This is a genomic window from Rhizobium sp. Nf11,1 (assembly GCF_050587665.1).
GTDB lineage: Bacteria > Pseudomonadota > Alphaproteobacteria > Rhizobiales > Rhizobiaceae > Rhizobium.
Window position 1 is genome coordinate 1 of sequence record NZ_JBOBHU010000012.1, and the last position, 113414, is coordinate 113414.

Below are 113414 nucleotides of genomic sequence, written 5' to 3' on the forward strand. Positions count from 1 at the left end.
GCTCAGCTATGGTCAGAGGTCTCGAAGACGGAGTGGGATTCTTCAGGAATGGCGAAGCCTTCGTCTTTCAGGGGATAAGAAACACACTCAACATAGAGGGGCTGGTAACCAGTATCTGCCATGCGACCAAGATCCAGCGCGAACTCTGGAAATCGCCCTCGATTCTTAACGCAGGCATACGGGTCCGAAGGGGCGAAACGTTGCAATTCAAGATGGGTGACACGGAGATCGCCAGGATCCGCCCTGACCAAGACCTCGTCAGTGGTTTCTACGAAACTCATGACTGGGTTCCTCTGCAGCTTTTTGGTGACCTACTTGAGTCCGGAGGACTCTTCGCCGAGGACAGTCCATGGGCGCTTGCACGCATGCTGGAAAGAGGGATCAGAAATCGCGAGGAAGAGGAAGACCGGCGGAAGCCGAAGCTCGAGGCTTCATCGTTCGACGGCATCGATTTCTGATCGGTGACCGTCTACGCACCCCGGTCCTCAAAGCCGATCGCCGCGAATGCGCGGCAATCTCCCTGTGCGGACGTGTCAGTCTTGATTCCATATATACGAGGCCGTTCCAGAACGCGACGTTCACCTCCGATGGGGCCACCCCAGGTACCGGCCCAAGCCTCCAGCCCATGTTCGATCTTACCATGGTGGGCAAGCGGCGGGCAGCGAGAATTCGACGGAATCCTCGGCATGTCACATTGAAAGGCTTCCTCACTGAGCAGACGCCATCGCATTCCCCGAGACGAGCATGCCATCTCGAACCAACAACTCGCCATCGGACTTAAGCGCTTCGATGCGAGCAACGATCACGTCTCGCAACTGGCTGCTGCCTGAGATGCGGTTGGCTACCGGACTGGACCATCATTTTTGGGAACGGTCGGACCTTGGGCGTCGTCGGCGAAGATGTAGCTCCGGGAGGCATCGTCGGAAAGCTCGGCCACGTACTGAATGTAAGGAACAGCCTTGCCCTCCCCAGCCTCCCCACGCCGGAGCACCTCGAACACAAAGTCAGCCTTCTTTCCACGAAGCCGCAGTGCAATCTCGTAGAGTGCAGGAACCTCGATGATGCTGATAGCAAAGTCATCATCAGCGGTGGTCGCAAATTCGGCCACGGCCTTGAAAACCTGGTCAAACAGTTCTGCACCCTCGCCTTCCAGCAAGGAGTTGAAGGACAGCGTCCCGTCCGGCTCCAAATCCAGATCCGCCAGCATCGCCTTTCCTGCCACGCGGAAGAAGAATCGATATAGTCCCGGCGGATCTTCGAGATCACCGACCGCAGCTTGGTCCGCACCGAAAACATGGACTGGCAGAGGATCATCGGCCACCGGGGTTGGAAAGGTGATCTTATCGCTTGGCAGAATGCGAACATTTGCCAGCCCCTCGGCAAAGATCGAAAGGCATCCCTCGGGACATGAGGATTTCAAGATCGACATTCTATGCTCCAACCGCTGCCGGATCCCGGACGAAGTACGAATGTGACCAGCTACCGTGTCCCAGCCGCCCGAAAGCCTTCTCAAATTTAGCGGCGGGCATCGTCCTTGTGCCTCCACCATTCTTGACAGGGTCTTCAACTATGTACCACAAAGCATCGTCCTCTCCGATGAATCAGCCTCTGATGACCACGAAATGGCCGCCACCGCCCTTCCAATGGATCCTGGCGCCCAATGGACGTCTTTCGGCGATCTCGTGAAAGACAACCTCCTCGGGCACGTTCTTATCTGTCATCACCTTCAAGCAACCGACAATATTTAAAGCTTTGTCCAGTTCCCACTGCCTATTGATATGAGGCGCTGACGCATCACCAAAGCATGCGTCCTCCTTCAATGCCTCTGCCACGATGTCACACTGCTTCCAGTACGTTTCATTGTGGTAGTACTGCACAACGGTGGCGCTTACTGCCGCCCAGCACCAATTGGTTTGCTCCTGCCTCTGTATGGTGAAGTTGAAGCTTCTACCTTTGGAAGCATTTTTCCGAAGGCGCTTTCGAAGGAAGTACGCCTCGAGTTCTGATCTGTCCATGCGATGCTCTTGCTATCTTGATTGGCCGGGGTCGTTGTCTCCTGTCCCGGTCTCGTCTAGCGGTGTCAGGTAAAAAATTCGACTACCCAGAACACTGCGGAGCTGCGCAAGCTCGAATTGCAACGACAATCTCTCACGATTAACGCAATGAGAAGCGGTCCTCCGCTTTCCGCTTGAGTCCATCGAGACCACTGTCCGCAATCGCATACACTGTGCGCTCACGATAAGCCGCAAGGGCTCCAACTTCATTCAGGCCGTGCGAAAAATAATTGCCACGGCTGCGCTATAGGCAGGCATTCCCTCGGACCGAATTCGCATTCCTACGCCCTGAAGCCACCGGCGCAGAACCAGTCTGAGGCCGAGAGGGCTTGGTACGTTGCCGTTTGCCATGAGTTGAGTTGAGAGTGTCGCGCACTCTCCGCCCGCTCATGCAGATCCAGCCGGACGTCATGCGGCGTACCCCTCCCGGCGATGCGTTCAAGGGAGTAGCGGATGTTGCTGATCTCGACGCCTGCATGGCTGGCGTATAGCGATGCAAGGCGAAAAGCCTCGAAGTGCCGTACCGCCCGGGAGACCTTCGTGGCACTCCACCCCGCGGGGGCAGCAACCCAGAAGCGGACAGCGGCTGGCGACGTTTCGATAACCCGGGCCACCAACCACTGTGCGTCATCGAAGTCGTCGAAGTAGGGATGGAAGCTCTGCTCGGCCTCCGATGACGGCTGGTAGTCGAGCTTCAGCTTGTTGCATTCTGCACAAGCTGGGACGAGGTTCAGTGGCACGACCGTCAAGGCCGGATGAAGTGCTTGCGCGAGTTAGTGGTCTAGGGTTGATACGGTGCGCTGAGAACAAAGGGGGCACATGTCATTGCGCGGCGCCGCCTTCAGAAGGTCGTACATGCCACGTGTCACCTTGCTCTTCACGAACGTGCCCGCATAGACGCGCTTCATGTCGGCTGTCGTCATTGCAGGAGGCACGCTGTCTGATCCGGGTATGGAGAAGAGGGTCATGTCAGGTCCTCGGGCGAAATACTCCGCCTCTGCGAGAACAATGGATGCAGAGGCGAGCAGGAGGTTCTTATTGAGCCTCTCGTCGCGGATGCTGTTGACGCAGGCGTCCAGCACGTTCTTTGCCGCGCTTGGCGGCCTTGGAAGCGATCTCACTGCGTGCGGTCCCTTTCGAGAACCAACGCTCTGATGATCGCCCTCGCCTCCGTTCCCAATTGATTGCCGAACCGGGCCACGGCCTGCTCGTAACTAAGGTTGCGGTCGAACACCGCCTCGACGAGCAAACGGTGAAATCCTGTTCGCGTCACCTCAAGGCTGAAGACTTCGCGCGTCAGAATACCCACGTTCTCACCAAACGTTTCGATCGTCGGGCGCTCCACTTCGGATTTCCTGCCCGATCGCCGAATTTTCCAGGCGCTTGATCTCGGCACCTCCTGAAGGACGACAGGAGAATGCGTGGCGACAATGGCGACCCCATTGCGCGAAACGAGCAGCCTGGAAAGGCTCCTTATGAATGCCGAAAGAAGCGGAGGATGAAGATGGCCTTCAGGTTCGTCGATCATCACAAGCGTCCGCTCATCGACGAGTTCTACGAGCCGGGTGATTGTAAGTAGGACGATTGCGTGGCCGGAACTCAGGCGACCGAAACGCTCCTCGGTAGTGGCGGCCCATTCGTCGCCCTCGCCTCCAAGGAGCTCGCGGATGTCGGCTTCCGCGAAAAGGTCGTCGGCCTCGAGCGTTGACACTGCTTCTCGCCATCGTGACGCTCGTGGCCCAGTCCTGCAGCGGTCGAGGCTCTTTCTGAAGTCTTCAGCCAGGGCGTTCCCGATGGTCCGAACCCGGACCATGAGGGAGAGATATCGCCGTCGAATATCGCTTTGCGTTCTCAACGGAGCAGGCTGGCAGCCGGAACCGCCTTGATTGGCGGGACATGCTTTTGATCAGGGGGTGAGAAAGATTTAGCATGGCGCCTCTTCCATGCGTTTTCTCGATCTCCACCCAATCGAGTTCCGTCTTCTGAACCACGGCCCATTCAATGACCATTGATTGGTCGAGATCGTTTTTCATCCCAATAGCCTTCGTCAGTCCTGGAAGGCTTCCAGTTCGGATTGCTCCCATGGCTATTTTCGGAGCAATCTGATTCTGGCTCCTAGGGTCCATCTCATCAAACTTCATTTGGTCCAAACTCCGCGTCCATTGATGATTGGACGGTGAATTGGCCGGCGCAAGCCTCTCGCAATCGCCGTTAATCAAGCGCCCGGTAAGGAGCTGGCGGCCGCCGAAGTGAGCATTGTCTCTACGGCTCGCCTGAGCGGTGGGTCGAGAGCGGATAAGGCGGCGTTCCAACAAGTTCTAGGTCAAATACCTTCTGCTGTCAGGACAAGACTTGCCTCAAGAGCATCATCTGCCGCGCCATGTCGACGAATAGCTGCAGGAACACGTAGACCTGCTGCCTAGTGACCACCGTGGCGACTGGGTGTCCGGCCTCATTTCGTGCTGTTCGGATGACCGCTTGGATCGTCATCAGAACTTCTAGGTTCTCTACGATCGCTTTAGGCAGGTCGGGTCGCATAGCATCCAACGCTTGACGAAATTTTGTGACCTTCGAACCGATGAACTCCGCCTTCTGGGCTGCGTTGAACCGGCTGCCATGAGTGGGATGAGCCGCGGCGGCATCGACCAGACGAACGAACTCTGCCTCGGCCGCAACGCCAATCATCACGCACGAAGACAGCAACAAATCGGCATAGAAAGCGCCCGCTGCTTCATACAGATAACCGAGCGCCTCGCTGCTGATGTCCTGCACCTGTCCCTTCACCAATGCAATGAACGTCGACGCGTCATGAAATCGCAGCGGATTCTGCGCCAGCAACTCCGTTTTACCGAGATGAGATAACCTGAACCACGGCCACGCCGCATTCATATCGTTGATGCCAAGTGTGATCATTCCCTGTCGGAAAAGATCCCAAAAAGCGTCACGTGCCAGTTCCCTGTCATAGGGATGCATGGTCTGTGACCCATATATGGACGAGAGATCCAACGAAGCGACTCCATCGCGCTTCGCGAGTTCGATCTCCAGTTCCCGGATCAGGGACGCCCATTGCTCTGGTACATTACTGGCGCGCGTGATGATATCAATGATCGCTTCACGGATCTCTTCGTAACTGTGCTGTTTGGCATTGTAATTCATCAGCGGCCTTCGTGCGCAGGACGGTTCCTGGAGATATGCGTACTGATACCTCGACACTTGCTTCGCGGCCAGCACGAATGGTCCACATCATGCGTAACGAGGCCGATTCCGCGCAGAAAAGACCGACGCGCCGCGGTCGAAAGGTGAAGGACCGCTAGGGACTGACGCGCCTTAATAAATATTGAATAAATGCATCTCTTAGTTGATAGTGCCTTCACTTCTGTCAGGTGAGTCAATCGGTCGTGCAGCGCCCTTTTATTTCGAAGTCATTCGTTGAATTGGAGGAGGTCTTTAAAAAAGCGGCGCGCGACAGAGATTCCGAGTATCTCAAGCTTCTCGACCACGAACTCTCCTTCCGAAACAAGAACCAGAAGACACCAGACCTTAGGAAGAAGGTCGAGTCGGCCTTGGCGAAGGCACCCTTGAAGCAACAAGATCTCTTCGGAGATGCAAAGCAGCCCACGGGCACCCGGAGACCAGGCAGCAAGTCCGCGACCGTCCACACCAGACCCGGCAGCCGCAAGAAGCCAAAATACAAACCGACCGAAGAGCAGGCCGCCGCGCTCGACGCGTTCCTGCAAGGCAAATCCCTTAAGATCAATGCGTTTGCAGGATCCGGCAAGACATCCACGCTCCAGCTCCTCGCCAATGCCACCGGACTTCGCGGACAGTATCTCGCGTTCAACAAGAGCATCGTCGCAGACGCTGGCGAGAAGTTCCCGGATACGGTCGACTGCTCGACCTCACACAGCCTGGCATTTCGCGCGGCACCTGCGGGATACAAGCAGGATATCGGGAAGCTGACGAACAAGTGCACGGCAAAGCAGCTTGTGGAAGTCCTGGACATCAAGCGCCGCCGCTTCGGCGACAAATATCCCGTAACGCCGGACTCCCAAGGATATCTCTACCTTGAGACCATCAGACGATATGCCCAGAGCGCGGATGACGAGATTGGCCAGCAGCATGTCCCGACCCTCGGCGCCCTCAGGGCCGCCCCAGAGGATGTTCTGCAAGAGGTCTCAAGTTTCGCGCTCGATGGTGCGCGACAAGTCTGGAGCCGGATGCTCTCAGAGCGGGATCCCCTGCCCCTGGGTCACGACGGCTACCTGAAGCTCTGGGGTCTTTCGCGCCCGATCATCGCTGCGGACTACATCATGTTGGACGAGGCCCAGGACACCAATCCTGTCGTCCTCGACATCCTGCAGAAACAGCGCGGGCAGTTGATCTACGTTGGGGACCGATACCAGCAGATCTACGAATGGCGCGGCGCCGTGAATGCCATGGAGTCGATCGAGACGGACGCCAGCACCTACCTGACGACCTCATTCCGTTTTGGGAACGCCATCGCCGATCTCGCGACCAAGATGTTGGTGAAACTCTGCGAGAGCCAGCCCGTGCGGGGGAATCCCAACATCGTCAGCAAAATCGGCGCTGTAAACAACCCTGTCGCAGTTCTCGCCCGAACGAACGCGACCACAATCAGTGCGGTGATCGAAGCGCTGGACACCGCGCGCAAGCCTCATCTGGTCGGCGACAAGTCCGAACTGATGGACATGCTTCGCGGTGTCCAGGCGCTTAAGGAGAACGAGCCGTCGACTTGCCCCGCATTCTTCGGCTTCAAGTCCTGGAACGAGGTGGTCGAGTTCGCTCGCACGGACGAAGGCGCGCATCTGGTGATGTTCGTCAATCTCGTCGAGAAGCGCGGCGAGAAGCAACTGATGTGGGCGCTGAACAGAACCGTAGATGAGGAAAAGGCCGACCTAATCATATCCACCGCGCACAAATCCAAGGGACGGGAATGGAAGTCTGTTCGCCTCATGGACGACTTCCTACGAAGCAGTCCAACGGACAAAAAGAACAGCGGACCCGATCTTGCGGAAATGCGCCTCCTGTACGTCGCCCTGACCCGAGCGAAGGAATCCTTGGAGGTTCCGTCAACGATCATGGATTTCGTTGAGCGCGGCATCACACCGCAGCGCGCGCGTGTCGAGGTTGCCCCTTCGAGACCCCAGGACGTGGGTCGAAGGCCGCCAACCCCGGCGCCACACCAAGCCGCGCGTACGAGACCAGCGTCGCCTCCACCGAGCGTCGCAGTTCCCCCAGTCGTGCCGGATGTCCGCCGGCAGCCTGCTCGCAGAGGCCTGCTGGGCTGGCTGTTTGGCAAGTGATACGCATGGCTCAGACCACCAAACGCTGCCATTGGGTTCCGCAAAGTTATCTGAAGGCATTCGCCGAGAAGAGCACAGGCAACCTCTATTCTCCAATGGGAACCGACGGCCGACGGGTCGACGCGCTCGAAAAGAAGTTCGCTGAAATCCTATTTCGGCCGTCCGGTCTGGCAGGCGTTGTTGGACGGATATCCGAGCACGTTCCTGCCTGAGTTCATGATACCGAGCATCATCCGAGTCTTCGCGTGGCGGTAACAGTCGGTGAGAACACAACATCCATGCCGGGTCCTGCTCCTGGCAAGGAACCAAGAGCCATCTGGCAACAGCATTGAGGATGCCGCGATGTCCAAACAATCAAAAACGATGATGCTGTACTACTTTACGAAGGAGCAGTATGCGCTTGAAAGTCTACGGGATCGGCGGATCAAGGTGGCGCGGTTCCGGGAACTGAATGATCCGTTTGATTTCATTGGTATCGCGACCGTCAATGCAGATGATCTGAAGACTGTCAAGCAAGTTCGTGAAAAGCTTGATGAGAGTACTGGTCTGCTATGCATGAGCAAGAGCTGGCAGCAGCCTCTATTGTGGGGGCACTATGCAGACAGTCACAAGGGTATCTGTCTCGGCTTTGAGGTCAAAAAATCAAATTGGAAGAAAGTAAACTATCGTACATCACGGCCACGACTTTCGAGCTACGACAAGAAGCGTGTTGCAGAACTCACTGAGCAGGAATTGGAAGAAATCGGCCACATTAAGTTCAAGGCGTGGGAGTATGAAAAGGAATATCGTCGCCTGATCCCGTTGGGCGAGCCTGATATGGTGAACGACCTTTATTTCGAAGACTTCGGACCCGACATGATTCTCAAGATGATTTACGTAGGGCCGCGTTGCAAAGTTGATATGGATCGCTTGAAGAAGTTGCGCGACAGCGTTGGCGGAACCGTTGTCATTCACCGTACGCGCCCGTCAAACCTGTACTTCAAGGTCATCCGGAGTATCATTTTGAAGCCGCTTAAGAAGGCCCCATAAGACGGGGAATACTTGCCATCTCGCGCTAACCTGGAAACAAGATCCGATCACGCCGTGGTTTCCCATGGCGCTCCTTCCAGTCGATCATTTGCCGCGGATCGAGACATTTCATGCCGTATAGCTATCGAATCTGACGACGCGAGGAATCCGGCATATCGCTCCACGACGATCGCTGCCCAACCTATCGTCGTGTTTTCACGATGTCGATCAGATCGCGCCGGAACTTTTCGGGGTCGGACGCGAGATCGATCGTGACGAAGCGAAGCCGATGCCCCTGAATCGTAACAGCTTCGTCGACATGCCTTTCCAGGGAAGGATGCAGGAGAATTCCTTCCGCGCAATCGGCAGCAACGTCGCCCCGGCCGGCCTGAGAGCGGACATAGGAGTATAATTGATAAAGGTGCGCGCTTTTGAGTCCTTCGGAACCATGAGCGCGATCGGTCAGGATTCCCGTGAACTTGGTGTCCAGGATAAGACGTCGGGCAATGCCCTGCTGCAGAACTACGTCGGCATGCATTTTCGGCAGAATGGCGCCGAGGCCATCTGTCGCGTCCCTTGCTTCCCATGCGAACTGCGTCTGGCTGCTTACTTTCCATCCATCGCGCCCATGGAATTCATGGCGGTAGAACTCGGCAATAGCTTTCTCGAAGATTTGCCGTAGAAGACGCTCATCGTGATCGAGTCTCGTCATCTTGACATCACCAGCTTGCTCCGACGGCAACGCCAGATCCAACACGAGTTCCGACACACGCACGACAAGTTCGTCGTCGGCATCATTGCCGCCGAACCTCTCACGTGAGAATTCCGAGCGCGATGGTGGCCTGGGTGAGACTCCGGCATCAAGCAGTGTGGTCGCGAGGCTCCCGCACCTGAACGCAAGTTCGGTGTCTTCCACAGCCGTTCGCGCCCGGACGAGAGCTGCTAGGATTAATCTGTTTCTCGGCGTGTCAGTCGTTAGTTCCTCGAAGCGGCATGCTATCCTCCCCCGGCTTAGAAGAAGGCCGGCTTCTGTCTTCATCCAGTCGATGCGACCTCTGACACGACTTAACTCCTCTGAGCGCCGCTGGTAGCCAAGTGAAAGACTTCGCCTGAGCCGACGCTCCACTGCGAATGTCAGTAGCCGCCCGAGCACATCCGGCAATACTGCGTCGCTTTCGACCCGCGCCGCGAAGGGATCGAGGAAACGTGCCAGTCGGGACGCGTAGACCAACAAGGTCCACAGATTGCGAACCGGAATGCCGACGTGGCTGTGCCAGGTAGCCGTTCTTTGGTCCGTAGTGTCCACCGGACGTTTCCCGATCATCAAATGGCTAAGAGCTGACTGATTTGGGTTCTCGCCGCTTCATCGTTATCGAACCAATACTCCTCAAGGAGCGGCGCAAGTTCGGCGCGCACGGTATCGAGGTACCAGGATCGCCAAGATTCTTCGTCTGCTGGTGCTGCATGAGGGGTCATGAAGCTGTGCCCCACCCGAAACTGCCTACCGAGGGCACGATCGCCTTCAATCGCCGCATTGAGTGACCGCATCCTTTCTCCGATGAGAGACACGAGCCTCGCCGGTGCCCCGCGGTCGAGGAGCCATTTGCTCCAAGCGTCATTGAATTGTGGTGCGAGCGATACGAATGAAAAGCGGCGCCGTAGCGCGAGGTCGACAAGGGCGAGCGATCGGTCGGCGACGTTCATCGTCCCTATGATATAGAGGTTGTCCGGAACGTATCTCCGCTCCTCTATAGTTCTGGGATAAGCTAGACGAAGGGCTTCATCTTCATTTCGCTTGCTGTCCTCGATGAGGGTGAGCATCTCGCCAAATATCTGTGCGGGATTGCCGCGATTGATCTCCTCGATAACAAGCACGTACGGCGTCTGAGGTTCCTGGGTAGCGGCGGCGACGGCATCGAGGAAAACGCCGTCGACCAATTGCAATCCTTTGGTTCCATCTGGACGCCACCCTCGGACGAAATCCTCATATGAAAGGGTGGGTTGAAACTGCACTGCTGTCAGTCTCTGATGATCGCGCGCTCCAATCAGGGAATAGCCGAGTCTTTTGGCAAGCCAAGTCTTTCCGGTGCCAGGCGGCCCCTGGAGTATGATATTCTTCTTCCTCCGAAGAAGTTCGAGCGCGGCTCGGATTTCGTCAGGCGGCAGAAAGCATCCCTCTTCAACGATCGTGTCGATGTCATAGCGCCTGATGGCGACTGAAGATACAGTGGGCCTGTCTTCTGCAAACTCCATAGCGCCGGAAAGGGCTTCATCGCCGGAATGGAAAGACCACTGAGCTTCGAAGTCTTCTGGCAACGCGGCAGCGTAATCCTCTCCGTCGTCAGTAAGGACCAGGACCCCTCCGGGATTTTGAACGTCGATCAAGCCCACGAGCCGCGCCCATGTGCAGATGTGAGAGCCCGGCTGGGTCGACTTCCAAGTGGGCACGTGCGACTGCAGACGTTTCGCAGCATCCGTCGGCTTCAGCACGCCTGGCTCTCTCCTAACCATCAGAAGCAGGTGCCCCATGCCAAAGACCCGTCCTATCAACGGGCCACGAAGAACTGCAGACGGATCATCGACAGTCAAAAGCTCCAAGCCCCGGTCGGTGGGCCTGTAGATATCACTGCCATCTACGCGCAGGAGTCCAAGGCCGCCCATCGCTTGAGATAGGATGTTCCCTGCAGAAGCTGCATTGAGCTGCGTGGCTTCTGTCAAAATGACGGTGACGAGATCCTGACGGCTGATACCATGCTCGGCCTCGCGGACCATGGCCATGAGAAGTTCGATGTTGCCCTTGACGCAGGTCAGGCTTCTCCGCTGCGCGTTGGCGGGGAGGATGGAGAACGGGGGCACGGCGGACGCTTCGCGCTGGGCAGCCTGCGTTACGACCGCTCCCTCATCCGGCTTGCCGAAATACTTCTGCCAAAGGAACCAGGCGAAGATGGCTTGATCGACCTTCTGCTCCAGTGTCTCAGCCTTGCCGACTGCATCCTGGAGCGCCGAGCGTACCGTAGGATGCTGCGCAATGAAATCGCCGCTTACCCGGGGCGCCGACAGACGCCTTTGGACTCGCCAGATACGATTTGCATCTGCGATACTTGTCATATCCTCTGGAAACATGGCAGCCAGAAGCCGCGTCAGCCTCGCTCTGGGACGACGTTTCGAATGCGTCGGAAAGACGCGCGTCATTACTTCATCATATAGCTTTTGAAGGCGCCCACCACGCTGTTCCAGCGCAAGATCAGTTAAGGAGCCTCTAGCGTCGAATAAAAGTCTTGCGAGCCCCTCATCTTCGTATGCTCCGCGGACCGTAACGGACTGGCCCGGTCCGATGCTCGCCACCGCGGGGCTGTCCCATATCATCTCCTGGAAAGCCGGTGTGCGCCACTCTTCCCAATCGGCGTCTTGTACCCGGCGAACCTGCTCGGAATACTTCCGCCGCCATTCCCTTGCCCAGTCCTCCTCTCGATATGAGGTAAACTCGCCTTCATAGAGACTTTTCAGCTCTGTCCGATCTAGGTCTGTCACATCGAATCCTTCGGATCATTCCTCAATTTGTCGGATAAGTGGAGTCGGCTCGGCAGGCAAGAAGTTGAAATCGGATTGCGAGTTCTCCGCCGACACGGGAAAACCGTCGGCCACAAGAAAATTCCCGAACCTTGGCGCTGCTGATCGATGGCGACAACGCTTTGCCAAAAATCGTTATCGGTCTAAGCACCGTACAATCTCCTGGTAAGTTCCCTGTGCGCGGCCTGATGAAGCCGCTTGAGGTTTTCGCCCGCCGCGATAGAAACGACAAAGAAAATGCAACTCACACGAAAAGACGATATAGGCATGGATGAAGGCGAAGTGGATGCGCTTTACGATGAGCTGGTGACGATCCTGACCACGCGAAGAGATCAGGACGAGCTTCAGGGCGATGACGACTATCTGACCCCCATACTGGCTGAAATTGAAGCCGGAAAGGCGGTCCAAATCAAGCTCAAGGTACCCGGCGAGCGGGAAATCTTCGATCCTGTCGCGGGTCGCCGATCTGCCAGCACATCAAGCGCGGACTTCATTCAAAGGCAGGAATTCTCCGGTCGCGAGAAACTTGAGATTCTGCTCCGTGGCGTCGAGACGTCTGTCGTCGCCCCTGCCCGGATGGCGGCCGAGATCAACAGGTCGCTGGAGGAGTTGGACGTAGACGAATTCGATGGCGTCATCCGGTTTGGCAATGATGTCGTAAACGCTCCGACACGAACGGTGACGCCTGGCGAGTTGATTACGACTTCGATGGACGCAACGACATTGGAGACCCTCATCAACGAGATCCGAACGGAGCTGGCCAAATCAAGTGAGGCCGCTGTCTGATGCCGATACGTCCCAACCTCTTGACCGAAATCGACGCCGCACTGGCGGGCCTTCCCAAAGCCAATCTGAACAGTGCGTCAGCCGGGTATGACCTCTACGAAGCTTATATCTGGGCTCTCGTGCTTAAAGCTGCCCGCAATGAGGGCGCGACAATCAGGTTCCGAGACAGGCATGGCAAACGTCCGGCCAGCTTCTGGTTCCGAACGTCACCGTCCAACATCTTCTCGCGCGCTCACGACTATTGCCACGCCGAAATCGAGTTCACCGGGCGACCGATACTGGAAGCGCATGTGGGCATCTTTGTCGCGGGTCGCTCGCATATCGCGCACGAATGCGATGTCGCGGTGCTCTACAAGAGCGAGGCCGACATTTGCCGCACCTCGAGCGTCGAGCCTAGGAGCAGCAAGCTCGTGCTTGCGGTCGAGTGCAAGTTCTATCTGAACTCCGGGATCGGGATTGGCCTGGGGCGCTCATTCCTTGGATTGCTGAATGACGTCTACAAGGGTGATCGATACTTCGTCGGAACTGCCGAAGCCCCCAATGTGAAGACCTTGTTCGCTGCGCACCGGAAGGATCACGAACTGGGCCTCACGCCACTTAATACAAGACTCGAGGCACGGCTGATCGGCAAGTTCGAAACGACCTTCGATCACTTCAAGTCTTCGCGGCCATAGTTGTCACGTTCCCCCACCTTGAAGCCTAATAGTTGATGTGGATAGCTAAGGATATCGGAGGGTTCGTCATTGTTGCTATCGACGAATCTTCTAGCATCTTCTCGTTGTCCATCACTTTGGTATCTTTCGTGCGCGAGAAAATTATTGCCGGGGGGAAAGGCGCCCTCCAGAAGACTATTCAAGTCTGTAACGTCCTTGCTAGTCTGAGCATCATTTCCGGAGCGGTGCTATTTGTGTTCGGTCAACGCGATCGAGAGATCCAAGCCGCGACCTCCGCATGGTCCGCCATCTCCAATCCGCGGCCTGGGATTTCACTCTCCAACGAACTTGCCTCCCTGAACGAAGGCGGATGGTTTGTCAAAAAGAGCAAGCTCGACAACCTGTACCTTGTGCCGGAAATCGGGACGAAGGGCGTATCGTTGAACGGCCTCGAACTGAAAGGCGCTAGCCTGACAAGCGTGATTGCCGACCGTTCAAATATAAACGGCGCAAAGATTTCCGACAGTGATCTTACAGAGACATCTTTCGTCGGTTCGGTTATCGACGGTTCGTCGTTCAAATCCACAGAGATGATCAAGGCAAACCTCGAAGGCGCCTTCATTGTTAATTCAGAATTCGAAGGCGTGCTCACGGGGGCCAATTTTCAGAAATCGTTCGTTGCGGACACCCACATAAACACATCGATACCCGAGGCCAGCGGGTTCGACAGAGCCTCCTCGCGTTACGCCCAGGAATACCGGTTCCATGCGAGCAATGCGTTCTTCCGTGACTCCTCCATAAGCGTCTCCATCCTGGACGGCTATAAGCAATGCGGTCTTTTGGAGTTCAATGAGGCGGAACTTTACTACACTAAAATCGAGACGCCGGCAAAGTCCGGATCGAACGTCTCACCATGCTTCATCTTCCTGTCAAAGGCATGGGTTCTTGGAACCTCTTTGTCGGGACAATTGGGACTCGACTGCGATCACTGCGTGGTCGGATATTCGGACATCAATGTCGGCGCAGATATTGTGATCAACCAGCTTGCCGTCGACAATTCGATCGGCTTCAATTACTACCTGCCGAGGATCGTCCACGCCACCGTTTTCAAGTCGAAGATTTCCGGTACGGCAAAGAATGTTGATCTTTCGGGGACCAAGTTCGTGAAGGCCGATCTGACACGCTTCAACTTCGACGGTGCGAATCTGAGCGACGCCGAGTTCGACAACTACGACTCGGAAAAGGCCCGACAAAAGGACAATCCGGACGAGCTCCTGCAAATCTTCTACCGTGGATACTCTCGCGCTGAACGAAGCCTGAAGATGAGCGATTGGGACTTTGACGCGGATGTGGACTCCAAAGAAACAGAAGATCAAGTACGAGCTCGCTATCCGAGCACGGGGCTTGCTGGAGCCTGGGCTTGGCGCGACCGCCCCCCAAAGGGAATTCCCGGCGGCCTTCAGGGTCCGGTCTTATGCGATCCGTCTCTGCGAACCGGAGGCGACGAACAGGCCGCGAAGCCAGATGGCTGCTAAAGGAAGGCCCCGCTCCTGCGGATGAGCGGGGTCCTGGGTTGGTCGGACAGATGTCCGAGCCGCTTGTCTCCGTCCGGATCGAAGCACCAATGCACGGCGCCTTGGACTCCGCCATCAATCCAGATTTTGCCGCCCAGTCGCACTATTTCCGCATGTAGCTCTTCTTTCCACTATCGGAAATGCAGTAGCGGCCACCGCGTGGACCCGTGCAGTATGCTCCCGAGCGGCAGGAACATTCGCCGCTGACGGCAGGTGACATCTCTGCTTCCGCTCCGCCGAGGAGCCCGACGGCTCCTCCCATGTAGGCCTAACACGATTTCTTGCTGGTTGACACGGACCCATCGTTGCAGATGAAGGTCTCGCCCGGCAGCCTGCGATACCACCCTTCGCACCACTGCATGGCCGATTGGCAGCTTCCAGCGCGGCCGCTGAGACAAGCACGATCGCCAACGCCGCAGGAAATAAGTCCCTTAGACGCCGAGGTGCCCGCATTCGGACGGGAATCAGTCGAACGGATGACCTCATCACTGAGCGGGCGCGGCATTTCCGGCGACCAGCATGCCATCTCGGACCGCGAGCTCTCCATCGGACTTCAATGCCTTAATCCGAGCAACGATAAGGTCACGCAACTGGCTACTGGTCGCCTTGAACCCAAGGCCGCGCGCGACGGCGTTGACGGCCTCGTTCTCGGTGGCACCCAAGCTCGTTGCAATGAGGGACGTCAGGCCCTGATCGATTTCCATCGGCGGGATCATCTCAATCCGGCGCAGGCTCGGCGACGCGACAGCGGTTCGGTCCCGAACGCGGATTTCGGCGCCAGGCCACAGCAGGAAGTCACCGGTTCTATAGACGTGCGCCGCGTTGACCGCCGTATGGATGGCGTTGCCGACATGTGAATCGATCCGGTTGCCTGCGCGCTGCAGTCCCCACGCTGTACGGATGCGCGTGATCACCTCGTCCCGATGGATCGGGCCTTCTGCCTCGACCGTCTGCTTGATCAAACCAACGAGTACTCCAAGAGGCGCTTCGTGAAGCTCGGTCGTGGTGTTAGGTGTGAGCGATACTTCCTCGTAGAGAGGCGTCGTGGTCTCAAAGGAGACCTGCTGCAGACCGATCTCACTGACATCCGCCCGCTCGATCGTGACGACTTCGACCGGAACCGCTCTTGTTGCAACCTGTGTGGCATGATCCCCAGATAGCGCATTGGCCTTTGCCTGTTCGATTGCTGCTATGAGACGATCGAGTTCAGCCTTCGGGCGTTGGAACCAGTCCGTGCTCCATACGCGATGGATGTTCCAGCCATGATCCTCGAGGACAGCCTGGCGCAACCGATCGCGGTCGCGCGCGGAGCGGGACGAATGGTATTCGGCACCATCGCACTCGATACCAAGCAGATAACGGCCGGGGACCGCCTCGTCGGCAACGGCGAGATCGATGAAGAACCCTGCGATCCCGACCTGCGGATGAACCTGATATCCCCTCTCCTGAAGAGCTGCCATGATCTGTTCTTCGAAGACGCTGTCCATCTGGCGGTCGGTGCGCTGATTCATCGACAGACGCCCTGTCCGCGCGTAGTGCAGGAACAGCTTGAAAGCGATGACGCCCTTCCCCTTGCCGCGCTCAAGATCGATGTCATCGTCTGTGATTGAGGCGTAGACTTCGCAGCGGCGTTTTGCGCGGCTGATGAGGACGTTCAGGCGGCGTTCCCCGCCTTCGGCGCCCAGCGGTCCGAAGCGCATGCTCATTGGCGCGCCACCTGGCCCCTTGGCGTATGCTACCGAGATCAGAATGACATCGCGCTCGTCGCCCTGCACGTTTTCCAGGTTCTTGATGAAGAACGGTTCGTGAGGATGCGAATGGAAGAACTCTTCCGTCTGCGGGTTCAGCCGCCGTAGAAGTTCGAGCTGGTCCTGGATCTCCCGCCGTTGCTTGATCGAGAAAGCCGCGACGCCCAGGGAAAGGCCGGGTGAGTTAAGCGCATGCCGGATGATGGCTTCGGCAACCGCCTTCGCCTCCACCTTATTCACTCCGTCTTCGAACGTCCCGTCTGGAATGTGGTTGAACCGCAGTCCCATCCCGGCTTCCTTGGTGTAAGGACTGGGAACGATGAACAACTTGCTGTCGTAAAACTGGGTATTGGAGACCGCAATGAGTGACTGGTGGCGGCTGCGGTAATGCCAGCGAAGCATCTTCTCAGGTAGACCGCGGGCAGAGAAGAGACCAAGAATGCTCTCAATATCGGAGACCTGCGCGCCGCCGTCGTCATCGTCGTCCGACGTTCCGGACGTCATCTTCGAGAAAAATTTCGTCGGTGGTAGCTGTCTCTCGTCGCCGACGACCACGACCTGCTTTGCGCGAGCGACCGCACCCAGCGCATCCACGGGCTGGATCTGACTGGCTTCGTCCATCACGAGCAAGTCGAATTCCAAGACACCAGGCGGCAGGAACTGGGCGATCGACAGCGGGCTCATCATGAAGACTGGCTTCAATGCCTGAATGGCGAGCGAAGCCTTCTGCATGAGTTGCCGGATTGGCATGTGGTTACGGCGCCGGGCCATTTCTCCTCGAAGGATCCCGACAGGACCGAGGCCGCTGACCGCCGGGATGTTCCTGTGATGTGCCTTCACGACTTCAAGTCGAGAAATCCGCATGCGGTTCCGGTCGAGCGATGCGAATTCGCCAACCAGCCTGCTGTGGACTTCGCCGTCGAATCTCGCGAGATCCGGATCCTGCGAATGCTGATGGCGCAATATCGCCTCGTAAAAAGCCATCTCAAAGTACGGGATGACATCGGCTGTAGCGACCCGGCCGTCCTGAAGGCGTTCGACGACCAGACCGACGCCGAGATTTCGGGCGTCGTTGGCGCGTCCGTTGTAGGCAGCATACTTCGAAAGCTGCTCGTCGCTCTCGATCCACCGGGAGAGCCTTTCGCCGATCGACGTGAGTGAGGCCTGGGCGACATTGCTCGCCCCGAAGAGCGCGGCAATATCCGCTTGCAGGAATTTCAGGATGACTTCGAACTCGGCGGCAAACCGTTCGCCGTGCGATGCCGCAGCCTGTGCTTTGGTCGCGATATCGGATCTGTCGGTTACCCGGGAGGCCAGTAGTCGAACATCACCATTGCGTGACAGCCAGTCGAAGACGGCAGCAAGCTTCATCCAGTCGGAGGCCGCGCCCTTCCAAAGGTTGGCGAATGCCGCAACCCCTAGCTCACCGGAGTTCTCGACTGCGCTCTTGCGGGCCTGCGCGGCTGCCAGAAGCTCGAGTGCCGCTATCCGGGCGGCGTTGTTCTCGGGAACAGCGTTCGTCAACGCCGCGATCGCACGGTCGGCCGTCGCAATTTCCTTGAGCACGGCTGAAGCCTGCGTCAGCACAGCCTCGTCCGGTCCAGCGGCAGCTTGGAAGAGCTGGGGCGTGCCGTCGCCGAGGTCACTCCAAAGCGAGAACATCAGCTTCCGGGTATCCTCGAGCAGCGCTCTCACTTGCTCGCACCGTGTCGCCACCGATCCCTTGTCTGTCAATCTGCTGGCGATTTGCCTTGCTTCGGCCCCTACCCCGCGAAGGCTGCGCATCCACAGTACGAGGTTCTCGAGCGGCTGAGGATCGGACTTTTCGCCCCGCCAGTCGGCGCCGAACGCACCGCGGCCCAGGCTATCGCCGTCCTTGATCGCCGCGCGCGCCGCTTTGCCCTTGTGCAAGAGATCGAGTAGCCGGACCATTTCGCTTGGGTTGGTTTCCGACATGACAGTGCGCAGAAGAGCCTTGGACCTCCGCCAATCGCCACTCAGGAACTTGAGGACACGCTGGCCATGGACGGCCACAGCCGTTCGCGCAGCCGTCAGATCCATGTCCCAGGCTTGGTCGCTTACCTTGCCAGTCAGTTCCGCTTTCATCTGGCGATACGTCGACACGGCCTCAGCGAGATCACTGGCTTGATCCAGGCCACGTTCCCAGATTGCCGCGACGAATGCGTCAGGGCTCGCATCGGGTGCGTCAGCCACTCTCTCGCCGATGGTCAACAGCCTGCCGATGGAGCCAAGAGTCGCGGACGCGTTCACACCGAGCATCTGCTTGAGCGATCCGGCGGCGTTCAGGAACCTCGGCAACAAGGTGTCGAGCTGCTCGATGGTCTGATGGCCTGATTGAGAAAACGTGGCAGGCAGCCGCCGGAGCGTGGTCACGAGAGGCAATGTCTCCGCTCCCCACGCAGCGTCGTTAAACCGAGCGCGCACTTGCTCGGACAGGCGAAGGAACTCCGCTCCGTCACGGATGACGCTCGCGATCTGCTGCGGAGAGGTCTCCCATGCCGAATTAGCCAAAGCTTCAGACGATATGTCGGGAGGGCATGTCGCGAGACGCTCTGCCAGCACCCGAACTTCCTCGAAGGACGTGATGGAATCCGCAGGCTCGCGCTGGAGGGCGTCTGTCACATCCCTCATCGAGTTCCCGAGGTCAGCCAACGACCCGGAAGCATCGGTCAAGCGTGTCGTAAGTCTCTCGAGGTCGAGGGGGGTAATGCCTGTAAGGCCGACACCATGCCAGGCATGTTTCGAAGGCAGACCGATATCGTCAATTCGCTGCGCCAGTTCAGAAAGGATGGTGACTATTTGATCCTTTGCCTCCGGGCTCCAACCGACAGCCGCTGGAAGTTCGATATCCGATGGCTGCAGGCCCATCCTACGCAGGCGCGTCAGGTGACCGATCACCTGGTAGGGCGTGAGGTCGTAGGGATGGTAAATCTGGTGCATCCGATCCGGATGCGCATTCAGGCTATCTCTTGTTTCCAGCAGACGGCGGTCGTGGGCCTCGGCGGCCTCGCCTTTGGGGGCACCCAGCTCCCATACGTGCTGCAGTTCGGCGAGAAGCGCACGTTTGTTCGCTTTGCTGGAGTGAAGTTCAAGGCACGCGTCGCCAACGCTTGCCTGATCGAGCCGTCGCTTTACGACCTCGAGAGCGGCCATTTTCTCGGCCATGAACAGGACTGTTTTCCCGTCCGCGACCGCTGCGGCAATGATGTTCGCGATCGTCTGCGACTTTCCCGTGCCGGGTGGCCCTTGGATGACAAGGTCGCGCCCGCGGCGGACCTCGTGGATAGCCACCGCTTGCGAACTGTCTGCATCGACGATGTGCGTCATCTCCCTGGGGGAGATATGTAGGTCAATCTTCGTATCATCGTCGAGAATAGCGTCGCCGCGTTCGAAACCATTCGACACAAGCCCGGTGATCAGAGGACGCTCGGTGAATTTCCCGTCCGCCGGCCAAAGTGCCGGGTCGAGATCGCGGTACATAAGGAATTTCGCGAAGCTGAAAAAGCCGAGAACGATGTCATCCGGCTGGACGGACCAGTCCGGCTTCACGGACACAGCCGCTGCCACCTGACTCGCGTAGGACTCGAAGGAGAATTCGTCGGTTGCCTCGAAGTCAGGCATCCGAATCTTGTGAACCCGGTCGAGAAACGCCTCCAACGACAGGTTGGATGCAAAGTCCTCAGGACGTGCCTTCAGTTTAAAGCGTTCAGCCGCGCTGCCGCGCATAAGCGAGACTGGTACGAGAACGAGGGGCGCATAACGGATGTTTTCCGCGTTCTGGGGGTCGATCCACTTTAGCGTGCCGAGCCCGAGGAATAGGATGTTGACGCCTTGCTCTTCTTCCAGAGTGCGGGCATCGAAGTAGAGATCCAGCAACCGCTTCTGAAGCGCATTCGGGGTCATCTTGGTTTGAAGCTTAGTATCCGAATGCCGTGTCAGACGGCCGCTCTCATCGCGGTCGTCGTCATCGGGCAGCGCAAGCTCAATCAGGTCTTCGGCGTCCTCGCCGTCCTTCGGATCCCTTCCCTTGGCTCCAGCCAAAAAAGTCATGGACTTGCCTTCAGTGACAAGCACCCGAAAGATCTCGGCTGATTTCTCGTCCACGATGTCGATCGTCTTGGCGCTTTTGGAGAATCGGGGAACGTTCAGGAGTCTGTTTCTTGCTGATAGGTCGAGCAGCTCTGTTCGTGCTCGTTCAATCTTTGCCTCTACTGAGAGATTGCTGTCGAAGATCGATTGCTCGGAACTTTCCGCTGCATGTGTATTGCCAGCTTGCATGAATTCACCTCATTCCCCATGGGTGCAACTGATGCATAAAGTTGGGTCGATGGTCCAGTAGCGAGAAAGCAACTTGGGCGATTATTTAGTGACTGCCGAATGGTCGCGTAGATTGGATCGGTGCCCCAATGCGGACATAGGCCCGTTGATTTCGTGCCAATGGCCCGAGCAGCAAGGCAAGTGCATGAATCCGAGGTCATGATTTCATTCAGACCGCCTCAATCTCTTCCGGGGCGAGACCCTGGATCTTGAGTTCGGCACTAATCCATTTCCGCGCGGCCATCATACTCTGCCGATAGTCGTCGGCAGCGAGAGAAAGCGATTCCGGCGAGGTAGCCCGATCAAGGTCCTCGAGCGACCATCCTTCGACAAGCCGTTTGCTGATCGCGAAACAGGTCGCTTTGCCTACGCGGAAAGCCATCGAACGCTGCGCCGCCCTTAGAATGATCCTCCTCAATTCCTCGGCTTCCAACTGACCAGCGAAAAAGACTTCGAGCTCCGCCGTCATGCGCTCGACTGCGGAATAGAGGCCGTTAATGAACAAGGTCTGGGCATCCTTGTAGTAGCGTCCGGCTCGCCCCTTCATTTGCTTTTCGTCGATCTCTGTCGGGTCATCCAGGATTTCGATGGTCGGCGCTCTCTCCAGGGCCTGCGCCTCCCTCGAGAGCTTGGCTCCCTCGGGCGCCTTGCGAACTTTCTTCTCTGTCGCGCGCTGCCCGCCGTTCCTTTCGCCGCGCAGGAATCGATCCTCTTCGTCATCGATGGATTCAACGGCTGCCGACCGTGCTTCATCGAGGCCGAGATCACTATCGTCCGTGCGATCCGGAGCTTTCAGCGACTTGACGTACGTGGTCGTCGGAAGACGGAATTCGTCCAGAAGTTTCTGAAGATCCTTCTGAAGATCATCGAGGTTTTCGTCGCGCGGCGGGTGAGCTTCGCGGATCACATCCTTCACCCATTCAGGCATGAGCTCACGCACCCTGCCCGCGTAGTCGTCCGTGGAAATGGGATTCCGCTCATCGACCGTCATGAGCGCATCGCGGTATTGGTTGGGGAGCGCGTCGTCGTCGGGAAGATAGATCTCAACGGTAAGAACGGTCGAGCCGAAGGGAATTCCGTAGTTTGGCGCTACCGCAGACCATTTCTTGCCAGTGCGGAAGTCGTAGCGCTCTCCCCTATGCACGAGAGCGCAGAACGTCGTCGAAGACGTCGTAGGGTTATTCAAGGCGCTGATTGAATGGCTGTAACTCTGGTGCTTTGGATCATGGATGTATTGGATACTGATCCCGGTTTCGGGGCACGGCACGAATTCCGCTTTCGGAAGTGCTGGAACAACCTCTTGTAACGTTTTGAGAGTCCTTGTCCTTCCCGTCTCGTCCTTGCCGCCGCCTTTCGTCATCGACACGTCGATTACAACCTTCACGCCGGGGCGGAACTCTGCGAAACGCCGGAAGATTTGCGTGGCGACGTAGCTCCGATCGACCCTGATCCCCTTCCCGACGGGTTCAGATACCGTGTCATGATCGTCGTCTTCACCGATGAGGACGACCTCAGTCCAGTCGGAGGACAGGTCCATAGTGTGGCGCAGCGTATAGCCGACATCGAAGACGGCTTCCTGTCTTCCTTCGATGTCATAGGTGAACCGGACGAACGTCTCTGCTTCGTCGTCGTATCCGATCGTAACCTGGTGGACGAGACCGTTCTTGCACGAGCGGTAGCGTATGCCAGCAGGAGAAACTGTGAGGCCGGATACCTTAGCCCCGATCCCGAAATTGCCCTTCAGCGACATCTGCTTGTTAATGGAAGCCGATATATTCGTCGCCGTCCTTAGTTCGGTCGCACTCATGCCGGGTCCGGTATTCCAGAATGTGAGTTTTCGGACGCCGTCAATGAGCGTGGGATAAATGCGGACGATGCGCCGCCCGTCCGGAGCAAGCGAAGCGCTCTCCTGGGCGTTCATGAAGAATTCCCGGACAACCGTGTGACGCGGAGCCTGCCCGATCATCCGATTGATCAGGAACCTATCGTCTTCGATCGTCAGGCGCTCATAGCTCATTCTGAATCCTACAGTTTGAAAACGTCCTTCTCGGACGCGCCGGAGGTTCCGAACTTGCGTTCGAGTTCAGACGCGGCGTCCCGGAGTGCCTTGACGATCTTTTTCACATCACCGTCATCGAACTCGTAGGCCCGACGGTTTGAAAGGTTGCCGATCTTGCGGATGGCATCGAGAGCAGCTTGTGTCCTGCCCTCTGCCAACTTAACGAATTTCTCGCGCTTACTATCCATTTTTCTCACGATTTTTCATGTCGCGTAAAAACTGAAATGGCCGAACGAGATTGTCAACAATTCGGATTGCAGATTTTGTGAATTTCGGCTCAATATTCATGGAGCGAAGGATAGTCGCTGGTCTCAATCAGGCAGGGGCACCCAGATCGCCGACGCCCCGTCCCCATATGCCCTCGCCCGTCCATCCATGACACAGGCTCCAACCCAGGCGCAGACGACGGCATCGAGCGCATCCTCGAATGCCTTCATTTCGAAACCACGTGCATCCGAAGCCGGTAGCGACAAGGCATCCCCCACGCCTTGGATTCTAGCATCCAGCAGCGTGAGGATTCGCCTCCAGGTCTCGAGTAGGTTTTCCCTCCGGGCAGCAGGGCCTTCGCCCGGCCAGTACTTGCGGCTTTTGGAATGCTTGTACGGCAGCCGGCGATCGGCCGAAGCCAATTCGATCAGGGCGGGATGCGGATAGACCTCGAGCAGCGCCTGGCCGCTCGGGTCGGATACCGCGAGCGGATATCCGGCAGCTTCGAACCTGACCCTGAGCTCATCACTAAGCTTTCCCGGGCGCGTAACGCTGGGCGTGTGCGTGCTCGCATGCCTGGCGCCGTATTCAGAGGAGATCAAGTTGTCCGACGCGCGGCGGCCGATTATTGGGGTCAATGACAGAGGCATGTCGATCGCAACCAAGTCGACAGTCCCGCCGAGTTTTCCGTGCGCTGCCGCGAGCAATGACTGCGCGTCCGGAAGCGAGCCTCGATGGCGAACAATAGGATCAGCATCTTTGTGAGAGACGAAGGCAGTGTAGGAGCTGGCCGCTTCGACGAGCCGCCAGCCGGAGCCAAGATCGACAATCAAGGCCACCCCGCTCGGTTCGTGCTCCGTCCAAGCGGCGTCGATTCCCAGAACCGCTCTCAACCTCAGCTCCTCCTCACTTCGGCCAAAACGCACAATCACTTTCGCAGGTAGCTCTTCTGCCCTCCGTCGGTCATGCAATACCGACCTCCCCTCGAACCTGTGCAATATGCTCCGGATCGACAGGAACAATCCGCGCCGACGACGGGAGACATGTGTGATGTGCTGCCACCCAGAACGCCAACGGCGCCTCGCATGTACGCTGAGCATGATCGCTTGCTCGCGGAGACCGACCCATCATTGCAAATGAAGGTGTCACCCTGACATCCTGCGATACCGCCCTTCCTGCCACTGCAGGGAGTGTTCGCAGCTTGTGCCGCCATTGCTATCGATAGAAAGATGGCTGCGGCGCCCAAAAACAAGCTCGTGCCGCAAGCTCCCTTCAACGCGCCCTCCACTTCAACACCTCTCGGAGGCGAAGGAGTGATCGGGGACGCTCGCGACCTTGTCCAGCTCAGTGTCCGGCGGACCTCATCGATGTCGCGAACCATGTGGCACACCCACTCGCACCTCGTCAGTCCTCTCATTGATGTCAATCGCAGCAGACCTTCCTGACGTAGGTATTTCCGAAAGTCACCATGGCATCCTTCGCGATGAGCCCGTGGGTTTTGAGGGCATTTGACAGGTCCTTCGCTTCCTGCTCGCCATAGACGTCATGCAGTGTCACGGCGATCCAGCCGTTCGCTGCCAGATGTGCCGCGAGCGGAACCGACGAGGCCTTCATGAACGAGCGGGCGTCTTCGAGTGTCCGGAAAGATTTGACCTGCACGAAGCGTCCGTCGCCAGCAGGTTCCTCGAATTCGTTCACGCGCACCCACGAGTAGTGCATATACCCACTGAATCCTCCGACGGTGACGCGATACCAGTCGCCTAATAGTTCAGTGACCTCCACGGGACTTCCGTTTCGCGCCTCTCCGATCGTCTTCGCATCCCCGTCGGCCGCAGATTTGATCGGCGCTATTCCCTTGGGGTGACGCACGAAGCCGCTCCGAGCCCGAGGAACTTCGAGCGACGCGCGAGCGGCAGCCGCATCGGCCGAGGGCAGGTTGACAGAGTTTGCCGGAGGCTGGGTCTGGAGAGAATTGGGCGTCTGAGGTGTGAAGGCTACGCGCGCGTCGGCCTTGGGATAGCATAAGATCTGGAAGACCGACGGCGTGACGCGATCAGCAATATCGGCTGTCGACAAGGCTGTCGCATTCTCAGTTGTATCAGCGGCTTGATCAACGACACTCTGAGACTGCAGGAACAACTCGGCAACCGACGCGCGGATCGCGAAATTCACGTTCTGAGCAGTGATACCGATATCGTCTGCGATCTTCTTGGACAATGTCGCGCTCGTGATCCCAAGAAGGAATCCGTTGCGGTCCACCACAGGGCCACCTGAGTTGCCTGGCTGGATTGGTGTCGAGATCTGGATGTATCTGGTGTCGTTGCGGATCCCCGCGAGTGCGTTCACGTTGCCCGTGGTGATCTTCACAGAATCCGCGAGCAACGTTGCCAGGGGGTATCCCACGGCAACGATGTCCTCGCCGAGCCTTGTTGCAGACTTTCGGAATGCCAGCGGCTTTAGTGGCTCGCCGGCCGTGATCTTCACGATCGCCAGATCATTGGTCTCATCGATGCGCGGATCCGCGCCATCGCCCTTTCCCTTCACCTCGATACGTCCGCAATCCTGCACCACATGGGCGTTGGTCAGAATCCATCCGTCCGCTGTGACCGCGAAACCCGTTCCCGAGGACGTGGGTTCGTCGGCAAAGGATTGCGAAGCGACGGCCATCGATAGGCCAGCGGCGATGATTACGCGGCAGATGACAGACATGCGAGCTCCCCAGACCCGTCGGAAAGTAGAGCCTTCGAGGTCTCGATTTCAACCTGATCTTGCAACTTTGCTTAATGGTCGGCGGGGTCTCTTGTGGACTGGATCCGATTGCCCGCCTTGCCGAACGAATAGGCGCCTAATTCCTGAAGATCGTGGTGATCTCGACGCCGCTGTCGAGGACAACCCATAGGGTTCGAACGAGATCGGCAGCCTCGAGGAGCGCTGCGGACATCTGCTCATTCGATTGTCGCTCTATGTGATCTGCAACCGCGTTGAGGCCGACGATTGCGTCGTGTCCGGTCCCGCTCGCGGGGATTCCGACCGCTCCCGGAGATCGCCCACTGTCGTTATCGCGCGGAACAGCAGTTTCCGAACTTCTGAAGGCGTCAGCCGTTCGATTTCGTTCGCGGCCCTTACAAGTTCGGCGACGAATGATGGGACACTGCTTTCTGGGGTGTGAACCATCAGTGCTCGAAATCGGCGCCGGGCATCCATCCGCGGGTATAGCCTTTTCCCATGCAGGCCTTCGCGGTGGCAAGTTGCTCCTGGAGCCGGATACGATCTTGAAGAAGGGCTTCGATGGTGGCTCGTGGGTCGCCGCCGTGCCATGCCATCGCTGCGTCCACGGGATTTGTTTCGGCTATGTTGTCTCGTTCAGCGAGCATCGTCAGTTCCTCGTATATTCCGGAGAAATATGCTCCACGGAGGGTCGCTGAGCGTGAAGGCAGCTCATTGCAACGGCGCGCTATGGCGGGAGCACCTTCAAGGTAGCGATGGGACCGAGTCGCCGCAAGCGTTGGTGGCGTCGTCGGTTCAATGCCGAAGATCCTGCCCCGCCTGCCGAAAGGCGGCAATCTCCGATCCGGCAGCTCGCAGGAGGAGCTGACCGCCGGTTATTACTCGATGACCTCATCCGCGATTGCGAGCAGCTCCGGCGGAATGGGAATGCCAATCTTTCGGGCAGCGCTGAGGTTGACGATCAGCTCGGGTTGTTTGACCCATTCGATGGGCATGTCGCCCGGCCTTGCTCCTTTGAGTACGCGATCCACCATCCGGGCCATCTGCCGCGCTGCGGCTGCGAGGCTCGTGCCGTAGGCGAGCACCGGCTCGTAGCGGGCGAGGTCTCTGCCGAACATCGTCGGCAGCCGTGCGGATACCGCCCCTTCGATGATCCTCGCGCCATAAGTGCTGGTGCGCGGCACTTCGAGCGACAGCAGGGCGTCTGCCTGCTGGCCGGTGAAAGTCGCGAAGGCTTCCTCGATGTCTTCGGATCCCTTCAGCAGTACCATCTGGGGAGACAATCCCGCAGCCCTGGCTTCCGCCATATAGAGGTTCGGCAGCGTGTCCGGCACGCCTGCATCCCCGAGGATCGCCAGCCGGGAGAGGCCAGGCACGGTTTGCTTGAGGATTCTGATTTGTTTTTTCGCCTGTTCCGGGTCGTAGTTGGTTGCGCCTGTGGCGTTTCCGCCCGGCCGATCCGCATCGGTCACCAGACCGGCGGCGACGGGATCGAGCACGACCGCGAAGACAATAGGGATATCCGAAGTTGCGCGACGGACGGCCTGGAACGTCACTGCGCCGATCACGGCGATGACGTCTACCCCGAGAGCAATCAACTCCTCGGCGAAGCCTGGGAGGCGATCAAATAGGCCTTCCGCAAAACGTGCTTCCATTTCGATCATTTGACCGTCGATATACCCTAGCGCGCTCAGGCCATCGCGGAAGGCGGCGAAGCTCGGATATGATCGGTCACCTGCGAGCAGTATGCCGATACGCGGGATTCCCGAACCGATTGGCCGTGCCGCAGTCATGGCGTTCCCTCTTACGCTGCATGAATGATGGCTGAGGTGGCACACGATAGCATCCTTGGATTACCGGAGGAAGCAAGGTGGCCGCCCTCGTCCATCAAGGCCGCCGCGGGGCGGCTCAACAAGGATATGGGACAAAGCTGTGTATGGGGGCTGGCGCAGTCGGCGGCACGCTAAAGAGCCGGACAGCCTGGGTGAAGGTATTGCAACCTGCCCGTCTAGTTCCCGAAGATCGTGCTGATCCGGACGCCGCTGTAGAGGGCAACCCACAGAGTCCGGACGAGATCGGCTGCCTCCAGGAGCGCTGCCGACATCCGGTCGTTCGATTGTCGTTCGACGCAAGGCTCGGGGGGCACGCGGCAGCTAGCGGTTGCTTTCGCCCGAAAAAAGTCTGCGGGCGAGATACACAACTTAGAGTGAACATGGTAGTAGTTCTTCATCTCATTGAGCTGGGGGGATGCAGATGAGATCAGTCCTTTTTGCAGTGATAATCACGTCAAGCGGCGCGGCGTCTGCTGCTGGACTAGACGACCATTTTGATGGCTCGAAACTGGATGTCTCAAAATGGACGACGCAGCAGGTTCTCTCGCACCAGATCGAGTTCACCAAACCCGGTCGCTGCGGGAGCGCTGCCATCGACATAGTCACGAAAGAAGGCGACGACGGCCTCGAATGCGAGGACGATTGCCAGAGGGCGGAACTGCGAACGGTCAAGAAGTCGTGGCCGACCTTCGGTGACGAGGTGTGGTACTCGTTCAGTTTCAGGATCACAGGGGACGTGCCATCCAAGGGCAGCGCAAGATCCGTCATCGGACAATGGAAGGGTCCAGGAGACGGTAGCCCAATGATCGCCCAGCGATTCGACAACGGCGTCTTCCATATCACCGTTCAGGACAACGATGTCCGACGTGTGGTCGCCAAGGCGGAGGGAGATCCGGACGCGCTTCTCACCGCGCAGAACCTTCTGGGAAATCTCGAGTTCAACGAGCAAAACGTGAACGCGATCAAGTCCCTGCAGTCGCTCGACCTGATCAGCAGGAACGCTCCGGAAGTCTCGAAGCAATTCTTCAGCCCGAATTTAATGCAGAGCATGGGGCCGGAGGCGAAGGATACAGACGCCAAGACTCTGTCGCAGGCCCTCGGGCTCTCCGGCGATGGAGACCTGGTCTCCCAGTTTCGGTCGCTCGCGTTCGTCGCCGAACCCGAAAAGTACATCGGCAAGGCGGACATCGAGATCGTTCCAGAAGCGAACCGCCCGCTGCCCGATCCGCGCATGGGCTGGGTCGACATGATCTATCGCGTGAAGCCAGGCCGCACCGACAACGAATATGGACCACGTCGGGCCGCCGAAATCGATGTCTGGGCGAACGGCCAGAAGATCGTATCCGTGAAAGGCAACATCGGTGCAACCCTAAAGAAAAATACTCCTCTGCCTCTTTCAGGTCCGTACTTTAAATTTGGGACCTACCGCCTCCGTATCCCGGGTGAATTTCACTTTCAGTTTGATGAGTTCTCTCAGGCTGCAACCAAGGCCGGCCTCGCTCAAATATGCCAGGCGCCCTGAGATGATCTACTCGCTCGGTCGCCATTTCCATGGGCGGAAGCGTCGCCGCTTGGCGAGCGCTCTCATTTTGATCGCGGCCGCCGCAAGCTGCACCAGTATCGATTTCGAAAAACTACAACCTGGGTCGTTCTCCGGCACCTTGATCGTTATGTGGGTCGGTCGTGGTGGCTCATCTGGCGATGGAAAGTTTGTTTTCGTCCCTGATCCTCACGACCGCCTTACGTTTGTCAGGCCGGGCGGCAAAGGGAATCCTATCGTTCCCGGTGTCATGTATACGGATGGAGGATCCGTGCCCCGGGCAGTCCAGGTCTTCGGGGGGCTCAACCCATGGGGATACGCGCCAGCCTACATGGTCCACGATTGGATATTTACCGCACATCATTGTCTGGTGGATGGGCGAAAGGACCAAATATATGTTGCGGTCAGCGACATTGACTTCGATGAGTCAGGCGTCATCCTCGGCGAAGCCATATGGACTCTGATGAAGGAAAAGCTGGTAACCAGAGATGACGTTGTTGCCGGAGCGATCACCACGGCTGTCAGAAGTCCGTTAGCAAAGAAAATCTGGAACGGCTCGCCGGGTGCCTGCGAGAACGGAGCAGTCTCGGAAGACAACCTTCGCGAGATAGAGAGAGCCGTCCCCGGCTCCACGGCCGACGAGGCTCGGAGAAGAAATCTCGACATCGCAGGGGCAATCCGCAGCTTCAGACGCGCCTCCAACGCAGTCGAAGTCGGACGAGTGACATTTCAGCAGGGCCACTGAGCTGCACTGCCGAAGCTGAAACTGCGTCTCGCCGTTTGCGCGAATTGTGCTTGAATATCGCATCTCGTGGGGGAATGGGAATGAGATCAAATCTTTTATATGCGATCGCGGCAATCGCCGCTTTGGCGGCCTTCGATGCAAGGGCCGAGGAGCTGAAGCTTGCAAGCTGGAACATCGGCAACCTCGCGAGCAAACCCGGAGTTCCACTTCGCGGTCATGCAAGAGATGAGGCGGAATATCAACATATCCGCGACATCTTCGCGAAGCTAGAACCGGACATCATAACGCTGCAGGAAATGGGCAGCATGGGCAGTGCGCGAGCAGTGGTGGGGGACAGCTATAACATCGTCTTCGAAGAGCGCTGCATGACCAACAGCGCGCATTGCAACGAGGATGTCGACGACATCTTCACAGCGATCGCATACAAGAAATCGCTTGGCCAACTCGCAGAGGTCCAGGTGCCTCAGCTTTCGGTGATGCATACGAGCGAATGCGCCAACGAAACACCACGACCCGTCCGCGGAGGGGTCGGAGTAGAGCTTCAACGCGGCAACACGAAAGTCGTCGTCGTTTCCGTACACCTCAAGGCCTCCTGTAAGCGCAACGACAACGAAAACGAACGTGATCAGGCCGATGACTGCGCGACGCTCATGAAACAAGCAGACATCCTATCTGAATGGATACGAACAGAGCGTGCAGCCGGCAAGCAGGTGATCGTCGCCGGTGATTTCAACAGACAGCTTCTGGATTCAGGCGACCATGTGGCGGCAAAGTTCCGAGCCGTCGATCCGGGAGTTCAGTTTTTTCCCACAGCTAGGCAATGCTGGGCGTCATTTCCCAACCGCGGAAGCGCGATCATTGCTGCCGCAAACCAGAAGTTTCCTGAAATAGCGGCCGCAGGCGGAAGGCCACTCCCCTACAGTCCGAAGTCCAACAGCAAGATCGACTATTTCCTTGTGAGCGGCCCCGCGCAGCAGACGCCGATCTCGAGCGAACAGTATGCGATGGGAAGCGAGGCCAAGACGACGGAGCTTGCGACCGACTACCTGAAAACGTGCGAAGGGAAACCAAACAAGTTCGAGGACGGGTCGGTCCTCACATTTTCCGAGGTAGAGCCGAGTGACCATTGCCCGATCTTCATGACGTTGCCCTGAATTGACCATGCGCATCCTGCGCGACGAAGCTGAAGTCGCACGAGATCCAACGTGCACCACCTCCCATGGGCGGATCCGACGAGCTTTCGACCTGGTGACTTTTGTGACGGCTTCCGCGCCGCCCATCATCCCAATCTCGTTGGAGGACTGGCGAGGCGCGCGATCGAACGCTGGGTGATGCGGCTTCCCGCTGGCTGGAGGGCAACTCCCGATCGTCCTGGCAGCACTCGCCGGGAAGTCTGTCCTCGTGGTCAGCCCGACTGGATCCGGAAAGTCCCTGTGCTTTCAGATCCCTGCCCTTTCGGAAAGGCTGCACGCTAGTGATTGGTCCACTGAAGACACTCATAGCAGACAGTATCCGGACTTCTCCGAAAGAAAATTCCCGCGACCGTCGTCAACAGCGCTCTCCGAGGCGCAGGAATTCCCACGGGTGTCGTGCAACCTTCGATGTCCGAGCTCTCGACCTTTGTCCGCTATCGGAAGACGCTGAAGGGGATCCGAGGATCTTCTGGCGAAACGGCGCGTCTCGTTCCCTGTTCTGCAGGCGCTCGTCTCCGCCGAGCCGGATTGTCCGCGAGGAGATCCTAAAGTGCATGGACATCGGTGCGCGGTGATGTCCTCTACCATGTTCGGCCTCAATGCTTCGGGCGGTGATCACCCTTGTCGCCCTCGCCGGGCTTCGCATCATGCTTCGCCTTGTGACGCTTGTCGGCAGAGAGCGAGCGGCCGACACCGACGCTCTCGTTGAATTGCCCCTTCTCGTCGCGACGAACGTAGCGCTTGTCGCTTCCGGTGTCGATCATTTCACGCTTGGTCATGAGATCCTCCATTGATTGGAAGAGGAAGAACGCGTGGGATTCCAAAAAGATGCCTGGGCACACTGGCGCTGGATCGGATTCTCCATGACGGGCGGGAGACTTCCCGCAGAACAGGACCAAAAGTCAGCCGCCGCAACCCTGAAAAGAATCTGAATCTAATTCTGAGGACGATTCCCTAAGGCATTGAAAAATGATTCGTTTCGAGTCGGAACGAATCACCTTCGCACGTCTTTGAGTCGCGACTTAGTGATTCGGAGGATGCGTCCATGGCATCGGGACATCGCGCGCAGTGGAAGGGCTTCTTACGGTTTGGGGAGGTAAGCTGTGGCGTGGCGCTCTACACAGCCGCCAGCACGTCCGAGCGCATCACATTCAACACCATCAACGCGAAGACAGGCAACCGGGTCAATCGCGTCTTCATCGATAGCGAGACCGAAGAGCGCGTGGAGCGGGATGCCCAGACGAAAGGCTTCGAGATAGATGACGGCCAATACATCATCATCGACCCCGAGGAAGTGGCCGCGACGATTCCGGAAAGCAACAAAACGCTTGAAGTGCAGGCGTTCATCCCCTGCAGCGAGATCGACGACATCTATTTCGACAAGCCATACTACCTAACACCGGACAAGATGAACGCTGACGCCTTCGTTGCCCTCCGCGAGGCCATGAAAAGGTCCAAGGTCGCCGCAATTGCGCGTGCCGTTCTCTTCCGGCGAGTCCGGACGGTGCTCATACGCCCGCACGGCAGGGGCTTGATCGCCACTACGCTCAACTACGACTACGAAGTCCGCTCCTCGAAAAAGGCTTTCGAGGAGATGCCGAAGCTGAATATCGAAGGCGAGATGCTCGACCTTGCGAAGCACATCATTTCGACGAAGAGAGGAGAGTTCGATCCGGCGACATTCGACGACCGGTACGAAGCCGCCCTGGCGGAGCTCGTGAAGGCGAAGCTGGAAGGCAAAGCGCTTCCGAGGCCGAGGAAGGTCGAGGTCTCGAAACCGAACGATCTGCTGGCCGCCCTTCGCGAGAGTGCCGGGCTTCTCAAGGCTGGCGCGGCCGGAGGCAACAAACCGAAACGCACTGCCGCCAATGCCAACAAAGGCAATGGTCGGGAGCGCGCTGCGCGCGGAGTGGCCTCGAAAGCCGCCTCTTCCGGAGCTGCTCCGCGTCGCAAAGCAAGCTAACAGGAGATCGCGGCTATGGCTCCCTATTATTGGAAAGGGTATCTGAAGCTATCGCTCGTCACATGCCCCGTTGCGATGACACCGGCGACGTCGGAATCCGAGAAGGTTCGCTTCCATACGCTGAATAAGGCGACCGGGAACCGCGTGGTTTCGCGGTATGTCGACTCCGTGACTGGGAAGCCGGTCAAGGACGAAAACGAGGCCAAGGGTTACGCGCGTGGCGAGAATGACTATGTCATCCTGACCGAAGATGATCTCGACCGGGTCGCGCTGGACACCGTGAAGACGATCGACATCGAGAAGTTCGTGCCGGCGGACTCCATCGAGTGGACCTATCTCGAGAAGCCCCATTACCTTATGCCTGACGACCCGGTTGGCAACGAGGCATTCGCCGTCATCCGTGATGCCATGAAGGCGGACCAGGTGTTCGGCGTCTCGAAACTGGTGATGGGCCGCCGCGAACGCGCCGTCATCCTGGAACCCCGCGACGAAGGAATTGTTCTTTGGAGCCTGCGGTTCGGCGACGAGGTGCGGCCAGAGGATTCGTACTTCGAGGATATAGACGAAGATGCGGATCCCGACCTCGTTCCTCTCGTCGAGAAGCTCATCAAGCGGAAGTCGGCTCACTGGTCGCCGGAGATGGCCAGCGATCCGATCCAGACCAGCCTGCTCAAGCTCATCGACGAAAAGAGGAAGGCGCTGAAGCCGAAGAAGGCGGTCAAGGGCAAGGCGCCTGGGATCGCCCCCTCGTCAAACGTCGTCAACATCATGGACGCTCTCCGGAAGAGCCTCGAAGCCGATCTCAAAGGTCGGAAGGCAGGATGATCTCATGCATCTGACGAACACCAAAGTTGCCCACGAGAACGGAGGCTGGCGCGTCGACTTCCTTGGAGACGATGGCGATGCGGTTACCGTTCATGTAGCCGATGCCGCCTACATCGACGAGGAGGCTGCGGTCGAACGCGCACGCGCCATCATGGTGCAGTTAACGGCGTTCGGCACCCGGGGCGGTGGTCGAAGCGTGAACACCTACGATGCCGCGAGCAACGGGAATTTCGACGACGAGCTGCCCCTTCTCGATACTCGGCACTGATCACCCCGCCCGCGCCCCTCTTCCAATCGCATTGCGCGGGCAATCCGAAGAACCGCTGTGGTCACACTCAGCTCGATGCGTTGGCCTTAGCGGCTTCGATCTCGCTCAACTGCCATTTCCAAAGGCAAAAAAGCTTGTCCTCCGATGGCGAGACACCGGCGGCGTCCAGAGTCCACTTCCGCTCCATCGCCTTGAAGAAAATTTCATTCTCGCGTCGTTGCAACTCTTTGGAGTCCAGACCTTCGAACATGTGAATCCTTTCATGGTTGCATTTGTGTGCTCTGGCAATGAACTGGCAATTGATGGTGGTTCGCAATCGTGGGGGACGTCAACAAAGAAATGTCCGATCAGAGGTGCCGGAGTTCCTCTCCAGATTACTTGGAGTTCGCCAACCGGCAGCCCATTGACGCGCGCTCCTTCCAATCCCATCTGCTCGCCTATGCCCCGGACGAAGACGAAAACGAAGGAAGGCGATGATCCCGAGCTGATCAGGGAGTGGTCACTTCCCGTGGAGGCGACGCTCGGATCGGCTGTAAGGGTGAAGGGAATCCTGCAGGAAATCCGTTCTCGCCTGCCTCCCGCAGTCAGGAAGTCGCTGGATATGCAGTCGAGCGGGCTTACCCTCGTCATGCCAGAGATTTCCAAGACTGCGTTCCGCGCGACCTCGTCGATGGTGTCCGACGCGCTCCGGGAGATCTCAGGCCTTCCCATCATCCCTCGCGAGATTGAGGACATTCTGGGGATTACGGCTTCTGAGAGGAAGCGGTGGTTGGAGGACGGCCGGCTCCCAAGCGCTGGAACTCGAACCGTCAGGCTTCAGGGCCGAGCGCGGCGGATCACCTTCCACGTATTCGATCCGCGGGTTGTCGAAGACCTGCTCGATCGCGGTGCCGTGGAGGAATGGCGCGAGGAAGACGCGGCGGCGAAGGCAGAAAACCGGAGGCGTGCTGCGCACCAGGCGAAGCTGACGCGTTCGCTGAAGAGAAAGGAGAAAGTCAAAGCGCCTGATCCGAACGCTGACGATGCTGCGACTGGGTTGAGCGGTTGGGACGAGTTTGGAAGCGAAGGCCTGCTGCGGTAGGATTGATGGTCGCCGCCTCGGCGAATGACCGCTGGGTACCGTACTTGGTAAGGAACGTTGATTGCCACCCACGTTGCGATATGGTGTGCTCGGAAAGCAGAACGATGCTGTTAGGAGCTGGTGTGACGGCGATACGCGCGACCTGAATGGCCGTGAGACGGTCCATTCTTGGCGGAGGGAGGATGGCGAGCCATGGAAACAGCAGAACTACGATATAATTGGGCTGATCCCGACGTCTACGAGACATTCATAGGGCGCTGGAGCGAACATCTGGCAAGCCCATTTCTCAGCCGCGCCAATGTTGCTCGGGGCGATCGCGTGCTCGATGTAGCATGTGGGACGGGAGTGTTGTCGAAAGCACTGGCCGAGGCGGGAGCGCATGTGATCGGTGTTGACGCATCGGAGGGATACCTGGAAGGAGCTCGTCGTCGACGATCCCACCCCAATATCGCATATGAACATGGCGATGTCCGGCAACTGCGGTTCGACGCCAATTCTTTCGATGCGGCAGTTTCCACCTTGGCCTTGGACGTTATCCCGGAAATTGAACAGGTAGTTGCCGAGATGAAGCGCGTGACCCGTCCAGGCGGCGTGGTCGCGTCCGCTGTTACTCAGTTCTTTGGTGGCATGCCCGCCTTCGACCTCGTCATTAACACCGGCGCCGTGCTTGAGACCGACTTCGCAAGGCTGAGATCCATGCGGGCGGGGCGCCAGCTCTTCTGGCCGGATGGTCAGGCGACGTTGTGGCGGAAGATCGGCCTCGTTGACGTGACCGAGATTCCTATTGTCGTGGATTGCGAGTATGCGTCCTTCGCGGACTATTGGGCCACCTTCACCGCCGGCCCAGGCAGCACCACAAGCACATTGATGGCACTTTCTGACGACGCCCGCGGTTCGATCGAACAGCATGTTCGTGCTGGGTATCTGGTTGGATTGCCCGATGGACCCCGGTCATTTCCTATGATGTTCCGTATCGTGCGTGGCTTGGTCCCAGCTTGACACTGGAGAGCACGCATTGGGGCCTGCGCCGGCCCGGTGTAAGCGGCACGATCGTTCCTCGGCGGCCGAAAGCTGCCAGGCCGCAGACGGCCCGAGTTCGGGCAGTGCGCCAAGTACGGCCAACGTCCCCTCGTTGGCGCCAAGCTGCCTAATGGAAATCCCTGCCCTTCACCTTCAGCGTGTCGATATGCAGATCTCTGACAAAGATATCTCGCGGCTGCTGCGGCACTGGCTTCGGCCTGTCCCGTGAATCTGGACTGCCCGGCGAGCCATGCGCGAACTCGTCTCCCCTGCCCGTCGGCAACTTGAATTCGCTGTCGCGGTCGGCCAGACTCGACAGATCGCCAGAGAGGTCGAAGAGCTGGTGCGCGACGAGGTGCACGACATCCCCTTCTCGCTGAATCCGGCCATTGATGGCCATCATGGATGATCCCAGCACGATGCGGCGGCGCCTTTCGAACAGGGAAGGCCACACCACCAAGTTTGCAGGCCCCGTCTCGTCCTCGATGGTGATGAACATGACCCCCTTTGCCGATCCTGGCATCTGTCTCACCAGGACGAGTCCCGCCGTCATCAACCAGCGACCATCCGGCGCGTTCATGGCCTCTGAGCAGGTGACGATGTTTCGTTGCTGCAGGTCGCGGCGAAGGAACGTGATCGGATGCTCGCGTAGGGTTAGGCCGACGTGGCTGTAGTCTTGGACAACGTTGTGCCCTTCGGTCATCTGCCGTAGATTGACTTCCGGCTCCTGTTGTTCGGGGATCACCCTTGCCTCGCGCTCGGCAGCGGCAGCAAACAGCGGCAGGGGCTCGTCACGGAGCGCTTTGATGGCCCAGATTGCCTCGCGCCGCTGAAGCTTCATTGATGGCAGGAACGCGTCCGCCTCCGCGAGCTGGTTCAAAGATTCAATGGGCACGCTCGACCGCCGCCAGACATCATCGACACTTTCGAACGCTCGGTTCATGCGGGCCGCCACGATCCGCGCCGCATCGGCGACCGCCAGTCCCTTGACCATCCGCATGCCCAGCCGGACGGCATGATGGTCGCCATCGCCGATGCGCTCGAGCGTGCAGTCCCAGCGCGAATGATTGATGCACACGGGGCGAATTTCGACACCGTGGTTCCTCGCGTCGCCTACGATTTGCGCCGGCGCATAGAAACCCATCGGCTGCGAGTTCAGGAGCGCGGCGCAGAACGCATCCGGGTAGTGGCGTTTGATATAGTTTGACGCGTAGGCGATGAGCGCGAAGGAAGCTGCGTGGCTTTCCGGAAAACCGTAGGAACCGAATCCTTCGAGCTGGCTGAATGTACGCTCGGCGAACTCGGCCGAGTAGCCGTTTTTGATCATCCCGGAAACGAGCTTGTCCTTGAAGCGGCTCACCCCGCCTGTGAACTTGAAGGTGGCCATCGACTTACGGAGCTGGTCGGCCTCGCCACCCGTGAAGCCGGCGCAGACCATTGCGACCTTCATCGCGGATTCCTGAAAAAGCGGGACCCCTAGCGTTCGCCCGAGAACCTCTTCCAGTTCCGGTGTCGGATATTCAGGCTTCTCCTTGCCCTCGCGCCGACGAAGATAGGGATGCACCATATTTCCTTGTATCGGGCCAGGCCGGACAATCGCGACCTGGATGACGAGGTCATAGAAGGTCTGAGGCTTCAGGCGCGGCAGCATGGACATCTGCGCCCGGCTCTCGATCTGGAAGGTTCCCAGCGTATCGGCCTTGCGGATCATCGCATATGTCGCCGGATCCTCCTGAGGGATCTTCGCAAGGTCGAGATCCTCATCCTTGTGTTCGCGGATCAGGTCGAATGCCTTGTTCATGCACGTCAGCATCCCGAGCGCGAGCACGTCCACCTTCATGAACTTGAGCGCCTCCACGTCGTCCTTGTCCCACTCGATGATCTGTCGATCCTTCATCGTGGCGGGTTCGATGGGAACGAGGTTGTCTAGTCGGTCATGGGTGAGGACGAAGCCGCCAGGGTGCTGTCCAAGATGGCGGGGGGCACCCATGAGCTGCCGGGCGAGCTTCAGCGTGAGCGCCAGACGGCGGTCGTTGGGATTGAGATTGAGTTCCCTGATGTTCCGGTCAGGCAGTTCTTCCGACCACGACCACATCCCGGATGACAGAGCCTTGATCACGTCCTCGGGCAGACCCAGGGCTTTGCCAACGTCCCTGATCGCACCTTTTGCCCGGTAGCGGGTTACCGTCGAGCAGAGGGCGGCCTTGTCCTTGCCGTAGGTCTTGTAGATCCACTGTATGACCTGCTCGCGGCGTTCGTGCTCGAAGTCCACGTCGATGTCAGGCGGCTCGTCTCGCTCTCTCGAGACGAAGCGCTCGAACAGCAGGTCATTCGTCTCCGGGTCGATGCTGGTGATGCCGAGGATGTAGCAGATGGCAGAGTTCGCGGCCGATCCCCGCCCCTGGCACAGAATACCCTCCGAGCGGGCGAACTTCACGATCGAGAAGACCGTCAGGAAGTATGGCGCGTATTTCATCTCCTTGATCAGATCGAGTTCATGCTTGACCGCCCGGAGCACCTTCCGTGGCAGGCCTTCCGGATATCGATCCGGAATGCATGCGCGGACATAGTGCTCGAGCGACTGCTGGGCAGTCATGCCGGGGACAATCGCTTCCTCCGGGTACTGATAGGTCAGTTCCTCAAGCGAGAACTTGCAGCGTTCGACGATCTCCATGGTGCGGGCAAGCGCTTCCGGGTAGCGCGGGAACAGGCGCTCCATCTCCTCCGGTGGCTTGAGGTATCGGTCTGCATGGCGCTCACGCTCGAAACCTACCTCGTCAATTGTCGTGTTGTTGCGGATGCAGGTGACGACATCCTGAAGCTGACGGCGCCTGGGTTCGTGAAACAACACGTCATTGGTGACGACGGTGCGAACCTTGAACTTCGAGGCGAGGTTCGAAATCTCATGCAGACGCAATTGATCGTTTGGCCGGCGGCGGAGCGCGAGCGAGACGTAGGCCCGATTGCCGAAGATCTCCGACATCTTCCTGAGCTGGACTGCACAGATCTCGTCCGGGAGATCCGGCACCAGGATCCCGATGAGGCCGTGCGCGTACAGGCCAACGTCATCGAGGTGAAGGATGCAGTTATTCTTCCCGCCTCTGCCCTTGCCGAGCGTGATGAGGCGCGTCAGTCGCGAGTACGCCGCCCTGTTCGTCGGGAAGACGAGGATCGACATCCCGTCCTGCAAATCCAACCGACACCCGACTACAAGTCGGACGCCCGTTGCGCGCGACGCTTCCAGGGCGCGCACGATCCCTGCGAGGCTGTTGCGGTCGACGACCCCTAGGGCATCAATCCCAAGCTCCTTGGCGGTCGCGAACAACTCATCGGCGCTGCTTGCGCCCCGAAGGAAGCTGAAATGGGTCGTGACCTGGAGCTCGGCGTACTTCATGCGAAGATCCCGTGAATGAACCACTTGTGGGAACCAGTCTCTGGATCGATGCCGTCGCCGGAGCGGAACACCCAATAGCGCTCGCCAAGCTCGTTCTCGATAACAAAATAATCGCGGACGGCGTCGAGCTCGCTGTCGCGCCTCCACCATTCTCCGAACACGCGCTCCGGGCCATCTGCGCGCTTCACCTTGTGCGTCTTGCCCCGCCACGTGATGCTTCGGGGCGGATGGTCGGGCAGAAGGGCAATGGCGGTGATTTGGTCCGGGCGGTCGAGCAGCCGGACGGGTCTCCGCCAATGATGACTCCAGCTCTCCTCGATGTCGGCAGCCGCTGGAGCTACCCGGGCGACGCTGCGTTCCGGGACATCCGATGCCAAGGGTGTGACCCGGTAGACCCGCTGGCCGCGGTTGCCCAGTATGTCGATCAGCGGGGTGATGTCGGTCATATCCTCGTCGACCAGCGAAGACGATTTCTGCTCCTCCTCAAGCGGCTCCGAAAGAATGGCAATGAGCGTCAGCCTCTCAATACCGAAGCCCGGCTCGATCTTCTCGGTGCGATCCCTGAACAGCTTCGTCAGCCATGCGACATCGCGCGCGGGCTTGGCGGTGCCGGCACGGATCGCCTGTCGGGTGCCGTCGACCTTCTCGACAACGAGATCGGTGCGGCGGACACCGAGATCCTTCTTCTGCAGTTCTGCGACGAGCTGGACGACAAGATGTCCGACATACTTGTTGATGGTCTCAGCCGCTCCGATCGGCTCTGCAAAAGCTCGGGAGACCTCCACCTGTTCAGGATCGCGAATGGGATCGATGGGTTCGGAAAGGCGGCCAAACATCTGGTCGAGCCGCCGCCCGATCTCCGGGCCAAATCGAAGCGCGAGTGGAGCGCGGGCCGTGTTCGCAAGCTCGCCGATCGCTCGGAAGCCAAGCGTCCGCAGATCGCTGACGATCTTCTCCGGGAGTCGGAGCAATGCGATCGGAAGCCGCTCGACCGCCCTGGCAGTCTCGCCACGGGGTACGTTGACAGTCTCGCGGTTGATCGCACGGGCGCAGGCGTGAGCCGCTCCCCAGGTATCCGCCACGGCGACACGAGCAGTCAGCCCCTTCGCGCGGAACTGGTTGGCGACGCGGCTGAGCATCGGCTTCTCCCCACCCTTCAGGTGGTCGGCGCCTTCCGTGTCCATGACGATGCCATCGATCCCGTCGACGGCGACAATTGGCGAATAGACTGTCAGCGCCCACAGCGCAATTCGTTCAAGCGCAGCAGCATCGGCGGCAGGATCCGCATCGACCAGCATCAGGTTGCGGAACATCGCCTGAGCCTTCGCCGCAGCCATCCCTGTCCGCACTCCGACCTTCCTCGCGGCATCATCCGCCGCGGCAACCCAGCGCTTGGAGCCGGACTTCGCGATGACCGCGATTGCCTGCTCAGGCGGAATAGAGGGATCGGCGCGACGTATTCGATCGGTCGCCAGATCCGGGAGATAGATGGATACGACCCTTGTCATCGCAGGCTCCAATTTCAAACTCAGCACACTCGCCCGCACGCGATCTCATCAATTCAAGCAGCCACCTTGCCCTTCCCACGCCGGGAACCGGGAGATCCTCTGACGGCAGCACACTGACCCGCCATCTCGTGGTCGACGCGGTCGGTTGGCCGAAATCATTCGCCTCCGTTTGTCGCCGCCAGCGTCTTACCGCGATCGCCATCGTGCCAGTCTTCTCCGCCGCGAGCTGCAGACGACGCGAAGCCGTCATCGGGAGGCGAACGAGTTCCCCAACGACCGCACCCAGACCGCCGTAGGAAAGACATTCCTCCATGCTCGCGAGTACGTCCTCCTCCTTGTCGCCTTCGACGAATACGACCCGCTTCGGATGAAGACCCGCCTGCGCCAGCGCTGGCATAAAAAGGTCGGGTCTCGTGAGGCACCAGACGATCTGTCCCTTCGTGCGAGCCGCTACTCCTGCAGCGAAGAGGGCTGCGGCGGAACCGTCCACGGTTCCCGAGCCGCCTCCCGCGAATTCATGCAGTGCGCCGTGAGCGAGGCCACCTCCCGGGAGCACGGCGTCGATCTCGGGCACACCGAAGGACAGGCAACCCACTCGCTTCGCTGTGCCGCCGCTAAGAGCAGCGATGCGTTCGCGCAGGTCAGCGAGGACTTGCTCGCGGGCAGCCGACATCGTTTGCGAATCCTTCCGAAATCGCGATGAAAAGGGACGGCTTTACGCCGTGTTAATGCAGATGTTCTCCGTATGTTCCTTTGCGAGGGCGACGTCAAGATGGGCCGAAATAGGAATATCGTCTCACAATTTCAGTGAAGCCTAAGATTCTCCCGATGAATCAGAGACGTAGGCAAAGCGTGTAAGTCAGCGACTTTTCTTTAAAAAATATGGGGAAACGGAGTTGATGGGTCCCCCGCAAGTCTCCCAACCCGCAGCCAACGGAGCTGCTCGCTAGCTTTCCTGAAACCGAGCTACGAGATCAATCAGGACAGCGTCGGATCCAAGACATTCGGCGCAGCTGCCTAATGCATCTTCATCGAATTCGTCCTTGCTCCTCGATTGGCGACAGCAATCACACACGACTGCTCCCCGGCAGGAAAACCGCGGCGGAGCTATGATCTCAGTAGTCGGAATTGCCACCACGTGTTCTGGACGTTTTGGCATCGTAACCTCCAATAGAAGACGAGATGGAGGTCGGGGCATCTAGTTTCAAGATTTCGCTGGAGGCGCAGTTGGCAGTCATCGACGGGGCGGCTACGTTGCCATCCGGAACGACCGCGGAGTGGCTGACGTGTGCAATCTCTATCGCATGGAAGACAAGGACTGGGTCAGGAAAGGGCGATCGATGCAGAGAGCATGATCAACCTGATGCCTGCCTACCAGATGAACCCGGATCAGATGGGTCCAATCGTTCGAAACACGCCCGATGGCCGCAAGCTGCTCGTCCACGGTCGATGGGGCCTGCCCTCCCCCCTGTTCGTTCAGAAAAAGGCAGCCGAGGACCGCGCGGCCAAGCGGAGGGCAAAGGGCGAAGCGGTCGACCTCGACGAACTCATCCGGATGGAGCCAGACCGAGGCGTCACCAACGTACGGAAGCTCGATCTGCCGCACTGGAAGCGGTGGTTCGATGTGGGGCACAGGTGCATCGTCCCGGTGACGTCGTTTGCGGAGCCCGATCCCGCCAGCCAAGAACCCGGCGGCAAAATTCCGAACGCATGGTTCGGCCGAGACGAAAGCAAACCGCTCATGTTTTTTGCCGGAATCCACGTACCGCAGTGGAAGAGCGTCCGCAAAGTCAAAGACGGGCTGACAACTGACGACCTCTATGGATTCCTGACTACCGACCCGAATGATGTCGTCAGGCCGATCCATGAAAAGGCGATGCCCGTGCTGCTGCTGACCAAGGAGGAGACAGATATCTGGCTGTCCGCACCATGGGAAGACGCACGGCACCTTGCGCGCCCGGCGGCGAACGACGCGATAATGATTACGTCTCGTGAAGCGTACGGCTCCAGCGTCGTCTCCACGGAAGGGGAGACATTGCAGGCGAACTTTCTTTAGCCAGCCTAGCGAACGCGTTTCGTGAGGCTGCGGCGCTTCGGAAGCGGAGTCAGTGCCTCAGCAGGCTGCCTTTCGCTTTGATCGCGACGCCCTTGCTTCGCACGGAAGTTCGAACGTCCCGCGCCAGATGCCGGCATGTGCGGATTCGGCAGCAATCTGATCTGCTCTGAAAGCGCCTTTCGAATATCGCACCCAGTCGACCGCCCAACCCTGTCGGACCATCCACGAATTCACGCTGGTCCCGTCCGCTCTGACGCAGTCGGCAACGACGCGGCGGTATCTGTCCGTGTTCCGCGCCTGACAACGGGTCGGGCGCGATTTCGCCAGGAAGTCATCTAAGGCGAAAGCCGCTTCCTTGCCACAACGGTAGGGCTTCCTGGCGGAGTCCTGGCATACCTGCCAACTCTCCGGCGCATCTACGCCATTCAGCCTGATCCGCCGGGCGGCGATCTCGATGGTGTCGCCGTCGATAACCGACGCGCGGCCAAGCAGTTGCTCGGCTTCCGCCGGAATTGACATCGATCCCCATGCGATCAGAAGGAGAAGCAGTAGACCAAGACGTTCGGGCATGCGTCACTCCAATATAGCTTCGTCGCCCCTCGCGGCGACCATCCTGTTCGTGGCCAATCCCACTCCCATTTACATGTAGATCGTCAGTGCGACGGTCTATCGTCCGCAAGGATTCGGACGAAGCGCTCCACCTCCCGACGGCGATTGGTGTCGCAGGTTAAGCCTAGTAGGTTAAGGATCGGATTGATCACGCGAGAGTAATCCTGTATGGGTATTGCGGGCATCAACCTTGCTTCCGGACCGAGATTGGAGGGAAGCGGCATTGCCCCGGATGCCTGGCCAATCGATATCCGCGAGTGGGCTGAAGGTTGCCGAAATCCTGGAGCGCACGTTATGTCATCAAGAAAAACAAGGGAATTTCTCATTGGCGGAGACATGCCCGTCAACCGGGTTGCGTTCGGCGCTATGCGTCTTTCTGCCAACGGATTTCGCGGCCCTGCGAGAGATCCCGAGACGGGTCGCGCAGTCCTGCGGCGGGCGGTCGAGCTGGGAATTAACCTTGTCGATACGGCAGCCTTCTATCATAGCGGCGACAAAACTGTTCGCGCGAACCGGTTGATACACGAGGCGCTGTATCCCTACCCCGCAGACCTCGTGATCGCGACCAAAGTAGGGCATGTTTTTGATTCGGAAGGCAACCATCGGACAGCGACAGGCGCCGATATGCGCCGCCTGATTGAGGAAAACCTCGAGGACCTCGGCCTGGATCGGCTCGATCTGGTCTATCTCCGAATCGGTGAAATGGCTCCGCCCCATGGCCAGTCCCTTGCCGAACGTTTCGAGGCGCTCGCGGCGCTGCGCGAGGAGGGCCTGATCCGTCACCTGGGCCTCAGCAATATCGACAGTGACCACCTTGCCGAAGCGCGCGCAATCGCACCGGTCGTGGCAGTGCAGAACAACTTTCACATTGCCAAGCGCGGAGACACCGCACTGTTGGCCATTTGCCAGGACGAGAATATCGCATTCAGCCCCTTCTTCCCTCTCGGTGGAGGAATTGCGAACATCGACAATGGACGCCTAGCCAGGATTGCGAGTCGACACGGAGCAACCAGCAACCAGATCGCCTTGGCCTGGCTTCTGGCGCTTTCCCCGGTGGCGATCGCAATTCCCGGAACGGGATCGATTGCCCACCTAGAAGAAAACACGGCCGCCGGCGACATCGTCTTAACACAGGAAGACCTAGCCGAGCTCGCCTGACCCATGAGGTGTTATATCTCTAACTAGCGGGTGGTGTGGCCGGTGGCCACACTGCTTGCTTCGCAGAAAATGCTGCGTATGGGGGTATTTCCAATTGACCATCGAGATCGCTGTTAGAAGATCGTGGCGAGCGGCTCTCCTCTAGGGCTTTTCCTTTCGCGGCCGAGGATTCCTCTCGTCGGCAATGAGGTTTGGGAGCGCCGTGATGAGATCGGTAAGATATTGGACCTCCGCTTCCATCCGGTGCGCTGTATGACGAACCGCCCACTCCTCGGCCACTCCGATAAACGGTAGCGCTTGCTCGATCATACGCCGCCTCTCTTCGAGCTGCGCCTTCATCCTTGCAAGCCGGTCCGCCAATAGCGCAGGAAGCTCATCGAGCTTCGCTGGATCCACACGAGTAAGCGCAAGGTCGAACGGATCATACTTAAACCAGATTTCAGTCAGGCCGTCGTGCCGAAGACGCGCCAATGCGTGTCTTCCGTCCTCGGTGATTTCGTAGAGTTGCCTGGTGGGGCGATTACCCTCCTGCTCGCGTCCTGCTTCGCGCAACAAACCCTCAGCGGCGAGACGGTTCATCGCACCGTAAACCGCGCCCACCGGTATGTCTGTCCAAAACGGCACGCGCTTGCGTTCGGCCTCCTGCCTCAGGCGATGACCATGCATCGGGCCAAGCTCGGCGAAGGACGACAGAATGAAAAGCCTGATCGATGACATAACACCTCCTATTGCTCTCGTGAGAGTATTCGGCTATGAGTATGCATGCGTTTGCACTACATTCAAGCTCGATGAAACTCCATGTGCGGGTAAATCAGCTACGGCGAGTTTAGGCAATGCAGCGCTCTCTCATCCCTTGAGGGAACGGCTGCCGGATGGGAGCAACGCTACGAACGGCAAGAACTTCGGATCGAGAACGAGACCAAATATGAAAAGAGTGCAATATGACCGCTACGGCGGACCCACGGGGATGTATATCGGCGAATCCAAGCTGCCTCAGCTCGGCCCGAAGCAAGTGCGTGTCGTCGTAAGCGCCGCAGCGATAAACCCCTTTGACTGGAAGCTTCGCCAAGGCGCGATGAAACTGTTCATCAGCCGCACGTTTCCTAAAGGTATGGGAACAGATTTCGCTGGCGTTGTTGCCGCTGTCGGCAGTGATGTGAGGGACATCAATGTAGGTGATGAAGTTTTCGGAACGATGGACTTCAAGGAATCTGGTGCGTTCGCTGAAGAAGTTGTCCTGGATTCTCATTTGGTGGCGAAAAAACCCGCGTCCCTTTCGTTCCAGGAGGCTGCGTGCCTGCCCATCCCAGTGATGACAGCATGGGCTGCAATATTCGACAAAGCCAAAACCTCGCGAGGATCGCATCTCTTCATCAACGGTTGCACCGGTGCAGTAGGGGCGTCTGCCGTGCAGTTGGCCCTCGCTCGTGGCGTGAAAGTCAGCGGCGCATGCGGGACTGCTTCTTTGGAAACCGCGAAAGCAGCCGGCCTGGATTCCGTCTTCTCCTACGCCGATAGTCGACTGCAGGCTCAGAAGGGCAAGTTCGACGCCGTATTCGACACACTTGGGACATTGGATGTCGGTCACGGCCTCTCGATGCTGAAGAAGGGCGGCGTTTTCGTCGACATCAATCCGACCCTCCGAAGAGTAACGCGTGGTATGCTCTCCAGACGTTACAAGCTCGCGTTCGCGACTATGGGGATCAAGCGTCTGTCAGCAATCGCAGACCTCGCGAGTGAAGGTGTGTTGCGGCCAACTGTTGGCCTCGTAGTCCCGTTTGCCGATGCAGTATCCGCGATCACAGCGATTGAATGCGGAACGCGAATTCCGGGCAAGGTCGTTTTGAGTTTGTGAGGCAATAGAGTCAGGCAAGCATCATGCGGCATGACGGGATGCTGAACTTCCGTTCCTTCGTCGGCTCCCCGTCATGCCATTCGGGGAATCGACGAAAGGAACACCTTCTCTCGATACGGTCTAAGAGATTTTCGGCAACGCCGATTACCCGGACCGTTCGGCGGCCTCGATCAGGAACCTGCGCTCCGCGCTCGCGATAGGCACCGATTTTTCCGCACGCAAGCGATCCGAGGTCGTGATCTCAGAGGCGCCCCTCAAGCCAGTCGAACAAGGTTGCAGAAGCCGTGGAATAGGCTCCGATCTGGCAATGAGCTTGTGCTGTCGAATCCGCGTCAAATAGGATGTAGTGCTTCGGACATTTGAGAGCATCGAAGAGCCTTTTCGCCTGGCCCCTTGCCATTTCCTCCGTGCCATCCATGACGAGCGTTTCGCATTCGATTTGATCAATTACGGGTGTGTTGTCATAGGCCAGGAGAGCTTTGAACACGTCCTGCTCCCGTACCCCGTGCTTCCAGGCATAATCTCTGACGAGCCACTTCAGCGACGTGTGCTGAGCGGTCCAGGTAAATGCCTCCCGAAGAACGTCAGGACCGTCTCCGACGAGCACCTGACGGATGGGGGCTGGGAAGTGGTTTAGAATACCCTCTGCCCAACTCAGGGATCCGGGGTCGGCGATGCATACCTTGAGGCGCTTTTCGAAGGCAGCGGCTCGCACGGAAAGGAACGCGCCGAAACTCAAGCCCATAAGACCAATCCTCGACGGATCGACTCCGGGAATTTCAAGTGCGAAATCGACGACAGGTTTTATGACGTTCTCCCAGTCGGGTCGGAAATAAAGATTGTTGAGCCTCAATGCCAGACCCTGGCCTGGGCCGTCATAGATCAGGCAGTGTATTCCACGCCGCAGAGCAGCATCGTAAACCCAAACCGTATCGTCAGCCCAGGTGTCGCGACCCGGCGTGATAATGAGTAGCGGAGCGCTTTCTCCAGCAACAGGAGATCTGAAGAAATGTCCCGAGAGGAATGTGTCCTCATACGGGATCCCCACATACCTTCCCGGATAGCCAGAAAGGTCAAGATATCGCTGGTAGCACCTCGAACTGGCGCGTGCGTACTCGCCAATGCGCGAATCTTCGGGATGACTGAAGTACATCAGCGAGGCGCGCCAGTAGGTCGCCGCGCGGAGATATGTGGAAGAGGCGGTCAGCCGTTTATCCGCGCGATCGGCCATTTCGGCCAGGTTTTGGAGACGGAGTGCTACTGCGCTCCATGCATTGATCCAGCGCTCTTCGTCGTTTGGCTTCAACTGCCCGATGACTTCGAAAACTTCGCCGAGGTCAGACATGCCGTATTGCATGAGCCCAAGGATGTGTTTCAGCAGAGCATCCATCATCAGTGTCTCGCTGAACTTCGTGGATGTCCAATGAACGGTGTTTTGCGCGTCTGACATATTTGATTTCCTTCTCCACAGAGGAACGCGGGCCAAGGGACAAGGCGCACTTGGCTTGCAGCAGCATGATCGGCACCGGGTGCCCACGAAGAGCGCCCATTAATCCATGACGATCGGTCAGTCGGGAGATCCGGCATCCGAATCCTGTCGCGGATCGACATCCACAACTTGTCCAGGTCGGAAAGCCTCGAAGCAGGTTCGGTTCATGCCATGCGACGCAAGAGCTTCGGCAAGCAACCGGGGCGGCTCATCCCAGGGCTCGTCGGTCAGCCGAAACGTGCCCCAGTGGATACCGAGAGCCTTGCGCGCGTCCAGCGAGCGCATGATCAACACCGCTTCCTTCGGGTCGACATGCTGAGCCGCCATGAACCAGCGAGGCGCATAGGCTCCGATCGGGATCAGGGCGAGATCAGGTCGGCCATGGGTCGCGCGCATGGCCTTGAAGATTGCACCAGTGCCATATCCGGTATCGCCGGCGAAGTAGACGAGTCCTGCATTGGTCCTCAGCATGAAGCCGCCCCACAAGGCCATGCGGCGGTCGCCGATCCCGCGAGCCGACCAGTGATTGGCGGGCACGATGTCCACGACGGCGCCGTTGGGCAGGTGGAAGCGGGTGCCCCAATTGCCCGTGGCAATCCTGGCACGGGGGACAGCCCGGCGGATAATGGTCTCGTTGCCCAACGGTGTGATGATCATAGGAGCATCGCGCTCGTGCAGCCGTTTCAAAGTCGGCAGGTCAAGATGGTCATAGTGATTGTGGGAGAGCAGGACCACATCGATTGGCGGCAGGTCCGCGAACGCGATGCCGGGCGCAGTGGTCCGACTTCGGCCGATATACCCATACGGCCCTGCCCGCTCAGACCAGACGGGATCGGTCAAAACATTGAGCCCCGCCGCCTGAATCAATACGGTTGCGTGCCCGACCATGGTGGCGCGCAGACCGGAAACCCGGCGTTCTGGTACAGCCCTTACAACGTCGATGCGTTTGGGCCACGGCACTCGGTGCTCCCTCTGCCAGCGAAAAAGTTCCCGCACAGAGCGATCCGTTCCCGGATGCCCCGGATTGGCGAAACGCACCCCGTCGAAGTTTTCGGTCGGCGGAAAGGTGACATAGCGGTTCCGTTTGGTCATGATTGGATCTCAGAAGTGGATTTTCGATGTCGCCCCCACGCGGGCGGCGACATCTTCTTCGGGGTGTCAGCCGGAGTCCTTGTTGGATGCATTCAGTCCCTTACCCACGAGTATCGGGCGGAACGTGTACCAGCCTGATGCCATCCTTCGGGTCTAATTTACCGGGCGGCTGAGCTTCAAGTCGGGTTGATCGTCATTCCAGCCTTGAAGTCCGCCGGGAACCTCGCGAAATCGCAGGCACTTCGACATCATCGTAGTGTTGAGGCACATGGTGTCGCCTTTGAACTTCCAGTTGACGGATAGTGCAAACATTAGAGGTCCTTTAATGCTACCAGTGCCGTCTTTGTTGAGGGTGAGTTTGAAGGACCTGCCGTTCGGCGCGTCGGCCGACCAAGGAGCACCATCGGCGAGAATCGCGGCCGCCTTCTGCGGCGGCAGATAACCCTGCCCCTGCGCGGCAAACGTTGTGCTCGCGGCGAGAATTGAGACCGCCGCCGTTGCGATTTTAACATGTGTCTTCATTTGGACGTCCTTTCTTCCTTGATTGAAATGCGGTCATCACTGCGTCACGACCGCGTCGCGGTGGATGGGTTTACTGTTGTTGTTGTTGGCGGCCCGCGGCGCCCTTGTCGCTCCAAGCCGGCGGCAGACCAAGCTGGCCGGCGACCGCACCCGTGATGCCGGGGGCGGACCCGAAGGCCTTGCAGGCGACGTATTTCGGAGCGCCGCCAAGCGAGGCCCTGACACTCTGCATCGAGGGCATCGCAGGCATTCCTTTGAACGGGTCTTTGCCCTTGACCAGCATCCGGCTGAAGTCGGTGCCGAATGCTGAAGACAGCGAGTAGGCATCCCCCACGTTGGAATACCGTGGTGTCGTCAGCACGTTTGCTCCACGCGACCAGAGCATCGCCGCCTTCTGCGACCCGTCCTGGCCAATCGCTTCTGCTTCGACTGATAAGCCGCCAAGGCCGAGAGGTATCCGCGGGATTGGGACCGGGAGTGCAACGGACGCGCCCAACGATGTGACGGTCGAGGTCGCCGCCGCCGTCCTGTTGGTGGCGACGATGTCGGTGACGGTCGCATGGACCGTGAGATCAGCCGGCTGGTCCGAAGCGACGATCCTGAAGCGGTCACTGAGACCGGTACAGAGGGTGCGGTCGATGGCGTTTGTGACGAGCGCCAGATCTTTGGGGTTGAAAGCACTGGTGCCGCCGACGTTCGCCGACGTCGGGACGATGCGTACCGTCTTCGCGGCGAGAATGGGTGGCGGATCAACCCTTAGCCTTGCCTTTGTGAGCGTGCCACCCGATGGGGCCATACCAGCGTATGAGCCAAGCGTCCCTCTTTGCTGCAGTGGCAAGTTGGCACACGACGAGAGCGACAATGTCAGCATCAAGCAGAGAATTGTCCGCAATCGTGTTCCAGGTCGTTGGAAGGCAAAGTCCATTTGTGAGATCTCTGAGCCGTTGTCTTGACTCAGCTTTAGCAATGCCAGCGTTAACCGCGGTAAAGGCACTGTAAAGTTAGGTAAAATGTGAACGCAGTCTTCGTGGGGTTCAAACGCGTCTGCGCAGCCCTGAGATGACGGGCACTTCGATGCCTCTTTCGGGCGCGTCGATTGATCAGCTCGGGCTCAGCCTTGGCCGCACTAGGAACCGTGTTTCGTCGACTTCCGGGGAATTTCGAGGGTGATGGCCAGACCGCCGGCGGCCGGCAGTGATGCATATACCCGCCCGCCATGACGCTCGATTGCCTGTCTGGTGATCGCAAGGCCCAGACCGTAGCCACCTCGCGGGGCGGCGTCGTTGCCACGGGAGAACGGCTGGAAGATCCGCTCAAGTTCGTCCCGTCTCACTCCCGGCCCCTGATCCACGACGAGGATCGTCAGGCGCTCGGCCGTCGAAGCACAGGACACGGCTATGCGCGAATGCTCCGCCGTATACTTGACGGCGTTGCGAACGACGTTTTCAAGGGCTCTGTAGATCAGCTCCCCCTCCACCTCCGCCAGGAAAACGCCGTTGACACTGGTGGTGATCGAAACTCCCCGTGCCTGGGCTTCGAACGCGGCATCGCCGAGGATCTCGTTCAGAAGGTCGATGACATCGAGCGACTGCGTTTTCAGCGAGCTGCTGGATCCGGCTGTCAGCCTGGCAAGGGTCAGAACTTCGCCCACCAACATGTCGAGGCGTTCAACCTCCCTATCCATGCGATCCAACATGCCACCCAGTTTCGCCGGTGTTTGCCGCAGGACGCCCACAGCGGCTTGCAGACGAGACAAGGGCGAGCGCAGTTCATGGGAGACGTCGTGGAAAAGCCTTTGCTGCGCCTCCTGAAGCTCCTGCAGTCTCGCTGCCGTGGAATCGAAGTCGTGCGCGAGTGCGGTGACCTCGTCCTTTCGGCCGGCCATCTTGTCTCCGATACGAACGTCGAAACGGCCATGGGCAAGCGCGCTCAGGCCGTCACGCAGGTGAACGACTGGACGAATGAGATATCGGGCGAGCGCGATCGCTGACAGCGTGCTCGAAATTAGTATCGCAAGCCACGGCATCAACGGAACAAGATTCTTAAGAGTGAAGCTGGTTGGAGCCGATAGAGATATTCGATAGCAAACCCCATCCTTGAGGACGAGCCTGCCATTCTGCCTGTCTCCCGCGGTGCAAGGTCCCGCGTCCGCGACTTTCGAGATGGCCAGGCCGAGTGGCCGCGTCCTCTCGCTTGTGCGCACGAAATGCGTGGCCGCGTCTTCCCCATCCTGAACCAGAATGCTCTCAGTCAGATTGACTACGAACGTCCGCCGCGCCTCCTCGACTTCCCAGGCAAAGGGAACCGCCTGCAGCAGCTTCAGGACAAGGACAATAGCTGCGACAGAGAGCGCCATGGTCAGCCAGATGACCCTGAAGAACTTCCAAAAAAGCCGGGGCATGCTCAATCCACCAAAAGTTGATAGCCTTGGCCGCGAACGGACCGGATCCAAGATTGCCCATCCTCTCTGAGCCCCAGCTTCTGACGCACGCTGCTGATATGAACGTCGATGCGGCGATCGAACGGGGTGAGTGGCTTCCCGAAGGCCAGTTTCGAAATATCCTGCTTCGATAAAAGCTGCCCCCCGCTGCGCGCGAGAATTTCGAGCAGCCTGAACTCGGTGCCGGTCAGCTCCAAAGGTTCTCCGCGCCATTCGGCGGTTCGACTACCCGGATGTATCACGAGCTGTCCCGTCCTCAGCGTATCGGTCGCCGAACCGGCCGCTGGCTGGCCCGCTCGACGCAGGATCGCACGCACGCGCGCCGCGAGTTCGCCCGGTGAACAAGGCTTTGGAACATAGTCGTCGGCGCCGAGGTTCAGGCCCGAAATCCGGTCGATGTCATCGCCCCTGGCCGTGAGCATCAGCACCGGGATTTGGCTTAATTTCCGGATTCTCTGCAGGACCTCGATCCCGTTCATCCGGGGCATCATGATGTCGAGCACGATGATGTCGACCGTGTTGGCGGCGGCAGCCGCAATCGCGGCTCGGCCATCCGTGTCCGTCACGACATCATATCCTTCCTCGGCCAGATATTCCTGCAGAAGTGTCGTCAGCTCGACATCGTCGTCGATGAGGAGAACCTTGTTCATTCGTGTGGTTCCGTTGTTCGCCTCCGCCGTCATACAGCACGAATGGGAACTCTCCACCCAACTTTACCTAGCTTAACACTAACTTGACCGCACTTAACATTCAGACGGCTACTGATAAGCATTATGGCATCGCCCGCGGGCGGGACAGGTCCGCGCCGATGCCGGATACTCCAAGGAAAGCATCGTTGAGAAAGCCGTCCATGCCATTCGCCGCTGCATTCGTTGCGGCCGCACTTCTCTTCGCGTTCCGCAACTTCATTATGGAACACTCCGCCGCGCCGCCGCTCGCCGTGTCCCTGACGGCGCCGTCGCAGCAGGATTGTCCCGAAACCCTCTTGGCGGAAGGATGGCTCAAGCCCTGGCAAGAGGCGATTGTCGCCTCCGAGACGGGCGGCCTTCGCATCACCGAGGTCCTGGTTGATGTCGGCTCCGTGGTTGCGAAAGGGCAGACGCTCGTGCGGCTTTCGCAGGAGAGCGTACTTGCCGACCTTCAGAAACACGAAGCGGCAATTGCGACGGCAAAAGCGAACCTGTCGAAGGCAAGAGGAAATGTCGACCAGGTGCGGCAACTAGGTCTTTCTGGTGCGGGCTCCGCCGACGACATCGCGCAATACGTGACCGCGGAACAGACGGCGGTTGTCAGCCTTAAAGCCGCAAAGGCCGACTTCGATAACGACAGGGTCAAGCTCGAGCAGACGACCATCACCGCAGCCGACGACGGTCTGATAATTTCGCGGTCTGCCGAGCTCGGTGCCGTCGTCTCCGCCGGCGCCGAGCTGTTCCGCATGGTGCGCCAGCAGCGTGTCGAATGGCAGGCAGAGGTTCCGGCAGATTACCTTCCACGAATTTCGGAAGGGTCGAACGTCGTGGTCAACGGCCCCGATGATCAGCGGATCCAAGGCAAGGTCAGGCTTGTCGGCCCTTCGGTCAGCGCCGATACGAGCCGAGCGATCGTTTATGTCGCCTTTCCGGCCGGCGTCCATCCACGTACCGGACTGCACGTGACGGGCAACATTGAACTTCAGGCGACACCAGCCCCAGCGTTTTCCAAACCGCGACCGTGTTCGGGGACGGGATAAGTGACCGCGTCCGGCGCGAACCCATCATGCGAATCCATTGTCGCGACGCGTTCGTCATGCCGGAGCTGGACTCGATCCCGATCCGCCAAACCCGACCAACAAAAACGGAATATTTGACATGAACCAAGCCAAATCCCAGCGTATTGTTGTCATGACCGGAGTCACGGCCGGACTCGGCTTACATGCGCTTCAGAAGATTGCCGCTCAGCCAGGTACACGGGTCATCGTCGGTGCCCGTGGAAGCGGACGAGCTGTACCTCCCGGCGTGGAGGTCATTCCTCTCGATCTCGCATCTCTCACGAGCGTCCGCCAATTTTCTGAGGCTGTCACATCGCGGCTCGAAAGTGGCCGCATCGACATATTGGTTCTCAATGCCGGCATGCAGGCCTCGACGAACGAAGGCAGGAGTGTCGAAGGCTACGAACTGACCTTCGCGGTCAATCACCTCGCCCACTACCTGCTGGCTCGACTCCTGCTGCCGCAAATGGCCGATCAAGGCCGTCTGGTGATCACCACTAGCGAAACGCACGATCCCGCCGTTACGCCAATCGCTCCCAAGGCTCTCGATCCCCAGGCCCTGGCGCATCCCGACAAGAGCGGCTTTGGCATGGGCATACGCGCGTATGCAGCTTCCAAGCTGTGCAATTTGCTGACCGCACAATCCTTCGCTGCCATGGAAGAGGTCAGGGCCCGTAAGCTCGCGGTGATCGCCTTCAGCCCCGGCCTTACCGGTGGCACGTCGCTGGGCCGCGACAGCCCCCGCGCCATGCGCGCTGTCGTCATGCTCCTCATGCATACTGTCTTCCGAGTGGTCGGCCTTTTCCGTCCTGAATACGTCATCGGTACGCCCGAACGCTCAGGCGAAGCGCTGGCCGAGATCGCTCTCGGGGCGGTCATCCCGCCGCCGGGCCGGATCTACGTCTCGCTTGTCAAGGGCAAGCCGACCTTTCCCGATCCATCCCAACTGGCGCGAAGCCGAGGGGCTCGGGAACAGTTGTGGCGCGAAAGCGCAGTTATGGTTGGATTCGATGATCAGGCCCCGACCCAATGAAGATTACCTTTATGAAAAAAGTACGCGAGTACGACGACGTTTTCTCGTTTTTCTTCGATGCACCCGGCGTCAACTACAGAGCGGGACAGTACACCCATTTGAGGGTTGGTGGTCCGCTCGACTTTCTTGGCTCGGTTCGCGAGATGTCCTTCGCCTCAGCCCCGGGAGATCCAGAGCTCATGTTCAGCATGCATCTGGGATCAAATAGCAAATTCAAGAAAAAGATGAGCGCGCTACAGCCCGACGATACAATCAGTTTGTTTGGCACAGGCGCGCACGTCAAATTGCCCGAACACCGAACCGGAAATTTGGTTTTCATAGCGGGCGGCGTGGGGATGACCCCATTCCGCTCGATGATTCTGGAGGCGCACAAAGCAGGGAACCATCAGACGGCGCTGGTTCAAGTCCAACGGGGCGATTTCCTCTATCGCAAGGAGTTGGAGCCGCTTGTATCCGACTATCTCGCGGTCCGTCCGGAGACATTCGTGGACACCGTCAAGAAGGTAGGGGGAGGTTATGGCGATGATGCGATTTTCTACGTGTGCGGATCGAGAAGGCTCATCGCATCTGTCGTTGAAACCCTTAATGGGTGCGGCATTGAGAAAGAGAAAGTTAGAATAGAAAGCTACAAATAGGCGTAGATCGGCAAGAAGGTGCGGGAAATCACCACCGATTGTGTGTGTGTGTGTGTGTGTGTAAAGCATTATGTCCGAGCACTGAAGGCGTAGCTTCGGTCTGCTTGCAGGAGCAGCCCTCCCTCGCCACGCCCAAGCGCCGGGGTTGCCCGGCGGTCGTCAGCCGGGGCTGCACTCCCCGGACACCTCAGTAAATCAACAGAGGCGTTTGACCGATGAATTGAGGCGACTTGGCTTGGTTGAGCATGAAGCCGGCGACGTCGGCGCGTGCAATTCTGCCACCATGGATGCCCCGCAAATCGGTCAGCGCCCTATAGCGCCCCATATACGGACCATTGGTCAAGAAACCGGGCCGGACAATGATCCAGCGAGCGATATTGTTCTTGATAATGCGTTCCTGGCGATCCTTGTCGGCGTAAATCCTGCGAAGGACAATCGGCAGGAATAAATGGTCGTACAACCATGTCCCGTGTCCTTTGCTATCGCCGGTTCCCATACCCGTGACGGCGATGAGCAATTGTTCCCGCTCAAGAGCTTTCGAAAGGTTTTCGGCGCAGCGGGAGAACATGGTTATTGTTCGCGTTACATTCGCGGTTCCCAGGCAATCGCAGACGACGTCTTGTCCCGTCACGAGTCCCGTGATCGCGTTGGCTTCCTGGGCATCTCCCTGTAGGATCCGCAACCGGGAGTGCTTAATCGGCATGCGGCTTGGCTCACGGGCGAGCGCAGTGACCTCGTGGCCGTCTTTCAGCGCCGTTTTAGCAGTGGCCAAACCAATGCCGCGCGTTGCGCCGATGATTGCGATCTTCATGGAGCATCTCCTTAAGCTTGAAGGTCGGGCTCCGGCGGCGAGTTGGGATTTTTGATCACTTCCCGTCATGTCGCCTGGCGTCCATGCCGGCTGTATTACAGGACAAACGTGAGCGCTCCATCCAACTTTACCTAGCTTAACACTAACTTGACCGTACTTAACGTTCAGCGGGCTATTGATAGGCATGGCGGCATCGGTCGCGTGGGCACCGCCCCGCCCCTCAGCCGGAACTGCAAGGATTGGACCGTTGGAAAAGCCATTCGTGACACTCGCCACCGCGCTCGTTATGGTGGCGTTCCTGTCTCCATTTCGCAATGCCGCGGCAGAACAAGCCCCCGCACCTGCTCTCACCGTTTCCCTGACGACGCCGGTGCAGCGGGACTGGCCCGAGACCGTTCCGGCAAGCGGGTGGCTTAAACCCTGGCAGGAAGCGATCATCGCCTCTGAAATCAGCGGCCTGCGCATAACCGATGTTCTGGTCGATGTCGGCGCTGTGGTCACCAAGGGACAGACGCTCGTGCGGCTCTCACAGGAGAGCGTTCTCGCCGATCTTCGCAAGCAGGAGGCCGCCGTCGAGACTGCCAAGGCAAGTCTTTCGAAAGCAAAGGCCAATGCCGACCGGGCACGGCAGCTCCGCCCTTCAGGTGCGCTTTCCGACGAAAAGATCGTCGAATATCTGGCCGACGAGCAGACGGCAACGGCAAGTCTGGCCTCCGAGGAGGCGGCGCTCGATAGCGAAAGAATCAGGCTTGCGCAGACAGCAATCACCGCCGTCGACGATGGCATTATTACTTCGCGTTCCGCAGACCTCGGCGCCGTTGTTTCCGCCGGCACCGAGCTGTTCCGCATGGTTCGCCAGCAAAGGGTCGAGTGGCAAGCCGAAGTTTCGGCACGCTACCTTCCACGAATTACCGAAGGACTGGACGTCGAGATCAACGAACCTGGCGATCTCCCGATTCGGGGCAAGGTGAGGCTTGTCGCGCCTTCAGTGAGTACAGATACCAGCCGGGCGATCGTCTATGTCACGCTTCCCGCGGACGTACGCCCGCGCGTTGGTCTTTATGTCACAGGCACCATAGAACTCAGGACCACCCCGGCCCTGACCGTTCCCGAGACTGCGATCGTGTTCCGGGACGGCATCAGCTACCTCTTCACGGCCGGCGCGGATCAGCGTGTGCGACGTATACGCGTCGAAACGGGCCGCCGTAACGACACCGAAGTGGAGATCGTCTCCGGCATCGACCAGTCCTCCAAGGTCGTCACCGCGGGTGGCGCGTTCCTGTCGGACAACGCTCTTGTGAAAGTTGCGGAGAACGACTGATGAACTTTTCCGCTTTCTCGATCCGCAACCCCGTTCCCGCGATCCTGCTGTTTGTCATGCTTGCCGTGGGGGGGCTTTTGGCCTTCAGGCAACTGCCGATCCAGAACTTTCCCGATATGGACCTCCCGACCATCAGCGTCACCGCGACGCTCGACGGCGCAGCACCGGCGCAGCTCGAAACCGAGGTCGCCCGTCCCCTTGAGGATAGTTTTGCCGCGCTCAGCTATCTCGACCACGTCACGACGACGATCACCGACGGTACGGTGTCCATCAAGGTTGCCTTCAAGCTCGAGAAAGACAGCGAAACGGCCTTGAACGAGGTCCGGAACGCCGTCGACAGTGCCAATGGCGATCTACCGCCTCAGATGGAGACGCCGAGCGTCACGAAGGTCACGGTACAGAGCACCGCTCTCGTCACCTATGCCATCCGCTCTACCGCTCTCAACGAGACTGAACTTTCCTGGTTCGTCGACAATGATCTGACCAAGGCGCTGCTGTCGGTGCCCGGTGTCGGGCAGGTCAACCGCATCGGCGGAATTGATCGTGAGGTTCACGTCGACCTCGATCCTTCGACGATGGCATCACTTGGCGTCACCGCGGCCACCGTATCGTCGCAACTAAAGGCCGTGCAGGCGGATACGTCAGGCGGTCTCGGAGAAATCGGCGGCACCCGTCAGACCTTGCGCACGCTCGGCGCCCTGCCATCGGTCGAGGCATTGAAGGGGCTCAAGATCCCCATGGCAAACGGCCAGCAGGTTCGCCTCGACGACATCGCGTCTGTCACGGACAGCTTCGCCGAGCGGTCCTCGATTGCCTATCTCGATGGCCAACGGGTGATCGCGGTCGAGATCAAGCGTTCGAACGGCTTTTCGGACAGCGGCGTCGCCGCGGATGTTGACGCGGCGATCAAGCAATTCGCGGCGGGCCATCCCAATGTTCAGATCGACGAGGCCTACAGCACGATCGGCCGGATCATCGGCAATTACGAAACTTCAATGAGCATGCTGTACGAAGGCGCGATCCTGGCCATCATCGTCGTCTGGTTCTTCCTCCGGGACTGGCGTGCAACGATCCTGTCGGCCGTTGCGCTGCCCCTTTCTGTTATACCCACCTTCCTGGTGATGTATCTTGCCGGATTCAGCCTGAACATCGTCACGCTGCTCGCGTTGTCGCTGGTGGTCGGCATCCTCGTGGATGACGCCATCGTCGAGATCGAGAACATCGCCCGCCACCTGCGAATGGGCAAGCGGCCGATCGACGCGGCAATGGAAGCCGCCAACGAGATCGGGCTTGCGGTCATCGCAACCACCTTCACGCTCGTCGCCGTATTCCTGCCGACGGCGTTCATGAGCGGAATACCCGGCCTCGTGTTCCGGCAGTTCGGCATCACCGCCGCCGTTGCAGTCCTTGCCTCGCTCGTGGTAGCGCGCCTCCTGACGCCGATGATGGCCGCCTATTTCATGAAGGCTCATCCCGCGGACGAGAAGGATGGGCGCATCATGCGCGCCTACATGGCCGTTGCGAGGGCAGCCCTGACACACAGGAAAACTACGGTGGCCCTCACCGCCATCGTCGTTGCGCTTTCGCTGGCAACCATTCCCTTCCTCAAATCGGGGTTCCTGCCCGCTTCAGACGACGCGCGAACCCAGATCACGCTGACCATGCAGCCGGGCGCCACCATCGAGCAGACGGACGCCGCCACCAGGCAGGCCTCCGATATCGTCGGCAAGCTCAAGGACGTCACGCGTGTCTTTTCTTCGGTGGGGGTCGCGTCTTCGAACGGCGGCGGGCCCAACGTCACCACCTCGAGCGATCTCGGCTCCGCGACTATCGTTGTCGTTCTCAAACCCATCGATGAGCGTAATCGAAAGCAGTCGGAGATTGAAAACGACATCCGGCAGGCCCTCTCGACTCTCCCCGGCCTGCGTGTGGAGGTCGGCAACGGCGCTAATGGAACAAAGCTGGAGATCGCGCTAGCAAGCGACGATGCAAACGCACTTGAGACTGCGAGCACGGCCCTAGAGGAACAGCTTCGCACGCTCCAAGGCATCGGCGCGGTCACATCTACCGCCGCGAGGCAGGCGCCCGAAATCCAGATCGCACCCGACTTTGCGCGTGCGGCGGCCCTCGGGGTAACGTCAAGCGCGATCTCCGAAGCGGTGCGCGTGGCCACGAACGGGGAATATTCCTCTGCCTTGCCGAAGCTCAACCTGCCGCAGCGCCAGGTTCCTATCGTCGTTCGGTTCAGCCCCGAGACACGGACAAAGCTCGATGACATCAAGAACATGCGGGTGGCTGGGACCAAGGGCAGTGTCGATCTCGGATCGGTTGCCGATATCCGGATCGGCGGCAGCCCTTCCCAAATCGATCGTATCGATCGGATGCGCAATGTCACCCTCTCCGTCGAGCTCAATGGGCGCATCCTCGGTGATGTCAACCGTGAGGCACAGGCACTGCCGGCGCTCCAACACCTGCCGACGGGCGTCACCCTTGTCTCACAGGGCGAACTTCAGCGCAGTTCGGAGCTGTTCCAGAGCTTCGCGCTGGCAATGGCGATTGGAGTTTTCTGCATCTACGCGGTCCTCGTCCTCCTCTTCCACGACTTCCTGCAGCCGCTCACCCTTCTGATGGCTCTCCCCCTCTCGCTGGGCGGTGCGCTGCTGCCGCTTGTCGTCACCGGAACAAGCTTCTCGATGCCGGCCGTCATCGGGCTGCTGATGCTCATGGGAGTGGTGACGAAGAACTCAATCCTGCTGATCGAATATGGGATTATGTCGCGCCAGCAAGGCATGTCCAGATTCGACGCTCTCATTGATGCCTGCCACAAGCGCGCGCGACCGATTGTCATGACCACCATCGCCATGGCTTCGGGGATGCTGCCAGCAGCGCTCAGCCTAATGGGCGGTGATTCAAGCTTTCGCCAACCGATGGCCATTGTGGTGATCGGCGGCTTGATGATGTCGACTTTCCTCAGCCTCATCGTCATCCCCGTCATCTTCACCTTGGTCGACGATCTGGAACAGCTCCTCAAGCAGTCGCTGCGCCGCCTCGGGTTCGCCCGGGAAACCGCGGACGAAAAGCCGGAGACATCCAACGATCCCGTGGCGATCGCCTTCAAGCCTCTCCATTCGACTCGGGGGCAAGGTCAGAGATGAATTCCGTTCGGCTGGTTATCAGGCAGACAATCACGCGACGGCGAACTGTCGCGCCTTTCATTGCAACCTCTTCGGTCGACTTCCAAGCCCCCATCGTGGAAGAAGGCCGCGGGACGTTTTCCCCCAGCAGGCGGCATGATGCCGCCTGCGCGTCCTGCCTCTATACAGGAGCCTACCCACCGATTGGGAGGCGCTATGCCTGACCTGCTCACCTCAGATCCACTCGCCGCGCTGATACCGCTCCTTGCTGCTTTTGGCGTCATGACACCGATGATCGCGACATTCTTGGAGCGCTTCGTACCAGTGCTCCCGTCGTATGCAGTGCTCGTCGTAATAGGCGTGGCGGCGGCTGATGGAAGTTTCTCCCTGCTTGCCGCCCTGGCTTTAAGCCTGGTCGGCAGCACTCTAGGATGCTTGTGCTTGTATGCGCTTGGGAGAGTGGTCGGCGAACGCCGCTCCCGCCGTTTAATCGAAGGTTCGGCGCGTTTGATCGGGATATCTTCGGAGAAGTATCGGCGGTGGGAGGATCGGCTGCGTTCCAACCAGCGGTCGATCGCGTTTCTCGCACAATTGATCCCCACCGTTCGGCTCATCTCGCCGCATATCGGGATTGTTGCATATCAGATTCTGGCAGATCGCAGGCGCGACGGCCTTGGGCGCTGCATTGTGGAACGGGCTTTTTATAGGCGTGGGATATGCCTTCGCGCTCATCGACACGGACGCGAACGCATCGATTCTGGCACTCAAGACCGCGATCGCACTTGTCATCGCAGAAGGGTTCGCCTTCTGGAGCTGGCGTTGGAAGGTCCGGGGGCGATGAGCTTCAGTTACCGTGTGCTTGCCGACCATCTTCGCTTCGTCCGCTCATTCTTTGCCGATCCTCGCCGCGTTGCGGCGATTGCTCCTTCAAGCGCCGCACTTGCGCGCCTGATGACATTGGAGATTTCGCCGTTCGGACCCGTGCTGGAGCTTGGCCCAGGAACAGGAGTGTTCACGCAGGCCATCCTTGATCGCGGTCTGCAGTCACGCGACCTGACACTTATCGAGGATGGCGCGGATTTCGCCCAACGCCTGCAAATCAAGTTTCCGGAGGCACGCGTCCTTCTGATGGATGCGACGAGAATTGCCGAAGACACCTTGTTCCCGCACGGGTCAGTTGCCGCGGTAGTCAGTGGCTTGCCACTCCTGTCGATGCCGCCTCGCAAGGTGATCATGATTCTTGCTGGGGCGTTCCTGTACCTGCGACATGGCGGCGCGTTCTACCAATTCACCTACGGTCGGAAGTGCCCAGTTCCGCGTCCGATACTCGACAGACTGGGACTGAAGGCCCGACGTATCGGCGGGACGCTGCGTAATCTACCTCCGGCCGCTGTATACCGGATAACAAGGCGGGGCCTATTCAAAGCCAATCACTATAGTCATCACCAAAGGCCATGACGTCGGCACTCATCGCGATTACTAGGCATCCACCCGACACCGGCCGATTGGACATTCAGCCGTTTGACAACAATGCCACCATCGCAGTTGCTACTTAACTCCGGGAACTGCATCGTCGTCATTGTCCCAGCTTCCCCGCCTCATCGTGCGTCGCGGAGGAGTCCCACTTATCTTTTGACGTCGAACAGCCGCCTCGGACCGGGAACAATTTATAGTGGGGCTGTCGAGAGCTGCCGTCGCTGGCCGCTTTACGAACCCGCTTGCCCGTCAAGTCCCATTGCGCGCAGTTCGTCGCCTGTGACAACCTCTCGTTCGCAAAGAATTTGAATAATGCGCTCCACCTCATCCCGGCGGCGCCTGATGATTTCGCAGGCTCGGTCGAGCGAGTCCGACAGAAGCCGCTCTACCCGCAGCCGCAATTCCGGATCCTCGCGCCGAAGTTCCGCAAGCTCCTCTGATGACGACGCATGGGTGTAAGAAATCACGCCGCCCATCCCAAGCGAAACCGCCATGATCGTTGCAAGGTTGGTCGCGCGATGCAGATCCGAGTCAGCTCCGCCACCAGAGCCATCAAAGGATTCACCGAGGATGACCCTTTCGGACGCGAGGCCGCCCAATAGCATTGCCAATTCGGAGCGGTAGGATTTCCTGCCCCTAAATAGCGATCGTTCTCTCCGCCACTGGACATAGCCCTGAACTCCATCGCTTCTCATGACCTGTGGCAAAACGACGATCCCGTCGACGGTCGCGACGCCAAGTTCGATGCCGACCACTGCATGACCGGCCTCGTGAGTACTGGCGATCCGCCGCTCCTGTTCCGTTAGGTGCCTCACAGGCGGAATCATTGCGATCAGGTCGGCAGGCCGGACATCCCTAGCCTGTCGGCGCGCCCTTCGTTTTGCGTCGCCGACCAACTGCCTGAGCTGAGCGCCAGAGCGACCGACAGTCGCAGCCGCGAGTGTCTTCAGCTCATCCGGGCTCGCGCCATCGCCAAGATGCATCGCAATGATTTTCGCCCGCGTGTCCTCGTCCGGCAGTTCGATGACGGCATGCCTGTCGAGACGACCGGGCCGGCGCAGGGCTGGATCCACCTGTTCAGGGTAGTTCGTCGCGGCTACCACGATCACCCCCTCGCGGCCTCCCGAACCGTCCAGCAGCTCCAGAAGTGCGTTGACTACCTGGATGCTGTAATCCGCGTTTTGTCCCCTGAACTTCGCCCGGTCGCCGATCGAGTCGATCTCGTCGATCAGCAGCACCGTCGGCGCCGCTTTTGCCGCCTTCTCGAATGAGCGGCGCATGGCAGCCAGCATTTCGCCGAGATGCCCCTTTGATTGCCAGACCGCACTCGAGGCGGGGATGAAATTCGCACCACAGGACCGCGCGACCGCTTCCGCGAACATTGTTTTTCCGGTCCCAGGCGGGCCACTCAACAGGATCCCCGAGGCCACATCCGACCAGGTGATCCTCCCGTCCCGCCAGTCACGCAGGTCGGCGATGAGATCGAGCGCCCATTCCTTCGCCTTCCCGTACCCTTCCAAGTCGTGGATGCGAGGTTCCCATGATGCCGGCTTGGGGATCTGCTTCTGCACCGGCGCGGTCGCTTCCAGCTTCTCAAGCACGGTATCAAGGGGGCGTCCCGGTCGCAGTGCGAGGAACAGGATGCTGGCCGGGAAAGCTGCAAGTCTCCGGGCGATTTCGAGCGGAATGTTCATTGCGATCGATGACTTCGCGGCAGCGATCAGATGTCGCGCATTCACTGGTGCGACGTCGACGATGCGGTCGAGAGCGACCACCAGCTCGGAAGGAATGTCCGCGCCATCCTGAAACAGAACGATTAGGGCAGCTTTGTATCTGGATAGATGGATGGCATCCGTCGCTTCGGCCTCTCCTGTGCGGGATGCGACGGTGACGATTGTGATGGTGTATTTTTCGAGACTGGCAGACTTCATGATGGTCTCGGCCGCATCCTTGTACGCGTCCATGTCGGCACCCGGTGGAAGCCGCAGCCCGACCAGACGGTTCTCCGGCAGGAACACCCGGCCGCGGCGAAGGGCGCTGCGGACGGCGAAGGCATAGGTGTGGACCTCGATAGTTGAGGCGCGCTCTGACAGGGATACAGTTCTCATGGAACGCTCCTATCGGCCGGCGCGCCGGACCACGGTATCGGGTCCAAGCAGTTCTTCATCGAGTTCGACTTCAATGTGTCCCGTCAGGATCATCGCCGCCACCGTCTGCATCGGTCTGCCGTCGCGCACGGCCGATAGGCATTCAGCGAGTGTCAGCGATCCAAGCTCATCGAGGGCTGCAAGGATCCGGATCCTGTCGCCAAGTGCTGCGTCGTAGCCGGCGTATCGCAGCAGGTCCCGTGCATTCTGAAGCCGAGGTTGGTTGCGGATCTCGGACATCAGCACTGCTTGGTACCTGCACTCGAATTGCTCGGCCAGAGTACTGATCCACTCAGTGTTTCCCGGATCCCGATCCCATACCTCGACGAGAAGGTGCTCGCCATCTTTCTCCACCATAAAGTCGACGTAGTACCGCTCGGGACCATGGCTGTCGGCAAGCGCATATGTAATGCACCGCCAGGAGATTACGCTTGGATCGAGATCAAGAAGGCAGGCGTAGTTGCGCGCGTCACGGGTTCGGTAAAGAGGTCGTCCAACACACTTGAGTGTCAGGAAAGGAAAATACGGGCGGTAATTGGGGAAATCGCAAGCTTCATCGCCTGCAGCATGAGCGGGTTCGGTCATCATGACCCTGCACTCCAAACAAACAGTAATCTGGCGGCACCGGGACCGGTCCCGGAGATCCGTCAGCCTATTCGAAGGGTGGGGGCGAAGATGTTGCTCATGACGGAACAATTAGTGAACGAAAATTTATCCGTCAAGCCGGCGAACCGAAGATTTGTGGCCATCGGGCGCTTGATGTTCTGCGTGGCAGCGGTGCAAGCGAGGGTGGTTGTCAGGTTTCAAGACAACATTGTGAAATTTATTTTGAAGCCGATCAGTGGCATAGGCGTAGCGCCATTGATTAATGCACTTACCGTCTTGTTGGTCGCCCCGTCGCCGGTTACGTTCCGATACCAGCAGAAAACATGATCAGAGATTGACATCGTCGTCGTCAGACAGCGGGCCGGGCTGTGCGAACAGCTCTTCCAGGGTTTTCTTCACAGGCTCGAAGGTCACCAGGAATCTGCCGTCAGCATCGATGACTCTCTGGGTACCCCGTGCCTTTGCAGCATCCAAGACCTCACGGATGCGGGCCTCGGCCTCTTGTCTCTGCCAGTCGGAACTTTGCGTCATCGGGCCCCCTCGCGGACTTCAGCCCGGGGATTGTAACATCGAATTGGAGAGTGCCTCGGAATTTTTGAAGAACTCCAAATCTGACCACAGGAATCTACCATGCAAGCAGAACCGCTGCTTTTGATGGATACCGACATCGTCAGCCTGATGGGCCGACAGAAGGCGCCGCCCGGGCTTCGCCCTTGGCTGCTGCGCATCGGCATCCATCGTCTGGCGCTGTGCTACCCTGTGATAACAGAGTTGATGCGCGGAGCCCACCTCAAAGTCCGGGAAGATCCAGAAAGCGCGCTACGGATCGCCAACTGGGCCGACGAAATCGTCAGGATGGGCTTTCCTTTTCCGGAGATGACGGGGGCGGTGGCAACCAAATATGCTGAAATGACGTCGGTCCCCGGTCTTCGGCATCTTTGGACCGTGCAGAAGAACCAAAAGAGCAACAGGCTCGGTCACGACCTGGCGATATCCGCAGTGGCTATTGTTCACAGGATGCCGGTCCTGACAGCAAACGTCGACGACTTCCTCAGGATCCACGAACTCTTCCCCCTGCCCGGCTTGCATCACCCGATGAAGGCGCGATGGTTCGTCGACCCCGTCTTCGAGGTACCGCTGCCATATTTCGATCCGAACGAGCCCGACCCACACGAGAGGGCTTTGCCCAAGCTTTCGAACCCATCGATCATCGCCTCGTTCGAACCGGCAAACGGTTCGCGGTAGTGCCGCAGCTCTACTGGTCCGGTTTCCGCGAAGCCCACCGCTTCAGACTTTCCCGTCGGTTCCCCTGGCTTAGGACCTTGCGGCCAACCTTCGCCGGCTCGAACCCAACCTTTGACAGCGCATCGCCAACCGTTTCTTTGTCATCTGACATTTCCCCGATCGGACCGCTCACGCCGCCTTTGCCCTCATCGTTTTTTCCATCATGTGGCATGCCAATCTCCGATTCCGACATCGCCATCGCGGAGATGTCACCCACTTGGGACATGCGCCATATTAGCCCGTTTAGCCGCTTGTCTGAAGAGCGTCCTGCAACGAGCGCGAGGAGAATCGTGGAGCAATGCGCACGTGTGGCTCGCGGCATTGCCACTGGTGGTGCCGCCGATGGAGCGTCCACGCCCCCAAGCCCGTGCTGTGGTATCCGCCCGAAATGAGGGCTCCGATGCCAGAAGGGTCGTAGTCGAAACGCACGATGCGGCCGACCTTAGCGGATTGAAATCCGCACCTGACAGTGAATTGCAGAGCGTCTCGTTGTCGCCGGAGAGTGTGAAGATACACGAGATTGAATCCTTCGTGAGCCACAGTCCGGGCCCCCGGTCTGCCATAAGACTGTCAGGCTGCTGCGGTGGCCTTCGCGGCTTCGATCTCCCTCAACTGCCATTTCCAAAAACAAAGTACTTTGTCCTCGTCTGGCGGGACACCTGCCGCATCGAGAGCCCATTTCCGCTCCATCGCATTGAAGAAAATTTCGTCCTCGCGTTGTCGCAGATCGTTGAAGTTGAGACCTTCGAACATTTGAATTCCTTTCATCGCACTCTTGCTTGCCGGGGCGGCGACACTAGAAACTAATGGTGGATCGCAATCGAGAGAAACGTCAACGGAGAAATGTCCACACGGTGGGCCGACAAGCGAATCCGTTTGTTCCATCAACGGACACTTCCTCCTTCCCAGCGTCTGCCATCGGCATGACCGGCGATATTAAAACAGGATAGTTAGAATTCGATCGAATCCATTTCCGGGACAGAAGGACCGACCTGCTAGACAGCAATGACAACAGAGGCTGGCGATGGCTGAGACGGCAGACAACATGACGGGCGACGACCCAGGGGCGCTGATGAAGCGAATCCTGGCGAACCGCAAATCCATTGCCAAAGCCCAGTTCGACATGATCGCCAACATCGGCCGGATGCGCTCGACGATGAGTGACGACGATCTGCGCAGTTTCCTGGTTGTCGAATGCGGCATCCCACGCAGCGATCTGCCGTCGATCTTTGCCTTCGATGAGACCCTCGGACCCTGCGAGTCACTCCTGCGCAAGCGCTGCGTCCCATTCCACGTGCTGAAGGCGCTGATCGCGACCGATGCAGACACCCGTCAAGCTGCGCTGCACGCTCTGGCAGACGGAACCGAGGTCGATGTGCCAACCGTTGCTAGGCTCCGTCGTCTGACGATCCGCAACAGGATCGGAGTGAGCGCCTATGCCGAACGGGGCCGCCAGCGCGCGATGACGGCCGCGGCCTCGAAGCAGTCGCACCTACGCGTCCAGGCGCTCGGCGAGAACGTAGCCGCGCTCCTTTCCGAGATTGACGAATTCACGGCGCGCTTTGTCGGGGAGCCACCCTGCGATCCGAACGAGGATGTCGTCGACCGGTCCGAAGCATGCATTTCCGCAGCCGTTAAATTGAGATCCAACGCAAGGATCGTGCTCCGTGAATTCAAGTCGGTGTATGGCGAGGTCGAACTGCCAGGAAAGGGTGTCGCTGGCTTCGGAACTGGGTCGCATCGGCACAAGCTCGCCGCCGCCCATGAATCCCTGAAACGCTTCGCCGATGGGAAGTTTGCATGGTACGGCAAGTTTAGCGGCTTCGCCTTCGAACATGGATATCTTTGGCGGACCGAACTTCAGGATGCGCTCTCATATCTGCTTCCCTGTGATCCGGAGCCGGATCCGGCCTCTGACGAAAATACCGAAGCCGCCAAGCCTTTGAGGTTCTTGGAAATATGCGCAGGTGCTGGCGGCCAGGCAATCGGCCTTCTTGGTGCGGGCTTCGCGCCCGCCCGGCTCTACGACATGGATCTCAATGCCACTCGGACCCTGAAAAGGAACTGGACGTGGCCCGTCACCCGGAAGCGCCTGGAGAAGGTTTCGGACAGGGAGCTCCAACAGTTCCAAGGCATCGATCTCCTTGCCGGAGGCGTTGAGTGCAGACCGTTCTCTCAGGCCGGGAAGCAACTCGGCGCGAACGACAGCAGGAATCTCTTCGATGAGGCGATCCGGTACGTGAAGGTCGTCAGACCTCGCGCATTCTTCTTCGAGAACGTCGAAGGCTTCACGGACAAGAAGTTCCTCAAATATCGCGCCAGCGTGTTCCGGCGGCTGAAGGCGCTCGACTACCGCATCGGCCTGCACAAGCTGAACGCCCGCGACTTCGGGCTTGCCCAGTCGCGCCCGCGGTTGGTGCTGGTCGGCGTGCACAAGGACGAACCCGGGCTATTTTCCCTGCCGAAGGACGGGAACACCACCACCATGGGAGAAGCCCTCGCCGACGTGATCTTTCCACATCGCGGGCTGGGTGATGTCGTCTATGATCAGTGGGCGGAAAATTGGCTCGCGAATTACGGAAGCAACGTCTCCACGACGGTCACGTCGAGCCTCTACAAGAACAAAGGCAAGATGAAGCGGAGATGGGAGAACGAGCTCGGCTTCGCCGTCGACCCGAAGCACGTCGGTGACGGACCGACCCCACTCGGAAGCATCGAAGACCCAACAACCCTTCCCTATCTGACCGTCGAAGTTGCCCGGGTGCTACAGGGATTCCCGCGGGCGTGGAAATTTGAAGGCAAGGCGGACCGTCAGTTCCACCAGATCGGAAACGCGTTCCCGCCGCAGATGTCGAAGGCAGTGGGCCTGGCCATCGCGCGGGCGCTCTTGGGCCGAATGCCAAATTCGATCGACGCACCACCGCTTGTCCCCTTCAGCGAATCCTTGATCGACGTCAAAGGCGTGACACCGAAGGGCTCGACGAGGTTCATGCTGAACGCAATGACGATTGAGGACGTCGAGGAGTTGAGGGACAGCTTCGGCACAAAGTTCCCGGATCTGCCGAAGCTAAGGGCTCAGGCAAAGAGGAACCGTCGCGCCCGAAAGCGCAATGCGCGCGAATATCAGGAATCTCTGCAAGGCGGCGGGCAAGTCATAGAGACTGTCGAGGCTGAGAACCCGTCCACTCCCTGAAGTGTTTTCCGATTGCCCTCTGGATTTCCCATGCCGCAGGATGCTCCAGCCGCCTGACCAGCTTCCCGTCTACGTGAAGCTGGCCTACGCCGCTGCATCTCCACGCGAAGCTAACCTCGCGTCCGGCGGCATCCTCGACGGTCAGCGTCTCCACTTTACCATCGGTCGAGAAGGCTATCTCAGGACCATCCGGCCCGCATAGATCGCTGAACTCCTCGTAGGCCATCGCCACTTCCTGCGAGACCTCCTTGTCGCTCTCGTGCAGTGGAACAAGGACGACTTCCTTTAGGTAAACGCCGATCGCGTTGGCGAAGGAGGCCATGTCGTCCCCCTCGAGGTGTTGCTCTTGCTCAAATTGCCTCGGAATGTACCCGAACCATCCCGCACCCCCCAGCTTCACCTCGGTATGGATTTCGGCGGTCACCTGGACGTCCTCCCACTCCGCCCGGTCCTTGCGGGTTTCGGCCTTACCCGGGACATACAGTTCGACTGGTAGCCTCCAGCCGTTCGGATCCCGCGTCCTGAACACCAGGGTCAGCCCGCCATCTCCGCGCTCTCCGCGCATGACGAGATTTCTCTCCTTCAGGATATGGCCGTAGCGCTCCTTCGCCTCGATCATGATCTGCGTGAAATATCCCATGGATTCTCCTCCCAGCTTGGTACGAGAAGGATCCGTCGCACGGACGCAATGGACAAACCGCGTTGAAAGGATTCGTCGCTCGAAGGCCTCGCAATTGTTGACACGAGAACCTAAGAAGAACATGTAACGATCTGATATGGCTTCATATTTTACTGTGGACGCCGCGCCAGCAATGTGCCTTACTGCTCACGCCCGATGAGGCGCCGGAGGTGCCGATGATACAGATATCGATATCCGTGAAGGGTCAGGTCTGACGCTGACGCCACAGGTGCGCCCAGGCACCGCGTGAGGGGGAGCGTCATGCTTCCGAACGGGCGAACTCCGAAAAACTTCACTATTTCGAACGATGCAGCCCTAGGTCGGCGGACAAGTTTCCGACCGTCATTTAGGACCGACATTGTAGCTAGTGACAGCGACGGAGTTCCACGATGTACGCAGCAAACAAAGCCATACGCTTACACCTGTCGGCCTCGGCCGTGGTCGTCGTCATAGCCTGACCCCTCGCCGACATTTTTCTCTGATTTCGCCCTGGCATCGACTGCCGGGAACACTCACCCCTGCCCTGAAGAAAGCCTCACCGCCCGCGATCCTCCCTGACCTGACATGCGCCGCGCGCGGCGTCCCTCCGAAGTTCCAGAAATGCCGCACTCCGGGCAATCCGGAGATCGACGGCGCACGTCCGCACTTCACCAAGAAGGATACCCACATGAGCACTGCATCCGACGCCTCCAGCCAGGTCCTCCCGACGGCTTTCACGAAGGCCGAGATCGAAATCCAGCGCGGCTTTGCACGCAAGTGCATCCGTGCAAAGCGCTTCGAGGACCTTTCGTCGCGTTACTTTGCGATGAAAGCGGAGTGCCATCGCCGCGGGCTGCGTGCGTGCGACTTTCAGACGTTCCGCAACGCGGTCCGCCTCACGCGCCTTGGCACGGTTGGCCGCCTGAACGTGCTCAAGTCCAGCGTCCCATCGCAGGAGTACTACTTCGGCCTTCCAACCGGAACCGCTCTCATCCATGAGCACGATGGTTTTATGAATCTCTGGCGTCGCCGCTGATCGGGGAGCCATGGACAGGATGACCATCAAAACCATCTCGCTGCGCACCCGGAAGCCCGATGTCATGGACAAGAGTTTCCTCCAAGTGCTCCCCGCAGAGCTAGAGGAGATCGCCCTCGATCTTCCCCGCCTTCTCAAGATGACGGGGGCGTGGGAGGCGCTCCCGAAGAAACAGCGCCGTCACCTGAGGGCGCTGGCCCCACGCCTTGTCACCGTCGTGCGCGGCAAACCCCACCTGCCCGGCGCTGTCCGATCGCCGGCAACTGGCGCGGCAACGACCGAGTACGGCAGTCGACCGAAACGGTCTGCAATCCACTCCAAAACGAGGAAGCCACATGCTCCATGAACAAATGACGACCTACTTCACGACTCTGGCCGACTTCCATCCTGCCGTGCTCCGCTGGTCAGGCCATGTTCTGCAGGACCAGCCGATGCTCGCGACGACCTTCGCTGCTACGTTGAATGTAATCATTCAGCAGACCCAGTTACTGGGAATCGACGATGAAACGGCGCACGAGCTTCTCATTTGTCTGATCGAACATGAAGCAGGACCAGCCCTGCGCCGGCTGGGGATCAGCTTGCCCATCCCCTCTCGCGACCTGTTCTCAACCCTGGCGCACTCGTTTCGTGAAGATGACGAAATCGCAAAAGTCAAGCTTCGAGAGCCGTTGATGGTGGAGAAGGGTCCCGTCGGCATCATGCGCAGGTCGCTTTGGGCCGAAGGTTTGAGGGAGCCGGAGGTGTCGCTGAGACTCGCGGGACTCCAGGCGATTGAGCCGCAAATACACTGAGCCCGCTGCGCGAGCCGGGGCCATCGCCTCTCCGACGGTCGTCGACGGAAGATCTTCACCCCATGACACCGCGCGGGCCGCCCCGGCCCTAGCACACCCTTCACCAGACAGCCCTCGCCCGGCCGCGCAGCGCGGCCGGCATCGGACACCTGCGTTCAACGGAGCCTTCAATGACCCGCGTCAGACAACTTATCCGCTTCATGAAAGAGCTGGAGTCCGGCCACGACCGGACCCAGATCCCGCTTCCTTCCGAGACTGTCTTCCTCAAGCCGGATAATCCGCTTATCTCGGGACGGATCCGGCCCTTCCCGATCGACGTTCACGATGAGGACGAGAACTATGCCGACCTCGTCAGCCTCCCATGGCTATGGATGCCGACCGAGGAGCCGACACCCAGCCGATGGTACCCGGCCAGAACGAAGGGCCATTCCCGCGGGACCATTACCAACCCGAAGACACGATCGGCAATCACCTACGCCAGTACATACGAGATGAACCTCGGCTACATGCTCTGTGCCTCCAAGCACGTCGCCAAGGTCGAGGATCAGCCCGAGGCCATCATCGTCCCCCGCGACGACGGTGACAAGCAACACACCGTCGACTACCGGGTGACGATGACGGGCAACGGCTACCGGATCGTCGTCGGTGTGCGACCATCCTGGCAGCTCGACAAGGACGACCTCCGTCACACGATCGAGCGGATCAACTCCGGCTCGCTCGCGGGCTTCGCCGACGAGGCGATCATCCTGACCGAACGCGAGATCACGAACGACCGCGGGTGGAACGCAAAGAGCATCCTACGTGCGCTCAAGGGATTGGCCGCCAACGACAATGCCCGCCTGGCGAACCACGCGTCGAAGTTCCACGGAACCGTGTCGCTCAGGACACTGACCAGCATCTTCGACGACTCCGCGGCCGCTTGGAACGCGGTCTGGTGCCTGATCCACGACGAAATCCTTCTGCCCGCCCGTCCCGACATCAAGCTCGTGGATGCCCCCTTCGTCGCCTTCAACCACAACGCAGCCTGAAAGGAAATAGCATGGAAACCAACCTTCCCGCCCTCCTCTCGCTCCAGCACGGCGCCGTGCTGCCGGTGTTTAACCGCCTTCCCGTCAAGGCCCGCGTTCGCGATCGCGGCATCGACTATTGTGTCCTGTACTGCGACCGCAACGGCGCCGCGCTCCAGCGCATGGACGAGACCCAGGCGACAGTGACCTTCAGCCAGGCCGAACTCACGGAGGCACTCAACCGTCCGGGCAATCCGATGATGGTCGAGAAGGACTTCTACGCCGAAACGAAGGCGCGCGCCCGGCTGAAAGGCGCAGACAAACTCAGCGGTCTGAACCCGAGCGATCAGGAAACGGTCCTCAAAAGAGAATACTTCGTTCGGTCCTTCTACGAGATGCGGGCTGACTACAGGGAGAAGTGCAGGCTTGCGCGCATCGATGGGATGCCCCTTCCGCCTCGCGTCAGCAAGTCTCGCGACTCCCTTCTGCGGGTGATCCCGCTCATTTCTCTGAAGTGGCGTGCCCAACAATTGGCGAGCTCGCCGAAGGCGACTTACCGGACAAAGGAGAAGACCGTCACCCTCGTCGAACCGACCCCGTCCACATTGAAGACCTGGATGCAGAAGATGGAGGAGAACGACTTCGATCCCGTCTTCCTCCGAAACCAGTACCGTGACGAACGCCAGGAGTACTTCACGGGGGACGAGCTAATTCACCTCAACGCTGCGATCGCCGCCGCCTGCTCGCGTACCGATACTGACCTCGCAAGGATCCATGCCGATATGGTCACCGTCATGGAAGCCGAAAACAAAATCAGGGGTGCCGACGACCAGCTCCGGATTCCGTGCGAAAGCACTCTGCGCAATCGTTACGCGGAACTTCCTGAGATGAAGCGGGACCTTGCTCACGATGGCAAGGATGCTGCCAAACGAAAGTGGCAGCCGGAACACGGCGGCATCGATGTCATCCGCGCGGGTGAGCGCATGGAGGTCGACGACCACGAGACCGACCTGCACACGATTCTTGCAAAGATGGGCGTCTGGAAGACCATGTCCAAGGCTGACCGCGCCAAGGTGAAGCGAATCCGTCTTTGGATCTCTGCCGGGATCGACGTTGCCAGCCGAAGCCTTGCCGCCCTCTACGTCAGTTCACGTCCGCCCTCGATGAAGTCGGCGATGGCGGTCCTGGAGATGGCGACACGTGAAAAGACCGACATCGCGAGACGTCTGGGATGCTCTACGGCGTGGGTTCAAGGTGGCACCATGGAAACCATCGCGGTGGACAGCGCAGCGTACTTTGCCCACCGTCCATTTCGCATCGCAGTCAACGACATGGGTAGCGACCTCTTCCTTCCCCCCGCGGGGGAAGCGCCCTGGCGCGGTTTCATCGAGCGCTGGTTCGGAACCTTCGGCCATCAGATGTTCAACTACTTCAACGGACGCACCTGGAGTTCGTCCAGCGAAAAGGGCGACTACGACTCCGAAGCCGAGGCTGACATGATCGCGGATCAGGTTGCCGAGTGCATGCTCCGCTGGGCTGTCGACGGATATCACAACGCACCCCACAGCGAGCTCAACGGTGCGACGCCTTTGAACCGCTGGCTCGAACTCAGCCGGGATTACGGTGTGATGCCAGGTCCGACCGGAGCTATCCGCACCCACCTCTTCGGCACCTACATCAAGCGCACCATCTCGAAAAAGGGTCTCAGGGCTGCCGGACTGTACTTCCAGAGCAAGCAGCTTCAGAAGATCCGCCGCAAGGTAGGAAAGACGCCGGTCGTCGCCCGCATCAACAACCACAACCTTGGTTCGGCATCGGTCTGGGCAGAGGACGGCTGGATCGAGGTCCCTTGTGTCCACAAGGAACTGGAAGGCGTCAGCATCTGGCAGTGGCTCGCTGCGACCGAAAAGCTGCGCCTGTTCAATACGGAAAACGCCAAGGTCTCTCGCGGCACCCTCCAGGCAACCTTCCTCTGGCTCAAAAACCAGGCGGAAATGGCTCGCCTCGAGTCCGGTCTGCTCAGCCCCGTCCTTGCCGAGGAGGACTACCAACGCTTCGAGCAGAGCATGGATCGGACCTTTGACGTCGTCGAAAAGCCGTTTGAGGGCGAATTCGTCCCTGATGGCGAATGGCATCCGTCCAATGAGCTCTTCGCCGCCCTCGCGATCCAGCCGGTGATCTACGCCAAGGCCAAGAAGTCCGCGAAGGCCGTCCGAGAGGAGGCCAATACCGGATCGCGCCCGGAAATCGGAACCATGCCGAAAGTGCAGGCCGAAGCGTCCGCAGCCAAGCCGCTGGAACGCGTCGATAACGAGACGACCGTCGTTCGCCGCATCACCTCCAACATCTTCGACAACTAGGGAGTACACCATGGACCAGTTCGAAAAAGACTTCGATAGAAAGCGTAGTCAGGCAGCCATCGACCATGTTCGCGGCCTGATCGGCGACAACCGAGCCGCCATCGCAGACCGGATCGCGGAACTCTACGACGAGTACCTCACCCTAGATCGTGACGTGCCGCTGCGAGCCGCTCTCATGGCCTCGGTCGCAAGCGTTCTCACCCCTATCACCGGAAGACCAGACAAGCGTAGGATCGTCGCCGTCACCGGACGCTCCGGTGCCGGAAAGACCACGGCGCTGATGAAGCATATCCGTAGCATTCCGGCGATGCAGTCCTACAAAGACGACGACGGGGTGATGATCCATCCCGTCATCATCGTCGATGCCCCGTCGCCTTGCACTCCTCGTCTCCTCGCTATTGCCTGCCTAGAAGCGCTCGGTCACGCCCCTCCGGGGGGCATCAAGGAGAACCAGGCCTGGCTGTTGTTCCGGCGCCTGTTGAAGGTCCACAAGGTCATGTGGGTCTTCATCGACGAGGCTCAGAACGCCATCGAGACTGCCTCTGTCCGCGAAGCGACCGTCATCGGCGACGCGTTCAAGTCGCTGACGCAGATGCCGGATTGGCCCGTGAGATTGATCCTCGCCGGCGTGTCGCCGCTGGCAAGCTTTCTCGCCCGCAAGCAGCTCTACAATCGGCGCACTGTTGTTCCCTTCGACACCCTTGACGCGGACGGTACAACCGATCTTGTCAAAAGTGTTCTGGAGACGATCGTGCAGGAGCATGCTCGCATGGAAATCCGGATCAAGCTTGGGGACGACGCTCGTGAGGATTCTGACGAGGAAGAGGGCAAGAAGCGACGCAAGGACAAGGGAATGTTCCTCAGGCGACTGATGCACGCCTGTGATGCCGAATTCGGCTCCGTCGTCCAGATGATCAGGGCCGCCGTCGAGTTGGCAATCTACGCGGACCGCGACTATGTCACGATCGACGATTTCGTGAAGACCTACGCCTCCTTCTCCGGCTGCAGGCCAAGCAGGAACGTCTTCACCGCTGACAACTGGGAGGAACTCGACCCCGTAACCGCCCTGCTCCGCGACGACGATCGTGCTTGGGAGGCCGAACGGCTGAAATCTAAGGGAAAGACCGCAACAAGGTATGGAGTTCGGCCCCAATGAGCAGGCTTGCCGAATTGCTTCCCTTCCACGCTGGCGACGAAACCGTCGCCAGCTATTTTTCACGCCTTGCGGCGGCATGTGGTTACGAGAGCGCCCGCGCTTTCGCCTTCCACCTCCAACTGCAGTTCCACGGGCTCGTTGCGGGACGGGAGAAGGATCTGGAGACCTTCGCCGCAGTCCTGGATATGCCGAGGTCATTACTTTCTCCGGGCGTCATCGTCGGAGACAAGTCCATCTATCAACTCTCCGGGCAACAGCTCAGCCGACATGAAATTCAACGGCTCCGGTTTCGCTTTTGTCCTTTCTGCGTGAACGAGGACGAAAGTCTCTGCGGAGGTCGACGAGGTTTTCGAGCATACGGACGCCTACACTGGCATGTGTCCGCTATTCGCACCTGCAGGCGGCACGGCGTGCACCTGGTATCCAGTGCCGAGCTCGCGAGATCGCCATTTCAGCACGACTTTGCTGCCAACCTCGCGGCGGAATACCCCAAGATTCCCGAGTACATTGCTTCGGCCGAAGCCGCAAAACCGGATAATCTTCAGACGTATGTCGAGAAGAGGATGAAAGGCGTCAAGTCCGGTGCCGATTGGCTCGACTCCCTGCCGCTGTTCGTTGCCATCCGCCTTTGCGAAATCGTGGGCGCATCTCTGTTGCACGGAAACCTGTTCCGCTCATCGGGGTTCGGCAACCGGGAATGGTCCGCGAGCAGTGGTGCAGGATACGATCTTCTTGAAGGAGGAGAACCTGCATTCCGGCAATATCTGGAGTCTCAGGTGGATGAATTTCATCGCGGCGCTAGTTCTCGCGGCAAGCGATCCATCTTCGGTCGACTTCATTATACCCTTGCCCACAAGACGACCGAGGCTGCTTTCGACCCCATCCGAGATATCGTTCGAGACGTTGCGATAGACAACCTGGCGCTCGCTCCAGGCGATGAGTTCTTCGGGCCAATCAGTACCCGGAGATATCACACCATCCACTCGGCCTCAAAAACGCACGGCATTCCGTTCGAGCGCCTTAACAAGCTCCTGCTAGATGCAGGATTGCTCCCCAGTGACTCGAGCAGTGGGGGCAGAAAACTCATTGAAGCTCAAGCCGTCGATCGCATCGTGAGGGTAATGGCGACAACACTCAATCAGAAAGAGGTCATTGCCAAGCTTGGGGTCACCCGCAAACAGTGCCGACTGCTAATCAATGGTGGACTTTTGAAATCATCCGGCGAAGTAAGACCGCGAGTTGGCAGCAGATTCATTCCTCGATACCTGTTCGAGAACGTTACCTCGCTGCTCGAAAGCCTAAGATCTGCAGTCAATTGCCCCGACATGAGTGGGCTCCACGATTTACGGACTTCGATCAAGCGTTGTCGATGCACGTTCGTCGAGGCAGTTGATTTGATCCGGTCTGGAAAACTCTCAAAAGTTGCCTGGGACGAAAGTCATATCGGACTGGCAGCGCTCCGAGTCGACCCGAACGAAATGCGGCCTCTGATAGTGCGTGAACATCGCGGCGGCGTGGGAGTTTACGAGCTGGCGCAGATGACCCGATTGGCGAAGAACGGAGCGTATTCGCTCATTGAGGATGGGCGGATCAAGGCCTTCAATCGCCGAAACTAACAGAACGGCAGCCTCAATAGGCAACCGAGCCGGAAGAACTCGAGACTTTCATACGCGAAAAACTGTTCGTTGAATCGGCTCGCCGGAAGCACCGAGTTCGTTCATCGACCATGAGGAGACTTGACCACGCTGGCTTGCCGCCATCGTTCACAGCCGGGGAAATGCCCTTCTATCGACGCGACGTGCTGTCCACAGAGAACCTCCTCTAAGAATTCGAGCCGGGCATTTTTGCCCGGCTTTTCTTTTGGCCGAATTTGTTGGCCATTTTTAGGTTCTTGGCTGGCCGGAAATCGATGCGTTTTCGGGACCAGCATGCCAAATTTCAATAGGTTGCAGGTGCGTTGGCCAGTACTTCGATAGATTTCTCATTAATGAATCCCAAGCGCGCCGATCGATCTGACAGATACGCCCGGCGCGCTGCATTTTAGCATCTGCGATTTCACGGAACTGACGAAGAACCGCAACAACTCCGTCAAATAACCGGCGCATGAAGCGGAACGGCGCGCGACCTCCCCAGGGAATGGCGCCTGCGCCGGTTCGAGCCGTTTTCAACCCTTGCCGGAGTTTGCCATGACCAAGCGTTTTGCCGCGACTGCCGCTTTCGTTCTCCTGTCCAGCACCCTCCCCGTCAGCGCCACCGATATCGGCGCCACCTTCGAAAGCGCCTGCCCCGTCGGCGATTGCACCGCCGGCATTTCGCTCTCCTATCTAGGTGAATTCGTCATCCCCACGGGACACATGGAAAACGGCGTCGAGTTCGGCGGCATATCAGGCCTCGATTTCGATGCCGCCACCGGCCACTATATCGCCATCAGCGACGACCGCTCGGACAAGGCGCCCGCCCGCTTCTATGAACTCGACATCGATGTCGATGCGTCGAGCCTCAAGTGCGTTTCCGTCGTCAAGCATGTGACGCTGAAAGACAAGAAAGGCGAGCCGTTCGCCGCCAAGGCCGTCGACCCGGAATCGATCCGCCTCGGCAAGGACGGCATCTACTGGGGCAGCGAAGGCGACGCCAAAGTGCTGCTGCCGCCCTTCATCCGCGTCACAGCGCCGGACGGTTCATTCATGCGCGAGTTCAAACTGCCGGAGGGCTTTGCTCCGACCGTCGACAAGTCGACCGGCATCCGTGACAATCTCGCTTTCGAAGATCTCGCCGTCGCGCCCTCAGGCGACGTTTTTGTCGGCGTCGAAGCCGCCCTCTATCAGGATGGACCGAAGCCGTCGCTGACGACGGGCAGCTTGTCGCGCATCATTCGTTATGACGGCGCAAGCGGCGAGCCGAAGGCTGAGTACGTCTATCCCGTCTCACCGATCCCGCAGGCTGCCACCAAGGCCGACGGCGGCAATGACAACGGCATGTCGGAAATGATCGCCCTTGACAATCACCGCCTGCTCGCCGTCGAGCGCAGCTACGCCGAAGGCTTCGGCAATAATGTCAAGATCATGATGATGGATCTCGCCGAGGCGACCGACATATCCGCCATCACGTCACTCGCCAAGAACGAACAGCCCGTCATCCCTGCCCGCAAGAGCCAGGTTCTCGACCTCAGAGCAATCGGCCTCGTCCCCGACAATATCGAGGCGATGTCGCTCGGCAAAGCCAAGGACGGTACCGACGTCCTTATCCTGGGGTCCGACAATAATTTCTCGACCAATCAGAAGACGCAATTCTACGCCTTCAAGGTTCTTAAGCGCCCTCGGCAGTAAGACGCCGCGTCTGACGGCCGAACAGTGATGCTTTATATCAGCTTTCACGGCGCGGACCTTGAAACCGCCGGGTTCATGGCCCATAACCAGAGTACAAGAATAAGAAGAGGCGCGCGTGGGTGTGTTCGACCGTCAGAAAACCAATCATGAGCCGCGATGGCTGGGGCCGTCGGCGCCGATGCGCACGCCGCTGATCCCCTCCATCTCTGCGGCGCGCTGGCTGCTGGTGCTGGTCGCCGCCGCCGGGGTCTATTTCTTCTACGGTTTCCTCGTCCCGGTGCTGGCAGCCCTCGTCATCGGCTTTGCCAGCTGGCCGCTCTATCGCAAGCTGCTTGCCCGCGTCGGCGGCAATACGACGGTCGCCGCCACCATCGCCATCCTCATGATCCTTACCTTCCTGGTCATCCCGATCGGGCTTGCGATCACCTATACGACGGGCGAAGTGCGCACCTGGCTCGCCTGGGCGATCCACGCCAACCGTGCCGGCGCGCCGACGCCGAACTGGATCGTCGCGCTGCCGTTTGCCGGCCCCTATCTCGATGATCTCTGGACCAAATATGTCGGCAGTCCCGGCGCTCTCGGCGAACTCATCCAGGCGATCAGCGGCGCTCATATCGGCAACATCTATCGCGCCGTTCTGGCAGCCGGCGGAGGCGCTTTCCATCTTCTGCTGACGTTGCTCTTCATGCTGATCGCGCTGTTCTTCGTCTATCGTGACGGCTTCTCTTTCTCCAAGCAGATCGACATGCTGGGCGAGCGCATCCTGCCGAACCGTTGGGAACGCATTTCCCGCGTCGTCCCGGCAACGATCAGCTCCACCGTCATGGGCATGACGCTGATTGCGATCGGCGAAGGCATTGTGCTCGGTGTGGCTTATTGGATCGCCGGCGTGCCGTCGCCGGTAACGCTCGGCGTGCTCACGGGGGTGATGGCACTGATACCCGGTGGTGCGCCGCTCTCCTTCACGCTGGTTTCGATCTATCTCCTTGCGAGCGGCTCGCACGTCGCCGGCGTCGGTCTCTTCGTCTGGGGCACTGTCGAGCTTTTCATAGTCGACAAGACGCTGCGGCCGAAGCTCGTCGGCGGCCCGATCAAGCTGCCCTTCCTGCCGACCTTTTTCGGCCTTGTCGGCGGCGTCAAGACGATGGGTTTTCTAGGCCTCTTCATCGGTCCGGTGCTGATGGCGCTGATCGTCGCTATCTGGCGCGAATGGATCCACGAGGCCCGCAACGCCGAGAGCAGCGAGAGGGTGCCGCAGATCGTCATCGACGAACAGGCACCCCCGCCGTCCAAGCCGATCCCGCGCGTCGCCGAAGGCTGAACTACTTTTGGTGAGGCCTATCCCAGCCGCTTTTCCATGAACAGGCTAAGTGGATCCGGCAGATAGGTGCCGAAAGCCTCGATCTCCCGGTATCCGTATTTGCGGTAGAGGGCGATCGCCTCCGGCTGATAGATGCCGGTCTCGAGCCGGATCGCCGTCAGCCGCTTTTCCCCCGCGATCGCCTCCAGCGAATTCATCAATCCGCTCGCGATCCTCAATCCCCTCGCCTGCGGGTCAACGAACATGCGCTTGATCTCCGCCGTGCCGTCGCCGGCCTCGACCAGCGCGCAGCATCCGACGATCGCCCCCTCATTGCGGGCGACGAAGAAGCTTACCGAAGGTTTCTCCAGCAAGGAGAGGTCGACCATGTGGTTGCTCTCCGCCGGATAGAGCGACGCTGCATAGGCGTCGGAAAGATCGAGAAGGCGGATGACGCCGTCCTGGCGCGGCGGCTCCTGGGCGATAGTGACGGACATGATGGTTTCCAATGTTTGCGGGAGGTGCAAATTTTTGCTGACATGACGAAGAGTTAATGCCTTCGCCTTGTTTCGGTTGGAATTGCGCCGTCTAAGGCGATCTCAGTTCAATAGCCAAGGAGGCAGAATATGCAAGCGGTGCTCATCGCAATGACCATTCTCGGTTGCGACGATTCCGTCAGCCAATGCAGCTATGTCGCAACGGTCGACAAACGCTGGGAAACCGTTGCCGCTTGCGATGCCGAAGCCGAACGCCGGCTCAAGGCCTATGCCAATGTCAGCTATCCCTCGGTGATCGCCGTGTGCGAGGCGCCGAGAGCGCTTGCCGCCGCCGAACCGCCGAAACCGGCGCCCGTGCCTGTCGCCGCGGCCGACACCGCTCCGGTGGCACCCGAAGAACCAAGAGGCCTCGCCGGTTTTGCTGAAAACATCGCCGGCCAGGTCCGTTCACATCTGCCATCCGGCAGAGACGTCAAGGAGACGCTTTCCAAACCCGTGCATTTCGTATCCGCAAGCTATTCCTGAGTGGTGACCCGGCTGAACGACTAAGCCGCCGCAAGCGCCGCATAGACACGGGCCGATTGGCGCTGTTCGGCGACATGAAGCTTTTCCACCATGTCGAGCAGTTCTCCGGCCGCGCCGTGTGCGCCATGGTGATGGCGGAATTGTTCGAGAAGACGGCCGCCGACCGTGCCCAGCATGCTGCCCGGCGCCTTTCGAGCGGCCTCGCGCCATAGAAGCGTCGCCTCGACGAAGATCACGCTGATATCCCTCGGCAGGCCGGCAGATTCGTAGAGGGCGCGAACCGCGTGCATGCGCCCGGTTGCCAGGATCGAGCGCACCCTGCGCTCGCTGCACGCTGTCAGATCGACGATTGCAGCAGCGAAGAAGTCCAGCTTGCCGGCGCAGAGCGCATGCATCAGCAAGGACGGCGTCAGGCGGCCATTGAGGCGCAGATGTTCGACGAGATCCGGGATCTCCCGCGGCGCGATATCACCGGCGATGGAAACGATGGCTGCCTCGGTCGCCTCGCGGCTGATGCGCTGGAGCCGCTGCAGGCCGATCGCCGCCTGCGCCAACGGCAGGCCGACCAGCGCATTGCTGACATGCTGGGTGAGCAGCTGGCGGGCATCGGCCGGAAGATCGCTGCGGTCGAGCAGCAGGTTGCGAATATCGCAGCAATCGCCAAGCCGCTCGGCGATGCGTTTCAACGATTGGCTGGAGATGGCCGCGCCGTCGTTTTCGAGCAGGCAGAGCACTTCGTCTCCATCGCCGACCTCCGCAAGTGCAGCCGAGACCGGGCGCGTGACATGGGCCCTGGCCGCGATCAGCATGCGGGTGGCGCCGTTGCCGCGCGCAGCGAGGTCGACGAGATCGGCGTCGCTGAGAAGCGGCGAACAGGTGACGGCGTGGCAGGCAACCTCGGGCTGGTCCGCGGCGAGCGAAAGGATCAGGCTGCGCGGCGCGTTGGGCGACCAGGCGATCGCCTCGGCGAGCGCAAGCCGCACACGCGGCGACGGGTCATCGAGAAGAAAGGTCATCGCCATCTCGGCTGCCGCCCGCTCCTCCCCGCTCATCTCGGATTGCAGATAGGCTCGACCGAGTGCGTTCGCGGCCCGGGCCCGATCTCCGGTCTTGGCCGTTTCGATCCAACGAAGGAAAGCTTCTACGATCACGCGACGCCCCAGCACTTGAACGCGATTCCTTCGCGTTTCATTCAATGCTGTGACCGTAGCGACAAAAGGTTTAAGATTGGTTCACCATATTTCTTAAGCCTTTCTATGCCTTGCCCTCAGGCTCCCGCCTTTGGTATCTGCGGCCGGAACATCTCGAAAACATCGCTGCCTTCGCTGTAATCCATGTAGCCCATTCGGGCGACAGGGCGGGCGATCGACATGTCGAGGCGGCCGTCCCTGACGATCGCCTCGTCGATATGGATGCCGACCACCTCGCCGAAGACGAGGACGTTTTCAGACGGCGCGCCCGATAGCGTTTTCGGCTCGATGATTTCGGTGACCCTGCATTCGAGCACGGCATAAGCCTCGCCGACATAGGGCGAGTCGATCAGCTTGGACTGTTTCGGCGTCAGCCCGGCGAAATCGAATTCGCTGTTGCCGTAGGGCAGCGCCGCCGAGGAGAGATTCATCTTTTCGGCGAGATCGCGGCTGACGAAATTACAGGTGAAGGCGCCGGTTTCCCCCGCATTGCGCTGGCTGTCCTTGCGGCCGGCGGAAGAAAACATCACCAGTTTCGGCCGGTCGGCGACAGCGTTGAAGAAGGAATAAGGCGCAAGATTGATCGAGCCGTCTCTGCCCTTGCTGCCGATCCAGCCGATCGGCCGCGGCGAAACGATCGCCTTGAAGGGATCATGCGCGAGGCCATGCCGGTTGCTGTCGGTGGTGTAGAACATCAGTCCGCTCCCCCGACCCAGGTCACGGTATCGGCAAGCTCCGGCCGCGGCCGCTCTATCGCCGGGAATGTCGTCGAGCCGATATGGATGAAGCCCGCCACCTTTTCGCCGGGACCGACGCCGAGCAGAGGATAGGCGCGCTCATCATAGGCGAACCATTCCGTCAGCCAGTTGGCGACATAGCCGTTGGCATTGGCGGCAAGAATGACGTTGAAGCAAAGCGCGCCCGCCGACATGACCTGCTCCCATTCCGGGATCTTGATGTGCGGCCCCGCCTTGCTGACAACGGCGACAACCACGGGCGCGCGGGTGAAGCGGGTGCGCTCGACCTGGATCATCTCTTCGGAAAGGTCCGGCTTTGCCTCGAGCGCCAGTTTGAGAAGCTCCTCGCCGAGCCGCGCACGCTCATCTCCGCGATAGACGATGAAGCGCCAGGGAGCGATCTTGCCGTGGTCGGGAACGCGCGAAGCGAGCCGCAGGATCTCTTCGATCTCGGCCTTTTCCGGGCCCGGTTCGCACATCTGAAAAGCGGGAATTGAACGGCGCACGGCGAGGTAATCGATCAGCTTGATATCGGATTTCATGCGGGAGAAACTTTCATTTTTATGCTGCTGCAAAGCGTGGGTCTTGAATTTGCCATCGCGTTGGTCTTGAAGTGGCCTTTGCGATTTCAGAAGTCAATCGGTTCACGAAACAGATGTTTGGCATTTCGCCTCTTGCACGCATCGGCCTCGCCATCGCCCTGATGGTATTGATGCCCCTCGGCGCCGGTGCGCAGGATGCCTTCAAGGATTTCAAACAGCTCGACTCGACGTCGAAGATGCCTAAGCTCAATGCCTTCATCGCGCCCGGCGCCGCGCCTGAGGGCGCCAAGCTGCGCGACGTCGCGATGGAAGCCAAACTGACGGCCGACGGTACGCCTGTCGAGGATGGCCTTTCCTGGTATGTCTTCAGCCCGATCGCCGGCGCCGACGGCAAGCTGCCGCTGATCGCCAGCGCCAAGGGCGGACCCGCCGCCTTCCAGCTCGCTCCGGGCGATTATTTCGTCAATGTCTCCTTCGGCCGCGCCGGTGTCACCAAGAAGCTGACCGTGCCTGCTGACGGCGAGGTCGACAAGCAGGTGATGGTCCTTGATGCCGGCGGCCTGCTGCTCAATGCCGTCTCCGGCACTGATGCCCGCATCCGCCCCGACCAGCTGAGCTTCTCGATCTATTCCTCGGAAGTGCGCGACGATGGCGAGCGCGGTCTCGTGATGGCCGACGTCTCGCCGAACACCGTCGTGCGCCTCAATGCCGGCACCTATCACATCGTTTCCGAATATGGCAGCGTCAACGCCGTCATTCGAGCCGACATCCAGGTCGAGGCCGGCAAGCTCACAGAGGCAACGATCCAGCACCGCGCCGCCCAGATGACCTTCAAGCTGGTCTCCGAATCCGGCGGCGAGGCGATTGCCGACACGGCCTGGTCGATCCTGACTGCAGCCGGCGACAGTGTCGGCGAAAGCGTCAGCGCCTTTCCGACCATGGTCCTTGCCGAAGGCGAATATTCTGCCATCGCCCGCAACAAGGACAAGATCTATCAGCGCGATTTTACAGTGGTTGCCGGCCGGAATACCGATGTAGAGGTTCTGATGAAGGACCAGGAGCCGCAGCAGCCCGAGAGCCCGGCGGCCCGCACGGTGCAGCAGGCGCCAGCCGGCACGCCGCCGCCTCCGGGTGTCCAGTCGGCTCCGAAGGAGCCTCTGCCCTCCTACGAACAGCTCGTGCCGCAGGGCGGCGGCGACGGCGCCAGCCTGGATTGATTCTACCGGGCAACTTCTGTGCGTGCCAGCGATCAAGCCGATCGGCCGGCGCTCTGCAGCGCCGCGCGTCTGATCAGACCCGCAAAGGACGCTGTCATTTTGGATCTACGCATCAGCCGATGCCCTAGTAGGCGCGGATTTCATTCATCGACAGGAAGATCTGGAAGTGCAGACGGGAGGCGCACGGGCGGCTGCCCTTCGCGAAAGAAATTTCCGACAGCGCCGAAGTCGGCGCTGTCGTATTCCCCCTATTTTCAGGCCGCCTTGGCTTTCTTTGCGTCGGCCTTGCGACGGATGTCGGGCGGCGTGGCCTCGAGGGTGAGGCTCTCGACGGCGGCGTCAAGCTCCATCGAAACCTGGTCCTGGCTGCCGAGGCGGCGGATGTTGACCGTGCGCTCCTCGGCTTCCTTCCTGCCGCAGACGATGATGACAGGAACCTTGGTGACGGAATGCTCGCGGATCTTGTAGTTGATCTTCTCGTTGCGGAAGTCGGTCTCGACGTTGAGACCGGCCTCGCGCAGCGCCTCGGCCACTTCAAGCCCGTAGGCATCAGCCTCCGATGTGATCGTTGCAACAACCACCTGCAGCGGCGACACCCAGAGCGGCATATGGCCGGCGAAGTTCTCGATCAGGATGCCGAGGAAGCGTTCCATCGATCCGCAGATGGCGCGATGGATCATCACCGGTTGCGTCTTTTCGGAGTTGCTGTCGATGTAAAAGGCGCCGAAGCGTTCCGGCAGGTTGAAGTCGACCTGCGTCGTGCCGCATTGCCATTCGCGGCCGATCGCATCCTTCAACGTATATTCGAACTTCGGACCGTAGAAGGCGCCCTCGCCCGGCAGGATGCCGGTCTTGATGCGGCCCTCTGACTGAGCCTCGATCGTCTTCAGCACATCGGTCATGACGGCTTCGGCGCGATCCCAGAGGGCGTCGGAGCCGACGCGCTTTTCCGGACGGGTGGAAAGCTTGACGACGATTTCCTTGAATCCGAAGTCTTCATAGACCGACAGGATCAGGTCGTTGATCTTCAGGCATTCGGCGGCCATCTGCTCGTCGGTGCAGAAGATATGCGCATCGTCCTGGGTGAAGCCGCGCACGCGCATCAATCCATGCAGCGCGCCCGAAGGCTCGTAGCGATGCACCAGCCCGAATTCCGCCAGACGGATCGGCAGCTCGCGATAGGACTTCAGGCCATGCTTGAAGATCTGCACGTGGCCGGGGCAGTTCATTGGCTTCAGCGCGAAGACGCGGTTGTCCGCGTCCTTGTCGTCGGGATGCGTCATCGCATGCGCCGATTTTACGGCGAACATGTTTTCCTGATACCAGCCCCAGTGACCGGAGGTTTCCCAGAGCGACGTATCGAGCACCTGTGGCGCGTTGACTTCTTCATAATCGACGGCAAGCCGACGGCGCATATAGGCGACGAGCGTCTGAAAGATACGCCAGCCCTTACCGTGCCAAAAGACGACACCCGGGCCCTCTTCCTGGAAATGGAACAGGTCCATTTCGCGCCCAAGCTTGCGGTGGTCGCGCTTTTCGGCTTCCGCCAGCATATGCAGGTAATTGTCCAGATCGGCCTGATCGGCCCATGCCGTGCCGTAGATGCGCGATAGCATGGCATTGTTGCTGTCGCCGCGCCAATAGGCGCCGGCAACCTTCATCAGCTTGAAGGCCGTGCCGACCTGGCCGGTGGAGGCCATATGCGGGCCGCGGCAGAGATCGAACCAGTCGCCCTGATGATAGATCTTCAGATCCTGCCCTTCCGGGATCGCATCGACGAGCTCGACCTTGTACTGTTCGCCCTTGGCGGCAAAGACTTGCTTGGCCTTCTCGCGCGACCAGATCTGCTTGGTGAACGGCGCGTTACGGGCGATGATCTCCTTCATCTTCTTTTCGATCTTCGGCAGATCGTCGGGCGTGAAGGGTTCGTTCTTGGCAAAGTCGTAATAGAAGCCGTTCTCGATGACCGGGCCGATCGTCACCTGAGTGCCGGGCCAAAGTTCCTGCACGGCTTCGGCCATCACATGCGCGGCGTCATGGCGGATGAGCTCCAGCGCGCGGGGGTCCTTGCGGGTGATGATTTCGATCCTGCCGTCGGTCACGGCATCGGAAAGGTCGCGCACGGCGCCGTCGATCGCGATGGCGACGGCGCTCTTCGCAAGCGACTTGGAAATGGATTCGGCGACATCCCTGCCGGTTGCGCCAGCCGGGAAGCTGCGCACGGAGCCATCGGTAAATGTCAGGGAAACGGATTGGGACATCGAAATTCTCCTTGTCCAGTCCCGCCAACGAATGCGGGTGGTTGAAACGACGCGACACCCAAGCGGGAGCCGCTGCCGCCTGATACTCAGATTTCGCCTGGGAGTAAAGAAGCAGCCGGCTCACATGATCATTTGCGCAAGACCGCAAACGGTGTTCCAGTTGCGCATCGTTCCGACGCCAAGCCGCTTGGTCGTCAGCGCCGAAAGCAGTTTCGATTGGCTCGGTTTGCCGGCGAAATCGATCCAGAGGTCGCCGCCGACGACGGCGATGCGTTGCCCTTCCGCCATCAGCGGCTTCAGCGCCTCCACCTTCTCAGGATCGATCGGCAGGCGCATCACCCGGACGATCACCTGGTCGCCGCTGCCGTCCCTGAAGGGGTTGGTGCCGCAGAGCGCCATCCAGGTGCAGTCGCTGCGCACGATGATATCGACATGTTTGCCGAACTTTTCTTCAAAGGCCTCTTCGAGCGCAACCTCGAGTTCGTGCGGACGCATTTCGTCGGCCTCGAAAACGAGATTGCCTGTTGAAACCAGAGTGCGCGGCTCGCGATAGCCGAGCTCTCTGGCAAGCGCGCGCAAGTCTTCCATGATCACCCGGCGACCTGGCGCCAGGACGATGCTGTGCAGCAGGGCGATGAACGTGCTCATGGCCGCCAGAACTCCGCTGCTCCTTCTGGCAAGGTCTGTAGCACCCTGTCGAATGCCGTTTCGTCGACTCGTTTTCGCACGGCCGCCGCCACGTCGCGAATGGCGGTGTCGGGAGAGAAATTGTGGTCACTCCGCAGTGACTGAACTTCGCGAGTCATCGTCCTGCGATCCTCGAAGGGACGTTTGACCTCATCGGGATCCCAGTCGGCGACGAAAATCGCCCGCAGCACCGGCGGCAGCAGATTGGCAAAGCGGATCGCCTCCTCGATATCAAGCCGTCGGCGAAACGTCTGGAAGACACCCTGGGTCATCGTATAGATCGCATTTCGGCTGTCGATCAGCGTATCGGTGCGGACGTCGTCAAGGTAGGCGTCGAAATCTGAGGATGCACGCCTGTACTCGCCGGGCATCGTCATCATCCTCACCCTCTTTTGCGTCCGAGCGAGAGATACCGCCACGGTGTCCACCAGCGGAAGCCGTCTCCGAGCACTTCCGGAACCGGATCGAGGCCGCTGGTGCCGCCCGGGCCGCAACGGCCCACTCGAAACAGCGTCATCCAGCCGCCGGCCCATAATCCGTGGCGGGCGATCGACTCGTAACCATATTCCGAGCAGGTCGGGACATGGCGGCAGGAATTGCCGACAAAGCCGGAAAGAGTCAGCTGATAGAGGCGGATAAACCCCATGCCGAGCAGGCGGTCCGGGGTCTTGCGAAACGGTCCGCTATAATTGCGGGAGTAGTGCGCAGTTCTCGCGTGCGGCCGTCTCGATGCGGCCGCGCCGCCATCGTCCTCATCGTCAGCATGCCGGACGCAAGACTCGCACATTTCGGTTACGCCTCGACAACTTCCGCTCGTTTCGCCTCGATCTGCCCGATCGCATCGACGACGGCGTCGAAGGTCAGCATCGTGGAAGCGTGACGAGCCTTGTAGTCCCGCACGGGCAGGAGATAACGCATGTCTTCGAACCGTCCGCTGGGCCCTGCCCCGTCCGCCTTCAGCATGGCGAGCATGTCCAGTCGCGCCTGCCGCAATTCGCCCGATGTCGCGCCGACGACATGGCGGGCCATGATCGAGGACGAGGCCTGGCCGAGCGCGCAGGCCTTCACCTCATGGGAAAAACCGGTCACGACATCGCCATCCATCTTCAGCCAGATCCGCACCTTGGAGCCGCAAAGCCTGGAATGCGCCTGGGCGGTCGCATCGGCATCATCAAGCATCCCGGTCAACGGAATATTGCCGGCGAATTCGAGGATTTTGCTGTTGTAGATGTCGTCCATGCTGGATTTCCGCTCCAAAATCGCTGCGGATCGGCCTAAATAGGCCTGTCATTGTCGTTGAAACAAAAAACACACCGTGTCATCCGAGGATACTTACATATAATGGCCGTCTTCCTATATGTATGTCGTTCCAAGGCCATGAAAATGCAATGGCCTTGTCTAAGTTTGATTGGGAAACCGTGCCGGATGGGCGCTTGAAATCAGCCCTGAAAGCCCCGGAGCCTGCCAAAGGTGCATGAACTCCCGCATGGGACTGACCAGTGGCGATTCCGACAGATGGGTCCGCGATGCGGGCCAGGAGACCATTGATCATGGACGCCATCGTAAAGAACTTTCCGCAGCCGAACCGTGAATCGGACCGCCCCTCCCAGCAGGAAGCGGAAGAAGCCGTTCGCGTTCTGTTGCGCTGGGCCGGTGACGATCCGACGCGCGAAGGCCTCATCGAGACGCCGGCTCGTGTCGCCAAAGCGTACCGAGAGCTTTTCGCCGGTTACGACATGGCGCCGGAAGACGTGCTCGGCCGAACCTTCGAGGAGGTCGCCGGTTACGACGACATGGTCCTCGTCAAGGACATTCCGTTCTACTCGCATTGCGAACACCATATGGTGCCGATCATCGGTAAGGCGCATGTCGCCTACATGCCTGATGGCCGCGTGCTCGGCCTGTCGAAGATTGCCCGTGTCGTCGAGATCTATGGCCGGCGCCTGCAGACCCAGGAAACGATGACCGCGCAGATCGCCCGGGCCATTGACGATACGCTTAACCCGCGCGGTGTTGCCGTACTCATCGAGGCCGAACATATGTGCATGGCGATGCGTGGCGTTCAGAAGCAGGGTTCGACCACCTTGACCACGACGTTTACCGGAACGTTCAAGACCGAGCCGGCCGATCAGGCCCGTTTCATGAGCATGGTGCGGAGCCGCTGATACCGGCTCCCTCAGGAGGGCCGCAATGAGTCAACTGATCTTCAATCAACCATCCGAGGACAAGTCGGCGTTGGAAGACGCCGGCGATTTCACACCGCGTTTCGATGACCGTGGCCTGATCACTGCGATCGTCACCGACGCCGGCGATGGCGAACTGCTGATGGTGGCGCATATGAATGCCCAGGCCCTGGCGTTGACCATCCAGACGGGCACGGCCCATTACTTCAGCCGGTCGCGCGGCAAGATCTGGAAAAAGGGCGAGACCTCGGGCAATCTTCAGACGGTGAAGGAAATTCGCACCGATTGCGATCAGGATGCCATATGGCTGAAGGTCGAGGTCGCCGGCCATGACGCGACCTGTCACACCGGCCGCCGTTCCTGCTTCTATCGGACGGTGACGCTGCGCGACGGAAAGCCGATGCTCGACATCGTCGATGACGAGCGTCATTTCGATCCGCAGGACGTCTACGGAAAATAGACTGAACTATACTCGCATTTGCCCCTTATTGTGCCAGAAACCAGTTCTATATACCATTTGGCAACCGATCGGGCACACTATCAAGACTTACGTGTTCTACTGGAGGGGAGAGCGCAATGCTGAACTGGAGTCTGCACCGTCAAAGCGCTGAAGGCGAAGGTTCCGGTTCTGGCATGGCGACGATACTCGAGACAATCCCTGCGCCCGCGCCTGTCACCAGAATCAAGATCGCGCTCGCTCTTGGCGGCGGCGCGGCCCGCGGCTGGGCCCATATCGGCGTCTTGCGTGCTTTGGACGAAGCAAAGATCGAGATCGGCATGATCGCCGGCACATCGATCGGCGCGCTGGTCGGCGGCTGCTATCTCGCCGGCAAACTCGATGAACTCGAAAGCTTTGCGCGCTCGCTGACCATGCGCCGCATCGCCAGTCTGCTCGATCTGACGATCGGCGGCAGCGGGTTGTTCGGCGGCATGCGGCTGACCAAACGCATGCAGGAGCATCTCGAGGGCCTGAACGTCGAGGATCTGGACCGGCCGTTCGTCGCAGTCGCGGCCGAGGTCAATACCGGCCACGAGGTCTGGATCGCCAATGGTTCGCTGATCACGGCGCTGCGCGCCTCCTATGCGCTACCCGGCATTTTCGAGCCGGTCCGCAGCAATCACCGCACGCTGGTCGACGGCGCGCTGGTGAACCCGGTTCCCGTCTCCGTCTGCCGCGCCTATGAGCAGCCGCTGGTCGTCGCCGTAAATCTCAATTACGATCTCTACGGCCGCTCGGCCGTCGTCCGGCACAATGCCAGCCTCTCGCAGCAGGAAGTGCAGAAACAGGAAGAAGCGCCCTATGCCCGCCTCGGCATGACCGGAGTCATGGTGCAGGCCTTCAACATTATCCAGGACAGAATTGCCCGCGCTCGCCTTGCCGGCGATCCGCCCGACATTTCGCTGCAGCCGCGCCTGAGCTATATCGGCCTCTCGGAATTCCACCGCGCCGGTGAGGCCATCGAGCGGGGCTACGAGGAAGCCAGAGCCAGGCTTCCCGAGATCAAGCGCATGCAGGAAGTCTACGCCAGCGCTCCGTGACGCGTCGCCCCGACAGGAGCGACAGCACATTTGAACGAACAGCCGGACCCTCAGCCGGCAATATAGGCTTTGATGTCCTCGGCTTCGCGCTCGACTTCGGCGATGCGGGATTTTACCACGTCGCCGATCGAGATGATGCCGGCAAGCTTGCCGTTGCTTTCCACCGGTACGTGGCGGAAGCGGCGGCTGGTCATCAGTTCCATCAGCTCGTTGACGGTCGTCTCCTCGTGGCAACGGTAGACTTTTGAAGTCATCACCTGCGAGAGCGGCTGATCGAGACTCCCCTTGCCGTGTTTGGCGATGGCATGCACGAGATCGCGCTCTGTGAACATGCCGGATATCCGGTTCTCCATGCCGACGACAACGATGGCGCCGATCTTCTTCTTGCTCAGAATCGCGGCTGCCTCGGCGACGGTGGTGTTCGGCCCGGCGGTGACGACGTCCCTGCCCTTCAGGTCGAGGATTGCTTTGACTGAATTGGTCATTCGAACCTCCTTTGTCGAGCCTGTGACATGTGTCATAGGCATCCACGACGGCTTCTCCCCCCAATCGCGGATCGTTCGATGGTGCACCGCCCGGCTCAGGATTGCAACATATCCTTCTCCGCTCCCTTCGGTTCTGCAGGCGGCCGTGGCGCCCGGTCGAACAACGAAAACAAAAGGAATCCGAAGACGAAGCCGCCAATATGCGCATCCCAGGCGATCTCCTGGTCGCTGTCGCCTACGAGCGGAATGCCGACGGCGATCAGGGCGTTACCGACCAGCCAGAGAAGAATGAAAATGACGACGGTCCGGCTCTTCAGGGCGTCGACGACAGAAAGTCGGGCGTTGAGATGCGCAACCGGCATCGGTCGCCGATCGGCCGGAAAGGCGAATCGGCAGGCGGCCCCCATCAGCCCGGAAATGACGCCCGACGCGCCGATCAGCAGCGATACGTCTCCCCAATTCAGGATCGCGTGCAGGGCGGCGGAAGCGGCGGCGGACAAGATCCAGAAGAACAGGAAGCGTAACGTCCCGATGCGGCGCACGACCGGTGCGCCGAAGGCCATCAGCCAGAAGGCGTTGAATAGGATATGCTGGGCGCTGCCGTGCAGCAGCGAATAGGTAACGGGCGTCCAGAACAGCTCCAGCCCCTGCTGCGATAGCGGAATCACGTAGCGAGCGGGGACGAAACCGAAGGTAAACAGCAGCCAGCCCACCGCATCGTCCGATAGAACGAGCGCCTGCACTGCATAGATGAGGATAAGCAGGCATAGGCTGAAGAGCAGCGCCGGCGGAAGGTTGAAGACCGGTACGCGCGGGGGCCGCGCCGGCGGCTCGGCCTCGGAAGGTTCGGGCGCCTTGTCTGGCGCGCCCGTCTGCTCGTTCATCTTTATCGCCTCGTTGAGGCCTCAGCCATACAGGAGGCATGACCAAAAAAAAAGCCGCCCGTAGTGCCGGGCGGCGTAACCCGAATTCCTGGAAAGACCCCGGATCGGCAGATTGTGCTGAACTCCGAAAGTCGGAGCGATGGCTGGACATTGTCACGATAGACGCCGCGCCTCAACCGAAACCCTTTCTTAACCTTAACGGCCCGGATCTGGCATGAAATCCGCAAGGTAGAAGCTGTACGGGCAATGACTGCCCGAAAATGCTCCGGAATGGGACAGGTTGGTGTGAAATGCGTGTGCAAACGACCATCGAAATTTTTGACTACTGGAACCATATCCGCGGCGCCGCCGATGCGCCGCTGAAATCACAGGTTGAACCCTCTGCCGTTCCCCATCTTCTGCAAAGTCTCTTTATCCTTGAGGCGCGCGACGACGGAGACATCGTTTTCCGGCTCGCCGGCACCCGCATCTGCGATTTCTTCGGGCGCGACCTGCGCGGTGAACATTTTTCATCCCTCTGGGCGCATGGCCAGCATGCGGACATCGAACGCACGGCGATGGGCGTTATGGACCATGCCATGCCGGCCCTGTTCAACACCACCGGCTACAGCACCGTCGGTCATCAGGCCTCCTTCGAGATCATCATGATGCCGCTGCGCTCGTCTAACGGCGCCTGCGACCGGCTGCTCGGCGCGATCGCACCGACGGCGGCTGCGAGCTGGCTGGAGATCGTGCCGCTGGAATTCCTGGCGCTCGACCGCAGCCGTCTGCTGCCCGAAAAATTCAGCAAGGCCACGCCGGCCGAACTGCGCTCGATCAACGAGGTCGTCGCGGCAAAAGGCATCGGATTCGGCCAAGCCATGCGCCGCATGGTGTCGCAGTTGCTGAGCGCCGAGGCGCGTTAAAGCGTCTCGTTTCGGGACACGGCGCGCACTCGTTTTCGGCTATGTCACAATAGGGCGAAACAACCTTCTGTTAATGGATTGGAGGTAAGGATTAATCTCTCCAGTTTTCATGAAGAAGCCCTTTGATGCACTCGTTCCAGCCAGCTCAGACGCAACGACCTGCGCCGCGCCCTGAACAAGGCGTTTTCCAGCGTGTGCCGATCAATATGCAGGGCCGGCTCATGCTTGCGAATTACGAGGAATTCGAATGCATGGTGATCGACATGTCGCCCGGCGACATGTACGTCACCTGCTCCGGCCGGCCGCGCGCCAACGAACGCGTTGTCGCCTATATCGACCATCTCGGGCGCGTCGAAGGTTACGTCCAGACACTCGACGGCCGCGGATTCACCATGTCGATCAACGCCACCGAGCGCAAGCGCGAGAAGCTCGCCGCACAGCTCACCTGGCTTGCCAACAAGCACGAGCTCGGCCTGCCGGAAGATCGTCGCCACGACCGTCTGACGCCGCGTGATACGAAGACCGAACTCACGCTCGAGGATGGCACGCGCTATACCTGCCGCATCATGGACCTGTCGCTGTCCGGCGCCGCCATCGACGTCGAAATGCGTCCCTCGATCGGAACGGCGGTGCGCCTTGGCAACATGCGCGGCCGCGTCGTGCGTCACTTCGTCGAAGGCGTGGCGATCGAATTTCTGTCGATCCAGTCCCGCGAGACGCTGCGCGAATTCCTCTGACAGCCTGAAAAAACCGATGCCCTGCCGCGAGCCTTTGTGGCGGGTTCATTGGTGACGGACAGCGCCGAAAGCGTTTGTCAAATCGGAGCCGCACCGGGTCTGTCGTGCACCGGGTCAGGTCGTGTTGAAACGCACAAGCCTCCCCGCAAGCGATCTGCAAGCGGGCAGCAAATCCGGCTTTGGAAGATTGGCGCGAGTCTTGTCGCAAGTCCTTCCAACCAGTAAGAACATAGAGTTATGAGTGGAACAACCTGCGACATCGTTCGCCCGGAGCAGGTCGCGTGAAATCGGGCAGGATTGTTTTGGCCGGCAATTCCCGTCCTGTCATCCGTCCTCCCTTCGTCATGGATATGATGAATAAGCCTATCTCGACCGCAGGTGCACCGATGCCAGCCCTCTATCCGGAAATCGAACCCTATGATCACGGCATGCTCGATGCGGGCGACGGCAACCTGATTTATTGGGAAGCCTGCGGAAACCCGATGGGGCGACCGGCACTCGTCCTGCACGGCGGGCCGGGTTCGGGCTGTTCGACCGCGGCGCGCCGCCAGTTCGATCCGGACGCCTATCGGATCATCCTCTTCGACCAGCGCAATTGCGGCCGAAGCCTGCCGAGTGCAGCCGATCCCGAAACCGATCTCTCCCGCAATACGACCTGGCATCTCGTCGCCGATATCGAAAGGCTGCGGCTCTTCCTAGGCATCGAGAGCTGGCTGCTGTTCGGTAACTCCTGGGGCTCGACGCTGGCGCTCGCCTATGCCGAATCGCATCCACAGTGCGTCAGGGCGATTGTCATATCGGGCGTGACCACCACGCGGCGATCGGAAATCGACTGGCTTTGCCGCGGCATGGCGCCGCTTTTTCCCGAAGAATGGCACCGCTTCCGTCAGGGAATCCCGTCCGGCACGCCAGGGCTGGACGACGACATGGCCAGCGCCTATCACCACCTCCTCAACGATCCGGACTCTGAGACGCGTCTCAAGGCGGCGCGAGACTGGCATGATTGGGAAGCAGCCTCGATCCTGCTCGCCGGGGAAGGACTGCCGCGCCGCTGGGCCGATCCGGCTTATGTGCTGACGCGCGCCCGCATCATCACCCACTACTTCGTCAACGGCGCCTGGCTGGAGGATGGCGTGCTCCTGAAGAACGCCGCGCGGCTTGCCGACATTCCCGGCATCCTGCTGCAGGGGCGGTTCGACATCGAGGCGCCGCTCGTCACCGCCTGGGAACTGGCCCGCGCCTGGCCACAAAGCGAACTCGTAATCCTTCCGCACGCTTCCCATTCCACCGCAGGTCCCGACATGAGCGCAGCAATCGTCGCCGCCACCGATCGATTTCGCGATTTTTCTCAAAAATAATTTTAATGCCGGACGCCGGAATCCGAGCGATATTCTGCTTTCGGCCCATTCCAACCGATCGATTCCACCGGCATTTCCGCCGCACACGTCCCGCCGTAGCGCCGCCGGCACTTATCCGGCCCAGCGAAAACTCTTAACGCCGCGACGGCGACGCAGGCTTTCCGTGGACGAAGTCCTTGTCGCGCCCATTACAATTTTAATCGATTTCGACTCAAATACGCACTGAAGTTTATTCGCATTCGAGCCAAGTTTTATCGGCATTTGAATCAACTAAGACTTTAATTCTATTGCGTAATTTTGCGTGAGATAAAAACGTCCGTGTCATTGTCGCCTCAACTTAGGGGAGACGGCAATGACGACTGCGAACATCCTGAAAGGCGGCCTTCTGGCTAGTGCGATCATGATGGGAATGGCGGGCTCCGGACAGGCAACGCCCGCCAGCATGGCACTGGCAGGCAATGCCAGCCCGCCGATCGGACACTACGAATTCTGCAAGGCCAATCCGACGGAATGCGCCTATGCCGGCGGCGATGCCGGGCCAGCCGTCCTCACGGAGGACCGCTGGAAGGAAATTCTCAAGGTCAACTACACGGTCAATTCATCGATCCAGCCGGAGACGGATGAACAGATCTATGGCGTCGAAGAGCGCTGGGCCTATCCGACCAGCGTCGGCGATTGCGAGGACTATGCCCTGCTGAAGCGCAAGATGCTGATCGAGGACGGCTTCTCGCCATCCGACACGCTGATCACCGTCGTGCTGCAGCCGAACGGCGAAGGCCACGCTGTGCTGACCGTCCGCACCGATCACGGCGACTTCATTCTCGACAACATGCGCAACAAGGTGCTGCTGTGGTCGGACACCGAATACACCTATCTGAAGCGCCAGTCCGCCAGCGATCCGGCCCGCTGGTCGAAGCTTCAGGACGGCCGCGCTGTCGCCGTCGGCAGCGTCAGGTAAGCCAGCCCGCCGGCAAAGCCGGCACAGGTTTCGGCCCGGTCAGTCCCCGCATCCCGTCCCCGACCGGTGCCCAAGAGCCGTTCCCGCTGTCCCGGGAACGGCTCGCTCATTTTTGGGACAAGGGTCCATCCCGGTACAACTGCGACCCGAAATCTTAGCGAAGTATTAACCCTGCCGGCTCGATCATGGCGATGAGATTCATCATCGGCACCGGCGGCTCATGTTCTTCCTGCGGCGGACCGAAACGCGAAGAACCGCCATGAGCCAAGCCGCCCAAAGCGCACCCGACGAGCAGCCGCTTCTTTCGAGGAGGTTTCTTCTGCGCACGATGGCGGTGATTTCAGTCCTGGCGGTCCTGACCGTCGCCATCAGCATCGCCGGCCGTTGGTTCGGCCGGCATATCTCCCTTGCCGGCAACACCGACAGCACGGCTGAAATCACGCTGACCATCGGCCGCGACACAGTGAAATTCCCCGAAAATGCCATCCGCTTCCCGAGCCAGAGACATGACGGCGCTGCCGAGCGCGTCGATCTCTACCTCGCCTGGCCCTCCATGCAGGGTTACGGCAAGGACAACCATCTGCGATTCGACGATATCGCCCAATCCTCCGGCCTCATCTTCCTGCAGATCGCCCAGAGCACCATGTCCCGCGACATGTCCGGTCGGTTGGAGCCGATCTATTCGCATCTGATCGAAGGAGCAGCCGAGCCTTTCCGGGACGGCTTGGCACTCCATCGACTTCGCGCCGACGCCGGTTACGGCGGAGAAGTGCTGCTCACGGCACCGGTCACAGGCGGGCCGGACTACGTCGTGCGCTGCATATTGCCTTCAACTCCGGACAAGGCTGCAAGCGGAGATTGTCAGCGCGACATCAAGATCGGCAAGGATCTCAGCGTCCTCTACCGCTTCTCCAGCAGCCATCTCGCCGACTGGGAACATATTGATGCCGCGATCCGCCTCTTTGTGGAAGCGCGTCTCGTGAACCGTTCTGTGACAAGTCCCTAAAATGCTGCCGGACAAGGATTGAAACGATTCATCATAAACGGATTGGTAACGCTGAATCGGTAACTTCAAAAGACGAGCTGTGCGGCGGGGGGTGTGCGGTTCCTGCCCAATATCTGAAATGCAAAGCGAAGAGTGGAATAGTGTCAAGGTCAGTCTCCTCCGTATCATCGTCCCGGTCCGGCAGCTTCTTCGCGAAGCTCCTGGCGATCCTTTCGATGGCTCTCACGGTCGTCCTGGTTGATTCGGTCAATGCCGACGCGGAGGCGGCCAATCCGAAATATGCGGGCATCGTCGTCGACGCCAAGACCGGCAACGTTCTCTACAGCGAGAATGCCGATCGGCTGCAATACCCAGCCTCTTTGACCAAGATGATGACCCTTTATATGACCTTCGAGGCCTTGGAGCAGGGTCGCATCCGCCTCGATACACCGGTTCCCTTCTCCGCTCATGCGGCCGCCCAGGCGCCGACCAAGCTTGGCGTGCGTGCCGGCGGCACAATCACCGTCGAGCAGGGCATCCTCGGTCTCGTCACTCTGTCGGCCAATGATGCGGCAACCGCGCTTGGCGAGATGCTCGGCGGCAGCGAAGACCGCTTCGCCCAGATGATGACCGCCAAGGCGCATGCGCTCGGAATGACGCGCACCACCTATCGCAACGCCAACGGCCTGCCGAATACGGCGCAGATGACGACGGCGCGCGACCAGGCCCGCCTCGGCATCGCCCTTCGCCAGCACTTCCCGCAATATTACGGCTATTTTTCCACCCGCGCCTTCAAGTTCGGCACCCGCACGATCCGTAGCCACAATCGGCTGGTCGGCTCCGTGCGCGGCGTCGACGGCATCAAGACCGGTTATACGCGCGCCGCCGGCTTTAATCTGGTGAGTTCGGTGCAGGTCGACGGCAAGTCGATCGTCAGCGTCGTGCTCGGCGGCACTTCCGGGTCGGCTCGCGACGCCCAGATGCGCAACCTGATCGCCACCTACCTGCCGAAGGCGTCGAGCCGCGGCGGAAATTCGGCGCTGGTGGCCCAGACAGCCCCCGCCCCTGAAATGATCGAAACCCCCGCTCCGGTTCAGCCGCAGAAGGCCCGGCAGCAGGTCGCTTCACAGCAGGTTGCCCCCCAGCAGGTCGCAAAGACGATCACCGCGGCGCAGCCGCCGGTTTCTGCCGCTGCAGCCGATCTCAGCCTGCCGCATAAGGGCCCGCTGCCGGATGCGCGCGAGGTGGCCGAGACCGAGGTTGCCTATACCGAAACATCGGCGCCGAAGTCCGACAACCCGCTGGTCGCCCAGACGATGCCGGCGCCGACCAGGGTCAAGACCACGAGCTTCAAGCAGCAGGCTCCGGTGGCCGCACCGGCTGCCCAGGACGACGCCGCCGTCGACCACGTCACGACCGCTTCGACCAGCAGCACCCCGGCAAGCGCCGCACCGGCGGGCTGGGTCGTGCAGGTCGGCGTCTCGCCGAGCCGCCAGATGGCCATGGACCTCCTGGAGAGCGCCAAGAGCAAGGGCGGCAAGGCGCTGGCCTCGGCAAAGCCCTTCGCCGTTGCCTATGGCGCTGGCAGCGACCAGGTCTACCGCGCCCGTTTCGGCGGCTTTGACGGTCAGCGCGATGCGGTCAACGCCTGCAAGGCCTTGAAGAAGGCCGGCATCAAGTGCTGGGCAGCCGCACAATGAGCTATTCGGTGCTGCCTGCGACAAGGCCGGCGGCACCCCTAACGGCCGGAATCGGTGTTTGCGTTTCCGGCCACCGGTTTTGAACTCGATCAGTAGTGCGTACGGGGAAAACAATGGCGATCAATGAGAATGTTCCGGGAATGCCAGCAGACCGCCGCGGCGGGGCCAAAGGGCGTTCACCCCTGCATCCGCTGCACGAAGCGGCTCTGCGACTTGCCGAAATCGGTCTGCAACGACCGAGGGCGAAGTCTGCCAAGACCCGGGATCTCATCAACCTGCTGCTTTGCCACGGCGCCCGCGCCTGGCGCTATTCGCAGCCGGAAGCCCACATTCATCTGCATGTGACGTCGCCGGACGGCAGCGCCCCGGTGCAACTGCGTCTGCGCTGAAATCCACAGGCCGTTGTCCGAAACCGGCATCAGGGCGATAAAATTAGAGCAGGCCGAGCTCTGTCAGCTCGCGGCGCAGCTCCGCGGGCATTTCGGCGATCCCGGCGCCCAAGCTCGTCAGATCGGCCGGCACGTCGTCCTGCGTATAGTAGCGCCAGCCCTGGAAGGGCCGCTTCGGCTGCACCGCGGTTTCGACGACCTCCGGGCCGAGCATCAGGCGGCAGCGTGAAATTCCTTCATCGTCGGTGAATGTTTCGATGTCGAGCAGCCTCTGCCTCGCCTGCACCTGTCCCTTGATCACCCAATAGAGCGAGCCGCCGTCGAGAAGCTCCTCCATGCGTTTGGGCACCATGCGCGTCGTGTGAACCGAATGCGGTTCGAGCCCGGCGGCTATGGCGCGCAGCGAGCGCTCCGCCACCCATTCGCGCAGATCCTCGATCGAGTCGGCGCCGACACAGAGTTTGATGAGATGCAATGCCATGCCGCCGTTGAAATCCTTTTGGCGGCGGGCGTCAAGTGTGAAGCTGTGGAGTTCGCACGCTCAGCATTCGACGACGTTGACGGCCAGGCCGCCGGTCGAAGTTTCCTTGTATTTCTCGCTCATGTCGTGGCCGGTCTGGCGCATCGTCTCGATACAGGCGTCGAGCGGCACGAAATGCTGGCCGTCGCCCTTGACGGCAAGCGATGCCGCCGTGACGGCCTTGACGGCGCCAAGCGCGTTGCGCTCGATACAGGGAACCTGCACGAGGCCTGCGACAGGATCGCAGGTCATGCCGAGATGATGTTCTAGCGCGATCTCGGCGGCGTTCTCGATCTGCTCCGGCGTACCGCCCATTACGGCCGCAAGGCCCGCAGCCGCCATCGCCGCGGCCGAGCCGACCTCGCCCTGACAGCCGACCTCGGCGCCGGAGATCGAGGCATTGTGCTTGATGATCCCGCCGATCGCCGCAGCCGTCAGCAGGTAATCGCGGATGCCGTTCTGGTCCCAGTCCTCGTGGAAATGCTCGTAGTAGCGGATCGTTGCCGGAATGACGCCGGCCGCGCCATTGGTCGGCGCGGTGACGACGCGCCCGCCCGCCGCATTCTCCTCGTTGACGGCCATTGCATAGACGCTGAGCCAATCATTGGCGAGCAGCGGATTGACGCGGTTGCTGCGCCATTCCTCCTGCAGCTTATCGTGGATGCGGCGGGCACGGCGCTTGACGTTGAGACCGCCGGGCATGACACCTTCGACCTTGAGGCCGCGCTCGATGCAGGAACGCATTGCTTCCCAGATGCGGTCGAGCCCCTGATCGAGCTCTTCACGGCTGCGCTGACTCTCCTCGTTCGCCCGCTTCATCTGCGCGATCGAAAGCCCCGAGCGCTCCGCCATGTCAAGCATCTGCTTGGCGGTCGAGAAGGGATAGGGCACGCGCACGCCGCCCGTCGCATTCTTCTTCGCCCGCATCTGCTCCAGCTCGGTGTCGGTAACGACGAAGCCGCCGCCGACCGAATAATAGATGCGCTTGAGGAGCAGCCGGCCGTCCTTGTCGAACGCGGAAAAGATCATACCGTTAGCATGGCCGGGCAGTGGCTGTTTCTTGTCGAAGATCAGGTCGGTCTTCGGCTGGAACTGGTATGCCGGATGGCCCGCAGGTGTGATGCGGCCGGTGCGCTCCACGGTATCGATGATTCCGTCCATCCTGTCGGGATCGACACTGTCGGGCGCCTCGCCCATCAGTCCGAGAATGACAGCCCTGCCCGTGCCATGACCGATCCCGGTATGGGCGAGCGAGCCATGCAGGCTGACCTTGATCGCGACGACCTGAGCGCCCGATGACGGGCGCGGCCATTCATTCGACAGCATCAGGTCGAGAAACCTGTTGGCGGCCGACATCGGACCCATCGTGTGCGAACTCGACGGTCCGACACCGATCTTGAACACGTCGAATACCGAAAGAAACATGGATGCGCCTTCTGAACACTGGAATGCAAATTTAAACGGCGCCGGTTTCGGATCCAAGCGGCGAACCGACATCGCATGGAGTCGGTGCGACATTTCACATTAACGCAGAGCCCTGAAAATCGAAATCGCTTTTCAAAGCGGTATATCGCCCCGGGCGCGCCCTGCCGGTCATTGCAGCATCGCGGCGCATATGTAAGGTGGCCGCATTCATGCGGAGACTGAATCGTTGATGACGACGGCGGATTATATCGCTCTGGCCTTCTTTGCCTGTGTCTGGGTGGGTTATTCCTGGCTGCTGAAGGGCCGCACCTTCTTCGGCCGCACCAGCCTGACCCACGCGATGACCGAACGGCGGCGGGAGTGGATCTACAATTCGCTGCGCCGCGACCTGAAAATGATCGACACGCAGATCATGGCCGGACTGCAGAACGGCACGGCCTTTTTCGCCTCAACCTCGATTTTCGCGATGGGCAGTTGCTTCGCGCTGCTCGGCGCAACGGAGAAGGTCGACGCAGTCTTTGCCGACCTGCCCTTCGTGCTCCATGGCGGCCACGCCGCCTTCGAGATGAAGGTCGGTGGCCTGGCGGCGCTTTTCGGCTATGCCTTCTTCAAGTTCGGCTGGTCCTATCGGCTGTTCAATTACTGCACCATCCTCTTCGGCTCCATCCCGATGATGCGCGAAGCCGAGAGGGACATTATCGCCGCCGAGCGGGCCGCCGAACGCGTCATCCGCATGAATGTCATCGCCGGCAGCAATTTCAACGAGGGCCTCAGGGCTATCTTCCTGTCGATCGGCTATCTCGGCTGGTTCATCAACCCTTACGTCTTCATGCTGACGACGGCGACCGTGATCTTCGTGCTGACACGGCGGCAGTTCTTCTCGCAGGCGCGGCTGGCAATCATGGATGCCGGCCCGCCATCAAATCCACACCTTTCTGCTATTCGCCGCGATATGCCATCGAACGACGGAAATGATTTGACCGGGGGACTTTGATGACAATGCCGGCAATGCAGGCCGATGGGGTGGCAAGACCGCCGCGCATCGGCCTATTGGATACGGCGCGCGGCGTCGCATTGATCGCCATGGCGAGCTACCATTTCACCTGGGACATGGAGTTCATGGCCTATCTGGCGCCGGGCACGGCCGAGACCGGCTGGCTGAAGATCTATGCCCGGGCGATTGCCACGACCTTTCTCTTCATCGTCGGCATCAGCCTGGTGCTCTCCAGCACGCCGACAATTCGCTGGCCGTCCTTCTGGAAACGTGTCGGCATGATTGCCGCGGCGGCTGCGGTCATTTCGATCGCCACCCGCATCGCGATGCCGGACACGTGGATCTATTTCGGCATCCTGCATTGTATCGCGGTGCTCACGCTCATCGGCGTCGTTTTTGTCAGATTGCCGCTCGCCTTCACGCTCCTCGTCACAGTCGCGCTCCTTGCCGCCTGGATTCTCGATAATTTCGGCACACCGGGCCTTCTCCGCTCATCCTTCTTCGATCCGAGATATCTCGCCTGGATCGGGCTTGCCGAAACGCCGCAACGCTCTAACGATTATGTGCCGCTGTTTCCCTGGGCTACGCCGTTTTTCGTGGGCTTGAGCAGCGCCTTGATTGCCATCAGAACCAGGCTGCCGCATCGGCTCGCGGCCATCGGCACAGGCTCCTGGTGGCCGGCGAAGCTTGGCCGCCACAGCCTTGCCTTCTACCTCGTTCATCAGCCGGTGCTGATCGCGATCGCTTACGGACTTTCCCTTGTCGTCCCGCCGCCGCAGCCGGATCCGGTCGAAACTTACCTTGGGCAATGCAACTCCGCTTGCGTCATGCAGCAAGGCGAAGCCCTCTGCCGCAGCTTCTGCCAGTGCACGCTCGACAGATTGCAGGCTCAGGCGCTGCTGACACCGCTGCAGGCGGGCAAGATCGATCTGCAGAGCGATGAGCGAGTCCAGACGATCGCCGGCGAATGCAGCGCCGAGGCGCAATAAAGGTTCGGCGCCACCCTGCGGCAAGTCTCAGGTGGTAACGCCGATTTCGGCAAGGCGGCCGAGGCAGGCCTCTTCGATATTGTCGAGTTCGGTCAGCGTATCGTCTATGTCCTTGCGCTTCTGGCGCAGGTCCTCACGCTTCTCGTCGACGCGCTTCATCAGAAGTTTCAGCTGGCCGAGCTCGCCCGGCGGCTCCTTATAGACCTGGATGATCTCGCGGATTTCCGCGATGGTGAAACCGATCCGCCGCCCGCGCAGGATTTCTCCAATGAGCCGTCGGTCCGCCGGCCGGAAAAGACGCGTGCGCCCTCGCCGCTCCGGATGGATCAGTCCCTCGTCTTCGTAGAAGCGGAGCGTGCGCGTCGATACTCCAAATTCGCGCGTCAGCTCCGTTATGCTATAATATTTGTTCACCGGCATGTGTTCCCCGTCCTCGAACCGGCAATAATATTGACTTTTACGTAATAGTCAATTTCGGCGAACCGTCAGATGCCGAACCACCAGGTGGCAATGCCGAGAAAGGCGAAGAATCCGGTGCAGTCGGTCACCGTCGTGACGAACACCGACGAGGCGATCGCCGGGTCGGCACCCACCTTGTCGAGCAGCAGCGGCAGCAGGATGCCGGCAAGCGCGGCCGCCATCAGATTGATGATCATCGCCGCCGCGATCACCCCACCAAGCTGATAGTCATGAAACCAGATTCCGGCGATCGCGCCCATGATCGTCGCAAAAACGGCCCCGTTAAGAAGGCCGACGCCGGCCTCCCTGCGGATGATGCGGCCGGCATTATAAATGTCGAGATCGCGAGTGGCGAGCGCGCGCACCGTCACCGTCATCGTCTGTGTGCCGGCATTGCCGCCCATCGAGGCGACGATCGGCATCAGCACCGCAAGCGCGATCATTTTCTCGATCGAGGCATCGAACAGGCCGATAACGCTCGCCGACAGCATCGCCGTGCCGAGATTGATCAGAAGCCAGAGGAAACGCGACCGCGCCGTCGAGATCACGTTGTCCGACAGTTCTTCGTCGCCGACGCCGCCGAGGCGCTTGATGTCCTCGTCCGCCTCTTCGTGGATGACGTCGACGACGTCGTCGATGGTCAGCACGCCAACCAGCCGGCCGTTCTCGTCGACGACGGCAGCAGACAGAAGGTCGTACTGTTCGAAGAGCTGGGCGGCCTCCTCCTGGTCCATCTCGGCGGGAACCGGATGGTTGGTTTCCCGCATGATCTGCTCGATCTTCGTCTGCCGTTTGGTGCGCAGGATCTGATCGAGATCGACGGCGCCGAGCAGCTTGAAGGTCGGATCGATGACGAAGATCTGTGAGAAGGAATAGGGCAGATCCTCCTCGTCGCGCATATAGTCGATCGTCTGGCCCACCGTCCAGAACGGCGGCACGGCGACGAACTCGGTCTGCATGCGGCGTCCGGCCGAGCTTTCCGGATAGTCGAGCGCCCGGCGCAGCCGCACCCGCTCGGTAAACGGCATCTGGGCGAGGATTTCTTCCCGGTCCTCCTTGTCGAGGTCTTCGAGAATGTAAACAGCATCGTCCGAGTCGAGCTCGCCGATGGCGGCCGCGATCTGCTCGTTCGGCATCTGGTCGACGATTTCGCGGCGAATTGCCTCGTCGACCTCGGTCAGCGCCGTCATGTCGAAATCTTCGCCGAGCAGCCGCACCAGCGCCAGGCGCTGATCCGGCTGGATCGATTCGAGCAAGTCGCCTATCTCGGATTCATGCAGGCGGGCGACATTCCCGCGCAGGAACAGCGTGTCGCGATCGGCAATCGCCGCACCGACGAGCGCCAGGAAATCGCCGCGGACATTGCCGTCCTCGTCGTAGATATCCGCTTCCTCGTCATCGCGCCGGCGAATGCGGTCTTCCGTGTCGGTCGTCGTCATCTGCCGCCCTCGCACCTGGTTCGAATTTCAACGACTGCCGCACCGCATTCGCAAATGTCGGCCGAAAACACATTGTCAACAAGCGGATAAGCGAATCCCGCGCGAGGCTCCCGCGGTCGGAATTCTTGGCCCCTGCTAGCTCAAAGCTTCCTTGTCGTAAAGCGCCAACCGTGCTTCGTGATGACAATGTCTGCGGCCGGCGATAGTTTCCCGCCGCTCAAAGAGAGGGGAGCCCGCTTCATGCCCATCCGTCCGATCCTGCGCTATCCGCATCCGGGCCTAAAGACCCTCTGCAAACCGGTGACGGCCTTCGATGCGTCGCTGCCCGCGCTTGCCGACGACCTGCTGGCGACCATGCGCGCAGCCCCCGGCGTCGGCATCACCGCCGCCCATATCGGCGTCTTCCTCCGCGTGACGGTGTTAGAGCTCGATCGGACCGACGGCGTGCGCCTCTACGTCAATCCGCAGATTACCTGGAGGTCGCAGGAGACGATGAACCATGCCGAGGGCAGCGTCTCCATGCCCGGCGCGATCGAAGAGGTCACACGCCCACGGGCAATCCGCTTTCGCTATCAGGATGCCGGCGGCATCATGCATGAGGAGGCCGCCGAAGGTTTCCTCGCCATCTGCGTCCAGCACGAGGTGGACCAGCTCGACGGTATCTTCTGGCTGCAGCGGCTTTCGCGGCTGAAACGCGAACGCCTCGTCAAAAAATGGGAGAAAACCCAAGGCTGACAAAACGCCTGCCACACCGAACCATTCGCCTCTGTCGGCGTTGTCCCGAGAGAAACTAGGAGCGACTATAATGGCAAGGATCGGTGACAAGACCCCGATTTCACGCGAGGCCCCCGAGCTTTCCCGTGAAGAAGATTATCGCGACCTCGAAGAACGCAATCTCGATGACGGCTGGCCCTATGCCGATGGCACCGCTGGCAGCGACCCGGCAAACCGTCCGTATGGCGAGACTGCCGCAAATTTCGACAGCGATCCCAACACAGGTTTCCGAGTCGATGGCACAGACCAAGACGGCAACGAGAATCGCCTCAAGGATTCGTTACGCGCCGGTATGATCGATCGCGACGAAAGCGACGAGCTCGAGGCGCGGGTGAACGACGCTCTCGAAAACATTCCCGAGGTCGATATCAACAGTATCGAGGTTCATGCCGACGGTCATGTCATCACCCTCGAAGGCTCGGTCGAGACGATCGGCATTGCCCGCAAGGTCGAGCTCGGCGCGCTCTCGGTCGACGGCGTTCACCATGTCCGCAACAAGCTGCAGTTGACCGGGGTTGACGCCCATATCCCGAACGAAGACTGAAAAGACCCGCATCACGACCATCGCCAGGAGGCGGGTGCACCGCCTCCTATTGGTTCCGGACATTACCAAAAGTTAACAATTTCCAATTGTAGCAGGAGCAGGTAGCCTGCAGTCTATTTTAATAGGCGACTTGCCGTAACGGAAACGTCACGTTCGTTGACAACACCGTGATTTCATTTGAACAAAAGGCAATGAAGCGACCGGCCTCAATTCACAATATTGCCGCAATTGACGCGCGAAATCTTATCCGCCGGGGATGGTTTATGTTGTTGAATGCAACAACAGATTGAGGAGAAGAACCATGCGCATCAAATTTGCTCTCGCCGCATCCCTGTTTGCCGTCAGCCTTGCAGGCTCTGCCTTCGCTCAGCCGACTTATTCCGATGATTATACCAACGACAGTGATGGCTTTGCGCCCTCCAAGATGGCGCCGCCTGCTCCCGTGCACTATAGTAACAACCACAAGGCTCCGGCCTATTCCAGCGATTACACCAATGACAGCGACGGCTTCGCCCCGGTTGCCATGACGAAACCGGCGATCGACAGGACCGCGACCGCAAGCATCAAGCCCCTGCCCCCGTGCCATAGCATGGTCGGCCCGAGCGGCTCCCATACCAAAGGTGCCGACAGCGGCGCCTCGCGCACAGAAGCCTGCCGCGCAATGCATTGATCGGCCATAACAGACGTCGGGACAAAAGGGCCGCAGTCGGCCCTTTTTTCTGTTCAGCTGTCCGACGCGCTGATATCATGCGTCGCGGCACTCTCGCGTATATCTGGGAAAATCAAGACGTAAAAAAACCTCGTGGAACCAAATGGTCACGAGGGTTTTTTAAATAAACTGGTGCGGTCGAGAAGACTCGAACTTCCACGGGTTGCCCCACAGCGACCTCAACGCTGCGCGTCTACCAATTCCGCCACGACCGCATCGTGGTAGGTGCCGATTTGCGTCGGCGGGGCAGCATGTAGCAAAAGCATTTGGGGTGCACAAGGGCGATATGACAGTTTTTTTGAAAACCTTTCACGGCATTTGAATTGGCCGGAAAACGGGTCCATATAGGTCTCCTGCCGCCCCTATTTCGTCAGGCATTTGGGACAGGCGGCAAGGAATGGCCATGCTTCGCACCGATCTCGAATTCTCCATGCTCCCGAAACTCGGCACCCGCCCGGTGCGCTGGCGCATCGCCGATGGACTCGTTGCCTATGAGGCGGCGGTGGAGACGATGGAGCGCGAGGTGGCGGCGATCGGAGAAGGCGGCGACGAGCTTGTCTGGCTCGTGGAACATCCGCCGCTCTATACTGCCGGCACCAGCGCCAATGCGAGCGACCTCGTCCAGCCGGATCGCTTTCCGGTCTTTGCGACGGGACGCGGCGGTGAATATACCTATCACGGACCCGGTCAGCGCGTCGCCTATGTCATGCTCGACCTAAAGCGCAGGCGCCAGGATGTACGCGCCTTCGTCGCCGCGCTCGAGGAGGTCGTCATCCGCACGCTCGACATGATGAACGTGCGCGGCGAGCGGCGCGAGGATCGTGTCGGCGTCTGGGTCCGCCGCCCGGAAAAGCCGTTCCTGCCAGACGGCACGATGGCTGAAGACAAGATTGCCGCCCTCGGCATCCGGCTGCGCAAATGGGTGACCTTTCACGGCCTGTCGCTCAATGTCGATCCCAATCTCGATCATTTCAGCGGCATCGTACCCTGCGGGATATCGGCCTATGGCGTCACCAGCCTCGTCGATCTCGGCCTTCCCGTCATGATGGCGGATGTTGACATCCGGCTGCGCGCCGCTTTCGACACGGTTTTTGGCGAAACGGTCAATGACGCCTGACCGTTTACGGGGTTTCACGGGCTTGATTTGCCCGCCTTTCCCATGATTGATGGGCACTGTTCCCATAAGAATCGGCAGCCATGTCAAAGCCCCATCAAAATTCCCTGCAGGGCATGGCAATCATGTCCGGCGCCATGTTCATTCTGCCCACCATGGATGCCATCGCCAAATATATGGCGACCTTTGAGGCGATGTCGCCGGGTCAGGTCACCTTCTATCGCTTCTTCTTCCAGATCGCCTGCACCCTGCCGATTCTCTTTGCTGTTTTTGGGCGCAGGGCGCTTTCCGCAAAGCGGCCGTGGATGAATCTGCTGCGCGGCGTGTTGCACGGTGCGGCGAGCCTGCTGTTTTTTGTCGCCGTCAAATACATGCCGCTGGCCGACGTCTTTGCCATCTATTTCGTCGAGCCCTTCATGCTGACCGCCATGTCGGCCCTGTTTCTCGGGGAGAATGTCGGCTGGCGCCGTTGGATGGCGATCGCTGTCGGTTTCGGCGGCGCCATGATTGTCATCCAGCCGAGTTATGAGATTTTCGGCCTGAAGGCGCTGCTGCCGGTGGCCTGCGCCTTTCTCTTCTCGCTATATCTTTTCCTCAATCGCGCGATCGGCGAGGCTGATTCGCCGCTCACCATGCAGACGACGTCGGGCATCGGCGGAACGATCTTCATGGCGGCCGCCCTTCTCGTCGGCAGCAGCGCCGGCAATGGGGACTTCGCCATTTCCCTGCCCTCCTCCGGCCTCGGCCTTGTGCTGCTTCTCGCCCTCGGCTCGATCTCGGGATATGCGCATATGCTGGTGGTGCGAGCGTTCCGGCTTGCACCGCTGTCGCTGCTTGCCCCGTTCCAATATTTCGAGATCATCTCGGCCACCGTGCTCGGCTATGCGCTGTTCAATGATTTCCCGAATTTCTCCAAATGGATCGGCATTTTCATCATCGTCGCATCCGGCCTCTTCATCATCTGGCGAGAGCGGCTGCAGGCGCGATCGCTAAAATCTTCGTGATTCGCGCAGCAGGCGGTTAACTCCCCTTCTTGAGGGATCGTCAATTCGCAGTCGCTAAAACTGTCTCCGGCTTCATGATGAAGCCTGGAGTTAAAACATGAGCGAATTCCGTCTCGCTTTTCCGGCCTGTGTCGTGGCCGGCAAGCATCGGCTGACTGCCGAAGATATCGCGCTGCTGCGCAAACATGCTTTCCCCGAGGGGATCCGGACGTCCCAGGATGTCGTTGCAATGTTGGCGCTCAACAATTCCTGTCCCGAAAAATGTGCCGAGTGGAACGCTTTCTTCGTAGAGCAGATCGCCGGTTTCATCGTCCATTACACCTATCCGCAGGGCTCGCTCGATGAAATCAACGTTGCCTGGATCATGCGCATGTTCACGACCGACGGCGTCGTCAACTCGGCGCTGGAGCTCGAGCTCATTCTTCACGTCATGGAGATTTCAGCCGATATCCCGGGTGAATTGAGAGCGCTTGCCCTCGACCAGCTTCGCCTGGCGATCACAGACGGTATCGGCGGCTATAAGCTGTCGCGCGCCGTCGACCACAAGAACATCACACGCCAGGACGTCGATTTTGCGATGCGCATTTTCAGAAGCATCGCCGCAGACGGGGTGATCGCCGTGTCGCCGGCCGAATATGGCGTCCTCCGCCAGATCGACCAGGCAACGCTGCCGGGCGCCAACCATCCGCACTGGGCTGGGATCATGGCCGCGGTCACGCTGCGCGATCGCCCGGAACCGCGGCGCAGCCGCTGGCTGCGCATCATCGACGAGGAATCAGTCGCGGAAGCCGCCGTCGCCTGACATTAGGCGGCTTAATCTCACGTCTCCCGGCTGCCGGTTCCAAGCCCAATTGTGCGTTCCGGTGTTTTATGCGTAAAACTCCGGAACGCATTTCTGGGTGGAGTCTCGATGTTCAAGAAAATCCTGATCGCGAATCGCGGCGAGATTGCCTGCCGCGTGATCAAGACCGCGCGCCGCATGGGCATTTCGACCGTTGCGGTCTATTCGGACGCGGATCGGGATGCGCTGCATGTCGAAATGGCCGACGAAGCCGTCCATATCGGCCCCGCCGCAGCGTCGGAAAGCTACCTGGTCGCCGACAAGATCATCGCCGCCTGCAAGGCGACCGGCGCCGAGGCGGTGCATCCCGGTTACGGATTTCTCTCCGAGCGCGCCTCTTTCTGCGACGAGCTGGAAAAGCAGGGCATCGTCTTCATCGGCCCGAAGCCGAAGGCCATCATGGCGATGGGCGACAAGATCGAATCGAAGAAGTTCGCCAATGCCGCCGGCGTCTCCACCGTGCCCGGCCATCTCGGCATCATCGTGGACGCCGCGCGCGCGGAAAAGATCGCTGGCGGCATCGGCTATCCGGTCATGATCAAGGCGTCTGCCGGCGGCGGCGGCAAGGGCATGCGCATTGCCTGGAACGAGGCCGAGGTGCGCGACGGCTTCGAGCGCGCCCGCTCCGAGGCGAAGAGCTCCTTCGGGGACGACCGCGTCTTCATCGAGAAGTTCATCGTCGAGCCGCGCCATATCGAGATCCAGGTGCTGGCTGATGCGCATGGCAAGGTCGTCTATCTCGGCGAGCGGGAATGCTCGATCCAGCGGCGGAACCAGAAGGTGGCGGAAGAGGCGCCCTCGCCTTTCCTCGACGAAAAAACGCGCAAGGCTATGGGCGAACAATCGGTGGCGCTGGCGAAGGCCGTCGACTACCAGAGCGCCGGCACCGTCGAATTCATCGTCGACCGCGACCGCAATTTCTATTTCCTCGAAATGAACACCCGCCTGCAGGTCGAGCATCCGGTGACCGAACTCATCACCGGCATTGATCTCGTCGAACAGATGATCCGCATCGCCGCGGGAGAGCCGCTCAGCTTCAGCCAGGAGGATGTCAGACTGGACGGCTGGGCGATCGAAAGCCGGCTCTATGCCGAAGATCCATACCGCAACTTCCTGCCTTCGATCGGCCGCCTGACACGCTACCGGCCTCCGGCCGAAGGCAGG

The 113414-nt window shown here is 59.7% G+C and carries 105 protein-coding genes, 1 tRNA gene and 2 pseudogenes (1 of these 108 running past the window's edge); 58 read left to right on the forward strand and 50 right to left on the reverse strand.

Annotated features, from left to right (window positions below; genetic code table 11):
• A partial coding sequence (locus ACQ7C1_RS18355; RefSeq protein WP_430959332.1) for a hypothetical protein occupies nt 1–458 on the forward strand: 458 nt, incomplete at its 5' end.
• Between the two features lie 383 nt (nt 459–841).
• Here ACQ7C1_RS18355 and ACQ7C1_RS18360 read toward each other — a convergent pair.
• From ACQ7C1_RS18360 to ACQ7C1_RS18380, 5 genes are all read right to left on the reverse strand, one after another.
• Nucleotides 842–1429, reverse strand: a complete 588-nt coding sequence (locus tag ACQ7C1_RS18360) for a hypothetical protein (protein WP_430959333.1) — start codon at nt 1427–1429, stop codon at nt 842–844.
• A 172-nt stretch (nt 1430–1601) separates the two neighbouring features.
• The gene (locus tag ACQ7C1_RS18365) at nt 1602–2015 is read right to left on the reverse strand and encodes a papain-like cysteine protease family protein (RefSeq protein ID WP_430959334.1); all 414 of its coding nucleotides are present in this window, start codon (nt 2013–2015) and stop codon (nt 1602–1604) included.
• 812 nt (nt 2016–2827) lie between these two features.
• Nucleotides 2828–3136, reverse strand: coding sequence for a hypothetical protein (locus ACQ7C1_RS18370; RefSeq protein ID WP_430959335.1), 309 nt, complete (start codon nt 3134–3136; stop codon nt 2828–2830).
• 35 nt (nt 3137–3171) lie between these two features.
• Entirely contained in the window at nt 3172–3765 is a 594-nt protein-coding gene (locus ACQ7C1_RS18375; protein ID WP_430959336.1) for an AAA family ATPase, read from the reverse strand.
• Between the two features lie 629 nt (nt 3766–4394).
• Complete coding sequence (locus tag ACQ7C1_RS18380) at nt 4395–5210, reverse strand: hypothetical protein (protein ID WP_430959337.1); 816 nt, start codon at nt 5208–5210, stop codon at nt 4395–4397.
• 242 nt (nt 5211–5452) lie between these two features.
• Here ACQ7C1_RS18380 and ACQ7C1_RS18385 point away from each other — a divergent pair, with 242 nt between their 5' ends.
• The 3 genes from ACQ7C1_RS18385 (at nt 5453) to ACQ7C1_RS18395 (ending at nt 8407) form a co-directional block, all read left to right on the forward strand.
• Nucleotides 5453–7378, forward strand: coding sequence for a UvrD-helicase domain-containing protein (locus ACQ7C1_RS18385; protein WP_430959338.1), 1926 nt, complete (start codon nt 5453–5455; stop codon nt 7376–7378).
• A 5-nt stretch (nt 7379–7383) separates the two neighbouring features.
• Entirely contained in the window at nt 7384–7590 is a 207-nt protein-coding gene (locus ACQ7C1_RS18390) for a hypothetical protein (protein ID WP_430959339.1), read from the forward strand.
• A gap of 130 nt (nt 7591–7720) precedes the next feature.
• Nucleotides 7721–8407: a DUF2971 domain-containing protein gene (locus ACQ7C1_RS18395; protein ID WP_430959340.1), complete on the forward strand. Its 687-nt coding sequence runs from the start codon at nt 7721–7723 to the stop codon at nt 8405–8407.
• Nucleotides 8408–8588: 181 nt separating this feature from the next.
• Here ACQ7C1_RS18395 and mcrC read toward each other — a convergent pair whose 3' ends face one another.
• Together mcrC and ACQ7C1_RS18405 are read right to left on the reverse strand one after the other, a co-directional pair.
• Nucleotides 8589–9692, reverse strand: a complete 1104-nt coding sequence (gene mcrC, locus ACQ7C1_RS18400) for a 5-methylcytosine-specific restriction endonuclease system specificity protein McrC (RefSeq protein WP_430959341.1) — start codon at nt 9690–9692, stop codon at nt 8589–8591.
• 17 nt (nt 9693–9709) lie between these two features.
• A complete protein-coding gene (locus ACQ7C1_RS18405) occupies nt 9710–11917 on the reverse strand; it encodes an McrB family protein (protein WP_430959342.1) in 2208 nt (735 codons plus the stop codon).
• 306 nt (nt 11918–12223) lie between these two features.
• Between ACQ7C1_RS18405 and ACQ7C1_RS18410 the strand changes: the two genes are divergently transcribed.
• From ACQ7C1_RS18410 to ACQ7C1_RS18420, 3 genes are all read left to right on the forward strand, one after another.
• Entirely contained in the window at nt 12224–12742 is a 519-nt protein-coding gene (locus ACQ7C1_RS18410) for a hypothetical protein (protein ID WP_430959343.1), read from the forward strand.
• On the forward strand, nt 12742–13416 hold the full coding sequence (locus ACQ7C1_RS18415; protein ID WP_430959344.1) for a hypothetical protein: 675 nt from the start codon (nt 12742–12744) through the stop codon (nt 13414–13416). The genes ACQ7C1_RS18410 and ACQ7C1_RS18415 overlap by 1 nt, the downstream gene beginning before the upstream one ends.
• 128 nt (nt 13417–13544) lie before the next feature.
• On the forward strand, nt 13545–14930 hold the full coding sequence (locus tag ACQ7C1_RS18420; RefSeq protein WP_430959345.1) for a pentapeptide repeat-containing protein: 1386 nt from the start codon (nt 13545–13547) through the stop codon (nt 14928–14930).
• Nucleotides 14931–15072: 142 nt separating this feature from the next.
• Here the strand turns inward: ACQ7C1_RS18420 and ACQ7C1_RS18425 are convergent, their stop codons facing one another.
• The 8 genes from ACQ7C1_RS18425 to ACQ7C1_RS18460 form a co-directional block, all read right to left on the reverse strand.
• Nucleotides 15073–15231 carry a hypothetical protein gene (locus ACQ7C1_RS18425; protein WP_430959346.1) on the reverse strand — a complete coding sequence of 53 codons (159 nt, stop codon included), beginning with the start codon at nt 15229–15231 and terminating at the stop codon, nt 15073–15075.
• A gap of 223 nt (nt 15232–15454) precedes the next feature.
• Nucleotides 15455–21016, reverse strand: a complete 5562-nt coding sequence (locus ACQ7C1_RS18430; RefSeq protein WP_430959347.1) for a DUF3320 domain-containing protein — start codon at nt 21014–21016, stop codon at nt 15455–15457.
• A 208-nt stretch (nt 21017–21224) separates the two neighbouring features.
• Nucleotides 21225–23072 (reverse strand): hypothetical protein, encoded by a 1848-nt coding sequence (locus ACQ7C1_RS18435; protein WP_430959348.1) that lies wholly within the window; start codon nt 23070–23072, stop codon nt 21225–21227.
• 8 nt (nt 23073–23080) lie between these two features.
• Nucleotides 23081–23302, reverse strand: a complete 222-nt coding sequence (locus tag ACQ7C1_RS18440) for a hypothetical protein (protein WP_130805071.1) — start codon at nt 23300–23302, stop codon at nt 23081–23083.
• A 123-nt stretch (nt 23303–23425) separates the two neighbouring features.
• Nucleotides 23426–24214: a DUF429 domain-containing protein gene (locus ACQ7C1_RS18445; protein ID WP_246713982.1), complete on the reverse strand. Its 789-nt coding sequence runs from the start codon at nt 24212–24214 to the stop codon at nt 23426–23428.
• A gap of 529 nt (nt 24215–24743) precedes the next feature.
• Nucleotides 24744–26030, reverse strand: a complete 1287-nt coding sequence (locus tag ACQ7C1_RS18450) for a trypsin-like peptidase domain-containing protein (protein ID WP_430959349.1) — start codon at nt 26028–26030, stop codon at nt 24744–24746.
• Nucleotides 26031–26494: 464 nt separating this feature from the next.
• A complete protein-coding gene (locus tag ACQ7C1_RS18455; protein ID WP_183907987.1) occupies nt 26495–26695 on the reverse strand; it encodes a dehydrogenase in 201 nt (66 codons plus the stop codon).
• A 231-nt stretch (nt 26696–26926) separates the two neighbouring features.
• Nucleotides 26927–27841 carry an ABC transporter substrate-binding protein gene (locus tag ACQ7C1_RS18460; protein WP_430959350.1) on the reverse strand — a complete coding sequence of 305 codons (915 nt, stop codon included), beginning with the start codon at nt 27839–27841 and terminating at the stop codon, nt 26927–26929.
• 460 nt (nt 27842–28301) lie between these two features.
• Here ACQ7C1_RS18460 and ACQ7C1_RS18465 point away from each other — a divergent pair, with 460 nt between their 5' ends.
• From ACQ7C1_RS18465 to ACQ7C1_RS18480, 4 genes are all read left to right on the forward strand, one after another.
• Nucleotides 28302–29402 (forward strand): heparin lyase I family protein, encoded by a 1101-nt coding sequence (locus ACQ7C1_RS18465; RefSeq protein ID WP_183907983.1) that lies wholly within the window; start codon nt 28302–28304, stop codon nt 29400–29402.
• A gap of 1 nt (nt 29403) precedes the next feature.
• Nucleotides 29404–30165 carry a hypothetical protein gene (locus tag ACQ7C1_RS18470; RefSeq protein ID WP_430959351.1) on the forward strand — a complete coding sequence of 254 codons (762 nt, stop codon included), beginning with the start codon at nt 29404–29406 and terminating at the stop codon, nt 30163–30165.
• A gap of 80 nt (nt 30166–30245) precedes the next feature.
• On the forward strand, nt 30246–31319 hold the full coding sequence (locus ACQ7C1_RS18475; RefSeq protein WP_430959352.1) for an endonuclease/exonuclease/phosphatase family protein: 1074 nt from the start codon (nt 30246–30248) through the stop codon (nt 31317–31319).
• A gap of 247 nt (nt 31320–31566) precedes the next feature.
• Entirely contained in the window at nt 31567–31809 is a 243-nt protein-coding gene (locus ACQ7C1_RS18480; protein ID WP_430959353.1) for a hypothetical protein, read from the forward strand.
• A gap of 145 nt (nt 31810–31954) precedes the next feature.
• Here the strand turns inward: ACQ7C1_RS18480 and ACQ7C1_RS18485 are convergent, their stop codons facing one another.
• A complete protein-coding gene (locus ACQ7C1_RS18485) occupies nt 31955–32137 on the reverse strand; it encodes a hypothetical protein (protein WP_183907977.1) in 183 nt (60 codons plus the stop codon).
• 266 nt (nt 32138–32403) lie between these two features.
• On the opposite strand from ACQ7C1_RS18485, the gene ACQ7C1_RS18490 reads away from it, so the two are divergent.
• From ACQ7C1_RS18490 to ACQ7C1_RS18500, 3 genes are read left to right on the forward strand one after another with little or no spacing between them, the layout of a single operon-like run.
• Entirely contained in the window at nt 32404–33321 is a 918-nt protein-coding gene (locus ACQ7C1_RS18490; RefSeq protein WP_430959354.1) for a Ku protein, read from the forward strand.
• 15 nt (nt 33322–33336) lie between these two features.
• Nucleotides 33337–34146, forward strand: a complete 810-nt coding sequence (locus tag ACQ7C1_RS18495) for a Ku protein (RefSeq protein WP_430959355.1) — start codon at nt 33337–33339, stop codon at nt 34144–34146.
• Nucleotides 34147–34150: 4 nt separating this feature from the next.
• Nucleotides 34151–34414: a hypothetical protein gene (locus ACQ7C1_RS18500; protein WP_127431606.1), complete on the forward strand. Its 264-nt coding sequence runs from the start codon at nt 34151–34153 to the stop codon at nt 34412–34414.
• 67 nt (nt 34415–34481) lie between these two features.
• Here ACQ7C1_RS18500 and ACQ7C1_RS18505 read toward each other — a convergent pair whose 3' ends face one another.
• A complete protein-coding gene (locus ACQ7C1_RS18505) occupies nt 34482–34664 on the reverse strand; it encodes a hypothetical protein (protein WP_430959356.1) in 183 nt (60 codons plus the stop codon).
• Between the two features lie 189 nt (nt 34665–34853).
• Here ACQ7C1_RS18505 and ACQ7C1_RS18510 point away from each other — a divergent pair, with 189 nt between their 5' ends.
• Together ACQ7C1_RS18510 and ACQ7C1_RS18515 are read left to right on the forward strand one after the other, a co-directional pair.
• Complete coding sequence (locus tag ACQ7C1_RS18510) at nt 34854–35495, forward strand: hypothetical protein (RefSeq protein ID WP_430959357.1); 642 nt, start codon at nt 34854–34856, stop codon at nt 35493–35495.
• Nucleotides 35496–35687: 192 nt separating this feature from the next.
• Nucleotides 35688–36494, forward strand: a complete 807-nt coding sequence (locus ACQ7C1_RS18515) for a class I SAM-dependent methyltransferase (protein ID WP_430959358.1) — start codon at nt 35688–35690, stop codon at nt 36492–36494.
• Nucleotides 36495–36642: 148 nt separating this feature from the next.
• On the opposite strand, the gene ACQ7C1_RS18520 is transcribed toward ACQ7C1_RS18515, so the two are convergent.
• Genes ACQ7C1_RS18520 through ACQ7C1_RS18530 form a run of 3 tightly spaced genes read right to left on the reverse strand, consistent with a single transcriptional unit; the run spans nt 36643 to nt 42090 of the window.
• The gene (locus tag ACQ7C1_RS18520) at nt 36643–39909 is read right to left on the reverse strand and encodes an error-prone DNA polymerase (RefSeq protein ID WP_430959359.1); all 3267 of its coding nucleotides are present in this window, start codon (nt 39907–39909) and stop codon (nt 36643–36645) included.
• On the reverse strand, nt 39906–41417 hold the full coding sequence (locus tag ACQ7C1_RS18525; RefSeq protein WP_430959360.1) for a Y-family DNA polymerase: 1512 nt from the start codon (nt 41415–41417) through the stop codon (nt 39906–39908). The genes ACQ7C1_RS18520 and ACQ7C1_RS18525 overlap by 4 nt, the downstream gene beginning before the upstream one ends.
• Nucleotides 41338–42090, reverse strand: coding sequence for an ImuA family protein (locus ACQ7C1_RS18530; protein WP_430959361.1), 753 nt, complete (start codon nt 42088–42090; stop codon nt 41338–41340). Before ACQ7C1_RS18530 ends, ACQ7C1_RS18525 begins: the two co-directional genes overlap by 80 nt.
• A gap of 613 nt (nt 42091–42703) precedes the next feature.
• Here ACQ7C1_RS18530 and ACQ7C1_RS18535 point away from each other — a divergent pair.
• Nucleotides 42704–43473, forward strand: a pseudogene (locus ACQ7C1_RS18535) (SOS response-associated peptidase family protein).
• A gap of 57 nt (nt 43474–43530) precedes the next feature.
• On the opposite strand, the gene ACQ7C1_RS18540 reads toward ACQ7C1_RS18535, so the two are convergent.
• On the reverse strand, nt 43531–44043 hold the full coding sequence (locus tag ACQ7C1_RS18540) for a thermonuclease family protein (protein ID WP_430959362.1): 513 nt from the start codon (nt 44041–44043) through the stop codon (nt 43531–43533).
• Nucleotides 44044–44250: 207 nt separating this feature from the next.
• On the opposite strand from ACQ7C1_RS18540, the gene ACQ7C1_RS18545 reads away from it, so the two are divergent.
• Nucleotides 44251–45240 (forward strand): aldo/keto reductase, encoded by a 990-nt coding sequence (locus tag ACQ7C1_RS18545; protein WP_430959363.1) that lies wholly within the window; start codon nt 44251–44253, stop codon nt 45238–45240.
• 141 nt (nt 45241–45381) lie between these two features.
• Here the strand turns inward: ACQ7C1_RS18545 and ACQ7C1_RS18550 are convergent, their stop codons facing one another.
• Nucleotides 45382–45957: a PadR family transcriptional regulator gene (locus ACQ7C1_RS18550; protein WP_164735991.1), complete on the reverse strand. Its 576-nt coding sequence runs from the start codon at nt 45955–45957 to the stop codon at nt 45382–45384.
• On the opposite strand from ACQ7C1_RS18550, the gene ACQ7C1_RS18555 reads away from it, so the two are divergent.
• Nucleotides 45935–47095: an NAD(P)-dependent alcohol dehydrogenase gene (locus tag ACQ7C1_RS18555; RefSeq protein ID WP_430959364.1), complete on the forward strand. Its 1161-nt coding sequence runs from the start codon at nt 45935–45937 to the stop codon at nt 47093–47095. The two genes, ACQ7C1_RS18550 and ACQ7C1_RS18555, sit on opposite strands and share 23 nt — an antisense overlap.
• Before the next feature lie 241 nt (nt 47096–47336).
• Here the strand turns inward: ACQ7C1_RS18555 and ACQ7C1_RS18560 are convergent, their stop codons facing one another.
• The 6 genes from ACQ7C1_RS18560 to ACQ7C1_RS18585 all read right to left on the reverse strand — a co-directional run bounded on the left by ACQ7C1_RS18560 (nt 47337) and on the right by ACQ7C1_RS18585 (nt 53288).
• Complete coding sequence (locus ACQ7C1_RS18560) at nt 47337–48545, reverse strand: alpha/beta hydrolase family protein (RefSeq protein ID WP_127431617.1); 1209 nt, start codon at nt 48543–48545, stop codon at nt 47337–47339.
• A 117-nt stretch (nt 48546–48662) separates the two neighbouring features.
• Nucleotides 48663–49676 (reverse strand): MBL fold metallo-hydrolase, encoded by a 1014-nt coding sequence (locus ACQ7C1_RS18565; RefSeq protein ID WP_430959365.1) that lies wholly within the window; start codon nt 49674–49676, stop codon nt 48663–48665.
• 153 nt (nt 49677–49829) lie between these two features.
• Nucleotides 49830–50198 (reverse strand): hypothetical protein, encoded by a 369-nt coding sequence (locus ACQ7C1_RS18570; protein WP_430959366.1) that lies wholly within the window; start codon nt 50196–50198, stop codon nt 49830–49832.
• A gap of 70 nt (nt 50199–50268) precedes the next feature.
• Entirely contained in the window at nt 50269–51069 is an 801-nt protein-coding gene (locus ACQ7C1_RS18575; protein WP_430959478.1) for a DUF3313 domain-containing protein, read from the reverse strand.
• Between the two features lie 255 nt (nt 51070–51324).
• The gene (locus ACQ7C1_RS18580) at nt 51325–52599 is read right to left on the reverse strand and encodes a HAMP domain-containing sensor histidine kinase (protein ID WP_430959367.1); all 1275 of its coding nucleotides are present in this window, start codon (nt 52597–52599) and stop codon (nt 51325–51327) included.
• A 2-nt stretch (nt 52600–52601) separates the two neighbouring features.
• A complete protein-coding gene (locus ACQ7C1_RS18585; protein WP_127431621.1) occupies nt 52602–53288 on the reverse strand; it encodes a response regulator in 687 nt (228 codons plus the stop codon).
• 158 nt (nt 53289–53446) lie between these two features.
• On the opposite strand from ACQ7C1_RS18585, the pseudogene ACQ7C1_RS18590 reads away from it, so the two are divergent.
• The 3 genes and pseudogenes from ACQ7C1_RS18590 to ACQ7C1_RS18600 all read left to right on the forward strand — a co-directional run.
• Nucleotides 53447–54369 (forward strand): annotated as a pseudogene (locus ACQ7C1_RS18590) (efflux RND transporter periplasmic adaptor subunit); the annotation flags it as partial.
• Nucleotides 54370–54485: 116 nt separating this feature from the next.
• Nucleotides 54486–55418 carry an SDR family NAD(P)-dependent oxidoreductase gene (locus ACQ7C1_RS18595; protein WP_430959368.1) on the forward strand — a complete coding sequence of 311 codons (933 nt, stop codon included), beginning with the start codon at nt 54486–54488 and terminating at the stop codon, nt 55416–55418.
• A gap of 11 nt (nt 55419–55429) precedes the next feature.
• On the forward strand, nt 55430–56053 hold the full coding sequence (locus ACQ7C1_RS18600) for an FAD-dependent oxidoreductase (RefSeq protein WP_430959369.1): 624 nt from the start codon (nt 55430–55432) through the stop codon (nt 56051–56053).
• 187 nt (nt 56054–56240) lie between these two features.
• Here the strand turns inward: ACQ7C1_RS18600 and ACQ7C1_RS18605 are convergent, their stop codons facing one another.
• Complete coding sequence (locus ACQ7C1_RS18605; protein ID WP_127431623.1) at nt 56241–56864, reverse strand: NAD(P)-dependent oxidoreductase; 624 nt, start codon at nt 56862–56864, stop codon at nt 56241–56243.
• A gap of 286 nt (nt 56865–57150) precedes the next feature.
• Here ACQ7C1_RS18605 and ACQ7C1_RS18610 point away from each other — a divergent pair, with 286 nt between their 5' ends.
• From ACQ7C1_RS18610 to ACQ7C1_RS18620, 3 genes are all read left to right on the forward strand, one after another.
• Nucleotides 57151–58185 (forward strand): efflux RND transporter periplasmic adaptor subunit, encoded by a 1035-nt coding sequence (locus ACQ7C1_RS18610; protein ID WP_127431657.1) that lies wholly within the window; start codon nt 57151–57153, stop codon nt 58183–58185.
• Nucleotides 58185–61340 carry an efflux RND transporter permease subunit gene (locus ACQ7C1_RS18615; protein WP_183907941.1) on the forward strand — a complete coding sequence of 1052 codons (3156 nt, stop codon included), beginning with the start codon at nt 58185–58187 and terminating at the stop codon, nt 61338–61340. Before ACQ7C1_RS18610 ends, ACQ7C1_RS18615 begins: the two co-directional genes overlap by 1 nt.
• An 816-nt stretch (nt 61341–62156) precedes the next feature.
• The gene (locus tag ACQ7C1_RS18620; RefSeq protein ID WP_430959479.1) at nt 62157–62777 is read left to right on the forward strand and encodes a class I SAM-dependent methyltransferase; all 621 of its coding nucleotides are present in this window, start codon (nt 62157–62159) and stop codon (nt 62775–62777) included.
• 248 nt (nt 62778–63025) lie between these two features.
• On the opposite strand, the gene ACQ7C1_RS18625 is transcribed toward ACQ7C1_RS18620, so the two are convergent.
• Both ACQ7C1_RS18625 and ACQ7C1_RS18630 read right to left on the reverse strand, forming a co-directional pair.
• On the reverse strand, nt 63026–64759 hold the full coding sequence (locus tag ACQ7C1_RS18625) for an AAA family ATPase (protein WP_430959370.1): 1734 nt from the start codon (nt 64757–64759) through the stop codon (nt 63026–63028).
• 153 nt (nt 64760–64912) lie between these two features.
• A complete protein-coding gene (locus ACQ7C1_RS18630; RefSeq protein WP_430959371.1) occupies nt 64913–65530 on the reverse strand; it encodes a hypothetical protein in 618 nt (205 codons plus the stop codon).
• 87 nt (nt 65531–65617) lie between these two features.
• Here ACQ7C1_RS18630 and ACQ7C1_RS18635 point away from each other — a divergent pair, with 87 nt between their 5' ends.
• Nucleotides 65618–65875 (forward strand): hypothetical protein, encoded by a 258-nt coding sequence (locus tag ACQ7C1_RS18635; protein WP_430959372.1) that lies wholly within the window; start codon nt 65618–65620, stop codon nt 65873–65875.
• Here ACQ7C1_RS18635 and ACQ7C1_RS18640 read toward each other — a convergent pair whose 3' ends face one another.
• Complete coding sequence (locus ACQ7C1_RS18640) at nt 65876–66079, reverse strand: hypothetical protein (protein WP_430959373.1); 204 nt, start codon at nt 66077–66079, stop codon at nt 65876–65878.
• A 123-nt stretch (nt 66080–66202) separates the two neighbouring features.
• Between ACQ7C1_RS18640 and ACQ7C1_RS18645 the strand changes: the two genes are divergently transcribed.
• Nucleotides 66203–66793, forward strand: coding sequence for a type II toxin-antitoxin system VapC family toxin (locus ACQ7C1_RS18645; protein WP_430959374.1), 591 nt, complete (start codon nt 66203–66205; stop codon nt 66791–66793).
• Nucleotides 66794–67402: 609 nt separating this feature from the next.
• On the opposite strand, the gene ACQ7C1_RS18650 is transcribed toward ACQ7C1_RS18645, so the two are convergent.
• Entirely contained in the window at nt 67403–67717 is a 315-nt protein-coding gene (locus ACQ7C1_RS18650; protein ID WP_430959375.1) for a hypothetical protein, read from the reverse strand.
• Nucleotides 67718–67856: 139 nt separating this feature from the next.
• Here ACQ7C1_RS18650 and ACQ7C1_RS18655 point away from each other — a divergent pair, with 139 nt between their 5' ends.
• Nucleotides 67857–70025 (forward strand): DNA cytosine methyltransferase, encoded by a 2169-nt coding sequence (locus ACQ7C1_RS18655; protein WP_430959376.1) that lies wholly within the window; start codon nt 67857–67859, stop codon nt 70023–70025.
• Here ACQ7C1_RS18655 and ACQ7C1_RS18660 read toward each other — a convergent pair.
• Entirely contained in the window at nt 69985–70665 is a 681-nt protein-coding gene (locus ACQ7C1_RS18660) for a hypothetical protein (RefSeq protein ID WP_430959377.1), read from the reverse strand. The genes ACQ7C1_RS18655 and ACQ7C1_RS18660 overlap by 41 nt on opposite strands.
• Nucleotides 70666–71371: 706 nt before the next feature.
• On the opposite strand from ACQ7C1_RS18660, the gene ACQ7C1_RS18665 reads away from it, so the two are divergent.
• From ACQ7C1_RS18665 to ACQ7C1_RS18705, 9 genes are all read left to right on the forward strand, one after another.
• The gene (locus ACQ7C1_RS18665; RefSeq protein ID WP_430959378.1) at nt 71372–71719 is read left to right on the forward strand and encodes a hypothetical protein; all 348 of its coding nucleotides are present in this window, start codon (nt 71372–71374) and stop codon (nt 71717–71719) included.
• Nucleotides 71720–71738: 19 nt separating this feature from the next.
• A complete protein-coding gene (locus ACQ7C1_RS18670; protein ID WP_430959379.1) occupies nt 71739–72065 on the forward strand; it encodes a hypothetical protein in 327 nt (108 codons plus the stop codon).
• On the forward strand, nt 72055–72510 hold the full coding sequence (locus ACQ7C1_RS18675) for a hypothetical protein (RefSeq protein WP_430959380.1): 456 nt from the start codon (nt 72055–72057) through the stop codon (nt 72508–72510). The genes ACQ7C1_RS18670 and ACQ7C1_RS18675 overlap by 11 nt, the downstream gene beginning before the upstream one ends.
• A gap of 170 nt (nt 72511–72680) precedes the next feature.
• A complete protein-coding gene (locus ACQ7C1_RS18680; protein ID WP_183903373.1) occupies nt 72681–73538 on the forward strand; it encodes a hypothetical protein in 858 nt (285 codons plus the stop codon).
• A gap of 11 nt (nt 73539–73549) precedes the next feature.
• Complete coding sequence (locus ACQ7C1_RS18685) at nt 73550–75877, forward strand: Mu transposase C-terminal domain-containing protein (protein WP_430959381.1); 2328 nt, start codon at nt 73550–73552, stop codon at nt 75875–75877.
• A 10-nt stretch (nt 75878–75887) separates the two neighbouring features.
• A complete protein-coding gene (locus ACQ7C1_RS18690) occupies nt 75888–77033 on the forward strand; it encodes an ATP-binding protein (RefSeq protein WP_430959382.1) in 1146 nt (381 codons plus the stop codon).
• Complete coding sequence (locus ACQ7C1_RS18695) at nt 77030–78649, forward strand: TniQ family protein (RefSeq protein ID WP_183903370.1); 1620 nt, start codon at nt 77030–77032, stop codon at nt 78647–78649. Before ACQ7C1_RS18690 ends, ACQ7C1_RS18695 begins: the two co-directional genes overlap by 4 nt.
• Before the next feature lie 570 nt (nt 78650–79219).
• Nucleotides 79220–80359 carry an esterase-like activity of phytase family protein gene (locus tag ACQ7C1_RS18700; RefSeq protein ID WP_430959383.1) on the forward strand — a complete coding sequence of 380 codons (1140 nt, stop codon included), beginning with the start codon at nt 79220–79222 and terminating at the stop codon, nt 80357–80359.
• 115 nt (nt 80360–80474) lie between these two features.
• A complete protein-coding gene (locus ACQ7C1_RS18705; protein ID WP_430959384.1) occupies nt 80475–81680 on the forward strand; it encodes an AI-2E family transporter in 1206 nt (401 codons plus the stop codon).
• A 17-nt stretch (nt 81681–81697) separates the two neighbouring features.
• On the opposite strand, the gene ACQ7C1_RS18710 is transcribed toward ACQ7C1_RS18705, so the two are convergent.
• Nucleotides 81698–82156: a GNAT family N-acetyltransferase gene (locus ACQ7C1_RS18710; RefSeq protein WP_430959385.1), complete on the reverse strand. Its 459-nt coding sequence runs from the start codon at nt 82154–82156 to the stop codon at nt 81698–81700.
• Between the two features lie 129 nt (nt 82157–82285).
• Between ACQ7C1_RS18710 and ACQ7C1_RS18715 the strand changes: the two genes are divergently transcribed.
• Complete coding sequence (locus ACQ7C1_RS18715) at nt 82286–82681, forward strand: hypothetical protein (protein WP_430959386.1); 396 nt, start codon at nt 82286–82288, stop codon at nt 82679–82681.
• Between the two features lie 20 nt (nt 82682–82701).
• Here the strand turns inward: ACQ7C1_RS18715 and ACQ7C1_RS18720 are convergent, their stop codons facing one another.
• The 3 genes from ACQ7C1_RS18720 to ACQ7C1_RS18730 all read right to left on the reverse strand — a co-directional run bounded on the left by ACQ7C1_RS18720 (nt 82702) and on the right by ACQ7C1_RS18730 (nt 85150).
• On the reverse strand, nt 82702–83847 hold the full coding sequence (locus ACQ7C1_RS18720; protein WP_430959387.1) for a DUF2336 domain-containing protein: 1146 nt from the start codon (nt 83845–83847) through the stop codon (nt 82702–82704).
• A gap of 101 nt (nt 83848–83948) precedes the next feature.
• Nucleotides 83949–84566 (reverse strand): flavin reductase family protein, encoded by a 618-nt coding sequence (locus ACQ7C1_RS18725; RefSeq protein ID WP_430959388.1) that lies wholly within the window; start codon nt 84564–84566, stop codon nt 83949–83951.
• Nucleotides 84566–85150 carry a nitroreductase family protein gene (locus ACQ7C1_RS18730; RefSeq protein WP_430959389.1) on the reverse strand — a complete coding sequence of 195 codons (585 nt, stop codon included), beginning with the start codon at nt 85148–85150 and terminating at the stop codon, nt 84566–84568. The genes ACQ7C1_RS18725 and ACQ7C1_RS18730 overlap by 1 nt, the downstream gene beginning before the upstream one ends.
• A 113-nt stretch (nt 85151–85263) precedes the next feature.
• Between ACQ7C1_RS18730 and ACQ7C1_RS18735 the strand changes: the two genes are divergently transcribed.
• The gene (locus ACQ7C1_RS18735) at nt 85264–86367 is read left to right on the forward strand and encodes a hypothetical protein (RefSeq protein ID WP_430959390.1); all 1104 of its coding nucleotides are present in this window, start codon (nt 85264–85266) and stop codon (nt 86365–86367) included.
• Nucleotides 86368–86621: 254 nt separating this feature from the next.
• On the opposite strand, the gene thrS is transcribed toward ACQ7C1_RS18735, so the two are convergent.
• From thrS to ACQ7C1_RS18760, 5 genes are all read right to left on the reverse strand, one after another.
• Nucleotides 86622–88628 (reverse strand): threonine--tRNA ligase, encoded by a 2007-nt coding sequence (gene thrS / locus ACQ7C1_RS18740; protein WP_430959391.1) that lies wholly within the window; start codon nt 88626–88628, stop codon nt 86622–86624.
• Nucleotides 88629–88748: 120 nt separating this feature from the next.
• Nucleotides 88749–89276, reverse strand: coding sequence for a DUF1697 domain-containing protein (locus tag ACQ7C1_RS18745; RefSeq protein ID WP_430959392.1), 528 nt, complete (start codon nt 89274–89276; stop codon nt 88749–88751).
• Nucleotides 89273–89701 (reverse strand): DUF2267 domain-containing protein, encoded by a 429-nt coding sequence (locus ACQ7C1_RS18750; protein ID WP_430959393.1) that lies wholly within the window; start codon nt 89699–89701, stop codon nt 89273–89275. The genes ACQ7C1_RS18745 and ACQ7C1_RS18750 overlap by 4 nt, the downstream gene beginning before the upstream one ends.
• The gene (gene yidD, locus ACQ7C1_RS18755) at nt 89698–90102 is read right to left on the reverse strand and encodes a membrane protein insertion efficiency factor YidD (RefSeq protein ID WP_430959394.1); all 405 of its coding nucleotides are present in this window, start codon (nt 90100–90102) and stop codon (nt 89698–89700) included. The genes ACQ7C1_RS18750 and yidD overlap by 4 nt, the downstream gene beginning before the upstream one ends.
• Before the next feature lie 5 nt (nt 90103–90107).
• On the reverse strand, nt 90108–90554 hold the full coding sequence (locus tag ACQ7C1_RS18760) for an iron-sulfur cluster assembly scaffold protein (RefSeq protein ID WP_430959395.1): 447 nt from the start codon (nt 90552–90554) through the stop codon (nt 90108–90110).
• A 311-nt stretch (nt 90555–90865) separates the two neighbouring features.
• Between ACQ7C1_RS18760 and folE the strand changes: the two genes are divergently transcribed.
• The 3 genes from folE to ACQ7C1_RS18775 all read left to right on the forward strand — a co-directional run bounded on the left by folE (nt 90866) and on the right by ACQ7C1_RS18775 (nt 93037).
• Nucleotides 90866–91480, forward strand: a complete 615-nt coding sequence (gene folE, locus ACQ7C1_RS18765; RefSeq protein WP_097599323.1) for a GTP cyclohydrolase I FolE — start codon at nt 90866–90868, stop codon at nt 91478–91480.
• A gap of 25 nt (nt 91481–91505) precedes the next feature.
• Nucleotides 91506–91958, forward strand: a complete 453-nt coding sequence (hisI, locus tag ACQ7C1_RS18770) for a phosphoribosyl-AMP cyclohydrolase (RefSeq protein ID WP_085778238.1) — start codon at nt 91506–91508, stop codon at nt 91956–91958.
• Between the two features lie 116 nt (nt 91959–92074).
• Nucleotides 92075–93037, forward strand: a complete 963-nt coding sequence (locus ACQ7C1_RS18775) for a patatin-like phospholipase family protein (RefSeq protein WP_085778239.1) — start codon at nt 92075–92077, stop codon at nt 93035–93037.
• 50 nt (nt 93038–93087) lie between these two features.
• On the opposite strand, the gene ACQ7C1_RS18780 is transcribed toward ACQ7C1_RS18775, so the two are convergent.
• A complete protein-coding gene (locus ACQ7C1_RS18780) occupies nt 93088–93522 on the reverse strand; it encodes a CBS domain-containing protein (protein ID WP_430959396.1) in 435 nt (144 codons plus the stop codon).
• A gap of 95 nt (nt 93523–93617) precedes the next feature.
• Nucleotides 93618–94406 (reverse strand): rhomboid family intramembrane serine protease, encoded by a 789-nt coding sequence (locus tag ACQ7C1_RS18785; protein ID WP_430959397.1) that lies wholly within the window; start codon nt 94404–94406, stop codon nt 93618–93620.
• Nucleotides 94407–94666: 260 nt separating this feature from the next.
• Here ACQ7C1_RS18785 and ACQ7C1_RS18790 point away from each other — a divergent pair, with 260 nt between their 5' ends.
• The 7 genes from ACQ7C1_RS18790 to ACQ7C1_RS18820 all read left to right on the forward strand — a co-directional run bounded on the left by ACQ7C1_RS18790 (nt 94667) and on the right by ACQ7C1_RS18820 (nt 101438).
• Nucleotides 94667–95311: a PAS domain-containing protein gene (locus ACQ7C1_RS18790; protein WP_176536290.1), complete on the forward strand. Its 645-nt coding sequence runs from the start codon at nt 94667–94669 to the stop codon at nt 95309–95311.
• A 125-nt stretch (nt 95312–95436) separates the two neighbouring features.
• Nucleotides 95437–96048 carry a PilZ domain-containing protein gene (locus tag ACQ7C1_RS18795; protein WP_085778243.1) on the forward strand — a complete coding sequence of 204 codons (612 nt, stop codon included), beginning with the start codon at nt 95437–95439 and terminating at the stop codon, nt 96046–96048.
• A gap of 386 nt (nt 96049–96434) precedes the next feature.
• A complete protein-coding gene (gene pip, locus ACQ7C1_RS18800; RefSeq protein ID WP_430959398.1) occupies nt 96435–97406 on the forward strand; it encodes a prolyl aminopeptidase in 972 nt (323 codons plus the stop codon).
• Nucleotides 97407–97758: 352 nt separating this feature from the next.
• A complete protein-coding gene (locus tag ACQ7C1_RS18805) occupies nt 97759–98364 on the forward strand; it encodes a transglutaminase-like cysteine peptidase (RefSeq protein ID WP_221112463.1) in 606 nt (201 codons plus the stop codon).
• A gap of 220 nt (nt 98365–98584) precedes the next feature.
• On the forward strand, nt 98585–99370 hold the full coding sequence (locus ACQ7C1_RS18810) for a hypothetical protein (RefSeq protein ID WP_430959399.1): 786 nt from the start codon (nt 98585–98587) through the stop codon (nt 99368–99370).
• A gap of 140 nt (nt 99371–99510) precedes the next feature.
• Nucleotides 99511–101049 (forward strand): serine hydrolase, encoded by a 1539-nt coding sequence (locus ACQ7C1_RS18815; protein ID WP_430959400.1) that lies wholly within the window; start codon nt 99511–99513, stop codon nt 101047–101049.
• Nucleotides 101050–101162: 113 nt separating this feature from the next.
• Nucleotides 101163–101438, forward strand: a complete 276-nt coding sequence (locus ACQ7C1_RS18820; protein ID WP_430959401.1) for a hypothetical protein — start codon at nt 101163–101165, stop codon at nt 101436–101438.
• A 43-nt stretch (nt 101439–101481) separates the two neighbouring features.
• Here ACQ7C1_RS18820 and ACQ7C1_RS18825 read toward each other — a convergent pair whose 3' ends face one another.
• Both ACQ7C1_RS18825 and ACQ7C1_RS18830 read right to left on the reverse strand, forming a co-directional pair.
• Nucleotides 101482–101919 (reverse strand): DUF1489 family protein, encoded by a 438-nt coding sequence (locus ACQ7C1_RS18825; protein WP_430959402.1) that lies wholly within the window; start codon nt 101917–101919, stop codon nt 101482–101484.
• A gap of 60 nt (nt 101920–101979) precedes the next feature.
• Nucleotides 101980–103383: an L-serine ammonia-lyase gene (locus ACQ7C1_RS18830; protein ID WP_430959403.1), complete on the reverse strand. Its 1404-nt coding sequence runs from the start codon at nt 103381–103383 to the stop codon at nt 101980–101982.
• Nucleotides 103384–103612: 229 nt separating this feature from the next.
• On the opposite strand from ACQ7C1_RS18830, the gene ACQ7C1_RS18835 reads away from it, so the two are divergent.
• Both ACQ7C1_RS18835 and ACQ7C1_RS18840 read left to right on the forward strand, forming a co-directional pair.
• Nucleotides 103613–104377, forward strand: coding sequence for a DUF599 domain-containing protein (locus ACQ7C1_RS18835; RefSeq protein WP_430959404.1), 765 nt, complete (start codon nt 103613–103615; stop codon nt 104375–104377).
• The gene (locus ACQ7C1_RS18840) at nt 104377–105366 is read left to right on the forward strand and encodes a heparan-alpha-glucosaminide N-acetyltransferase (protein ID WP_430959405.1); all 990 of its coding nucleotides are present in this window, start codon (nt 104377–104379) and stop codon (nt 105364–105366) included. The genes ACQ7C1_RS18835 and ACQ7C1_RS18840 overlap by 1 nt, the downstream gene beginning before the upstream one ends.
• 27 nt (nt 105367–105393) lie before the next feature.
• Here the strand turns inward: ACQ7C1_RS18840 and ACQ7C1_RS18845 are convergent, their stop codons facing one another.
• Together ACQ7C1_RS18845 and mgtE are read right to left on the reverse strand one after the other, a co-directional pair.
• Complete coding sequence (locus ACQ7C1_RS18845) at nt 105394–105786, reverse strand: MerR family transcriptional regulator (RefSeq protein ID WP_011425479.1); 393 nt, start codon at nt 105784–105786, stop codon at nt 105394–105396.
• A gap of 65 nt (nt 105787–105851) precedes the next feature.
• Nucleotides 105852–107264: a magnesium transporter gene (gene mgtE / locus ACQ7C1_RS18850; protein ID WP_085778252.1), complete on the reverse strand. Its 1413-nt coding sequence runs from the start codon at nt 107262–107264 to the stop codon at nt 105852–105854.
• Nucleotides 107265–107504: 240 nt separating this feature from the next.
• Between mgtE and ACQ7C1_RS18855 the strand changes: the two genes are divergently transcribed.
• The 3 genes from ACQ7C1_RS18855 to ACQ7C1_RS18865 all read left to right on the forward strand — a co-directional run bounded on the left by ACQ7C1_RS18855 (nt 107505) and on the right by ACQ7C1_RS18865 (nt 109252).
• Nucleotides 107505–107999, forward strand: a complete 495-nt coding sequence (locus ACQ7C1_RS18855; protein ID WP_430959406.1) for a peptide deformylase — start codon at nt 107505–107507, stop codon at nt 107997–107999.
• 70 nt (nt 108000–108069) lie between these two features.
• Nucleotides 108070–108582, forward strand: coding sequence for a BON domain-containing protein (locus tag ACQ7C1_RS18860; RefSeq protein WP_085778253.1), 513 nt, complete (start codon nt 108070–108072; stop codon nt 108580–108582).
• 301 nt (nt 108583–108883) lie between these two features.
• Nucleotides 108884–109252, forward strand: coding sequence for a hypothetical protein (locus tag ACQ7C1_RS18865; RefSeq protein ID WP_430959407.1), 369 nt, complete (start codon nt 108884–108886; stop codon nt 109250–109252).
• A gap of 169 nt (nt 109253–109421) precedes the next feature.
• Here the strand turns inward: ACQ7C1_RS18865 and ACQ7C1_RS18870 are convergent.
• Nucleotides 109422–109506: transfer RNA gene (locus tag ACQ7C1_RS18870), tRNA-Leu, on the reverse strand.
• Nucleotides 109507–109688: 182 nt separating this feature from the next.
• Here ACQ7C1_RS18870 and lipB point away from each other — a divergent pair.
• From lipB to ACQ7C1_RS18890, 4 genes are all read left to right on the forward strand, one after another.
• On the forward strand, nt 109689–110408 hold the full coding sequence (lipB, locus tag ACQ7C1_RS18875; RefSeq protein ID WP_430959408.1) for a lipoyl(octanoyl) transferase LipB: 720 nt from the start codon (nt 109689–109691) through the stop codon (nt 110406–110408).
• Between the two features lie 80 nt (nt 110409–110488).
• Nucleotides 110489–111409 (forward strand): DMT family transporter, encoded by a 921-nt coding sequence (locus ACQ7C1_RS18880; RefSeq protein WP_430959409.1) that lies wholly within the window; start codon nt 110489–110491, stop codon nt 111407–111409.
• Between the two features lie 97 nt (nt 111410–111506).
• On the forward strand, nt 111507–112211 hold the full coding sequence (locus tag ACQ7C1_RS18885) for a hypothetical protein (RefSeq protein ID WP_430959410.1): 705 nt from the start codon (nt 111507–111509) through the stop codon (nt 112209–112211).
• A 108-nt stretch (nt 112212–112319) separates the two neighbouring features.
• A protein-coding gene (locus ACQ7C1_RS18890; protein ID WP_430959411.1) for an acetyl-CoA carboxylase biotin carboxylase subunit crosses the window boundary here: on the forward strand, nt 112320–113414 show its 5' portion. 915 nt of this gene lie beyond the right edge of the window; only the first 1095 of its 2010 coding nucleotides appear in the window; the start codon lies at nt 112320–112322; the stop codon falls past the right edge of the window.

Excerpts from the sequence above, each read along its gene's own strand:
- ACQ7C1_RS18360 (WP_430959333.1), bottom strand. The coding sequence starts at position 1,429 with ATGTCGATCTTGAAATCCTCATGTCCCGAGGGATGCCTTTCGATCTTT.
- ACQ7C1_RS18365 (WP_430959334.1), bottom strand. The coding sequence starts at position 2,015 with ATGGACAGATCAGAACTCGAGGCGTACTTCCTTCGAAAGCGCCTTCGG.
- ACQ7C1_RS18380 (WP_430959337.1), bottom strand. The coding sequence starts at position 5,210 with ATGAATTACAATGCCAAACAGCACAGTTACGAAGAGATCCGTGAAGCG.
- ACQ7C1_RS18390 (WP_430959339.1), top strand. The coding sequence starts at position 7,384 with ATGGCTCAGACCACCAAACGCTGCCATTGGGTTCCGCAAAGTTATCTG.
- ACQ7C1_RS18395 (WP_430959340.1), top strand. The coding sequence starts at position 7,721 with ATGTCCAAACAATCAAAAACGATGATGCTGTACTACTTTACGAAGGAG.
- ACQ7C1_RS18410 (WP_430959343.1), top strand. The coding sequence starts at position 12,224 with ATGGATGAAGGCGAAGTGGATGCGCTTTACGATGAGCTGGTGACGATC.
- ACQ7C1_RS18415 (WP_430959344.1), top strand. The coding sequence starts at position 12,742 with ATGCCGATACGTCCCAACCTCTTGACCGAAATCGACGCCGCACTGGCG.
- ACQ7C1_RS18425 (WP_430959346.1), bottom strand. The coding sequence starts at position 15,231 with ATGGGAGGAGCCGTCGGGCTCCTCGGCGGAGCGGAAGCAGAGATGTCA.
- ACQ7C1_RS18430 (WP_430959347.1), bottom strand. The coding sequence starts at position 21,016 with ATGCAAGCTGGCAATACACATGCAGCGGAAAGTTCCGAGCAATCGATC.
- ACQ7C1_RS18435 (WP_430959348.1), bottom strand. The coding sequence starts at position 23,072 with ATGAGCTATGAGCGCCTGACGATCGAAGACGATAGGTTCCTGATCAAT.
- ACQ7C1_RS18440 (WP_130805071.1), bottom strand. The coding sequence starts at position 23,302 with ATGGATAGTAAGCGCGAGAAATTCGTTAAGTTGGCAGAGGGCAGGACA.
- ACQ7C1_RS18450 (WP_430959349.1), bottom strand. The coding sequence starts at position 26,030 with ATGTCTGTCATCTGCCGCGTAATCATCGCCGCTGGCCTATCGATGGCC.
- ACQ7C1_RS18455 (WP_183907987.1), bottom strand. The coding sequence starts at position 26,695 with ATGCTCGCTGAACGAGACAACATAGCCGAAACAAATCCCGTGGACGCA.
- ACQ7C1_RS18460 (WP_430959350.1), bottom strand. The coding sequence starts at position 27,841 with ATGACTGCGGCACGGCCAATCGGTTCGGGAATCCCGCGTATCGGCATA.
- ACQ7C1_RS18465 (WP_183907983.1), top strand. The coding sequence starts at position 28,302 with ATGAGATCAGTCCTTTTTGCAGTGATAATCACGTCAAGCGGCGCGGCG.
- ACQ7C1_RS18470 (WP_430959351.1), top strand. The coding sequence starts at position 29,404 with ATGATCTACTCGCTCGGTCGCCATTTCCATGGGCGGAAGCGTCGCCGC.
- ACQ7C1_RS18475 (WP_430959352.1), top strand. The coding sequence starts at position 30,246 with ATGAGATCAAATCTTTTATATGCGATCGCGGCAATCGCCGCTTTGGCG.
- ACQ7C1_RS18485 (WP_183907977.1), bottom strand. The coding sequence starts at position 32,137 with ATGACCAAGCGTGAAATGATCGACACCGGAAGCGACAAGCGCTACGTT.
- ACQ7C1_RS18490 (WP_430959354.1), top strand. The coding sequence starts at position 32,404 with ATGGCATCGGGACATCGCGCGCAGTGGAAGGGCTTCTTACGGTTTGGG.
- ACQ7C1_RS18495 (WP_430959355.1), top strand. The coding sequence starts at position 33,337 with ATGGCTCCCTATTATTGGAAAGGGTATCTGAAGCTATCGCTCGTCACA.
- ACQ7C1_RS18500 (WP_127431606.1), top strand. The coding sequence starts at position 34,151 with ATGCATCTGACGAACACCAAAGTTGCCCACGAGAACGGAGGCTGGCGC.
- ACQ7C1_RS18505 (WP_430959356.1), bottom strand. The coding sequence starts at position 34,664 with ATGTTCGAAGGTCTGGACTCCAAAGAGTTGCAACGACGCGAGAATGAA.
- ACQ7C1_RS18510 (WP_430959357.1), top strand. The coding sequence starts at position 34,854 with ATGCCCCGGACGAAGACGAAAACGAAGGAAGGCGATGATCCCGAGCTG.
- ACQ7C1_RS18515 (WP_430959358.1), top strand. The coding sequence starts at position 35,688 with ATGGAAACAGCAGAACTACGATATAATTGGGCTGATCCCGACGTCTAC.
- ACQ7C1_RS18520 (WP_430959359.1), bottom strand. The coding sequence starts at position 39,909 with ATGAAGTACGCCGAGCTCCAGGTCACGACCCATTTCAGCTTCCTTCGG.
- ACQ7C1_RS18525 (WP_430959360.1), bottom strand. The coding sequence starts at position 41,417 with ATGACAAGGGTCGTATCCATCTATCTCCCGGATCTGGCGACCGATCGA.
- ACQ7C1_RS18530 (WP_430959361.1), bottom strand. The coding sequence starts at position 42,090 with ATGTCGGCTGCCCGCGAGCAAGTCCTCGCTGACCTGCGCGAACGCATC.
- ACQ7C1_RS18540 (WP_430959362.1), bottom strand. The coding sequence starts at position 44,043 with ATGCCCGAACGTCTTGGTCTACTGCTTCTCCTTCTGATCGCATGGGGA.
- ACQ7C1_RS18545 (WP_430959363.1), top strand. The coding sequence starts at position 44,251 with ATGGGTATTGCGGGCATCAACCTTGCTTCCGGACCGAGATTGGAGGGA.
- ACQ7C1_RS18555 (WP_430959364.1), top strand. The coding sequence starts at position 45,935 with ATGAAAAGCCTGATCGATGACATAACACCTCCTATTGCTCTCGTGAGA.
- ACQ7C1_RS18550 (WP_164735991.1), bottom strand. The coding sequence starts at position 45,957 with ATGTCATCGATCAGGCTTTTCATTCTGTCGTCCTTCGCCGAGCTTGGC.
- ACQ7C1_RS18560 (WP_127431617.1), bottom strand. The coding sequence starts at position 48,545 with ATGTCAGACGCGCAAAACACCGTTCATTGGACATCCACGAAGTTCAGC.
- ACQ7C1_RS18565 (WP_430959365.1), bottom strand. The coding sequence starts at position 49,676 with ATGACCAAACGGAACCGCTATGTCACCTTTCCGCCGACCGAAAACTTC.
- ACQ7C1_RS18570 (WP_430959366.1), bottom strand. The coding sequence starts at position 50,198 with ATGAAGACACATGTTAAAATCGCAACGGCGGCGGTCTCAATTCTCGCC.
- ACQ7C1_RS18575 (WP_430959478.1), bottom strand. The coding sequence starts at position 51,069 with ATGCTGACATTGTCGCTCTCGTCGTGTGCCAACTTGCCACTGCAGCAA.
- ACQ7C1_RS18580 (WP_430959367.1), bottom strand. The coding sequence starts at position 52,599 with ATGCCCCGGCTTTTTTGGAAGTTCTTCAGGGTCATCTGGCTGACCATG.
- ACQ7C1_RS18585 (WP_127431621.1), bottom strand. The coding sequence starts at position 53,288 with ATGAACAAGGTTCTCCTCATCGACGACGATGTCGAGCTGACGACACTT.
- ACQ7C1_RS18595 (WP_430959368.1), top strand. The coding sequence starts at position 54,486 with ATGAACCAAGCCAAATCCCAGCGTATTGTTGTCATGACCGGAGTCACG.
- ACQ7C1_RS18600 (WP_430959369.1), top strand. The coding sequence starts at position 55,430 with ATGAAAAAAGTACGCGAGTACGACGACGTTTTCTCGTTTTTCTTCGAT.
- ACQ7C1_RS18605 (WP_127431623.1), bottom strand. The coding sequence starts at position 56,864 with ATGAAGATCGCAATCATCGGCGCAACGCGCGGCATTGGTTTGGCCACT.
- ACQ7C1_RS18610 (WP_127431657.1), top strand. The coding sequence starts at position 57,151 with ATGGTGGCGTTCCTGTCTCCATTTCGCAATGCCGCGGCAGAACAAGCC.
- ACQ7C1_RS18615 (WP_183907941.1), top strand. The coding sequence starts at position 58,185 with ATGAACTTTTCCGCTTTCTCGATCCGCAACCCCGTTCCCGCGATCCTG.
- ACQ7C1_RS18620 (WP_430959479.1), top strand. The coding sequence starts at position 62,157 with ATGAGCTTCAGTTACCGTGTGCTTGCCGACCATCTTCGCTTCGTCCGC.
- ACQ7C1_RS18625 (WP_430959370.1), bottom strand. The coding sequence starts at position 64,759 with ATGGACGCGTACAAGGATGCGGCCGAGACCATCATGAAGTCTGCCAGT.
- ACQ7C1_RS18630 (WP_430959371.1), bottom strand. The coding sequence starts at position 65,530 with ATGATGACCGAACCCGCTCATGCTGCAGGCGATGAAGCTTGCGATTTC.
- ACQ7C1_RS18635 (WP_430959372.1), top strand. The coding sequence starts at position 65,618 with ATGTTGCTCATGACGGAACAATTAGTGAACGAAAATTTATCCGTCAAG.
- ACQ7C1_RS18640 (WP_430959373.1), bottom strand. The coding sequence starts at position 66,079 with ATGACGCAAAGTTCCGACTGGCAGAGACAAGAGGCCGAGGCCCGCATC.
- ACQ7C1_RS18645 (WP_430959374.1), top strand. The coding sequence starts at position 66,203 with ATGGATACCGACATCGTCAGCCTGATGGGCCGACAGAAGGCGCCGCCC.
- ACQ7C1_RS18650 (WP_430959375.1), bottom strand. The coding sequence starts at position 67,717 with ATGGAACAAACGGATTCGCTTGTCGGCCCACCGTGTGGACATTTCTCC.
- ACQ7C1_RS18655 (WP_430959376.1), top strand. The coding sequence starts at position 67,857 with ATGGCTGAGACGGCAGACAACATGACGGGCGACGACCCAGGGGCGCTG.
- ACQ7C1_RS18660 (WP_430959377.1), bottom strand. The coding sequence starts at position 70,665 with ATGGGATATTTCACGCAGATCATGATCGAGGCGAAGGAGCGCTACGGC.
- ACQ7C1_RS18665 (WP_430959378.1), top strand. The coding sequence starts at position 71,372 with ATGAGCACTGCATCCGACGCCTCCAGCCAGGTCCTCCCGACGGCTTTC.
- ACQ7C1_RS18670 (WP_430959379.1), top strand. The coding sequence starts at position 71,739 with ATGACCATCAAAACCATCTCGCTGCGCACCCGGAAGCCCGATGTCATG.
- ACQ7C1_RS18675 (WP_430959380.1), top strand. The coding sequence starts at position 72,055 with ATGCTCCATGAACAAATGACGACCTACTTCACGACTCTGGCCGACTTC.
- ACQ7C1_RS18680 (WP_183903373.1), top strand. The coding sequence starts at position 72,681 with ATGACCCGCGTCAGACAACTTATCCGCTTCATGAAAGAGCTGGAGTCC.
- ACQ7C1_RS18685 (WP_430959381.1), top strand. The coding sequence starts at position 73,550 with ATGGAAACCAACCTTCCCGCCCTCCTCTCGCTCCAGCACGGCGCCGTG.
- ACQ7C1_RS18690 (WP_430959382.1), top strand. The coding sequence starts at position 75,888 with ATGGACCAGTTCGAAAAAGACTTCGATAGAAAGCGTAGTCAGGCAGCC.
- ACQ7C1_RS18695 (WP_183903370.1), top strand. The coding sequence starts at position 77,030 with ATGAGCAGGCTTGCCGAATTGCTTCCCTTCCACGCTGGCGACGAAACC.
- ACQ7C1_RS18700 (WP_430959383.1), top strand. The coding sequence starts at position 79,220 with ATGACCAAGCGTTTTGCCGCGACTGCCGCTTTCGTTCTCCTGTCCAGC.
- ACQ7C1_RS18710 (WP_430959385.1), bottom strand. The coding sequence starts at position 82,156 with ATGTCCGTCACTATCGCCCAGGAGCCGCCGCGCCAGGACGGCGTCATC.
- ACQ7C1_RS18715 (WP_430959386.1), top strand. The coding sequence starts at position 82,286 with ATGCAAGCGGTGCTCATCGCAATGACCATTCTCGGTTGCGACGATTCC.
- ACQ7C1_RS18725 (WP_430959388.1), bottom strand. The coding sequence starts at position 84,566 with ATGTTCTACACCACCGACAGCAACCGGCATGGCCTCGCGCATGATCCC.
- ACQ7C1_RS18730 (WP_430959389.1), bottom strand. The coding sequence starts at position 85,150 with ATGAAATCCGATATCAAGCTGATCGATTACCTCGCCGTGCGCCGTTCA.
- ACQ7C1_RS18735 (WP_430959390.1), top strand. The coding sequence starts at position 85,264 with ATGTTTGGCATTTCGCCTCTTGCACGCATCGGCCTCGCCATCGCCCTG.
- thrS (WP_430959391.1), bottom strand. The coding sequence starts at position 88,628 with ATGTCCCAATCCGTTTCCCTGACATTTACCGATGGCTCCGTGCGCAGC.
- ACQ7C1_RS18745 (WP_430959392.1), bottom strand. The coding sequence starts at position 89,276 with ATGAGCACGTTCATCGCCCTGCTGCACAGCATCGTCCTGGCGCCAGGT.
- yidD (WP_430959394.1), bottom strand. The coding sequence starts at position 90,102 with ATGTGCGAGTCTTGCGTCCGGCATGCTGACGATGAGGACGATGGCGGC.
- ACQ7C1_RS18760 (WP_430959395.1), bottom strand. The coding sequence starts at position 90,554 with ATGGACGACATCTACAACAGCAAAATCCTCGAATTCGCCGGCAATATT.
- folE (WP_097599323.1), top strand. The coding sequence starts at position 90,866 with ATGGACGCCATCGTAAAGAACTTTCCGCAGCCGAACCGTGAATCGGAC.
- hisI (WP_085778238.1), top strand. The coding sequence starts at position 91,506 with ATGAGTCAACTGATCTTCAATCAACCATCCGAGGACAAGTCGGCGTTG.
- ACQ7C1_RS18775 (WP_085778239.1), top strand. The coding sequence starts at position 92,075 with ATGCTGAACTGGAGTCTGCACCGTCAAAGCGCTGAAGGCGAAGGTTCC.
- ACQ7C1_RS18780 (WP_430959396.1), bottom strand. The coding sequence starts at position 93,522 with ATGACCAATTCAGTCAAAGCAATCCTCGACCTGAAGGGCAGGGACGTC.
- ACQ7C1_RS18785 (WP_430959397.1), bottom strand. The coding sequence starts at position 94,406 with ATGAACGAGCAGACGGGCGCGCCAGACAAGGCGCCCGAACCTTCCGAG.
- ACQ7C1_RS18790 (WP_176536290.1), top strand. The coding sequence starts at position 94,667 with ATGCTCCGGAATGGGACAGGTTGGTGTGAAATGCGTGTGCAAACGACC.
- ACQ7C1_RS18795 (WP_085778243.1), top strand. The coding sequence starts at position 95,437 with ATGCACTCGTTCCAGCCAGCTCAGACGCAACGACCTGCGCCGCGCCCT.
- pip (WP_430959398.1), top strand. The coding sequence starts at position 96,435 with ATGCCAGCCCTCTATCCGGAAATCGAACCCTATGATCACGGCATGCTC.
- ACQ7C1_RS18805 (WP_221112463.1), top strand. The coding sequence starts at position 97,759 with ATGACGACTGCGAACATCCTGAAAGGCGGCCTTCTGGCTAGTGCGATC.
- ACQ7C1_RS18810 (WP_430959399.1), top strand. The coding sequence starts at position 98,585 with ATGTTCTTCCTGCGGCGGACCGAAACGCGAAGAACCGCCATGAGCCAA.
- ACQ7C1_RS18820 (WP_430959401.1), top strand. The coding sequence starts at position 101,163 with ATGGCGATCAATGAGAATGTTCCGGGAATGCCAGCAGACCGCCGCGGC.
- ACQ7C1_RS18825 (WP_430959402.1), bottom strand. The coding sequence starts at position 101,919 with ATGGCATTGCATCTCATCAAACTCTGTGTCGGCGCCGACTCGATCGAG.
- ACQ7C1_RS18830 (WP_430959403.1), bottom strand. The coding sequence starts at position 103,383 with ATGTTTCTTTCGGTATTCGACGTGTTCAAGATCGGTGTCGGACCGTCG.
- ACQ7C1_RS18835 (WP_430959404.1), top strand. The coding sequence starts at position 103,613 with ATGACGACGGCGGATTATATCGCTCTGGCCTTCTTTGCCTGTGTCTGG.
- ACQ7C1_RS18840 (WP_430959405.1), top strand. The coding sequence starts at position 104,377 with ATGACAATGCCGGCAATGCAGGCCGATGGGGTGGCAAGACCGCCGCGC.
- ACQ7C1_RS18845 (WP_011425479.1), bottom strand. The coding sequence starts at position 105,786 with ATGCCGGTGAACAAATATTATAGCATAACGGAGCTGACGCGCGAATTT.
- mgtE (WP_085778252.1), bottom strand. The coding sequence starts at position 107,264 with ATGACGACGACCGACACGGAAGACCGCATTCGCCGGCGCGATGACGAG.
- ACQ7C1_RS18855 (WP_430959406.1), top strand. The coding sequence starts at position 107,505 with ATGCCCATCCGTCCGATCCTGCGCTATCCGCATCCGGGCCTAAAGACC.
- ACQ7C1_RS18860 (WP_085778253.1), top strand. The coding sequence starts at position 108,070 with ATGGCAAGGATCGGTGACAAGACCCCGATTTCACGCGAGGCCCCCGAG.
- ACQ7C1_RS18865 (WP_430959407.1), top strand. The coding sequence starts at position 108,884 with ATGCGCATCAAATTTGCTCTCGCCGCATCCCTGTTTGCCGTCAGCCTT.
- lipB (WP_430959408.1), top strand. The coding sequence starts at position 109,689 with ATGGCCATGCTTCGCACCGATCTCGAATTCTCCATGCTCCCGAAACTC.
- ACQ7C1_RS18880 (WP_430959409.1), top strand. The coding sequence starts at position 110,489 with ATGTCAAAGCCCCATCAAAATTCCCTGCAGGGCATGGCAATCATGTCC.
- ACQ7C1_RS18885 (WP_430959410.1), top strand. The coding sequence starts at position 111,507 with ATGAGCGAATTCCGTCTCGCTTTTCCGGCCTGTGTCGTGGCCGGCAAG.